The organism is Pseudoalteromonas sp. AWH4_217, from assembly GCF_056161105.1.
Genome location: NZ_JBSWYM010000008.1, coordinates 1 through 115,343, shown reverse-complemented (window position 1 = coordinate 115,343; position 115,343 = coordinate 1). Strand labels below are relative to the sequence as shown.

The window sequence follows — 115,343 nt, the reverse complement described above, 5'->3', positions numbered from 1 at the left end:
TGCGAGGGCACGACGTTTTGCATGGCTGTAAAAATGCTCTCAATTCTGCCCGGGTGAGTGCTATTCCACTCATTGAGCATGGCTTTAACATGCTTACGCTGCAGGTTTTCCTGTGAGCCGCAAAGGTTACACGGAATGATAGGGAATGCCTGACTCTGCGCATAACGAGCAATGTCAGCTTCTTTACAGTACGCCAGCGGTCGGATAACCATATGCTGGCCATCATCACTCATTAGCTTAGGTGGCATGCCTTTTAATTTACCGCCATAGAACATGTTTAAAAACATAGTCTCAATCATGTCATCACGGTGGTGTCCCAGGGCAATTTTAGTGGCGCCCATTTCTTTTGCAGTTCGGTACAGAATACCGCGACGCAGGCGTGAACACAGTGAGCAGGTTGTTTTGCCTTCGGGGATTTTGTCTTTGACGATTGAGTAGGTGTCTTCCTCAACGATTTTATATTCTACGCCAAGGGTATCCAGATATTCAGGTAAGATATGCTCAGGAAAGCCAGGCTGCTTTTGATCCAGGTTGATGGCAAACACATCGAACTTGATAGGGGCGACACGCTGAAGGTGTTGCAACACATCCAGCAGAGTATAACTGTCTTTACCGCCAGACAGGCAAACCATAATGCGGTCACCATCTTCGATCATATTAAAATCGCCTACAGCCTGACCGGCCAGCCTTCTTAAGCGTTTTTGCAACTTGTTAAGGCTATATGCTTGCTTAGCTTCTTGTGAGTGAGACACTCGCCCCCCTATATCAAAATGACGGCAAAAATAAATAAGGGCGCATTATACCGTCAGACCAGTAAACTGCAATATAAGTGGTGAGATTACAATCGGGGACAGGGAAGAGCGGATCGACACGCAACTGCGTGCCGATCATAGTGGTTTATTTACTGTGCGAGCGGGCTTTTATAGCCATCCGGTTTGAGTGCCAGTACATCACAGTCAAGGCTATCGATGACATGTTCAGCGGTGTTACCGACCAATGCCGCACTGAGGCCTGTTCGACCAACGGTACCAATAACAACCAACTCTGCATTCTGCTCACTCGCAATATGGGGGATTACGTCTTCTGGTAAGCCCTCTTTAATAACACATTGTGCTTTGCTAAGACCAAAGCGCTCGGCCAGTGCCCAGGTTTCCTCCTCGTGGTGTTTCTTCACCGCTTCGTTGTATTGCGATGGATTAAACTCAGGGATCTCAATGGCGATGTTTACTGGTGTTGCCGGATAGGTGTTGACCAGACTCAGGGATGCGTTGGCCAGCTCACATAAAAATTGCGCATCTTTGATGATACGGTTATTCAGCGCCTGATGTTGTTCATCATCACTGACAGCATTGACTGCTGCAAGTATTTCGCCTTTTTCTGGCCAGGCATGATCTTTGACCAATAAGACTGGGGCAGGGCACTTTCTGATCAAATGCCAGTCTGTAGGAGTAAAAATCACGGATTTGAGCGTATCATGCTGATGAGTGGCTTTAATCACAAGATCAAACTGTTGTTCAAGCACGGTTTTGATAATGGCCTCGTAGGGGCGGTTGTGCCAGACTACTTTGGTTTCAATATCAATGTTTTGATAGCCGCTGGTAAGCTCCGAAATCCAGGCCTCACGGTCTTTGATTACCGCTTCCCTCATCGCCTCACGTTCTTCTCGCGATAACATTGTGGTCATCTCGTAAGAAAAGTCATAAATGGATAAAAAGGCGGTGATTTTTGCACCCGTTTTTTGTGCCAGACTGATAGAACGATCCAGGCTGTTCTGTTGTTGTTTGGTCGGATCTATGACGGTGAGAATGCGTTTGATTTGTTCCATAATGGGCTCCTTAATCTTGCACGGACGATTTCAACTCTGTTTACAGTGTAATCGAAATCGCCGTGGGATAAAGGAAAAGTGGGCCGTTAATTGCCTTAGATCAAAGAGAAATTGCTGCGGTCTTTGCTAGCGCATCAATATCCAGAATAGTAATGAATTTACCCTCTACTTTGATAATTTCCGCCTTTTGGAAGCGGCTAAGCAATCGGCTGATTGTTTCAACGGTCAAGCCCAGATAGTTGCCAATTTCACCGCGGGTCATAGTAAAACGGAACTCTTTACGTGAGAAGCCTCTCTCGCCAAATCGATTAGACAGATTAAAGATGAAAGTCGCAAGACGCTCTTCGGCTGTCTTCTTGTTTAGCAACAGCAGCATCTCCTGATCGTAGTTGATCTCGCTACTCATGAGGCGCATGATCTGTTGCCTGAGTTTAGGTAGCTTGCCCGCCAGTTCATCTAAAGTATCAAATGGGATTTCACAGACCATGGACGTTTCTAATGCCTGAGCAAAACTCTGATGCTGCATTTTATTGATGGCATCAAATCCAACTAAGTCTCCCGCCAGGTGAAACCCGGTGATCTGCTCGTCGCCCTGTTCTGAGATAGTATAAGATTTGAATGATCCGGAGCGAACGGCAAAGATAGCATTGAGCTCGCTCCCGGATTCGAACAAAAAGTCCCCTTTGTGGAGGGGTTTTTTACGCTCGATGATTTCATCTAGCTTATCCATTTCGCTGCCGTTTAAAGAGAATGGCAGACACAATTGGCTGATGCTACAGTTATTGCAGCTGATAGTACATTGACTTTTTGAACGATTACTTAAATCCATAACAAATCCGTTATCTATGACGCACGTTAATGACATTCTATTAGATGCGGTCATATTTTAATACTTGAACTTTTCAATATCTGTAATTCAGATATTCTTCTACTATTGCAGGCGTTGCGGCTAAAGGGTGTTAAGCGACTACCAACCGTCGATCACTGATTGCCAAAAAATTCCCATTCTCTGACTCAGTTTAATGACGCTCATCTAATAGTATTACCACTGCTAGATTAATGTACTAGTTTGTCGGTTGCAATGATTAGTAGATAAAAGCCATACCAAATAAAAATATTGCCAAGCGCAATACGTGTAGCCTTATGATTCAAAAATGTATTGAGCAGTTGGGCGGTTTGTCCTACCGCGAGCATTGCAGGAAAAGTGCCCAGAGCAAAGGCGGCCATCGTGAGCGCACCGCTGAAGCTGCCATATGCCTGAAGAGTCCAGGTCAGTGCCGAATAGACCAGACCACAAGGCAGCCAGCCCCATAGAGCACCGTATGCCAGCGCCTTTGTCTTACTGTCGACAGGGAGTAAATACTTGTTAAGTTGCACCAGGCGTTGCCAGAGCAACCACTTTCCTGCTTTTTCCAGCCAGTTTAACGTTGCTGCCAGGCGCATCACATAGACACCAACCAGCAACATAAATACGCCACTCAGCACATTCAGGATGTTGGCAAATAGGGTGCTTTGTTTCGCAAATGCGGCTCCGAGCCCGGCAACCAATGCTCCGGCTACCATATAACTGCCTAATCTGCCCAGATTATAGAGCAGTGCGGTTACAAACGGCGACTGCTTGGTTTGAGCTAGTTGCAGGCTTGATGCAATACCACCACACATGACCAGACAATGGCCGCTTCCGACCAAGCCCATCACAAAGGCGCTAAACAGGCTTATCTCGGTCATTACTTTTATTGTGTTGCTCTTTGTCGTCTTCGAACAGAATGCTGTGTCCTTGCTTGTTCAGATCAGAGAACTGTTCGCTTTTGACGGCCCAAAAAAACACCCCGATTGCGATAATGACAAACAAGATCGCAATGGGAATAAGGATATAGATAATACTCATAGCTTCAATAACCTCAAAGAGTTAGTGATCACCAGAATCGAGCTCGCAGACATCCCAATGACGGCCACCCAGGGGGGCACAAGTCCCATCGCAGCGAGCGGTAATATTGAGCCATTGTAACAGAGTGACAAAGTGAGGTTCTGTTTTATCACTGTCTTGGTTTTTTTAGCGACCTGATGCAGTGTTTGCAGAGATTTAAGGTCGCTGTTAAGCAACACGACATCAGCCGTATTTTTGGAAATATCAGCGCCGGTTTCCATTGCAATAGACAAGTGTGCACTGTTGAATACCGGGCTGTCATTGACTCCATCACCTACCATGCCCACAATATGCTGCTGTGCCGACCAGGATTCAACCTGCTGTTGTTTATCTTGCGGGGAGCAGGCATTTTTGTAGGTATCCAATCCCAGCTCTAAGGCCAAATCTTTGACCGCATTTGAGCTGTCTCCACTAAGTAAATGGCAGCTCAGGCCCTGACCTTGTGCATAGCTGATGATCTCAGGCGCGCTATTTCTGACTTTGTCTGCAAGATAAAAATCTGCGACAGGCAGGTTATCCACGAACAGCGTTGCTTGTGCAAAAGAGCTATGATTGCCAAACCAGGCAGACTTACCTATGGCCACCTTTTGCTGACCAAAGCGGGCTTTTACACCACTGCCTGTGATGACTTCCACATCATTCAGCTTCCTGGGTGACACCACTTGTTCGGTGAAAGCTTTGGCTATCGGATGCTCTGAATAGCGTTCAAGCGCGACGGCCAGCGCCATTACGTCGGATTCCTGCCAGCTTGTATCAAGCACGCTGATGGATTCAATCGAGAAGCGTCCTTCAGTGAGGGTACCGGTTTTGTCAAACGCCATTCTGGTGAGTTTAGGCACGGTTTCCAGCACATGACTTTCTTTGATCAATATCCCTTTTCGGGTGAGCGTAGCAACAGCACATGTCAAAGCTGTTGGGATGGCCAGGCTCAGTGCACACGGACAAGTTGCGACTAAAACTGAGATGGTGACCCAGAAGGCATGGGGTGGATCTATCTGATACCAGGTAATTGCAGTGATAGAGGCAAAAATTAATAAACAGGCCACAAACCATTGCGCAACTTTGTCAGTGACTTCGACGATTTTAGGCCGTTTTGTCAGGGCATTATGTTGTAGCTTAATGATTTGATTAAGCAGAGTGTTTTGCCCGACTTTGTTGATTTCAATGGTGATAACGCCATCGTGGTTGATGGTGCCTGCGTAGACTTGGTGGGTTTGATACTTTTTAACAGGCAGATGTTCACCTGTCATCATAGATTCATCAACCGTGGTCGAGCCTGAGATCAACACGCCATCTGCGGGGATGGTTTCACCGGGCTTGATCATAATCTGATCGCTTAGCTGCAGGCTTTTCGCAGCAACAATTTTCTGCTCGCCATCAGGTAGAAGTTTACGTGCGGTCAGAGGGAGTAGTTTTTGCAGGTTGGCTGTAAATTCACTGGCTTTTAGTCGGGCCCGGAACTCCAGATATTTACCGAGCAAGAGCAAGAAGGTGAACATACAAATCGATTCAAAGTAGACTTCGCCCACAGACATCACTGTTGCATAGCAACTTGCGGCGTATGCGCCAAATATGGCGAGTGAGACGGGCAGGTCCATATTGAGCTGCTTAGCTCTGAGGCCTTTGATGGCATTGGTCAAAAACGGCATGGCCGAGTACAGGATCACCGGAGAGGCTAAAAATAAACTGATCCAGCGGAAGTATTGTTCGAAATTGTCTTCCATGCCGGAAAACATGCCAAAATACATGGCAAACGCAAACATCATGACTTGCATGGTCATGAGACCTGCGACACCTAGCCGACGTAAATAGGCTTTAGCGACAGTTTGCTTTTGCGCGGCTTCATCATCGGCCTGAAAAGGGTAGGCCTTATAGCCAATTTGATGCAGTGATTTGATAATATCACTGAGCTTACATTGTTGTGGGTGCCACAGGATCATGGCCCTGTGTGTCGACGTGTTGACATCAACCCTGGCAATGCCTTTGAGTCCAAGTAGTTGTTTTTCGATAAGCCAGGCACAGGCCGCGCAGCTGATCCCTTCAACACTTAGTAACACCTCTTGCAGTTCGCCTTGCTGACTTACAAAGTCTTGCTGGATATCGGCGTTGTCGTAACTGAGCAGCTCTTTTAATTGCTCCGGAACAAGTTCTTCTACCTTGCCTGCACTGTCGGTGCGAAATTTGTAGTAGTCGCTCATGCCCTGAGCAAGAATGGTTTCGGCGACCGCCTGACAGCCAGTGCAGCACACCGGCTGCGGCTGACCTTCAAATTCTATGTGAGCAGAAAACCCCGGCGGTATGGGCTCCAGACAATGAAAACAACTGGTTGTCATAGTGTCTACTTATATTCTGGAGAAATGGCGACTTTCTGTGCGGTGGGCAGCTGAAGTTTCTCTTTTAACTTCCAGCTCTGGTCCATAGGTTCAAGAAACACGGTAAACGCACCACGATGCGGTTCATCCAGAATCGCGGTAAACTCGCCTGCGGCATTGGCCAGCAGGGTGACCTCAAAATCATATTTTTTGACTGTGCGGTGATAAAAAGAGGCTTTCAGGGCATTGACCTTACTGTGATCACCTTTAGTGAAGGTAAAGCTGACTCTGTCTTCACTGACATCAAGATCACCATGTAAATACAAAGCTTTGGCTTTATCGAATTTGCTGAGTTCAAGGTTAATGGCTTTACCTTTTTTATAGTAGTCGTCGACCACCATGTCTGGACCATTACCGACGGCAAAGATCACCAAAAATACGCAGGCAATTATGGTAACCAGCGGAAAAAACATTAAAAACCAAGGCCAAAAATTCTTATACCAGGGAGTAGGGTTCATAACGACTCAACAGCTTAATTTCAGTGGCAATATTCTATCTTATTTGGGGGTAAATACCTAAAAAAAAGCCTCCGATTGGAGGCTTTTTTGATCTTAAATAAACTTATAATCTATTCGATTATTTCTCCTGAGAGAGGCTGTACACGTAAGCTGTTAGCAGGTGTACTTTGTCTTCACCCAGAATGTCTTTCCACGCTGGCATTACACCGGCACGGCCGTGACGTAGTGTTTCTTCAACTGCGCGTTGAGAACCACCATACAACCAGATGTTGTCAGTCAGGTCAGGTGCACCGAAAGGCAGGTTATGGGCAACAGAGCCTTTACCGTCCATACCGTGACAGGCCGCACACATTGCGAACTTGGCTTGACCCGCAGCTGCATCTTTTTGGTTTACCTTACGACCAGATAAGCTCAGTACATAAGCAGTCATTTCTTTGATGCCCTGATCACCCAGTGCATCTTGCCAACCTGGCATCGCAGCAACACGACCTTGCAGTAGTGTTTCTTTGATCTTGTCAGGTGTACCGCCATATAACCAGTCATTGTCTGCCAGGTTAGGGAAGCCCATTGCGCCACGTGCATCGGAACCGTGACATTGTGCACAGTTCTGAGCGAACAGGCGTTGACCAATTTCTAGTGCTTTTTGATCTTTTGCCAGTGTCTCGATATCTTGCTCAGCAAACGCTTTGAAGATAGGGCCGAAACGCTCGTCAGCAGCTTCAAACTCTTTATCGAGTTGAACCCAGTGACCATTTGCTTTGGCTTCTTCCGTTGCTTGTTTAGACTCTTCAAGAGATGTCACGCCCTGGTTAGAGCTCGTCCAGTTCAAAAAGCCTGCAAAGTTACCCAGACCCGGGTAAGCAGCAAGATAGTAAACAGACCAGATAAATGTTGCGAAGAACATGTAAGTCCACCACTTTGGTAGTGGATTGTTCAGTTCTTCGATTCCGTCAAACTCGTGACCACAACTTTCGCCTTCTTCAACACCTGTGTAGTTTTTCAGGTTCCAAAGCAGCAGGCCAAAGATCAGAGCCAGACACGCCAAGGTCAATACAATGACCCAAATACTCCAAAAGCTAGTCATTTTTCAGACTCCTTTTCCTCGTTTGAGATTGTGTTGTTGTGTTTCTTTTCATCTTCAAAGATGGCATTGGCAGCGTCATCAAAACGACGTTTGCTACGCTTGCTGTATGCCCACACAACAATCACTATGAACAGTACTAAAATTACCAGAGTCAAAATGCCTCTGTATGTGCCGTAATCCATAACAAATTACTTCAAATGTGTGCCAAGTTGCTGAAGGTAGGCGATAAGAGCTTCCATTTCGGTTTTGCCCTTTACTGCTGCCTCAGCACCCTGAATGTCCTCATCGGTGTATGGCACACCAAAGTTACGGAACACTTCAAGTTTCTTAGCGGTTAATTGACCGTCCAATACATTCTCATTGAGCCAAGGGTAGCCAGGCATATTTGACTCAGGTACTACAGAGCGAGGATCCATCAGGTGAGCAAAATGCCAGTCATCTGAATAACGCTGACCAACACGTGCCAGGTCTGGACCTGTACGCTTAGAGCCCCACTGGAACGGGTGATCCCAAACAGATTCACCAGCTACAGAGTAATGGCCATAGCGCTCAACTTCGTCGCGGAATGGGCGGATCATCTGTGAGTGACAGTTATAACAACCTTCACGGACATAGATGTCACGACCTTCCATTTCCAGCGCTGTAAGAGGGCGTAAGCCTTCAACTGGCTGGGTGGTGTCTTTTTGGAACATCAGTGGTGTGATCTCAACGAGTGCACCAAAACTGATGGCAAAAACCGTCAGGATAGCCATCAGGCCGACGTTCTTTTCGACGATTTCATGTTTGTTTGTAGAGTTATTATTGCTCATACTCGACACCCCTTAAGCCATTTGCGTGTTAGCTTCAGTGGTCAAAGAACCACTCTTAGCTACCACAGTACGGTAAACGTTGTAAGCCATTACCAGCATACCAACCACGATGAATACACCGCCCAGGAATCGCATGATGTAGAAAGGCTTAGACGCTTCAAGAGATTGTACGAAGCTGTACATCAAAGTACCGTCAGAGTTAACTGCACGCCACATCAGACCTTGCATTACGCCAGAGATCCACATTGCAACGATATACAGAACAACACCAACTGTGTGTAACCAGAAGTGGGTGTTAACCAGTTTTACACTATACATGTTCGCGTGACCAAATAGCGCAGGGATCAGGTGATAGATGGCACCGATAGAGATCATTGCTACCCAACCCAGTGCACCTGAGTGTACATGGCCGACAGTCCAGTCAGTGTAGTGTGATAGCGCGTTTACAGATTTGATTGCCATCATAGGGCCTTCGAAGGTCGACATACCGTAGAAAGACAGAGAAACAACCAAGAAACGCAGTACTGGGTCAGTACGTAGTTTGTGCCACGCGCCAGACAGCGTCATGATACCATTGATCATGCCACCCCAAGACGGAACGAACAGGATCACAGACATCACCATACCTAAAGACTGAGTCCAGTCAGGCAGTGCTGTGTAGTGCAGGTGGTGAGGACCAGCCCAGATGTATAGAGAAACCAGTGCCCAGAAGTGAACAACCGATAAACGGTAAGAGTAAACAGGGCGACCTGCTTGCTTAGGCACAAAGTAGTACATCATACCCAGGAAGCCTGCGGTTAGTAGGAAGCCTACCGCGTTGTGACCGTACCACCACTGAACCATTGCATCAACTGCACCTGCATAAATAGAGTATGACTTGGTGAGGGACACAGGCACAGCCATGCTGTTTACGATGTGAAGTACTGCAACGGTGATAATGAAGCCCGCATAGAACCAGTTCGCAACGTAGATATGAGACACTTTACGTTTGATCAACGTACCGAAGAAAACAACGGCATACGTAACCCAAACAACAGCAATAGCAATATCGATTGGCCACTCAAGCTCAGCATATTCTTTAGAAGATGTGATACCCAGTGGCAGTGTGATAGCTGCTGCAAGAATGATTGCCTGCCAGCCCCAGAAAGTGAAAGCGGCTAGCTTGTCAGAGAATAGACGCGTCTGACACGTGCGTTGTACAACATAGTAAGATGTTGCAAAAAGTGCACTTGTACCAAATGCGAAGATTACTGCGTTCGTGTGTAACGGACGAAGTCGAGAGTAAGTTAACCATGGAATGTCGAAGTTTAACGCAGGCCACGCAAGTTGCGCCGCGATAAATACACCTACACCCATGCCAACGATGCCCCAAATCACTGTCATTATAGCGAATTGGCGTACAACCTTATAATTGTACTCAGTTTGTGATGCTACTGTTTGGCTCATTTTCTGGATTCCGCTGCAATTAATGCGATTAGAAATGATTAACCTGTAATACAGGCCCTGTTTTTTATTTCAACAAACCCGTTGGAGTTACATCCTCTAGAATGGAACTCTAACCAGCTTGAGAAACCCTTATTTTTGCAAGGAAATAATAATTTTTTTGCAAACGAAAAGATACTACAAACACCTAAAATAATGACATCAATCAAATTTTGAACGAGTCACTTGTTCAATGAGTACGCGAATTGCGCAATATCAAAACAAATTGCAAAACTTGACGCCAAAGGCTGGTCGAAAAGACCTATTCCACTTACACTGGATTTCTTTTCTCAATGTCACACACTTCGTATTATGCAGAAAACTTGCACATTGACCGGTGTTTTTTTAGTCACTTTTCTAACGGCCTGTTCAGACCCTGCTACCATTATACATGAAAGTTCAGAAAAAAGTGAAAGTTCGCGAATTTCCTTGAATTGTATTGCCTCTGAACCTTGTAAAAGTGACGGTGCAGCGCTCTGGAGCTCAGCTAAAAAACTGCATCCAGAGACCCCGTTTGAGTTATCCCTGGCCCTTAGCTCGTCTGATATAAAGGTACAGTCAGCTTGGTTGGAAGGCACTCAAATGTACATGGGAACCATCCCTGTTTTTTTTACACAGAATAAAAGTGAGCTTTGGTCTGCCGAGGTTATGGTGGGCGCTTGCAGCGAAGCTGTGATGGAGTGGCGTCTTACAGTCGAACTGACAGATTTGACGGGGGAGGGGGAATATGTCAGAAATGTCACATTTAGTCTTTATACTACGCAAGAATGAAATCTATGTTGGAAAAGTTCACCTTTGCGTTTTATATTTGTTTACAAAGAAGTGTGTTTTGCAATGACTTTGTTAAGAGTATTGAGTATATTGATGGGCTAAAGTACCCAAATTAGCTTAGAGTCTCGTTTGACAAAAACATTCGCATAGGCAAATAAATAAAGAAAAACACGCAAGCTATTTAAGGAGACCTCTAGTGGCAAAGCGCATGAATAAATTTACTCCAGTGGCATCCACCATTGCATTAAGCCTTGGCCTTACCGGCTGTAGCTTATTTGATAGTGATGATAACAAACCTATGGTCAACCCTCCTCCAGCCCCATCCGAAGTAGAAAGTACTGTTGCTGCTAAGTTTAACGTTTCAGTATCTGGTAAGGCCGTTAAGGGCACTTTGAGTGGTGCTATGGTTAGTGTGAAGACTGTAGACGCGCAAGGCAATATGGTTGACCTGGCTTATCGCACAGCTGCCGGCGAAGAGTCTGCGACAGAAACAGCGGAAAGCGAAAGTGAAGCCAAAGCAAAAGCGGAAGCTAAATTAATCAGCGGTAACCCTTCAGAGTTGAAAACATCAGCGCAAGGTTTGTATGAAATCTATGTTGACGAAGGGTTTTCGGGGCCGCTTTACATTACAGTGAAGACAACCAAAGATGGTGATGCACTCGTCAAGTGTGATGCATTTGCTGGGTGTGGTGTGGGTACTGCAGTAAAAGTAAATGATGGTTCAGTCTTTAACGACAATGGCAAGGTCGACTTTGGCGAGTGGTATAAAGACGATATCGAGTTGTCTGTTGTCAAGCTGATTTCTGCGAACACCGCCGCCAGAGCTGCGTCGGCCAAAGGCACCCCGTCGTACGCAGATGGTGACGACGGCTCTTATAAAGCGAATTTGTCGGTATTTACGTCAACAGCAGCGCGTATTTTGCTTGCCGGGGAGTCTGCAATCGACTCAGCTGCAGTAGGACAAGCCAGTATTCAGGTAATTGGTCAGCTGGTGGGAGATCTTTCCTTAGTTGCAACATTGGCCAGTGACTTATCATTGGGTGGTGTGATTGACTTTACTGATGTCGATGGAACTGAAAAACTTGATGCAGGCGCGCTTGTATTAGTTCAGGTTGCGTCCTCACTTCAATCTCTGGCTGGTAAAGAAAGCAGAACGGTTGCAGACGTTTTAGCCGAGTTATCTGGTGATGTTGAACAAGGTAATCTGGGCACTAGCCAGGTATTTTCTAAGCTAAAAGCCGAAACACAGAAAGCCGGTAAAGTTTTAAACGCGATTGTGTCAGGTGATGATGCGGCTATCAAAGCAGCGCTAATCGAAGCGGGTGTCGATGAGGGTGATGTCGACCAGGTAGCGGCTGATGCTAAGGCGGCAAAAGATAAAGCAGTTAAAAATGGTGCCACATCAGATGATCAACTCAAAGATGATTCGGGTAAAGTGGTTGATCAACTTGACGACCTGGGTAACGGTGATACCTCGTTAGATAGTTTAAATGCTTCGCTGCTGGCCAGCATTGATTCAGGTAAGCAAACGCTGACAGGTAGCAATGCTCAGCTGAATGAATTTGCGGCATCTTTGGCTGCTGTTAAAGCCTTGGCAGCCGATACTTCAACCAAAGAAAAAGCCATAGCCTATGGTAGTGCTGCTGTCGTCCTGGACACCCAATTCACGGCTGCGGTTTCAACAGATGTAGAGGGCAATAATCTCGGTAAATTGCTGGTACGTGAACTCTCTGGTGCTGAGCAACTGGTTTCTGCTGCTTCAGGGTTAGTAACTTTGGACGCTAAATATCAACCAACACTTACGCAAGCGGGTGAGTTGTTAACCCAGGTCACTGCTTTAGTTGCCCAAAAAGACCAGCTTGGTGGCCAAATTTCTGCCGAACTGGAAGCTGCCAATGCGAAGATAGCGGAATTTGGTGCCACGCTTGATGTTGCTAAACAAGCGTCGGATGAAAGCCTGCTGGCTGCGAAGGAAAGTAAAGAAGTAGCAATTGCTAAGAAAGGCGAAATGGAAGTCCAATTCCAGGCAGCGATGACTGCTGTCGCTGCAATTACAGATCAAGCCTCTGCCGAAGCTGCGTTGAGTGAATTAGTAAAAGCTCAAACTAGCCTGCAAGACGTTATTGCGGCATTCCAGGCGGCAGAGACCGCTGCAAAAGCCTCATTGGAGCTCGCTAACACGTATAAAACTCTTGCCCAAAACCAAAATGCCTCAACCGATGCTGCTGATCTCGCTATCAATGAGTCGAATGAGTTGATTGATGAAGCGGTGCTTGAGATTTCTGGACTCCAAGGAAACACAGCGCAACAAATTGAAGATTACAGATTGACGGCGCTGGCTATGCAGGGCACGGACAAAATGGTTACGCTCAGTTTCGTAACTAAAGAAGGCGCTGATGCTACATTTAATGCGGGTGAAATTATCTATGATGTAGTGAAAGATATCTGGGATTCGGGATTAGACTCGGGCGACCATAATGGTACAGCCCCCAACTTCCCTGATTGGAAGTACAGCTATAACACAAACACCTATGCTCTGAGTCTGGAAAATACTAAAGGTGACGAGAAGATTGCTGCTAACGGTCAGGTTAACTCTGGTGCACAGAGTAAGATTATCTTTACCTGGTCTGGTTACATGATGGCGGACTCTGGTCAAAAGGTTGAGATTAAGTCTCCTGATTTGGCTGAGTGTGAGCGTTGGGCTATTGATGCCATCGAAATGCCAAATGCATCTTGTTCAGTACTTTATGTTGATGGCAGTATCCAGAATGTAGAAGATGCACGAGACTTTGATATTTCACGTGGTAAGACGTTCAACTTGATTGAGTTTGTGGATGGCCAATATGGATTCAACGGATACTTCCATTCTGAGTTGACTGCCGTTGACCAGCAGGGTAACCCTTCTCCATTGTTTGTTGACGATTCAACTGAGTTGGCTTCAATTGTGCTCAAAGGTGACAGCGAAGGTACAGAGTTTACCGCGCACTTTGATATTCGCAATGAAGATAACAACGACGACCTTGGTGTGGCTGAAGTGTCGATTGATAACTTTAACGGCTATGTATTTAAAGTTGGTCTAATCGATCAAGATGGTCCGTTACTCGGAAGTGTATCATTACTTAATGATATCGCTCAGTCAGTTGAGGTAGGCAGTGTAGAGGAAATTACAAACGGTTTCCGTGTTGATTACTTTACTGGCCTGTCAATCGAGTATACGGATATTGACTTTATCGGTCAGTCTAGCAACTAATGTAAGCCAATTTAAAAAGGGGAAAGGGTGACCTTTCCCCTTTTTTTAGAAGTTAAGTTTATGACACTAAAAAAAATTACACCTCTACTTTCTCTGTGCTGTATGCCTTTGTCTCAGGTGGCATTTTCAGCATCTAATGACATACAGTTAATTCATCAGTTTCACAGTGAGATATACACTGAAGCACAACCCGTTAAGGCGTTTGTTGACGATTTTGACAAGCCTCTGACAGAAGGTGACAGCGCCTTTACTTACAATGTGTTTGAGTTGGGTATGAAATACAAGGGCATAGGTATTGGGGCCCAGAGCCGCTTTGATTATCTGCTGGCTTTTGACCCAGATACAGCACGTTATACTCATACCGAGAAAAATGACTTACCATTCGAAAAGCGTAATTACCGCTATTATTTATGGGGCCGTCAGGCGACGACGAATGGTATTTTCCTGTCATATGACCTTGAGTTACTCGATAAAAAACTGGTAATCACGCCCAAATTTACTTACTTCAAAAGTACCCACTTTCAGGATGCCCGTGTAGATGGCACCATTTTTGGGGATGAAATAGAAGGAAAACTTGAAGCTGAGTACTACTTTTCCAAAGATATCCTGTTTAAATCTTTTACGCCCACTGAAAATCCACGAGGAGATGGCTATAGCCTAGATCTGGAAATCGATTGGCAGATTACCGATGATTTGCGAGTGTGGGCTGCAGGAAAAGACCTGGTGTATGAAACAAAGTACACTGGTGCCGGGTTTGTGAATGGGTTTACGACTGACATTCCGTTTACTGAAAGAGATGATGGCATCGATACAACGCCGTCGGTGAGACTGCGTACCTCTGCGTACGATCAGGAAATAGAGTATACCTTCGAACGTGATGCTCGATACTACATTGGGGCCGAATACCGCATTAATGATAATTTTTCAACTGAAGTGAAAGCACGTAAGTTCATTGACGATACTTTCTTTCAGGCGAACTTGACGTATCACTTTGGTGACAATTGGGCGTTATTCGGTGGCTATGAAACACATAGCGACGCATTTGAGTTGGGAATAAAAACCCAGCACGCTGGCTTATCAGTCAAAATGGACAATCTTAATGTCGATGACGCACATTATGTTAATTTAAACTGGTTCATTAACCTGGACTTTTAGGGAGGTAACAAAATGCGACAAATTAATAGGCTCTTACCTTTCCTTCTGGCAGGTACCTTGGCTGCGTGTGGTGGGAGTAGTGACCCAGCTCCGACAGTAGACACAGCTCTGCCCAATTTAGGACATGATGCCTCTGAGGCCTTATCAGCAGCCGTGACATTTTATGTCCCTCAGTATGGTGATACATCCGGAACTTTAGTTGTGACCAAAGTGAGTTCTAATGAAAAGCAGGAACTCGCCACCGATGACTTAAATACTCTGGCTGTTAATCTGCAGGCCGGGGCTGTATATCAATTTGAGTTTAATCCCAGTACTGAAAATGTTCAGTGCCCCAGAGTGCTAGGGTGCGGACGAGCTTTGCTTAATGATCCAAATGATCTTAATGGCAACGATGAGATTGACTATAAGGAGCCTGTAACTGCATCCGTACAATATACGTTGACTGCAAAGCCAGTAGCGGGACAGAATCAGTTGTTTTTTTCTTCATATGCCACATTACTAAGCGATGCTAAGCTAGACAGTACGGTGTTGTCTTTGACAAATACGCCAATCTATCATCTAAGCCATAGCAGTATTAATCACTCCCTGCGTGCTGAATACGCGGCAAAAGGGTTTACCTACTCAGATATTATGAGGCAGTTGAACCTGGAGGGCAGTGATTCAGATGTTATTAGTCCGTTAGCAGATGCTTTTGATTCTGCCTATAAAAATGCCGATTATAGTGCATGGCAAAGCTATATTAATCTGGTCAATCAGTACTTTATTGAGACACTGCTTGACGAGAAAGAAAGCGCACTGTTTGCCAGTGTTGTTGATCAGCTACTGCTGAGTGCCAACGAAGCTATGCAGCTACAAGACTTGATCGCGCTTCAAGACTCTGCCACGGTTTACAATAATGATTTACTGGATCATTTCCGCGACTCACTGGGTGTCATTCGTCTTCAGGAAGAAAAATACAGTGAAGAGCTCAACACACAGTTACAAGACATTGAAACCTTAGTCGCGGATGACGTTGCCAAAGAGTCGTTTCTTGTATTGGCTGAAGCGGTATATGAGGTTGTAAGTGCAGTCTCGCCGGCGAAAAATTCAGCACCGGGTACATATCAAACGGGTGAATTGGATATTGTTTATACCACCGAACCATCCTTTAACTGGCGCGTTACCGGTATGAGCAAGGGCTTTGAGGTCAATATGGATGTCACTATGCCTGAATGGCGTAAGAGCGCGATACTGGGAGACCGTATTGCCGGGGGCGGCGTGATTACAGTTCGTAAAGGTGGCGTATCTTTGCAGGCTGATCTGGATGATATCTACTTACTTTTCGACGGTGCTTTGGAAGCAGACAGTTTTGAAACTGCCACCGGTATATCTCGCTTTGGGGGGACTATTACACTGCAAACCGACCAGTCCAAAACCGCAGGGTATCTGCGAATGCGATTGAATCGAGTGAAGTCTCCGCTGGAAACCGTTGAAAGCGTGATCCCGAATTTACGTCTGCGAGGTCAGTTTGAAACGGTAAATCAGGTTACCCCGGTGACATTCTATGCAGCCGAAAGAACGCCATTTGTATACGATACGACGTTGGATATGTCTTTTGGTATACATGCCGATTTTGACCTTAAAGGCGCGCCTGACTTTCAGTTGCAGTTAGCTGCTGAGCAGGGAGATTTTTCCAATTTGAATTCAGCTGAGCTTGGCTACTTACTTGGCGGTCGTGTCATACAACTGGAGGTACGTCGTTCCGGTGACAATAATAATATTGTTGCTAAAGGTAAAGACGGCTACTGGCTAGATGTAAAACAGAAAGGACGGAATTTCACAGGGGGTTACTATTACGGGGATAAACTCATAGGGGATGTGAAAACCGTGCGTGGCATACCTGGTGTGTTATTTCCAGATGGCAGTTTTGAATCGCTGTTCTGAGCAGGGCTTTATTTGCTAGAATAACCGAAATCTAAAGGGCCTCATGGCCCTTTTGTTGTTTTTATCAAGTTGTCATTACGTCTACTATGGCCTCACCAGACAAATTGGTATGAATTGGTTTTTCAGAGGTAAAATGTGAATAAAAGTCATGTGATTGAGCACTTGAAGTTCGCTCTGGAGTGCAAGCTGCAAGAAGCACAACAGGCCGCAGACAGCGCAAGAGCGGATGCGATTCATGAACAAAGCGCGGCGGAAACTCAGTATGACTCACTCAGTATTGAGTCTGGTTACCTGGCGGAGGGTCAGAGCGAGAGGGTAGATCAGGCACATCAGGCGATTCATGCGTTTGCGAGTACATATACATTAAGTACTCCATCAGCTATCCAGATTGGCGCTTTGGTTGAACTGACGGATGAACAGGATGAGCATCACTGGTTCTATATTGGTCCCTGTGAGGGCGGATTAAAGCTGACACTGGGCGCAACTCAGGTGAGAGTGATCACATTGGCGTCCCCTATCGGACGGGCACTTCAAGGTCGTACCGCTGGAGAGGAAATAGAGTTTCATTTTAACGGCACGACTCAGTGGCTAGAAGTAGCCAGCCTTTCATGATTAGGAAAACAGTTTTTTCCTGACTACCTGACGGTATTGACTGGGTGTTTGATTCATCGTGCTTTTAAATACCCTTGTAAGTTGTCCCTGAGAACTAAAGCCACACGCCAGGGCAATTTCCTGAATACTTAAATTCGTCGAGGCCAGCAGTTCAGTCACTTGCCGAACCCGCACTGTTTGTAAGTAATTGGCAGCAGTTTGGCCTGTCGCAGCTTTAAAACGGCGATTAAAAGTTCGGTAACTCATACCAAACTGAGTGGCAATATCTGGAAATGTAATTTCATCGGCACAATTGTTACGTAACCAAAACTGGATGGACGCAATTTGCTCGTCACTGTGTCTGTCTACTGCGCCTTCCAGATATCTTTGTTCTTCGTATGGCTTACGTACTTCATGGGAAAAATTTTGTTGCACATGGTGCGCCGCCTCGCGACCATAGAATTGACCAATAAGATGAACGACCACGTCTGCCAAGGCATTCAAACTGGCTACTGTATACAAGCGTTCTGACTGAGTAATAAAGTAGTCTGGTCGTAAAGCAACGAGCGGGTAACTGCGTTTGAACTGATCTGCATAATGCCAGTGAGTTGTGGCTGAGTGACCATCCAGGATCCCGGACTCTGCGAGGAAACATACCCCGGTACCGACACCAATGAGCGTTGCACCTGCACGCCATGCCTGAGCCACATTTGAGATCAATGACTCATTTCTTCGTAGCACGGGGCGGGGATTACGCCAGATACTGGGAATAATAATATAGTCAAATTCACTGAGTGCGGCGTAACTGGTGTGTGCTGAAAATGGGATGCCCATGGATGAGTTAACAGGGTCACCTGTTTCACTCAGCCAGGCAAGCTCCAGAGGAATAAACTCATGACCAAGGTGGCGTCTCGCAAATGCCTCACCAGCGCGGAGCATCTCAACCGGCAGCGTCACACTGGTTATAAGCATTTGTTCATAAATTGTGAAGGCAATGCGGTGGCTGTGGTTATTCATCTCATCCGATCTCTATTGTGTGGCGTATTTTGCATGTTATGTGGCGAAAAATGTAAAGTAACATATTTTTCTTCGTTCTAAAATCGGCTTATGAGTTTTAGTAGATAAGAGATTGATATGACAGCATTACCAATTATCGTAGGCATGGGAGGCGTAAATGCTTCCGGCAGAACCTCGTTCCATCAGGGGTATCGCCGTATTGTATTAGACAGCCTGGATGATGCTGCAAGACAGGAAACCTTTTTGGGCCTGGCAACGTTGATGAACTTGGTATCATTACAGGGCTCGGAACTGGTTACTGCAGATGGTGAAGTTGTAAGACCGGATCAGATTGAACCTTTGTTTGGTCGCCAGATCATAGAAGGCACGCTGATCCGAAAAATCGAAAAAAATCACTTTGATGTTGACGCAACACACTGGCAGCAGAAATTGACTATGCAGGCAAGTGATGATAGCGGCCTGACTTTTACCTGCCGCAAACGTGACTTACCAACGCCGGTGCCATCCAGCTGGCAGGTAGAATTAATTGACGAAAAAACCGCTCAGGTATTTATCCCTGAGCAGTTGGAAGTGAAAGTTGACAGCCACAGGGATAACCCTATTAAAGCCGCTGGTCAGTTGCCAACCGGGTTTGACCCGTCAGTGATGTATAACAGTCGTTATCAACCGCGTGGCCTTCAGGCAACGATTTTTGCTGCGACTGATGCAATACGCTCAACAGGCCTGGACTGGCAAACAGTGATGAACAGTGTTGAGCCTGATCAGATTGGGACTTACTCAGCCTCAGTGGTAGGGCAAGTGAACGATGAAGGGTTTGGTGGACTGTTTCGCAGTCGAATGAAAGGCGAGCGGGTGAGTACTAAGCAACTGGCTCTGGGCCTCAACACTATGTCAACAGACTTCATTAACGCCTATGTAACGGGTAGTGTGGGCACTACCTTCTCAACATCAGGCGCTTGCGCGACTTTCCTGTATAATTTGCGTGCGGCGGTTAATGATATTCAGGCGGGTCGTACCCGCGTTGCAGTCGTTGCCAGTGTAGAGTGTGCCCTGACTCCTGAGGTGATAGAAGGCTTCGGTAATATGGGGGCACTGGCCAACGAGGAAGGTTTGCGTAAACTGGATAATACCGAACAGGTTGACTATCGCCGCACCAGTCGTCCGTTTGGCGAAAACTGTGGCTTTACCATTGGAGAAGGGGCTCAGGTTGCCATTCTGATGGATGACAAGCTGGCGCTGGATCTGGGGGCTGATATTATGGGTTCAGTCGCAGATGTGTATGTCAATGCTGATGGCGTTAAGAAGTCAATTACCGCACCGGGTCCTGGTAATTACATCACAATGGCAAAGTCTGTCGCTCTGGCGGAACAAATCGCAGGCACAGAAGCGCTGCAGCAACGTAGCTTTATTCTTGCGCATGGCTCGAGCACACCACAAAACCGTGTGACAGAATCTTTTATTTATCATCGTATTGCAGAGACCTTTGGTATTGATGGCTGGAAAGTGGCAGCACCCAAAGCATTTGTGGGTCATACAATAGGCCCGGCATCGGGCGATCAGCTTGCAATGGCACTTGGAGTATTTAGTCATCAAATTATGCCAGGCGTTACAACCATAGATGCAGTCGCTGACGATGTTTATGATCAACATCTGGATATTCGTACACATCACTACCATTGTGGAGAAATGGATATTGCCTTTATTAACTCCAAAGGGTTTGGTGGTAATAATGCAACTGCGACAGTTCTGTCACCAGCGATGACGCTGAAGATGCTAACCAAGCGTTATGGCGAAGCCGAATTAGCACAACACAGCGTCAAGCTGGCAGAAACAAAACAACAGCAAGCCAGCTATCAACAGGCGGCTGATCTTGGCCAGTATGAACTAATTTATCGCTTTGGTAATGGCATGATCGATGAATCACAATTGCAGTTAAGTAAAGAAGCGCTGGGTATTCCGGGCTTTGATAAATCAGTCAAACTGACAGTGAATAATCAGTATGGGGATTTGACCGTTTAAAATATTATGTTAAGCAAACAAAAGGCGCGTCAGCGCCTTTTTTTGTGGTTTACTTCAGATACTGCGCGTGGAAATCCAGTTGCGCATCAATGAATGACGAAATAAAGAAGTAGCTGTGATCATAACCCGGGTGCATCGTCAGTGTAAGGGGATAGCCCACAGTCTGAGCCGCTTTTACCAGAGCTTCGGGCTTAAGTTGCTCATCAAGGAACTGGTCGTCCTCACCCTGATCAATGCGAACAGGCACCTTCAGGTCGTCCTTACTTTGTCTGAGCAAGTTGCAGGCGTCATAGGCCAGCCAGGCTTGACTCTCATCACCCAGATAACCCGAAAATGCTTTCTTGCCCCATGGGCAATCTGCCGGGTTAGAAATAGGGCTAAACGCAGAGATACTGCTATAACGCGATGGGTTTTTTAGCCCGATAACCAGTGCGCCATGACCACCCATAGAATGGCCAGCGATGGCACGCTTATCAGAAACTAGGAACTGCTGCTCGATCAGCGCAGGTAACTCTTCGCTTACGTAGCTGTACATCTGATAGTGTTTATCATAGGGCGCTTGAGTAGCGTTGACATAAAAGCCTGCTCCCAGACCAAAGTCATAACATTGCTGTGGGTCATCAGGTACATCTTCGCCACGCGGCGATGTATCTGGAGCCACGATTGCGATACCTAACTCATTGGCCCGCTTAAATGCACCGGCCTTTTGCATAAAGTTCTCGTCAGTGCAGGTCAATCCCGACAGCCAGTATAGTACAGGTACTGGCTGGGTGTTATTTGCCTGTTCTGGCAGGAAGATAGCAAAGGTCATATCACACTGAGTGTGCTGACTTTGATGGCGATAGCGTCGATGCCAGCCACCGACGACCTTGTTTTCACTCACTAATTCCATATACTTCCCTTAGAAATGGATCACCGAACGAATACTCTTGCCCTGATGCATCAGGTCAAAGGCCTCGTTGATATCATCGAGTGACATTGTATGGGTGATAAAATCATCCAGTTTAAACTCGCCTGCGAGGTAGCGTTCGACGATTTCTGGTAGTTCAGAGCGACCTTTAACTCCGCCAAATGCGGTGCCACGCCAGACACGGCCTGTTACCAGCTGGAAAGGACGAGTTGAGATTTCCTGGCCTGCGCCGGCTACGCCAATAATGACAGATTCGCCCCAGCCTTTATGGCAGCATTCCAGTGCACTGCGCATCACATTGACATTGCCAATACACTCAAATGAAAAGTCCACGCCACCATCGGTCATCTCTACGATGACTTCCTGAATAGGTTTGTCATAATCGTTCGGATTAATTACGTCGGTTGCGCCGAGTTTTTGTGCCAGTGCATACTTGTCTGTGTTGATATCCACGCCAATGATCCGGCTGGCACCCGCCATAACCGCACCTATTACCGCAGACAGGCCGATCCCGCCTAGTCCGAAGATAGCGACGGTATCACCAGGCTGTACTTTTGCGGTATTCATGACCGCGCCCATGCCCGTGGTTACGCCACAGCCTAGCAGGCAGATCTCTTCAAGAGGGGCGCTTTTATTCACTTTGGCCAGAGAAATCTCAGGCAGTACCGTGTACTCAGAGAAGGTCGAGGTACCCATGTAGTGATAAATCGGTTCACCATCTTTGTAGAAACGCGTGGTGCCGTCCGGCATGACACCTTTCCCCTGAGTCGTACGGATTTTTTGACACAGATTTGTTTTCCCTGAGGTACAGAACTTACATTCACCGCATTCAGGTGTGTACAGAGGGATCACATGATCACCAATCGCCACGCTGGTCACGCCTTCGCCCACAGCCTCAACAATGCCGCCCCCTTCGTGGCCTAGAATAGCCGGGAACACGCCTTCAGGATCGTCGCCAGACAAAGTGAATGCATCTGTGTGACACACGCCGGTGGCAACGATTTTGACCAATACTTCGCCCGCTTTGGGCATCATTACATCCACTTCCTCAATGCTCAGTGGTTGTCCAGGCCCCCAGGCAATCGCTGCCCGTGATTTAATAAACTCAGCCATCATTACTCCAGTTTTGTAGTGTGAAAACAAAAGTATAACTTGCTCTGAGAGTTTGATAATCTTAAAAATTAAGAAAGACTTTTACGTATTTGTAATAATGGACAGATGGTCAGGTTTAGATGAATTTGTAGCGGTGGCGACCTGCGGGTCATTTACAGGTGCTGCACAGCAGTTGGATACGTCCGTGGCACAGGTAAGCCGGCGGGTTAAAACGCTTGAGTCAGAACTCGGATATCAGCTACTCACACGTACAACACGTAATCTGGCCCTGACTCCGGAAGGCCAGGTCTTCCTGAGTCATGCACGGCTGCTGCAGCACGCCTACGAGGACGCGACAGCCGCTTTGCGGCAAAGAGATACTCAGCCTACGGGGAAAATCAGGATGACGGCACCCGTGATGTATGGTGAGCAATATATTATGCCGCTGGTGCATCAATTTATGTGTCGCTTTCCCTCTGTGACTGTGGATATGGAATTGACCAACGCTCAGTTAGACTTGGTGGAGCAGGGTGTGGATCTGGCGATTAGAATCGGCCAGCTTAAAGATTCTTCATTACATGCGAAGCGATTGTCTCAACGGCGCACTTTGGTATGCGTTTCACCCGATTACCTGAAACAGCATCAGCCAATCACGCGCATCCGAGATTTAGCAGAGCATAATTGTTTGCTGGGCAATGCGCAGTACTGGCGTTTTATGGATCATGGCGTTGAACGGCATGTAAAAATATCCGGAACACTCAGATGTAACAGCGGTTGGGCATTACTTGATGCGGCCAGGCAGGGATTGGGAATTGTACAACTCCCCCATTATTACGTTCAGGAAGCCCTTGAACGTGGGGAGTTAGTGACAATCTTGGATGACTTTACACCTATGGAGGAGGGGATCTGGGCGGTTTACCCGCCCAGAAAATATTTGTCGACGGCTATTCGTGCGCTCATCGACTTTTTAGCGGAGCATCTCTAGGCCTGAGTATTGCTTGCCTCCATGGCTTCCAGTGCTCTGCTCAGAGCTTGTTCCCGGCTGTTACAGAATGCATGCTCTCCCAGTTTGCTGCGAATATCAAACTTCTGAAGCTGCTCGCTGGTGTCTTTATTAGGTGAGTAGATGAAGACCTGGCAATCCGCATCCAGTGCATCGCTGATGGCGTTTTCAATCGCCAGGCTGACGGTCACATCCAGCATCGCGACATCACTTAAATCGAGCACCATCGTCTTATACTCGCCAATATGACGGTGCTGGCGGGTAATCGCTTTTGATACGCTGAAGATCATTGGCCCTGACAGGTAAAAGAACAATAGCTGGCCCTTAGCCTGTTCCAACAATGCGCGTTCGTGGGTGGATAATGGCACGTCTTCATCGGCATCGCCGTCACTGATGGCTTTGACATGTTGTTCCTGCACACGGCTAAGGCGTTCAATGACCATAATGTTGGAAATAAACACACCCAGGCCAACAGCAACCATTAAATCGACGAATACAGTGAGCAGCATAACGCCGTACATGATAGCCATCTGGCTAATACTGAGTTTGTGCGCGCGCTGGATAAAGCTCCAATCGAGAATATTAATCCCGACGTAGACGGCGATACCAGCGAGCACAGCCATCGGGATTGGTTCAGTCAGGCTGCCCGCAACAAACACAACGGCCATCAGGATCAGCGCCCGGAAGATACCGGCTAGTGGAGAGCGAGCACCTACCTGAATATTTACCACGGTACCCATCGTGGCACCAGCACCAGGTAAAGCACCAAAAAAGCCTGCAATCATGTTTGCAATACCCTGACCACGAAGCTCTTTGTCTGAGTCATGCTCGGTACGGGTTAAGCTATCACCAATGACGGCTGTCAGTAATGTATCTATGCATCCAAGCGTCCCCAGTACTAGTGCGTCAATGACCATTTCTGTAAACAGTTCAGGGGTAAAAGTTGGCCAGACAATCTCAGGCAGGCCGCTGGGAATCTCGCCAATTCTGCGAATGCTGTCGGTATCGAAAAGCAGGATGGATATCAGGGTAACAACGACTAACGCAACCAGCTGAGCGGGAACGTACTGACGATATTTCTTTGGCATGTAGAAGAGGACACCCAAAGTCAGAAGACCTAGAAAAAGCTCGGAGATGTGTAGATTTAGAAACAGTTCAGGAAAGGCAGATAAGGTCCCGGGCACGCCGCCAGGAGGAGCTTGATGGCCCAAAAGTGGTGCCAATTGCAGGATGATCAATATTACACCGATACCTGACATAAACCCGGACACTACACTGTAGGGCATTAAAGTGACGTATTTACCGAGTTTGAGCGTACCCAATAATATCTGGAATGCCCCAGCCATCATCACCACAGTAAAGGCCATTGCCGGTCCGGCTTCGGGGTATTTTGACACCATAGTGGTCAGCACTGCTGTCATTATGACCGTCATCGGGCCAGTTGGCTCTGAGATCAGGGAGGTTGAACCGCCAAACAAGGCAGCGAAGAGGCCAACGAGAATTGCGCCCCACATACCGGCTTCAGCTCCGGCTCCGGATGCCACGCCAAAGGCGAGGGCGAGTGGTAGGGAAATGATTGCAGTGGTCACACCACCGAACAAATCTCCCTTGAAATTCATATGTTTAAATCTTGATAACGAAAACATTGAAGGTCCATACCGCGAGATTTGCCGCATTCTACACTAAAATCCAGTGTAATTTAGAGCCACAATAAAAAAATTTTACACTTTTTTTTGGGGTCAAAGGTATGACCCTGCTTTCTCGATTGTGCTAGTATCGTGCACTGAACTTATATATAGAAAAATAAACTATTATGTTTCAGCCTGTTAGCCTTTATATAGGGCTTAGATACAGCCGTGCTACAAAAGGCAACGGGTTTGTGTCTTTTATTTCGTTTTTTTCCATTGCCGGTATTGCACTTGGTTTAATGGCACTGATCACGGTCAGTTCCGTGATGAACGGGTTTGAGCAGAGCCTTAAAAACGCCATGCTAGACTTGATCCCCCATGTGCAGCTGCACAAGTCGTCAGAAGACCAAAAGGCAGAGGCAGCACAGTTATTAGATAAATTAGCTACTTTACCTGAGGTAAAACGGGTTACGCCTTATGTGACCAGTGATGTGATCCTGCAGACCAATAAAGATCTGGTTGGGGTACGACTACAGGGTGCTTTCAGTGGTTATCCTTCCGCACTCGAGCCCCATGTCGAAGCGGGCAGCATAGCGCAATTTCGTGAGCAAAAATATCAACTGGCATTAAGCCGCTATTTGGCGAACCAACTGGACGTTCGTTTAGGCCAAAAAGTTCGCGTGATCATGCCGGATATCAGCAGCTACACCCCGATGGGACGGGTACCCAAGCAGCGCTTGTTCACTGTGGCTCTGATCTACAATACGCGCAGTGAAGCCGACGTTAACTTGGCCTTTGCTGATGGCAAAAGTTTGCAACGTTTGCTTAAGCGCAAACCTGCGGACTTTGATATCAGTATCACCCTCAAAGATGCGTTTGCCGTCAATGAGTTTAAAACCACTTATGCTCCACTGCTGTCAGGTCTGACGTATTCAGACTGGCATGTACAACAGGGGGCGCTGTTTGCTGCTGTGGCGATGGAAAAACGCATTATGTCGCTATTGCTTGGGCTGATTGTGATTGTCGCTGTCTTTAATATTGTTTCTGCTTTATCCATGATGGTCAGTGAAAAGCAGGGCGAAGTTGCTATTTTACAAACTCTGGGGTTGGCACCGAGTGCCATCGCTCGGGTTTTTATGGTTCAGGGGCTGTATAACGGTGTAGTGGGTACCCTGTTAGGCACGGTATTTGGCTACCTGCTGGCCAGCAATATCAATGAAGTGGTAGCGCTTAGCGGCTTATCTTTGCTTGGTGGGGCTGAGTTACCAGTTCGGTTCGACTGGTTGAGTTTGAGCCTGATAGTAGCAACCAGTTTGTTATTGAGTTTTATTGCAACATTGTATCCGGCGTTTAAGGCCGCAAAAGTGCTTCCTGCTGAGGTGTTAAGGTATGAGTGATTTAGTAATTGAGTGTCAGGGTCTGAATAAGGCCTATGATGAAGCGGGGCAGCAGGTAGAGGTGTTAAAAGGGGTCGAACTGGCGCTTACACAAGGCGATATGCTGGCAATTGTCGGTAGTTCAGGCTCGGGTAAAAGTACCTTGCTACATATTCTTGGCACGCTGGATACTGCAAGCAGTGGCACAGTTCACATTAAGGGCACCGATGTCGCCAGCTTGTCGCGTCGCAAGCAAGCCGATTTTCGCAACCAAAACCTGGGCTTTATCTATCAGTTTCATCATTTGTTGATGGATTTCACTGCGCTTGAAAATGTCGCAATGCCGCTGCTGATATCGGGTCAGTCGCCCAAAGCAGCGCACGCTCAGGCTGAGAAAATGCTGGATAAAGTGGGGTTGGCACATCGTGGTGGTCATCGTCCGTCTGAGCTATCCGGTGGTGAACGTCAGCGCGTAGCGATTGCCCGGGCATTGGTCACCCGCCCAGCCTTGGTACTGGCGGATGAGCCGACGGGGAACCTGGATAAACAAAATGCATTGAAAATTTATGCATTACTCAAAGAGCTTAACCGTGATTTGAAAACCAGCTTTGTGGTGGTGACACACGATCTGGAACTCGCTGCCAAACTAGGTCGTGCAGTGGCACTGGATGACGGTGTTCTGGTAGAACATTCGTTACAGAGTGAGGCTTAGTGCAATGCTGAGTATATTTATCAGTAACCGGTTACGTGCATCTAAACATCAGGCTGGGTTGATCGGGTTTTTGAGTAAATCGTCAACGCTTGGTGTGATGCTGGGTGTGGCCGTATTGATTGTCGCATTATCGGTCATTAATGGGTTTGAGCAGCAGCTAAAGACCCGCTTGTTGTCAGTGGTGCCCCATGTGGCTTATCAGGCACCATATGAGCCAATTTCTGACTGGCCTGATAAGGTCCGTTTACTGGAGGCACAACAGGGCATTGTTGCAGCAGCACCAGAGATTTCGGTCACAGCTATGGTGCAGTTTCGTGGTGAGTTGAAAGCGGCAGAAGTGAAAGGTGTAGATTTTGCTTCTCATCACACGGTTTCGGAGGTGGGGCAGTTTATCAAAGGGACGTCGTTGTCTGCGTTGTCTGGGGATGACATAGTTTTAGGTCAGCATATTGCCAAAGAGCTGGGGTTATCGCCCGGAGATAAGGTCACGTTGTTGGTGGCCAATCCTCAGGCTGATTCTCCCCTGGCGGCACCAAAGCGGTTAAACTTTGTATTGGCTGGTGTCATTGACATGGGTGGGCCAATCGACCGGTCATTGGCCTTGGTATCGGTGAAAAGATTACAACAGGCAATGGGGCTGGCTGAGGACCAGGTAACCGGATTGCGCGCAAAAGTCGACGATGTATTTTCTGCACATCAGATTGCGATGTCTGCAGGCAGGGCGTTACCCGATCTGGTTTATGTTAACAGCTGGTTTCGCACCCAGGGCAGTCTTTATCAGGACATTCAGATGGTCAGAACCATAGTCTACCTGGTGGTGTTTCTGATAATCGCAGTGGCCAGCTTTAACATTGTGTCCTCCATGGTGATGGAAGTAAAAGAAAAGCAGGCGGATATCGCCATTTTAAAAACCATGGGGGCGAAAGATAGTACCATTTTTGCAACCTTTGCTATCCAGGGGATAAGTTATGCGCTTATCGGTGCACTGGTTGGCCTGTTTATTGGTATTGTGCTGGCACTGAATATCTCTGACTTATTCCGTGCCTGGATTGAGATGGATGGCGACAACCCGTTACAGGGAGTGTACTTTATTGAGTTTCTGCCTAGCCAGTTGATGTGGTTTGATGTGGTGGCCGTGTTGTCTATCACTCTGGTAATAGCTGTTTTGTCCTGCCTGTATCCAGCCTGGCAGGCTGTTAAAGTCGACCCAGCCAGAGTTCTCGGGGGCTAAGTGCGAGTAACGCCCTCTCTTAGCAGGCGTTACTCTTCAAAATGCAGATAGCTGGACTTATCTGCCACCACATACTCAACAAAATCAGTAATACTCAGTGGCTTGCTGTAGTAATAGCCTTGCACGTATTCAACGCCTTTGGCCTTAGCGTAAATCATCTGATCTAAGTGCTCAATGCCTTCTGCAACCAGAGGCTTATCGAGATTTTTTGCCAGAGAGACGATGGAATTAAACAAAGACTGCATTTTTCCGTCACTGACAACATGGGTAACAAAGGCACGGTCTATTTTTATCTCGTCGAAATGCAATTTGCACAAGTAACTCAAGCTGGAGTAACCGGTACCAAAGTCATCTATGGATATCATCAGCCCCTGACTTTGTAGCTTCTGTAAAATCTCATTGATGTAATTAAAGTTGTCAATCAGGGCCGACTCAGTCAGCTCTAATTTAATCTTAGCGGGATTGAGTGCCAGTCTGTCCAGAGCTTGCAGCAGTCGGGTGGTAAAGTTAACATCGAGAATTTCTACAACACTGATATTGATGGCAAAACGGAACAAACTGGCTTCAATTTGTTCCTCGGCCAGCAGCGCCTTTAATACGTTGATCTGGCTTAGCGTAAAGTGCGTAAGTTTGTTGATTTCTCCTGTACTTTCTATGACAGGAATAAACTCAGTAGGCGGAATAGGTTGGCCGTCAAGCTCCCAGCGCATCAGACATTCCGCACCAATCAGGCGTTCGGTTTTGGTGTCATGTATTGGCTGAAAGACTACTTCAAAACTGTCCTCAAGATTGCCCTGATAAAGGGCACTGCGCAGACCGGTTTCAATTTTGTTTTGTCGTTCAATCTGCTTGGCCAGCGTATCTTTGAATTCTACCAGGCGATTATGATCCGCGAGCGAATCAAAGGTTGCCATTTCCGCTTTGTTGAGACTCAGCTCATGGTCGTCGTCGGGTTGTTCTTTATAGTATCCAAGAGAGACATTACTGTAGAAGCTGTTGCCGTTAAAGTTAAATGGCTCATTGAGCTGTTTGTACAGCGTTTCTATATTGATGGGCACAAAATGCGGGATAAACACACAGTAACAATCGGAAGAGTGTTTTGAAAAAATGCCTTTATCGAACTCGCCCTGAAACCGTGCAAGGATCTCCATAAATACCAAGTTGGCGACGCCAATATTCCACACCTCGGAAATACGTTGAAAATTACAGATGCGGACACAGCAAATGGTACCCTGATGTGGTTGTTCTTTAATTTTACTGATGAAGGCATCCCGATAGAGTAATCCGGTATGGGGATCGCGGATAGCTAATTGTTTGTTCAGACGCCTGACTGAAATCAGCTCTTCTATGGGCTCCAGCCTGATGTAGTGAATATTATCCTGCCTGAAGCTATACAACTTCACCCAGGTAACGCTGCTGTTGTCAATACTGACGCCAAGCTCTATCTGGTCAAAGATTGGATCGAATAAAATCTCTGAAATACTGAGCTCTTTAAAATCTTCGTCAATAAACACCAACTTTTGTGACAGGATATCACCGGGTTTTAAATCCAGCATGCGCTCTGCTGCACCAGAGAGGGCTGTGATCTGGCCTTGCTCATCATAGCTGAGATAGGCAATGTCCAGAAGTTGACTCAGTTGCTTTTTCATACAGATCACCCAAGCGCTTTTTGGATCTGATAAGGGAGGTTACTTAGCGCATAGATTTTGTCGACGGCCCCCCTTGCGATGGCTTCTTTTGGCATGCCAAATACTACACAGCTGGCTTCACTCTCTGCAAAAGTGATCGCACCTTTTTGCTTCATTTCTAGCAAACCGCTCGCTCCGTCGTTTCCCATACCGGTTAAGATCACACCAATGGCGTGGTTTCCAACCGATTGAGCCACAGAGCGGAACAGCACATCGACCGAAGGCTTGTGGCGACTCACGAGTGGCCCATCGCGTATTTCTAAATAGTAGTCTGAGCCCTGGCGTTTTACCAACATATGCTGGCCACCTGGCGCGATATAAACATGGCCTGTACGGAGCCTTAAAGCAGTTTGACCCTCCGCAACGGTATGTGGGGTGATGTCATTGAGACGTTGTGCAAACGCCGCCGTAAACTTGCCTGGCATGTGTTGCACAATGACAATTGGAGGAGATTGAACTGGCAGTAGCTGGAGCAGCCGGGCGATTGCCTCTGTACCACCGGTAGAGGCACCAACGGCAATGACTTTCCCTGCGTTGTCTGGTGGTTGTGCGGTTTTGTGTGCAGGCAGTACTTCTTCTGTTGTATGCAATTCCCGAAACGTGCCTTCATCCAGATATTTAAGCTGACGAACTTTGGCTTTGTTAGCGGCTTTGATGGCATCAATGATCTGCGAGACAGAATCGCTGTGCAGAAACTCCCCCAGCCCTTGAGTGGGTTTGGCAATGACATCGACTGCGCCACAGGCCAATGCCTCGATGGCAGTGGTGGTTTTTTCCTGCGCCAACGCCGAGCAGATTATCACTGGCGTAGGACGTTCCTGCATGATTTTTTTCAGGAAGGTTAAGCCATCCATTTTTGGCATCTCCACGTCCAGCAAGATCACATCTGGCCAGTTGAGTTTCATTTTGCGCTCGGCAATGATAGGGTCCGGTGCCGTGCCACTGACATTTAAGGTGCGCTCATGGGCGATGACCTCACTCATGATCTGGCGCATCAGGGCAGAATCATCGATGATAAAGACACTGGTCATAAGGCCACCTTCTTATAGATGCACGGACTCAGAGTTTGCAGACATGCGGGTTTATCGCGCATGGCTTCCGAATGTCCTAAAAAGAGTAAACCGCCATGGTTTAAACGCTTGATGATATTACTTAGGATGGCTTGTTGTTTGGGTTTGTCAAAATAGATCAGCACATTGCGCAGAAAGATAACATCAAAAGAGAAATCCACCGTGGTCAGGTTCAACAAGTTATCTTCCTGAAAACTACATTGTTTCTTCAGTGAGGAGATAAGCGTAAAATTGTCGGCATTCTTGCCTGTTCCTTTCATGCAATAGCGGATACGGTAACGTTTCGGGATCTTCCCCACGGTGGAAATCGCATAGCGGGCATCTCTGGCCATCAGCACCGACATTTCAGAAATATCCGTTCCGATAACATGCCAGGGTCGATTGTAAAACAGATCGTCGAGGATCATAGCGAGTGAGTAGGCTTCTTCACCGCTGGAGCAGGCTGCACTCCAGGCGCGAATTGGTGAATGTCTGGGGCGATTGTGTTGATAGTAGTGGTAAAGAAATTCAAACTGGGCCTGCTCGCGAAAAAAATAGGTCTCATGTGTGGTCAGCTTATCGATGAAAATCTGTAGTTCCTCTTTGCCCTCCGGTGTCAGTAATAATCGGTAGTATTTGCTAAAAGACGGACTGCGACTGGCGCGCAACCGGCTGGCAAGGCGACTGGCCACAATATCGGCTTTGTTTTTACCCAGACTTATCCCGGTATGTTGTTCAAACAGCCGGTTGAGTTGTTGAAATTCCAGCGCTGAAATCGCCATAGTGATCTAGCGCTGGCAAAACCGGGTAAAAAACTCGGCCTGAGAGGACTTGAGCTGAGTATTGATTTCGCTGATATTGAGCACGCTTTTCATATCCAGCAAAATTGTGAGTTGATTATTAATCTTGGCCATTTTCCAGACGAAGTGACGGGGAATGTTGGCGCCAAACGAAGGTGAATCTTCCAGCTGAGTACAGTTGATAAACTGGATGGACATTACGCCACTGACCAGCATGCCGAGTGTCATGACCTCATCCAGGCTGGGGTCGTAGAAGTCATACAATACAATACAGCTGTATTTATTGTAGGGTTGAGGGTTTTTCAGCATCAGGCGATGCTGCAGGTCCAGTACGGGGATCACGCTGCCCCGAACATTGATCACGCCTCGGATCACCTGATTGCACATAGGCACCATAGTGGTGTCGGTCAGCTCAATGACCTCTTTGACTGACTCTATCGGAATGCCAAAGGTGTCGTTTCCGATAGACACGAGCAAAGAGTGGAGCTCATCATTGCTTGCCGTGTTTTCTGCCACCATAGTTTCTGAATTCATGCTAGGTCTCCTTAAACTGTGCGTTGGAGTCGGCATCAAGAGGCAGTTCAAATGACAGCTGTTTGTGTTGCTGCTGCAAGTCGTCAAACAACTGCATATCATCCAGCGTCAGTATTTTAGTGATGTCCAGTATGGTCATCAGGTTGTCTGTTAATTTGGCCAGACCATATACAAAACGACTATGAAACTGGCCGGCAATACTGGGCACCTGATCAATTTCGTGAGCCGGGATATCTAACACTTTGGTGACCATATCTACTTTCAGACCAACAGTAATATTTTGTGCTTTGTAGTTGCATTCAGCCACAATGATACAAGTGCGATTGGTGATGGCCTGTACAGGCTTGTTAAGCCTGACTGATAAATCAAAAACCGGGATAACCAGCCCTCTAAGGTTGATGGCACCAATAATAAAATCGGGCGCCATGGGGATCTTGTCTACCTCAATGTACTCCATTATCTCTCTGACAATGGAAATACTGATTGAATACGACGCGCCGTTAAGTTCAAACGCCAGGTACTTATTGTGGTCATAAGCCGTGGTGCCAGTGCTGGAAACTGAGTCATTCATAGCACATTACTCATCAAACGGGGTATAACCGTCTTCCCGACTATGACCGTTTTCATGGGCCATATGAGCAGGGCGCCCTTTACTGCCACGGCCGTTATTACTCAATTTAAAGTAACCGACGGTAGAGCGAATATCCCCGGTCTGGTCCTGAACCATCTTAGCTGTAGAGGCGAGCTCTTCTGAGGCGGAGGCATTTTGCTGGGCGATTTCATCAAGCTGGGCAACGGTGCGATTGATTTCAGCAACGCTGGTGCTTTGCTCTGTCGAGGCGGCGGTGATTTCCTGCACCAGATCCGCAGTTTTTCCGATATTAGGTACCATTCTGTCGAGCATTGCACCGGCATGCTGCGCAATCTTAACGCTGTTGTCGGCCAGTGTACTGATATCCTGTGCGGCAACCTGAGAACGCTCGGCCAGTTTACGCACCTCATCTGCTACCACGGCAAAGCCTTTACCATGCTCACCGGCTCTGGCGGCCTCAATGGCTGCGTTCAGTGCCAGCAGATTGGTTTTGTAAGCGATGTCTTCGATAATACCAATTTTTTCGGCAATCTGCGTCATGGCCTGAACCGTGTCTTTTACCGCCTGGCCGCCATCATTTGCTTCACTGCTGGACTGCTTGGCAATGTCATTGGTCATTTTCGAGTTCTCCGTATTCATCGAGATAGAAGAGCTCATTTGCTCCAGTGATGCGGAGGTTTCCTCGACGCTGGCAGCAAGCTGATTCGAGGTGGAGCTGAGCATACGGGAGGTGGTGCTGACTTCGTTGGTGCTGTGGGCGATGGACTCAACGGACTCCTGAATATCTAATAAAATGTTTTGCAGTCGCTCAATGAAGCCGTTAAAACTTTGTGCCGTCTGTCCGATTTCGTCATTGCCAAAATCCGGGATACGGCGGGTCAGGTCGCCTTCTCCTGAACGCAGGTCCTCCGCGGCATCCGCGAGTGCATTAATAGGTAGGACAATCCCGCGGATCAAGAAGGCGGCGGTGGCGATAGCAAGCACAATGGCGACTATCAGCAAGCCCCACACCAGCTGGATACTGTCACGAGCGGCAGACATCAGGTCATTGAGAGAGGTGGTGCTTTCAGCAATGGCTTCGTTGGAGATCTTTTCCAGTATTTCCTCTATTTTACTGAAAATATCATGCTCAAGCCGGTCAACATCTTTAGACGCCTGGATCTTCTGTCTGGGGTCGTACATCGCGAAAATCTCTTTACCGCCGTTATAGAGCCCCAGATACATGCGTTCGATATCACCAATGGCTTTTATTTCCAGTGGTTTTCTCTCGAGCGGTTTGAGTTCAGCCAGAAAGTTGGAAAAGGTCCGTGCGTCTTTTTCGAACGCGGCGGTGGCACCCACTCGTCCCCGCATATAGGCATTCAGCGAGCTCATCATGTCGCCTTGCTCGTCTATCAGCTCCAGGTAATAGCGCACGCCGGGTAAATCATCGTTAACCACTTCAGCAAAGTCACCGCTGCTGCCGGCATCAGCCACTTCTGCCTCTTTCTGTGAATCGAGCAGGCTTTCCAGTGGCTCTGCGAATTCGCGGTTGAGGTACTCATACTTTTCGACTGCTTTTTCCTCCTGAAGGGGATCAAAGCGATCAAAGATCAGTTCCTGGTTTTCGCTTGCATAACGGCGCACCAAATCCTCCAGTTGACGAATGTAGCTGGTATCAACAGAGTTGAGCCGTTTAAGGTCTTCCAGATAGTTTGTAAACTCACTGTAATTAGACAAAAAGTCTGCTTTTTCATCGGCTTCACCGGCAATGTATTCCAGCACATTGCTGTTCATGTCGCCAAGCTCATCGAGCATATTCAGTGCATAGATGGCTTCGGGGATGTCGGTTTGACCCACATCGGTGGCAAATCCTTCGATACGGCCATTTTTCATTTGCACAGACACGGCAATCACCAATAGCAGCAGCCCCATGGTAAACATGGCCAGAATGATTTTGTTTTTGATGGTCAGATTCTTAAACATCTTTATGCTCCGATTTATCTGACTAATGCTTGAGTTCTAAGGACTCGTACATAGTAATTGCGGTGCGGATCAAGGCAGATACATCAAGAATAATGGCCACTTTGCCACTGCCGAGTATGGTAGCGCCGCTGATACATTTGAGGCCTTCGAACAGCCTCCCCAGAGGTTTTACAACGGTCTGAAACTCTCCTTGCAGCGAGTCCACGACCAGGCCAGCTCTAAGCGTGCCAAACTGGACGATGACCAGTGATTCCTTCGCGTGTTCAATTTGCTGCTCGATCCCAAACAGGGTGCGCAGACGAATAAAGGGCAGGACCTCAGTTCTGAGGTTAATGTAGTTTTTATCCTGAATATCAGATTCTGAAACCACCTCGTGCAGTTCCAGGCATTCAACCACGGTATCCAGGGGGATCACATAGTCTTCATCACCGACGGTAAACATAAATCCGTCTATGATGGATAAGGTCAGTGGCAGGCGAATAATTATTTTAGAGCCCAGTCCTTTGGTGCTGTCGACTTCTACACTGCCACGCAGGCTCTCAACATTGCGTTTTACCACGTCCATGCCCACGCCACGACCGGAAATACTGGTCACGGCTGCGGCGGTAGAGAATCCGGGTTCAAAAATCAGCAGATTTATCTCTTTATCCTGTAATGAGTGTTCTTGATTGACTAAGCCATTTTCAATGGCTCGGGCCAGTATCTTGCTTTGATCCAGCCCCTGACCATCGTCCTGAATTTCGATGACGATGGAGCCAGAATCATGGTAGGCCTTAAGCGTCAGCTGACCACATGCCGGTTTACCTGCGGCCAGTCGTTGTTCGGGTGATTCAATACCATGATCAATGGCATTACGAATAATATGCATCAGTGGATCGCTGACTTTTTCAACAAAGGTTTTGTCCAGCTCGGTGTCGGCGCCGACAATATTGAGCTCCACCTCTTTGCCTAGCTCATCGGCCACATCGCGAACAACGCGTTTGAATTTATTAAAGGTTTCACCAATCTGGACCATACGCAGTTTTAACGAGCTGTCTCGAATGTTCTCAACCAGGCGTTCCAGCAGAGCCATGGCTTCAATCAGTGTTTCGTTACCCGTTTCGTGTGCCAGTAAATTGGTTCTGGCCCCCGTGATCACCATTTCCCCAACCTGATCGATCAATCGATCTAGCTTCATGGCTTCAACCCTAAGCGTTTTGCTCGTGTGAAGCTTATTTTTCTTCTTACCTTTTGTCTGAGCTGGCGGCTCGGTATCGTCTGGTATAGATGCTGGCTCCAAAGGCCGGGCGGGGAGGCGTGATTGCGTCAGTTGTGCCAAAGTGGCATGAAACTGAGCGGGGTTTGGAAAGTGTTTTGCGCAACCTTCAATGGCGCTGTAGTGACACTGAGCTGGTGGTAAAATCTCAACTACTGCATCATTTTTTATAAATTCGAAAATGTCCTCTATCACGCTTTTGCTCAGGCTGGTTTGAAATAACATCAAAAAGGCCAGGTAACAGGATTCAGGGTCGTAGGGTGTATCGGCATTGAGCGCAGTACAATTGGTGGCCACTTCAAGTGATTCCACTTCGTTGTTTAGAAAGTGGATAAACGGGTAAGGATCCAGGCCGTTGCGCAGCACATTCTCGTTAGGCACGAAACATATAAACCAGGGTCCATCTTGCAACTGTGTTTCACTATCAGCATCTTTATTTTGCGGTGTGTCGACGTTGTCGGTAAATTCACTGAACTGCTCGGTGAGCTTTGCAAGCTGGCTAAGTTGTTGCGCACTGGGCTCACTTTCCGATGCGGCGAGCTGGACCAATTCATCACACAGATCGCCGGTTTCCAGATACAAAGAGAGCAGGGCCCTGCTCATTTCCCTGTTACCAGCACGAACGTCATCCAGTACCGTTTCGGCAATGTGCGTCAGGCTCACAACATAGTCAAAGCCAAATAATCCGGCACTGCCTTTTATGGTGTGAATAGCGCGGAAGATGGCATTGATGGTCTCTTCCTGATCAGCACTGGCATCACTGCTTTCGAGATCAAGCAGGCTATTCTCCATCTCCGCGAGTAGCTCTTTTGACTCGTTGACAAAGGTGGTGATGGCGGCACTCAAATCAACAGACATAACTAAGGCTCACTCTTAGTGGCGCCTGAGAGAGGCACATTTAATAAAGACAGTCTGGCAGTGAGCAGATCGGATAAGACAAGGGTGCCTATCTGAACACCTGTGTTACGGCAGTAATTTACCAGCCAGATAGCCAGCTGGATCCCGGCGCTGTCGAGCTCATCGATATGGCTAAGATCCAGCGCTATCTGCTGTTTTCCTGCCAAAAAAGCGATGAGTTCCGTATGCACATCCTGTACTTCGTAGATGGTCAGCTCCGCAGGAAACTTAAAACACTCGGACATGGCTGTCACATCATCAGTAATTTAGATACGGCCTGAAGCATTTGTGCAGGTTTGAAGGGTTTAACCATCCAGGCCTTCGCCCCGGCTTTCTTACCTTCTTCCATCATGCTTTGCTGGTTTTCCGTGGTCAGCATAATCACGGGGGTGAACTTATACTGTGGGAGTTGTTTGACATTTTTGACGAATTCAATGCCATTCATATTGGGCATGTTGACGTCACTGATGATAAGGTGCACCTTGTTGCCGTTAAGTTTACTCAGAGCATCTTTGCCATCACAGGCTTCAATCACCTGATAGCCAGCACCTGTCAGCGCAATATTTACAACTTGTCTTAACGAATCGGAATCATCCACCACTAGTATGGTTTTGCTCATAACTTGCCCTCATGCTGTATGTCAGAAAAAAGTGAGATCGTCGACTGTATCGTCGTCCTTATCATTCTTGGCATTGCCACTTTTAGTCGCCAGAATATGCCTTTGCTCTCGTGTTGCAGCTGTGCGCGATAACGCGTCACTGATCCTTTCATGATTGAATCGGGCGTTGGCACTGCTGCGACGCTGCGCAATAAACTCATCGAGCTCTTGAGTCATTATGTCCAGGGCAATCGTAACGCTGTCCTGGATCTGATCGACACGGTCCTGAAATTGTAAGTCGACCAGTATTTCCGAGATTTTCTGTCGATTATCCTCATTTGAGGTTTGCAGCACCTGCGCTTGTTGCTCTACGTTTTGTGACAAGGTGAGCCAGGTATCAATTACTTCATTAATTTGCTGCTGATATTTGTCGGTCAGAGCCTGGCGCTCCGCCAGTTCGTTTTCCATCATGGTCATAGAGCTGTGCATTGCCTGAGCGATAGTTTCGACCATCTTGTTGATCTTCACCCCTGTCTCACCGCTTGAATTAGCCAGCGCGCGTACTTCATCGGCAACCACCGCAAACCCACGGCCATTGTCTCCGGCACGTGCAGCTTCGATTGAGGCATTGAGTGCGAGTAAATTGGTTTGCTCAGCAATTTTAGAGACGTCAATTGACATTGACTGTAACTCCTTGCTTTGCTCTACCATGGTTTTAAAGGTTTCTGTTCGTTGTTGCTGGCTGACGTTGGACTGTTCGAGATACGCGAGGATCTGGGTAAGTTGTTCACGGCTGTGCTGAGCTGTTTGCTGCAGGCTGTTGGCGCTGCTATCGTCCAGGTTACTTAGAGTTGAAGTAATATTGCTGACAAGCTGTGAAAATTCAGCGGACATATTATCGACGGCTTGTTTGGTTTGCTCCCGGGCACTGTTAATCTGCTCTCTTAGCTGAGGGGTAATGGTGTGGCCTAGTTGCTCAAGGCAAGCGAGGTCTGAGTGTTGCCCATCTGAGTTAGCTTGCGCTGGCGGTGCATCCGCGGGTATCACATTGTTGGATACACGATGGGCGACAAATAAACCCATAGCAGATAAGCCTGTCACTATCGAAGCGACTACCCAGCCTGATGCATACCAGGTTATGGCAAAAATCACTAACTGAAGTGCGATGATAAGTGGGAGCATAACGGAGCCACTCAGGCCACTGAAATCGTCTTTTAATCCTAGTCGAGTCTATTTATTGTGCAAATGCAAATAATCACATGTCGCTTATTCTGGGCCCCGAATTGGCTTTGAGTGAGGTTGACGCTTGCATCCGGTTGTCAGAATCCCTAAAGTAGGGGGAAAACGACAATGAAGTACGCAGAATGAATAAACACGTTACACAATTAAGTGAAGAGCAGCAGCAATGGCTTGCTCAATGGCAACAGGCATCTTTGCAGGCAGCACAAAAATACCTGGCAGAAAAAGGGATACTGGGATTGAATATCCAGGCGAAAGAATCACGTATTTTACCGCCGATTTGCGGGATTTGGAAAATCAAGGATAATTTGGGTAAGGGGTACTGGGTCATATCTGGTAAAGTCCCTACTGATTCCATGCCGGTGAGCGGCGCGGCAGACGCTCGCGCAGCACTCAAGCACTTTTCCTATCAGTGGCAAATTAAAGCAGATAAAATCCTTGCTGCGGAGCAACTGGATCCAGCCCGGGTAGAATACGCTAACATTCTGGTTCAGCATGCCCATGGTTTATACGATATGGCAAGCGAAGAGCAACTTTGGGCTAATGCAGCATCGTAAAAGGCTCACAGTTCATTTCTTTCACCGGGCATTTCATACGCTGTCTTGGAATGCCTGCTTCCATAAATACGCTGCCCTGTTTAGAAAATCCTGACTTAAGAAACGTTGGCACTTCATCCAGGATGCACTGCACAAACACATCCTCGTAGCCTTTCTGTTCGGCCAGAATGCTCAAAAAGCCAATTAAAGACTGATAAGCCTCGCGATTTCGGTGCGCCCGAACAATTGCAATCCGACTTATCAAGCCGTCACAGCATAGCCTGCCTGTTCCGATAGGGCACTGATTTTCGTCCCGCACCAGCACATGCTCTGCGGTTTTGTCGTGTTGATCAAATTCAACTTCTTTAGGTAGGTGAAGCTCGTAAACAAAGACGCGTTCACGGATTTGGCGCAGTTGTCCCTGAGTTTTTTGCCAACTCACTCTATCGACGTGGTAATTCATGATTGCCTCGCATCAAACATCATAATCACGCCTGACCAAGGGACCAGCCTGTGCTCTTTATTATTAAGGCACCGAACTTGCCGATGCCCCTTATTGTGTGACTAACCCTTAGATTCAGGTAATTACACCCAGTCCTCAATGTAAAAGGACCCATCGTTTATAAGCGTAGTTAAAGTTTGTTTAAATTCCAAACATTCAATTGCGCTCAATAATGAGGAAATTGGAGTAGTTGTCTGATCTGTCAGCTGTTTCACTGCTGGTAAGACCTCAAGAGGAAGGGTAAAGTTTTGTCCATTTACGCTCAGTATCACAATTTGTGTCGTTACCTGATACAGCGCTCTGACCCCACCTGAACGTACCAGTACATCATCAGATGAAACGTCCTCCAGCAAGGCATCAGCTGGCAGTGGTGGATCCAGCGGTGCCAGGTCCATTTCATGTTTAGGCTCACTGAGTGTACGCCCCAGCCACTCATCGAATATGTCGTTGTCATGGAGTACCGATTCAAGCATGGTACGGATTTTACCTTTATCCTGACTACTGATCTCGCCCAGAGAGTCACGCAGCGTAAGGTCCGGGTCACTGTAACGCGTTGAACCTAACTCTGAGTCAATTAGGTGGTCGGCGAGACTGGAGAGTAGATCTCTTTGATCTGGTGCTCTGAAACCCACTGAGTAGTTCATTGCATTCTCAACAGCATAGCCTTCGTGAGGGCAGCCAGGCGGAATATACAAAATATCTCCAGGCTCTAACTCTGCGTCTATGACAGCGTCGAACTGTTCTACCTGCAACAAACTCTTGTTTTGAGCAAATTGCTTCAGGCTTGCATCGGGCATACCGACACGCCAGCGTCGTTTGCCCTGACCCTGAATAATAAAGACATCGTACTGGTCGAGGTGCGGACCAACACCGCCCCCGGGCGTTGAAAAACTGATCATTAAGTCGTCAATTCGCCAGTTTGGAATAAACCGAAAGGGCTCAAGTAAGGTCGCCGCCTGAGGATGCCAGTGGTCAACCGCTTGCACCAGTAAAGTACTGTGTTGCTCGGTAAGTAAAGAGAAATCTTCAAACGGACCATGATGTGCATCCCAGTGATTGTCATGATTAGTGACAATACGCGACTCTATGTTTTCTTCCATTGCCAGACCGGCCAACTCTTCTGGCGATAGAGGGTCGCTGAAATCCTTAAAGCCTTGTTTGATAAGCAGCGGTTTTTTTTGCCAATACTGAGTAAGGAAAGCTGCCTCGGTGAGGGCATTGAGAGATAGCTGATACATAAAGGGCTCCAATAAAAAAGCGAAAGTCCGGCACTGCGCCGTAACTTTCGCTTCTCAGATTTAGGTGAGATTAACTCAGTTTAGTTTAACTCATCAATGAAAGCTTCGGCACGGCCAATGTAGTTGGCAGGCGTCATTAGTTTCATGTCGGCTTTTACTTGTTCCGGCAGGTCTAAGCCATCAATAAACTCAGCCATGATCTCTTGGTTAACGCGTTTGCCACGTGTCAGCTCTTTTAGTTTCTCATACGGCTTTTCAATGCCGTATTTACGCATGACAGTCTGGATTGGCTCAGCAAGAAGTTCCCAGTTTTCATCCAGCTCAGCCAGAAGACGATCTGCATTCACTTCCAGCTTGCTGATCCCTTTTAGCGTCGCCTGGTATGCGATCAGGGTATAACCCATTCCAACACCGAGGTTGCGTAGCACTGTTGAATCAGTCAGGTCACGCTGCCAGCGAGAAACAGGCAGTTTCTGCGCAAGGTGAGTGAAGATGGCATTCGCAATGCCGAGGTTGCCTTCGGAGTTTTCGAAGTCAATTGGGTTTACCTTATGCGGCATGGTCGAAGAGCCAATTTCACCGGCAATGGTTTTTTGCTTAAAGTGGTTAAGCGCAATGTAACCCCACATGTCACGGTCAAAGTCGAGCAAAATGGTGTTGAAACGTGCCACGGCGTCGAATAGTTCAGCAATATAATCATGCGGCTCAATTTGCGTCGTAAATGCATTCCAGGTCAGCCCCAGGCTGGTGACAAATTGCTCTGCATGGTTGTGCCAGTCGTAATCCGGGTAAGCGCTCAGGTGTGCGTTGTAGTTACCTACGGCGCCGTTGATTTTACCCAGGATCTGGACGTTTGCGATTTGCTCACGTTGACGCTGCAAGCGTACATAAACATTCGCAAACTCTTTACCCATGGTAGAAGGAGAAGCCGGTTGACCGTGGGTGCGGGTCATCATAGCAACAGATTTGTATTCAATCGCTTTTTCTTTGATTGCTGCAAGCAGTTTATCACAGTAGGGCAACAGCACCTGATCGCGAGCTTCACTCAGCATCAGACCATGCGACAGGTTGTTGATGTCTTCTGATGTACAGGCAAAGTGAATAAATTCGTTAACCGCCTGAAGCTCAGCATTGTCTGCCACTTTCTCTTTTAACAGATACTCAACGGCTTTAACGTCGTGGTTGGTTGTGCGCTCAATCTCTTTGACACGTGCGGCATCGGCTTCACTGAAGTTATCAACAATGCTGTCTAACAGGGCATTCGCCTGCTCACTGAAGGCTGGAACTTCGTTGATTGCAGCTGCGTTGGCCAGGGCTTGTAGCCAACGTACTTCAACCGTCACGCGATACTTGATCAGGCCGAATTCACTGAAAATACTTCTCAGCTCACTGGTTTTGCTACCATAGCGACCATCTACTGGAGAGATAGCGGTTAACGCTGAAAGCTCCATAACTTCTCCTAACTAATTGGTTTTTGAACGATATTTAAATATAACTGTGTGCAGCGGCAATGATTTTCTTCTTTGCAAAGAAGAAGTGACGGCGTTTACCACCGAGTTGACGCCATAATACTGCGCTGCGGATCCCGGCCAGCAACAGCGCCCGGATCTGATGTTGTACATGTGATTGCTTGAGCAACTCAGGTTTACCAAAAATTTGAATCTTGGGACCAACCGGACTCACTACCTGGCTGTAAATATCCGCCAATGCGGCAACAATTTGCTCATCGCCGATGTCGAAATGCTGCAATTGTCTGTCGAGCTGCTCAATACGTTTGCCAAGTTCAGCCATTGCTTTACTGTTAGCAGACAAAGCACGTTCCAGTTGCATCAGACTGCCCACATATTTGACCATTTCTACATCTTTCTCACCCTGAGCACTCAGCTGGTCCACCAAAGCACGGCAACCTTGTTTTACCGCATCTGGGTCTTCGTAGACATCCTGTGGATTTTTTGGCGAAGTGATAGTGATACTTCTTAACAAGCTGGCTGTTTCATGGCCGTTAAAGGTGCCGTAGCGGGCACATTTTTGCACCAATTTTGCAACCTGGCACATGGCTGCCAATGGGATCACGACATCACGTTGCATTACTTGATCACCGATTCAATAATACCACCGCCAAGACACACATCGTCCTGATAAAATACCGCAGATTGGCCTGGGGTCACGGCCTTTTGTGGTTCATCGAATAGCACCCGGGCCATACCATCCTGACCAACGAGTAACGTACAAGGAATGTCTTCCTGGCGATAACGGGTTTTAACTGTGCATCGGGTAGTGCCTTGTGGACCGACACGATCGACCCAGTGAAGTTGATTCGCATTGAGGCCATTGCTGAACAGGCGAGGGTGGTTTTTGCCCTGACCAACAACCAACACGTTGCGTTCCACGTCTTTATCGACAACATACCAGGGCTCGCCTGAGCCTTCTTTCATGCCACCGATCAACAGGCCTTTACGCTGGCCAAGTGTGTGGTACATCAGGCCTTCGTGCTCACCAACATGGTTGCCTTCGCTGTCCTCAATTTTACCAGGTTGAGCCGGCAAGAATTTTTGTAAGAAGTCTTTGAACTTGCGCTCACCGATAAAGCAAATGCCCGTACTGTCTTTCTTGTCATGCGTGATCAAATCTTGCTCTTCTGCAATTCGACGCACTTCTGGCTTCTCAATGTTGCCTACCGGAAACAGGGTTTGGGCTACGTGCTCATGGCTGAGTGTATACAGGAAGTAGCTCTGATCTTTGTTGTTGTCCAGGCCGCGTAACATGGCAAACTTGCCATCACGCTCCTCACGGCGTACATAGTGGCCCGTCGCGATATAATCGGCACCCAGTGCTTCTGCTGCAAACTCGAGAAAAGCTTTAAATTTGATCTCTTTGTTGCACATGATATCCGGGTTGGGTGTGCGGCCAGCTTTGTATTCGGCAAGAAAGTACTCGAATACGTTGTCCCAGTATTCAGCAGCAAAATTGACAGTGTGTAGCTCGATACCCAGTTTGTCACAGACAGCCTGAGCATCTTTCAAATCTTCAGCAGCGGCACAGTATTCGTCATTGTCGTCTTCTTCCCAGTTCTTCATGAACAGGCCTTCAACCTGATACCCCTGCTGTTTTAGCAGATAGGCTGAAACGGAGGAATCTACGCCGCCGGACATACCGACAATGACTTTAATTTGACTGTTATCGCTCATAAACTCGCTGTGTATTTTGATTACAAAAAAGTGAGCTGCATTATAGCATGTAAATCAAGGTGCCCGGAAGTCGCGGGTTGATTAATCCCAAGTTTTTCGTGACGGGGTTATTTTGCCTTCACCACCTGATATTGACCGTTATCAATCCCATCCAGGGTATAGGGTCCGATCCGGTAACGTATTAGTCTCAGTGTAGGGTGGCCGACATGCGCTGTCATGCGCCGAACCTGGCGGTTACGGCCCTCAGATATGGTAATTTCAAGCCAGCTGGTGGGAATGTTTTTGCGTTCGCGAATAGGCGGATTACGTGGCCAAACGGTTGGTGCTGTGATCAGGTTAACCTTGGCGGGTCGGGTAGGACCATCTTTGAGGACGACGCCATCACGCAGTGCCTGCAAGGCAGCTTGGTCTGGCTCGCCCTCTATCTGGACCCAGTAGGTCTTGTCGGTTTTTTTACCCGGTTCAGTCAGCTTATGCTGTAAGCGGCCGCAATTGGTGAGCAATAGCAGACCCTCGCTATCACGGTCAAGCCTGCCAGCAGCGTATACGCCTTTTATATCAACAAAGTCAGCGAGTGTCTGACGGTTTTGATCGTCTGTAAACTGGCATAGTACGTCAAAAGGCTTATTGAACAGCACCACCTTCACCTGATCAGGCGAAACCCTGGGCTTGGCTGCACGTTTAGGGCCTGGGCGTTGGTTGACTGAACGCTTAGCAGAGGTGCGGTTAGGTGCATGTGGTCGGTTTTTTTGGCGCGGTGCGGGCATAGTTAGATGTTTAGCTAGTGGAGCGATGGCGCGAGTGTAGCAAAGATTGGAGCCAAATAAAAAAGGTGGCTGTTGAGCCACCTTTTTCTGTTGAATGGCGAGTTACGCCATGCTTGCTAATACGTCGTTAAACGTTTTGCTGGGACGCATTGCGTCAGCAGCCAGCGCATCGTTAGGCTGGAAGTATCCGCCGATATTCATCGCCTGACCCTGAACGTCGTTCAGTTCACTGACGATTGCCGCTTCGTTGTCGGTCAGACCTTTTGCAACGTCTGCGAATTTAGCCTTAAGCTCAGCATCTTGTGATTGTTCTGCAAGTGCTTGTGCCCAGTACATAGCCAGGTAGAAGTGACTACCACGGTTGTCCAGCTCTTTCACTTTACGTGATGGAGACTTATTCTCGTCCAGGAATTTACCTGTCGCGGCGTCCAGAGTATCAGCCAGAACTTGTGCCTTGCTGTTACCAGTTGCCTGGCTCAGGTGCTCTAAAGACGCAGCCAGTGCCAGGAACTCACCCAGAGAATCCCAACGCAGATGGTTCTCTTTTTCGAACTGCTGAACGTGTTTAGGTGCAGAGCCGCCCGCACCCGTTTCGAACAGACCACCGCCGTTCATCAGAGGAACGATAGACAGCATTTTTGCGCTGGTGCCAAGTTCAAGAATTGGGAACAGGTCAGTCAGGTAGTCACGTAGTACGTTACCAGTCACAGAAATAGTATCCTGACCGTCTTTCATTCTTGCCAGTGAGAACTTAGTGGCTTCGACTGGTGCAAGGATGTGAATTTCCAGACCATCAGTATCATGTTCTGGCAGGTAGGCATTTACTTTCTTGATCAGCTCAGCATCGTGTGCACGGTTTTCGTTCAACCAGAATACCGCTGGGGTATTTGATGCGCGTGAACGGTTTACAGCAAGCTTAACCCAGTCTCTGATTGGTGCATCTTTTACCTGACACATACGCCAGATATCACCTTGCTCTACGTCATGCTGAAGCAGTACGTTGCCGGCTTGATCAACAACGCGGATTTGACCCGCTGATGGTGCTTCGAAAGTTTTGTCGTGTGAACCGTATTCTTCGGCTTTTTGTGCCATCAGACCAACGTTAGGGATAGTACCCATAGTACGAGGATCAAACGCGCCGTGCTCTTTACAGAACTCAATGGTTGCCTGATAAACACCAGAATAACAACGGTCTGGAATTACAAAGCTGGTGTCTTGCTGCTTACCTTCGGCGTTCCACATTTGACCACTAGTACGGATTGCAGCTGGCATTGATGCATCGATGATCACATCACTTGGTACGTGCAGGTTAGTAATCCCGCGGTCAGAGTCAACCATTGCAATGCTTGGGCGTACATCATAAACCGCAGCCAGGTCAGCTTCGATTTCAGCACGTGTTGCGTCATCCAGGCTGGCAAGCTTATTGTAAACATCGCCAATACCATTGTTGACATCTACACCTAGCTTTTCGAAGGTTTCGCCGTGTTTTTCAAATACTTCTTTGTAGAAAACTTTTACGGCGTGGCCAAAGATGATCGGGTCAGAGACCTTCATCATAGTGGCTTTCATGTGCAGAGAGAACAGTACACCTTTTTCTTTGGCTGCTTCAACTTCCGCTTCCAGGAAGCTGCGTAATGCCGCTACGCTCATACGAGACGCATCAATGATTTCGCCAGCTAACAACGGCGTGCTTTGTTTAAGCACAGATACTGTGCCATCTGCTGCAACGTGTTCAATAGAGACGTCAGTTGCTTCGGTAACAGTTGTTGACTGCTCAGAACCAAAGAAGTCACCTTCGCTCATGCTGGCAACATAAGACTGTGATTCTTTTGACCAGGCACCCATTGAGTGTGGGTTTTTACGCGCATACGCTTTTACGGAAGCTGGCGCGCGGCGGTCTGAGTTACCTTCACGCAGAACAGGGTTTACTGCACTACCTTTGATTTTGTCGTAAGTCGCTTTGATTGCAGCTTCTTTGTCGTCTTTTGGCTCTTCTGGATAGTCTGGAAGGGCGTAACCTTTTTCCTGCAGCTCTTTAATGGTGGCTTTCAACTGAGGGATAGACGCACTGATATTAGGGAGTTTGATGATATTGGCTTCAGGCGTTTTTGCCAGCTCGCCCAGCTCTGCCAGAGCATCACCAATTCTTTGCTCTTCGCTCAGAAACTCGGGGAAGTTAGCAATGACACGGCCTGCCAGTGAGATATCACGGGTTTCAACTTCAACACCAGCCGCTTTGGTATAAGCCTGAATAACTGGCAATAGAGAATAAGTTGCCAGAGCCGGCGCTTCATCTGTTTTAGTGTAAATAATTTTTGATGTCATCATCATTCCTAGATAGTTTAGGGCTAAACAGCCGTTCAACAAAGCAAAAGCTTGCTATTCAAGGACGTATCCGCATACACGATCTTTATTCAGCCATCCGCTTGGTAACCTGTATTGGGGTCACCAAGCGGATGGTTGAGTTCGGCATATAGCAAGTTTGTTAGGTATTGTTACTAGTTTGGGACAATAAAAATATCTAACACACCTGACGCGTTTTTGGGCCAGCTACAACGAAGCCCGACCTGACACCGGCGGGGATTGTATCAACCAAATCACTAAGTCGCTAATGCAATTTAATAAAGATATAAAATTTTATGAACTAAGATGGAAGAAATGAGACTAATTGATGAAGGGATTAAGCGAGCAACAAACGTAACCCGCTTTGAGTGTGCCAAAATATTGCAATAGCTACACGACTTCGTCCGCAAGCGGCGCGATGTTGGTAGCGTGCAGGCCTTTGGGACCTTCTTGCAGATCGAATGTTACATCCTGACCAGCTTTAAGCGTTTTGTATCCATCCATTACAATCGTGGAGTAATGGGCAAAGATATCTTCCTCGCTGCCGTCTTCTACGATGAAACCAAACCCTTTGGCATTGTTGAACCATTTGACTTTTCCGCAAGCCATACTTCTACATCCTTCTATAAGTTGACTAAATTAAGTTAATCTAACCTTTGAAATTTGCTAAGCTGCCCATATGATGATTATGTCCAGCTAGGTAAAGACTGTAGTTTATTTGGCCAGACAGTCAAGTTTTTAAAGCGATTTTTTAACAATTTATTTATTTTTCAATTCAAGTTGCTTGAGTTGATAAGACAAGACTATATTTTATTATGACTGGGACAAACGAATCTGGTGTGGTTGACGCGGTACGCGACGAACAGAAGCAAAAGTTGCAACCGCCGCGCAAGTACAAAGTGATTTTAAACAATGATGATTACACACCTATGGACTTTGTCATTGAAGTTTTGATGACATTTTTCAGTATGGATAGCGAAAGAGCAACTGATGTGATGCTTAAAGTACATCACGAGGGAAAAGCGGTATGTGGACTGTACCCTGCCGACATTGCCCATACAAAGGCTGAGCAGGTAAATCGATATGCTCGGGATCACGAGCACCCGCTGCTCTGTAGTTGTGAGCAGGAATGACCTTATATATTCTCGTTGGGGGTTGCCAATGCTAAATAAAGACTTAGAAATTACTCTGAATACCGCGTTTCGTGAGGCGAGAAATCGTCGCCACGAATTTATGACGGTAGAACACTTACTGCTCGCATTGATTGATAACCCCTCTGCCAGTGAAGCACTAAATGCGTGTGGTGTTGAAACAGAGGGGCTAAAACGGGAGTTATCAGAATTTATTGATGAGACCACTCCTGTCATTCCAGATTTAGAAGAAGACCGTGAAACGCAGCCGACACTTGGCTTTCAGCGTGTATTGCAACGGGCTGTTTTTCATGTGCAGTCCTCTGGTCGCAATGAAGTGACCGGAGTGAATGTATTGGTTGCCATTTTCTCTGAGCAGGAAAGCCAGGCTGTTTATCTTCTTAAAAAGGCGGATGTAAGTCGTCTGGACATTGTTAACTACATTAGCCACGGCATTTCAAAATCGGATGATGAAGTTGAGCCTGAAGATAGCGAAGAGATGCATGAAGAAAGCCATGAAACAGCCTCTGAAGAAAAGACTAAACTGGAAAACTTCACTGCTAATCTGAATGTGATGGCAAAAGCGGGTCAAATAGATCCTTTGGTTGGTCGCGATCAGGAAGTAGAACGAACCATCCAGGTTTTATGCCGCAGAAAGAAAAACAATCCACTGTTAGTGGGAGAAGCGGGTGTCGGTAAAACAGCCATTGCTGAAGGTCTGGCATATCGTATTGTGAATGAGCTGGTACCTGATGTGATTGCGGATGCCGTAGTGTACTCGTTGGACATGGGCGCTTTGCTTGCCGGCACTAAGTACCGGGGCGACTTTGAGAAACGCTTTAAAGCATTGTTGAAAGAGCTACAGGCAAAGCCAAACGCCATTTTATTCATTGATGAAATCCATACCATCATAGGTGCCGGTGCCGCGTCAGGGGGGGTTATGGATGCCTCTAATCTGATCAAACCTCTGCTGTCTAGCGGTCAGCTGCGTTGTCTTGGTTCGACAACTTATTCTGAGTTCAAAAACATTTTTGAAAAAGATCGAGCCCTGGTGCGTCGATTCCAGAAAATCGACATTGTGGAACCAAGCGTTGCCGACACCGCCAAAATTCTCAGCGGCCTGAAAGAGCGTTACGAGGAACATCATGGTATACGCTACACGCAAAAAGCGTTGAAGGCTGCGGCTGAGCTAAGCGCAAAATACATTAATGAGCGTCATTTGCCTGACAAAGCTATTGACGTGATTGATGAAGCGGGTGCTAATCAGCGTCTGTTGCCTGCTTCACGTCGCAAAAAGACCATTGGTGTATCGGATATCGAGCAGATAGTGTCTAAAATTGCGCGTATTCCTCAGCAAAACGTGTCTTCAAGCGACAAAGAAGTCCTCAAGAACCTTGATCGTAACCTTAAAATGCTGGTTTTTGGTCAGGACGAATCTATCGATGCATTAACTTCTGCAATTCGACTGTCACGTTCAGGCCTGGGTAGTGAGGATAAGCCAATTGGGTCGTTCTTATTTGCTGGTCCTACAGGTGTGGGTAAAACGGAAGTCACCAAGCAATTGGCCAAATGTATGGGCATTGAGTTTGTGCGTTTTGATATGTCGGAATACTCAGAGCGTCATGCTGTAAGCCGTCTGATAGGTGCGCCTCCCGGTTATGTAGGATTTGAACAGGGTGGCTTACTGACTGATGCGGTGATTAAGCATCCACACTCTGTGGTGTTGCTGGACGAAATTGAAAAGGCACACCCGGACATTTACAACATTCTGTTGCAGGTAATGGACCATGGTACCCTGACGGATAACAATGGTCGTAAAGCTGATTTCCGTAACGTGATAGTCGTGATGACAACTAACGCGGGTGTGCAGGAAACTGTCCGTCAGTCTATAGGCTTCCAGGAGCAGGACCATTCACATGATGCGCTGGTTGAGATCAATAAGGTATTCACCCCTGAGTTTAGAAACCGTTTAGACAATATCATTTGGTTTAATCACCTTGAAAAAGACGTTATTTTACAGGTGGTAGACAAGTTTATTGTCGAGTTACAAGCTCAGCTTGATAAGAAGTCCGTGTGCCTGGATTTAACTAATGAAGCCAGAGATTGGTTGGCAGATATAGGGTATGACAAGTCTATGGGGGCACGCCCAATGGCCAGGGTAATTCAGGACAATCTTAAAAAGCCACTGGCGAACGAGATCTTGTTCGGTGAATTGATTGACGGAGGGACGGTCACTATTTCGGTTAAAGATAAAAAGCTGGCATTTAAGTTTGAATCCAGCGTAGCAGAGCCCGCCTAAATTGGAGCGAAGATAACAAAAAGCCCGGCATTTGCCGGGCTTTTTGTTTTAATCGTCTCTTTGTACGACTCAGCCGGTTGTGGCAAGTGTACCTGAGCTGGGCGAATTAACGCGCGCGGAAGACGATGCGTCCTTTGCTCAGGTCATAAGGTGTCATTTCAACAGTCACCTTGTCGCCGGTCAAAATGCGGATGTAGTTTTTACGCATTTTACCAGAGATATGTGCCACAACTACGTGACCATTTTCCAATTCAACACGGAACATAGTATTTGGTAAAGTGTCAAGGACCGTGCCTTGCATTTCAATAACGTCTTCTTTCGCCATGGGGAGCGTATCACCTCTTTGATAGTTTAACGGTGCAGATTTTGCCGAAAAGCGCGCGATAAGTAAAGGCGGGAGCGCGAATTTTGTAATCTAAATGTTGACCCAAGCATCGCTTTTGAATTGTTGTGCGGGTAAATATTGCTGCTTGTAGCGCATTTTAGGGCAGGCGTCTATCTGATAACCCAGGTAAAGGTAGGTTTTATCATGCAGGCGCGCATAGTTGAGTTGTGCCATGATCATAATGGTACCTAAGCTAAGCTCTGCATAGTCAGGATCAAAAAAGGTATAGATGGCAGAGAGGGCCGTGGGCATAGTATCTGTTACAGCAACGGCTATCAGCTGGTCTTTGTGCCACAGTTCGATAAAAGTGACAGGCAGCCAGCGGCAAAACAAGAAGCTTTCATACTGAAGCCGGTTAGGCGGGTACATCGAACCATCGGAATGCCTCATGGTAATATACTTTTCGTAAAGCGGGTAGTAGCCTGGTTGCTCCTGAGTGTTATATTCAAAGTGAAACTCTGAGTTAATTTTATTCCATTTACGCTTTTGAGAGCGAGATGGTTGATAGTCATTAGCCAGCACACGAACAGACTGACAGGCCTGACAAGCAGGGCAGTGGGGGCGGTATATCTGGTCGCCGCTGCGGCGAAATCCAAATGATAGCAAAGTTTCAAAGCGCACTGGCGTATAACAGTTACTATCCAGGATCACCAGTAACTGTTCTTTTTGGTCAGCCAGATAGCTGCAATCAAATTGTTGGCTCAGGCCAATTTTTGAAGGGAAATGTTCAGTCATATATCGCCCTCAATGGTTGCGGATGCCACATCGTTTCAGGCACTTGATAATGGCTTGCTGATCTAAGTTTAGCTAAAAATTCTTTTCTTGATATGACTTTTGCACCCAGAGAGAGTAAATAGGGGTTTTCCAGCTGGCAATCTACAAAATGAGCCCCATGTTGCCTGAGCCAATTGACAAGTGCCCACATTGCTAGCTTTGACGCATCAGGCACACGGTAAAACATTGACTCACCACAAAAAACACCGTTTAACATAACACCATATAAGCCGCCTATTAACGTACCCTGTTGCCATACTTCAACACTATGAACAAAGCCCTCTTTATGACCCTGAATATAGGCGTTCAGCATGGCTTTGTTTATCCAGGTACCTTCCTTATCGACCCTTTGTTGCCGACACGCCATGATAACCTGCTCAAAAGCGGTGTTTATCGTGACGTCAGGTGCCAGTTTACGGACAGACTTTCTGAGCGAGCGGCTGATATGAAACTGATCCAATTCCATGATGCCGCGCTCACTGGGTGCCCACCACATAATCGGTTCCCTTTCATTGAACCAGGGGAAAATACCTTGCTGGTAGGCTCGGCGCAGTCTTGCTGTGCTCAGGCATCCCCCTACGGCCAGCAAGCCATCAGGGTCTTTGAGTGCAAAATGACAAGGAGGAAAAATAAAGTCAGTGGCAGACAGATGAAACAATTGCTGTGTCATATTGGCGGTTCTGAATAACAAACTAAAAACCTGAAGTATGACACCAGTCTAACCTATTTTAGGCCAGGAGTGGGGATTTTATATTGAAGACGTGTTTTTAGAAACACGTCTTCATTCACGCTGGGATTACTTCAGGTTATCCAAGTAACGTTCAGCGTCTAATGCAGCCATACAGCCAGTGCCGGCGGAGGTAATGGCCTGGCGATAGATGTGATCAGACACATCACCTGCAGCAAATACGCCTTCAACACTGGTTTGAGTCGCATTACCATTCAGACCCGACTGTACAACCAGGTAGCCATCTTTCATTTCCAGCTGGCCTGCAAACATGTCTGTATTGGGTTTGTGACCAATCGCAATAAAGACACCGGCGAGATCAAGCTGCTCAGTAGCATCTGAGTCAGTATCTTTAATACGAATACCGGTAACGCCCATGTCGTCGCCCAGCACTTCATCCAGCGTTTTGTTCAGATGCAGAACAACATTACCGTTGTTAGCTTTTTCCATCAGACGATCTGAGAGAATTTTTTCGCTTCGGAAAGTATCACGTCTGTGGATCACATGTACTTCTTCAGCGATGTTTGACAGATAAAGTGCTTCTTCAACGGCGGTATTACCACCACCAACAACAGCGACTTTTTGGCCACGATAGAAGAACCCGTCACAGGTTGCACAAGCCGATACACCACGACCCTGGAAGTTTGTTTCAGATTCCAGGCCCAGGTATTTCGCTGAAGCGCCTGTTGCAATGATGAGGGCATCACATGTGTAAGTACCTTGATCGCCAGTCAGGGTGAAAGGGCGCTTAGTAACATCTACTTTGTTTATGTGATCAAAAATGATTTCAGTTTCAAAACGCTCGGCATGCTCTTTCATACGATCCATCAGTGCAGGACCAGTTAGACCATGTGCATCGCCAGGCCAGTTTTCAACTTCTGTTGTTGTGGTCAACTGACCACCTTGCTGCATACCCGTGATAAGTACAGGATTTAGATTTGCTCGTGCAGCATAGACTGCGGCTGTGTAGCCAGCAGGACCTGAGCCCAAGATCAACAGTTTGCAATGTTTTGCATCAGTCATGTAAACAATTCCTAAAATAAAATTTCTATCTTCTCTAGTTAGTGCTGCCGATTCTATGAAATTCAAGCCAGAAGTAAAATAAATTGCAAAAATCGATTTTTTATAAAATCAGAAGCTGTCAAATATACTGTACTTGATGAGAATTTGTGCCATAGCGCCGTAAATGATCGGTATTTCATGACCTGAGAGTTTTTTTTTGCTATGTTCTAGGGAATTTTTCTCTGTCTATTTGACGTTAGTCTGTTTTTAAAGGTAGTTATGGCATTTTGGCAGGATAAACCTGGGTTTGCACTGGACGCACAAAGCTGCGAAATACTGACTGATGCGAAACAGTATCATGCGCAGCTTTTGTCACTTATCCGTGGTGCACAACAGCGCATCTACTTGACCGCACTGTATTTACAGGACGATGAAGCGGGTCGCGAAGTATTAACCGCGCTACATGAGGTGGCTTCGGCGCGCCCACATCTTGAGATCCACGTACTGGTTGATTTTCATCGGGCACAGCGCGGGCTGATAGGTGAAGCCAAATCTGAGGGTAACGCAAAGCTGTATTGCGACATGCAAGCCGAGTTTGGCTCAAGTGTAAAAGTGTATGGTGTGCCGGTTAAGGCCAAAGAGCTGTTTGGCGTTTTACACCTTAAAGGTTTTGTTATCGACGACACCGTTTTGTACAGCGGCGCCAGCATTAATAATGTGTACTTGCAACATGGCGATAAGTACCGCCTGGATCGCTATTTTGTGATTGAAAATAGTGCGTTGGCAGCTAGCTTCTGTCATTTTCTGGATACTTATTTATTATCCAGCGATGCTGTGCCGAGGTTGGATGTCCGTCCACTAAAGCCATTTTCTGAGTTGAAGGTGGCGCAAAAGCAACTGATGAAGCAGCTTAAAAAAGCACAGTACGATATGGGCTCAGCAACTGCTACAGATGGCTTAAATGTCCGTGCCTTTTTAGGCTTTGGTCGTCGAACGAATAAGCTAAACCGCCTGATTAAAGCGTTGTTTGATACCACTGAACGTGAGCTGCTTTTATACACGCCATACTTTAACTTTCCGGCGCCGTTGCTACGGTCATTGCGCCGTTTGCTCAAAGAAGGTAAAACAGTCACCATAGTGATTGGTGATAAAACCGCAAATGACTTTTACATTGCGCCCGATCAGCCGTTTAGTCGCATTGGTGCCTTACCTTATTTGTACGAGACCATTTTGTACAAGTTTCTTAAGTCGCAACGGCGCTATATCAACTCCGGGCATTTAAATGTGTACCTATGGCGCGATGGAAACAACTCATTCCACTTAAAAGGGATTAACCGTGACAATCAGGTCCATCTGATGACAGGACACAACCTTAATCCTCGCGCCTGGGGGTTGGACATTGAAAACGGTATTTTGATAGAAGATCCGGCGCAAAAGCTCGAGCAAGCGATAACTCAGGAGCGAGAGGCGATCCTGGCTAATTGTACTAAGCTCAGCGGACCCCAGGATTTGGAAACAATTGATGATTATCCGTCTGCGGTGAAGAAAATTCTCGGACAGGCAAAACGAGTGAAAGTCGACTTTATCATTAAAAAGTTTATTTAAAAAAGGGCCGTCAGGCCCTTTTTATTGTCTACTTTATTCTGCGCTTTGGTAAGCATGGCTATGCACATTAGCTGCCCGGCCTGAGGGATCGGCATTTTGCTCAAAAGACGCATCCCAGGCCAGCGCCTCGGGTGTTGAGCAGGCAACGGATTTACCATGCGGAACGCATTTGGCTGCCGCATCGCCCGGGAAGTGAGATTCAAAAATGCAGCGATAGTAATAGGCTTCTTTACTGTCAGGTGTATTTATGGGGAAGCGGTACTCGGCACTGGCCAGCTCCTGATCGCTGACCTTGTCATTCACATACTCTTTTAATGAGTCAATCCAGGAATACCCAACGCCGTCAGAGAATTGCTCTTTTTGACGCCACAGCACCTCATCAGGGAGATAGCCATCAAATGCCTCCCGAATAATATGTTTTTCAATGCGGCCCTCTTTGCACATCTTGTACTCAGGGTTGGTGCGCATGGCGATATCTACGAACTCTTTGTCCAGGAACGGAACCCTTGCTTCCACACCCCAGGCTGCCATGGATTTGTTGGCGCGCAGGCAATCAAACATATGCAGCTTGGCTACCTTGCGGTTAAGCTCTTCATGGAACTCCTGACTATTGGGCGCTTTGTGGAAATACAAGTAACCACCAAATAGCTCATCGGCACCTTCACCGGAGAGTACCATTTTAATGCCCATTGCCTTGATATAGCGGGCCATCAGGTACATTGGTGTCGAGGCACGTACGGTCGTCACGTCGTAGGTTTCCAGATGATAAATAACCTCTTTCAGCGCGTCGATGCCTTGCTGTACTGTGAAATGAATAGGGTGGTGAACTGTGCCTATCTGATCCGCAACCTTTTGAGCAGCAGCCAGATCAGGTGAGCCTTCAAGTCCGATAGAAAAGGAGTGCAGTTTTGGCCACCAGGCCTCACTCGCACCATCGTCTTCTATGCGACGTGCGGCAAACTTTTGAGTGATGGCGGAGATAACCGATGAATCGAGACCGCCCGAGAGTAACACGCCATAGGGCACATCACACATTAGCTGACGCTTTACAGCTGCCTCAAGTGCGTCTTTAACTGTGTCAGCTGCGGCCTCGTTATCTTTAACGGCCTCAAACTGTTGCCAGTCTCGCTGATAATAGGATCTGAGTGTACCTTCTTTAGAATACAGGTAATGCCCCGGCGGAAACTCTTCAATCTGGTTGCAAATTGGTGTAAGCGCTTTCATTTCACTGGCGACATAAAAGTTACCATGTTGGTCTCGCCCTGTGTATAGCGGGATAATACCAATGTGATCGCGTCCTATCAGATAGGCATCTTCCTGCTCATCATACAGACAAAAGGCAAAAATACCGTTCAGATCATCGAGGAACTCAGGACCTTTTTGCTTATATAGTGCCAGCAACACCTCACAGTCTGATTGAGTCTGGAACGTGAAGGGCACAGTGAGCTTCTGAGCCAGCTCTTTGTGATTATAGATTTCGCCATTGACTGCAAGAATGTGGGTTCGCTCCGGGTTATACAGTGGCTGGGCACCGCTGGATACGCCTACAATGGCGAGGCGCTCATGCACCAGAATGGCTTTATCACTGGCATAGACACCTGACCAGTCTGGACCGCGGTGTCTTAATCGCTTAGACATTTCTATTGCCTGCTCACGCAGAATGGCTGGGTCGGATTTGATCTCCAGCACACCAAAAATTGAACACATAATGACCTCATTCCTGTTAACTATTATTATCGAGTGCACACACTGGTGACATCTCGTGCCCTTAGTACTATCAGAAATGAGATCGCAAGTCACATAAAAAAACAGCGATTTTATTGGAGAGGTTTTGCCCTGTTTTGGTGCAAAATTGAACTAAAACAGAGCATGTATCTTAGTGAGTGGTGCCCGCGGCTATCTGAAGATCGCTGTCATGGCGCAGAGCGGATGAAATCATCACTTTGAGTGCATCAATCACCATAGCAGCGCTCATACTCGGTGCACCGGTGTGGTGCAGAGCCTGTTCGGGTAAATAAGGAATATGAATAAATCCTCCCCGACATTCGAGCTGATGCTCATGAATATAATGTAGAAGTCCGTACATTACATGATTACATACATAGGTGCCTGCAGTGTTTGAAATACTGGCCGGGATCTGTGCTTGCCTTAAATCATTGAGCATGTGCTTTACTGGCAACGCGGCAAAATAAGCCGCCGGGCCACCTGCCAACACGGGGGTATCTATGGGTTGTGCCCCCGCATTATCAGCGATGCGGGCATCATTTACATTGATAGCCACACGTTCGATAGAAATATCGGCACGACCCCCTGCCTGGCCAACACATAGCACCAGCGACGGAGCATATTTATCGATGGCACGGTTGAGCTGTGTCAGAGCATGGTCAAACTCGCAGGGGAGTTCTTTGGTACGAATAGTGAACTCACCAATATGGCAGCCATCGAGCTGGTGTACCGCCTGCCATGAGGGGTTAACCGATTCTCCGCCGAAGGGTTCAAACCCGGTCAATAAAACGGTTTTGTGTGTTCCTTTAGTCATTGAAGATTACTCCATACATGAGCAAGATGTTGATAGCCAACAGGGACAGAGCCGTTGGGATCTGTACCTTAATGACCTGGTACTTGTCTTTTAGATCTAACAGCGCAGCAGGGACAATGTTGAAATTGGCTGCCATAGGTGTCATCAGCGTGCCGCAATAGCCAGAATACATACCGATTGCAACCAGCGGAGCCGCACTTGCGCCATGACCCTGAATTAAGAAAGGCACGGCAATACCGGCTGTCATTACTGGAAAGGCGGCAAATGCATTGCCCATGACCATAGTAAACAAGGCCATACCAACACAATAAATAACCACAAGCATGAAGCGGTTATCGGGTGAGACAAACAGTGTGACCAGATCCTGAATGGCTGTGCCTGTATTGGATACGATGAAAACACCACCCAGCATCGCAAGCATTTGCGGCAGGATTGCAGCCCAGCCAATGGAGTCAACCAGACGGCGTGATTCACCGAGTGCCTGAACCGGACTACCTCCTGTGAATTTCCAGCTGACTAGTAAAGCGATTGTACAAGCCAGAGTCAGTGCCGCGAGAGTGACATGGCTCTGATCGAAGACAAACAGATCCCCAATCTGGATATCCTTGAGCACAATGGTACAAATGACCGTGACAATGGGAATAAGAACCGCCGGAATAAACAATTTATTGCCGATCCTCGTGGCACTGGCTGTTTGCTCTTCCTCACTGGGTATATCGTAGTGGCCCATCGAAACTTTGCCCATGCCCGCCAGCACGGCGATGAGTATGACAAATACACCAACCCAGCGATAGGTGAGACTTTCTCCAAGGTAAGTGAGAGATAAGTCACCAAATAAGAAAACGCTGCCAAACAAGCCCCAGAATAGTGCCGTGGTCAGTCGTTTGGGGTGGTGTTTATCTTGCAGTGTTTTGATGACCAGAAACAGCACGACAAAGCCGATAAGTAAATAGATATTTTCAATTGACAGTAAAGCAGGCTGCGTGTCAGCAGTGGATCTCATCGCACTCATGCAAGCTCCTCCCGGGTTACCGGGCTCTGTGCATCTGATTGACTTTGCTCAGCATGCAAGGCAACTTGTGCGCGTATTTTGGCTTCAAGTCGTGCCAGACGAAACAGATGAACAATTAATGCGGCGATGGCGGTCGGAATTGCCCACAGACCAATATGCAGCGGTTCAATACCCGTTATGCCATTTTCTCTCAAAAAAGCATCCATCAATAATACGGCACCAAAGGCAATGAATATATCTTCCCCAAAAAAGACGGCAATATTGTCACATGCTGCCGCATGCGCACTGATCAGGTCCCGAACGGGCTTGGGCAAATCACCATGCAGGTTGCTCGCTGCACCGAGCGCCATAGGGGCAAGCAAAGGGCGGACGGTCTGGGGCTGGCCTGCAAGATTGATTAAGCCGAGTGCGGCGCTACACTCACGTACGACAAAATAGACGCTCATGATCCTCGCTGTGGTTGCGCCTTTGATACTCGCTATCCAACTCTTGGCGTGTTGTTGTAAGCCATATCGTTCCAGAATCGCAATCACGGGGAGCAAGAGTAAAAAGCTTGCAAGCTGGCGTGAGTTTAGAAACTTCTCGCCGAAGGTTTCCAGCATGGTAAGAAAGTCTAAATCAACCGCCCAGCCCGTAACGATGCCGGCACAGGTTACAACCAGCAGGGGGTTGAATCGCAGGGCAAACCCGAGGATCACCACTAAAATCCCACTAAGGGGTAAAAAATTAAGTTCACTCACGAAAAACTCCTGTCGCGATGGGTCAGTGCTATGCGCAATTGATTGAGATGATTTTGTTGTTTTTGTGTCTCCCGGCGTGCCTGGGTTTGGGTAGTCAGACTAAAACTGACCTGAGCGCCTGCAGCAAGCTGGGCAAGGTGTCGCAGATCGGCGCTGATCACCTGAGCTATCATCGGGTAACCACCGGTGGTCTGACAGTCGTTCAGCAGAACAATGGGCGCTCCGTTTGGTGGCAGCTGAACAGTACCAGGCAGCACAGCCTGACTGTTTATCGTAACCTGGTGACTGACTGGGACAGAGGTATTGAGTCGCATGCCCATCCGATTACTGTCGGCTGAAACCTGCCATTGCTGGCTACACAACAGTTGCTCTGTTGAGTGGTTCAGGTGTTTGCAATGGGGACCGGGCAGCACGCGGATGTGGCTTTGGTAGGGCGGTTGTAATGCACCTATACTTTGCTTTTCTGAACTGGCTTTATAGCTTAGCTGGTCCGCTGCTGATAACGCTTTACCTTCTATTCCGCCAAACCCTGCCTGTAGATCTGTGGAATCAGAGCCCATGACAGGGTGGAGATTGAAGCCACCTTCTACACTGATATAGGCGCGCAGTGCGCTGGGGCTGGAAGCAAAACTGAGCACTTGCCCTGACTTAGCAAAGTAACGCCAGCCTGGTGTCAGTGCACAGTCGTCCAGGCGCGCATTGAGATCGCCGCCGGTCACGGCGAAGTTAGTTGGCTGATGAAAGCGCAACTGACTGAGACCGACCGTGATTTCAAGGACCGCAGTATCAGAAGGGTTGCCAAGTAAGGTATTGGCAATTTTCATCGCCATAGGGTCGAGTACGCCGCTTTGTGTTACTCCCAGGTGACGATAGCCAAATCGGCCAAGATCCTGAATGCACATCTGAACGCCAGGTTTGATGATTTCTAGCACAGTCCCTCCTTTTGAGGTACAAATTTGACGTTATCACCTGGCTGGAGCAAACAAGGCGATTGGGCTTGGGCATCGAATAATCGTGTTGAGCTGTGCCCCAGCAGTCGCCAGCCACCCGGAGAGCCACTGGGGTAGATTGCGCTGAGATCTTCTGCAATGGCAACCGAGCCTGCGGGTACCTGTGTTCTTGGTGAGTCCAGTCGGGCGACCTGAAGCTGCTGTGGTACCGTACCCAGATAGGCGAAGCCAGGCAAAAAGCCCAGAAACTTGACCTGATAAATCGGTGAACTGTGTAACTCAACAATGTCCCGTGGCGACAGGTCTAGTTGAGCGGCCAGTGGCAAGAGATCTGGACCGGCTTCTTTACCGTAAATAACCGGGAGAGTATGTGTGGTCGGCTGAAAGTCTGCTGCACTCAGCTCTTCCCAGAGCGTTAAGAGTCGTTCTTGCCATGTGCTGCAGTGAGCGGGGTTTTTTAAAACCAGCGTGATAGAGGTTTTACCAACCACGATGTCTCTGCCAACCCTCAGTTCTTGTAAGTGGCGATGCAATGCAAACAATCGGTTCTGTTGAGCATCATCGAGTTGGGTGCAATTAAGGTCGAGCACCACAGCTTGCTCACCAAGCAGATAAGTTTGTTCCTGATTCATGGTTTCTTATTTTCATTTTATTATTGTCACACCAGATTAACCCTGAGGTTTTGCCGGCGCGGCGGGGGCCCCGAGGCAAAGAATAGCAAGCTTATCATTGGCTGTCTTGTCCAATGTGTCCAACGCTGTCAGCGTGTGTCCACAGAGATGCAAAAAAAAGCCATGCAGTGGTCGCATGGCTCTCTTGGGTTGGGGTTCTGTTAATTGCTCAAGAGCCACTCGCTCAACAGGCGTACACCAAATCCGGTGCCTCCCGCAGAGACTTCGCCTTTACCAGTGGATGCCAGTGCGTTGCCAGCAATATCAATGTGGACCCAGCGTGTCTCACCAGCAAAATGTTGCAAGAAAGAGGCAGCTGTTGTAGCGCCTGGACCACCTGAGCCAATGTTAGCGATATCCGCAATGTCCGATTTCAACATATCTTTATAGCCTAGTGGAAGGCGCCAAAGTGGCTCATTGACGGCCTTGCCCGCCACTGTGAATTCAGAGATCAGATGCTCATCGTCAGAGAAAACAGCGGCATAGCGGTTGCCAACGGCACGGATCTTTGAGCCTGTTAATGTAGCCAGGTCTACCATGACTTCTGGTTTATAGTAGGTACGGGCATACCACATGGCATCACTCAGAACCAAGCGGCCTTCAGCATCGGTATTAAGGATCTCTACGCTCAGACCTTCGGCTGTGCGCAGTACATCACCCGGGGCTATTGAGTTTTCAGATACCATGTTGGCGGCCATACCCATCACAGCGACAACGTTCACATCGGCTTTTGCCAGGGCCATAGCCTTGACAGTGCCCAGTACTGCAGCAGCGCCGGCCATGTCCGACTTCATGCGTGCAATTGATTTACCGGTTTTGATACTGTAACCACCAGAATCAAACGTGATCCCTTTGCCTACCAACGCGATGGGTGTGTCGTTATTGCCTTTATAATGTGCAACAACCAGACGCGCACCTTCTTTACTGCCGCGACCAACGCCTTCCAGTGCATTCATGCCCAGAGACTTAAGCTGTTCAGGCTCAAGAATTTTCACTTCAACGCCATACTGTTCAAGTTGTTTTGCTGCATGAGCAAAGTCAACAGGAGTCATTTCGGTCGGCACTTCAGAAGTTAAGTCTCTTGCCAGGAACACGCCCTGTTCAATGTGGCTTAAAGTGGTGTATTCGGCTTGGGTTTTACGCTGATCATCCACATTCAGGCTATACGTCATGCTGTGTGTGTTCGGCTCTTTTTTATACAACTCAAACGTGTGGTCTCGTAAATTGGCACCGTGCGCATATTGCGCCGCAAGCTCGTGGTTACTTAGCTGACCATTGAGACCTTGAATTGCGACACTGACGGTGTCTACTTCTTTTTTCTCAAGTTTCGCGTGCAGATTACCACCGAGTTTTGCCATTTTGGCGCTGTCTAACTCTTCAAGCTCGCCCAGACCAACGACAAGGATACGCTGATGCTTAGAATCAACTGGCGCTAGTAGTTCGACGACTTTGCCATAGTCACCAGAAAATTTGTCTGCTTCAAGCGCCTTGGTAAGCTGTTTGCGGGTATCTCTGTCGAGGAATTTAAATGCATTGCTTTGCTCGTTATCCTGGAATACGACCAGAGCATTCGTCTTTTCATTCAGTTTACTGGTGAATTGGATATCAGCGGCAAGCGCTGACGCAGATCCGAAAAGAGCAACACTGAGTGCGCACAGACGAGTAGATAATGACATTGATTAAACCCTCAATAACTAATTTGGGATTCGTTTTACCTTAAACCAAGCGATTAATTAATTAAATGTCGTTGAACGACACAGAATCCTAGTTAAAGCGTCGACAAACAGGTTTTTTGTGCGAAAGTGAAAGTGTCACTGGGCTTGTGCGGTCTCACTAGGCATCTGAAATCATTTTTAAGGAAACCGGCGTGAATAAACGACTCATTCTGGGTTTGGCGTTGTTGGGGGGAATGGGTGTAACCCAAGCCAATGATATCCCTGTTAGCAGTATGCCAGACAAAGCCAGTTCACATATTAAAACCCTGGTGTTGGGCTCCGGGTGTTTTTGGGGGGCAGAGAAACGCTATGAGGCCTTACCAGGTGTGATTGATGCCGAATCCGGCTATGCTGATGGTCGCGGCTTTGATGCGAGCTACAAAGCGATAACTGCACCAAGTCGACGGTTTGATCCCAATAATTACGCAGAGGTAGTGCGCGTTACCTACAACGCCAGTCGGCTGTCCACAGACTCATTGCTAAAAGTGTATTTTGAAAGTCATGACCCGACACAGAAAAACCGCCAGGGCAACGACGTGGGTACTCAGTATCGTTCAACTATCTTGTATACACAAGAGGAGCAGAAAACCAAAGCAGAGGCGTTACGGGAGCAATATCAATTATTACTGAGTAAAGCTGGCTATGGCCCGATCCAAACGGCAATTAAGCCTTTAGTGGCGTTCGTCAGGGCGGAAGAGTACCACCAAAACTATCTGGTGAAAAACCCCAATGGTTATTGCCCTGATCACAGTACAGGTGTGACCTTTAAACAAACGGTTGAAGAAAACGTCGACAATAAGCCATTAATGGTTGGCAAACATATTGTTGTTATTGATGCGCCATATTGCCCTTACTGTGAAAAGTTCAAACAACAAGTCGTGAATGATTATCAGGGCACGATTGCACTGCATTATCGTCGTGCAAACCAGTTGCAGGGGTTGAGTATCATGTCCGCAACCTGGGCGACACCGACGATCTTGTTTTTAGAAGCAGGTAAAGAAGTCGCAGGCTTTCAGGGCTATATGGATCGTGACGAATTTTACCGTGCACTGGGCGTTTTCAAGCTGGGTGACAGTGAGGCGTTCAAGACGGCGTTTGAACAGGGCACAGATCGCCCGTTTTGTAAGCAGTATGATTTGTTTAAGCAAACTGGTGATGGTGTATTCATTGATAAGTTAAGCGGGCAAGCTTTATTCGATACCAAAGACAGGTTTAACTCAGGAACCGGCTGGCTCTCCTTTAAGCACCCGGTGGCAGGCAGCGTCACGTATCATGAAGATAACAGTCACGGTATGCAGCGTGTAGAGATCCGGTCCAGCTCTTCTGGGATCCATTTAGGCCACGTCTTTGCCAATGAAGGCCCGGGGGGAAGCGATCGCTACTGCATTAATGCGACCGTACTGGAGTTCAAATCCAGGCAGGACTACCAGGTAAGTCAGTAGAAATCCCGCATTTACATTAAATGGTTGCTAAAGGATTAGCATCCAAATGCCATGGTATAAGGGCAGTTGCCAATAGAATCTTCCCAGCACTCTCGGTTTTCTGTTGGTGCACAATTATTGAAATAGCTCTTGGGTGCACCACCGGCAACTTGCGGTGTCGCTTGTAGTGCCAGGGTAGCTTTGTCTGCACTGAGTGTTTTGATGTTCTTTTTGTTTAGATTAAGTTTCATGTCGTTATTCCTTTGTTGAGTTTGCTTTGTTCGAATTGTGAACAAATACACCTTAAAACATTTAAAGTTTTGTTGCAAAAATATTTCTCAGTTGTTTTTTAAGATGAATCTTCATAAGTCACAGAGTGAATTTGTAGACTGACGAGAATGAAAGATTGCACCTATACTGATAGATATTCACCCTTTGACAGGTGTTCATTATGGTGTGTCGTGTCCTTTGTATTTGGACTTTGTTGTTGTCAATGCCATTGCGTGCCATGCAGCCCATTCAAATTCTCTACAATGATTGGACGAGCCAGCAAGTTTTGTCTCATATTGTGGCCAATATTTTTACTGAGCTTGGTTATCAAACTGAATTTATCGAGGCCAAAACAGATGGTCAGTGGTTTTTACTGAAAGCCGGGATGGCAGACGTGCAAGTGGAAGTCTGGGAAGGCACCATGGCAGACAAATATGCACAGCTTATGCGTAGTCAGGTGATTGTTGACCTTGGAGATTACGCTTTGAAAACCCGCGAAGATTGGTGGTACCCGTTGTATGTTAAGCAACACTGTCCGGGTTTGCCACACTGGGAGGCGCTGATCCAGTGTGCAGACGTCTTTTCCAGGCCAGGCTCTCAGGGGAAGGGGGTATATATTGCGGGCCCCTGGGAAAAGCCTGATCGCGCCAGGATCCGCGCGTTACAGCTGCCCTTTGTTGTAGAGCAGGTTGAAAGTGGAGAGGCACTGTGGAAAAAGCTGGCCATCGCTCACAAAATCAAGCAACCGATACTGATGTTTAACTGGACACCCAACTGGGTGGGAGCCGTTTATCCCGGTGAATTTGTTGAGTTTCCAGATTTTGACCCTCGGTGTGAAACTGAACCTAGCTGGGGAGTCAATCCCAGGTTCTTGTTTGATTGCGGAAACCCTAAATCCGGGTGGCTAAAAAAGATAGTCAGTACCGTGTTTTCTGAGCAGCACCCATGTCTGGCACAGGGCTTGCGGCAGTTCGACATGGATAGCGCCATGCTTGAGCAACTGGCAGCCATGGTTAATCTGGAGAATTTTACGCCTGCACTGGTTGCAAAACACTGGCTTGAAACCAATCAGGTTCAGTGGCGTAAGTGGTTTGCCAAGTGTTTTAAATAGCTCAGTTTAACTTATAAAAAACAACATAATTTCAGATCTTGAGCTAAGCTACTAGTACTTGTCTATTTTACAAGTCAGGATGACGCTGGAGGTGCCGTGAGCATCAAATTAAAGCTTATTGTTAGCGTCTCAACTCTCATATCGGTTGCGCTTATTATTTTGTCCTTTAGTGTGGGCATAGTGACTCAAAAAGATGTAGCCAGCACCCTGACTATGCAGGTCCAGCACCGCCTGGTGGGTCTCAGGGACGCAAAGAAAGAGCAGTTAACGGCGTATTTTGACTTCATCAATGGCCAGTTACTGACGCTGGCAACAAGTGAAGCTACCCGTAACGCGGCACTTCAATTTACCGATACTTTCAAACAAGTGGGCGCACAGCCCGACGAAGCCGCATTGAGCCGCTATTATCGTGATGAGTTTGGACAGGTATTTACGCAAAGAAATGGTAAACCGACAGATACACGGCGCCTGTTGGATACCCTTGATGCACCAGCCAGATTCTGGCAAAACAAGTACATAGTGCAAAATACGCACCCATTAGGGAGTAAAAATGCCCTGAATAGTTTGCAAGATGGTAGCCAGTATGATTCTGTTCACCGTCTGCATCACCCCTTTTTTAATGGCTTCTTGGAGCAGTTTGGTTATTACGATATTTTTATTGTCGATGCACACAGCGGTCATGTGGTGTATTCCGTATTCAAGGAATTGGACTATGCGACATCACTGCTGCGTGGTCCCTATGCGCAAAGTGGGCTTGGTGACGTTTTCAGAGCAGCCAGAACACTCTCCCCGGGAGAGATAGCCTTTGTTGATTTTGCCCCGTATCTACCTTCCTACAATGCAGCTGCGTCATTTGTTGCGACGCCGATTGTCAAAGAAGGAAATATTCTTGCTGTATTGGTGTTTCAAATGCCGATCGACAGACTCAATGACATCCTGACTTACCAGCAGAACTGGCAAGCACGAGGGCTGGGAGAATCGGGCGAAACCTACCTGGTGGGCAGTGACTTTAAAATGCGTAGCATGAGCCGCTTTTTACTGGAAGATAAAGCAGGCTATCTGCAGGTACTGGCAAAGGCTGATGTAGAGCCACAAGTGATTGCCGCAATAGACAGGTTTGATACATCGGTCGGGTTGCAAAGTGTCCGCACTCAGGCTGTCGAAGCAGCACTGTCGGGTCGATCCGGATTCGCCATCATTGAAGATTATCGCAATGTTGCCGTGGCATCTGCGTATACTTCCGTCGAGATAAACGGCAAGACCTGGGCGCTACTGAGCGAGCTCGACCAGTCTGAGGCCTTTGCTGATGTAGAAGAAATAACCAATCAGATAACAACGATGGCGATTATCATAACCGTCATACTGATAGTCATTGCGCTGTTTTGTGCATGGGTGCTGGGCAATATTATCGCTACGCCCATTCAAAAGATGAGCCGGTTTATCAATCAGGTTGCGACTTCACTGGACTTAACTTTGCGGTTTAATGAGTCTAATAGTCAGGATGAAATGGGGCAGGTAGAGCGCGCTTTGAACTCTATGTTTGAAACTTTTGCCGATACTTTAAATCAGGTTAATTCCAGTGCCGAAAAGCTTTCCGGTCAAATGGCACAGTTACAAGCTAACTTTACAGAGCTCACGAATAAGAGCGACACACAGACGGATTTAACCGTGCACATTGCTGCGGCAATGGAGCAAATGGCTGCAACCTCGGAGGACGTAGCCAAGAATGCGCAATACACCAGCGAAGCCAGTCATGATGCGGTGAGCGCGTCAGAGCAGGGTAAGAGTAATGTGGCCAAGAATATGCAGTCATCCCGAAGTCTGGAGCAGGCGATGGACCTGACTATGCAGCAAATGACGGCTTTGCAGGAGCAGTCCAATAACATCAGCCAGGTATTGGAGGTGATCCAGACAATTGCAGAGCAAACGAATCTACTGGCATTGAATGCTGCGATTGAGGCAGCCCGAGCGGGTGAGCAGGGCAGAGGGTTTTCTGTTGTGGCCGATGAAGTGAGATCTTTGGCGCAGCGGACTCAGCAATCGACAGAAGAAATCAATCGAATGATACAAGGTCTTCAAAGTGGTTCGGCAAATGCGATGTCTGCGATACGCGAAGCACATGCGTTAACAGAAAACAACTTATCATCGACGGACTGCACGCGGGACTCGTTGCAGCAAATTAACGACCAAATTTGCAAAATTGAAGCGTTCAATGAGCAAATGGCGACAGCAGCCACTGAACAAAGTGCCGTGGCCAAAGACGTTACTCAGCAAATATCAGATATCACAACCCTGGCGCAGGCAAACTGTGCCATTATCACAGAAGTCAATGCAATGGCCTCTGCTGCGGATGAGGATGCACTATTGCTCAAGCAGCAGATCAGTAAATTTCATCTGTAACACAGGCGTTCAGGCGGATTTTCTAACAATCAGCTTAGGTGGCAACAGGGTGTCTGTCACCGCTTCCCCTTTGATCAAGTTAAGCAGGTTGTTGACCAGCATTTGGCCCGCCAGTGTGGTATTTTGCTGTACTGTGGTCAAGGCCGGCGAAATAAAACTGGCAGCTGCGATATTGTCGAAGCCAATAACGGCGACATCACCCGGCACGTTTTTACCGGCTTCTTTGAGCGCTTTGAGCGCACCAATGGCGATGAGATCGCTGGCTGCAAATAACGCATCAAACTGAATATTATTGGCCAACAAAGAACGGGTGGCATGATAGCCAGACTCTTCCGTTGAAATGGCATTGGCGATTTGGCGCTCGGGTAATGCTAAGCCTTGTGCTGTCAGGGTATCACGAAAGCCCTTAAAGCGCGCGAAAAACTCCGGGCTGTGATCGGATGCGTCGCCGATAAAGACATACTGGGAGCGATTTTGCTGTAGCAGATGCTCTGCCGCCAGCTTACCACCACCATAGTTATCACAACTTACCGTTAAATCTTCTCGTCCGTCAACCGTTGCGCCCCAGCAAACAAACTTAGTGTCCTGTGAAAGGAGCTGCTGAAGACGAGACTGATAGTCCATATAATCACCATAACCAAGTAGAATAATGCCATCGGCTCTGTGGCTGTCTTCATAATCTGCTCGCCAGTCCTGGCTGGTGGACTGAAAGGAAACCAGCAGATCATAGCCTTGTTTTGCACAGGCGCGGGTGATGCTTCCGAGCATGTTAAGAAAGAAAGGATTGATCTGCGATTCGTCCCCGGTTGGGTCTTCAAATAACAACAGTGCCAGAGTACTACTTTGCTGGGTACGCAGGTTACTGGCATTTTTATCGACTTTATAATTCAGCTGCTTTGCCACTTCCCAGACGCGACGTCGGGTCTCTTCATTAACCAGCGGACTGTTTCTCAGTGCGCGTGACACAGTAGACTGGGAGACACCCGCAAAGTGGGCTATATCAAAAGAGGTGGCCTTGCCTTTTGGTTTCATAGTTTATTTGTTCTAAGTGATAACCTGATTATTGTCAGCGAATGAATAAAATTTGCAAGCGTAATATCCATGTTGCTGCCCTGGTAACATACTTGACCGACCTAATTACCAAAATATTGCGGGTCTCATAAATAGGTGCTGTGAAAATGCGCAGTTAGTAAATGCCGTGTCGATAGAGCGAAAATTTTTATTGCCTCCATCTGACACCGGTGTCATAATGTCACTGTTTTATCATTTTGTTGTCAAAACGTATTGGCTGTCCCTCCGGGGACAGCATTTTTTCAGCTGAACGTGCAAAGTTATACAGCTGAAGCTTGGCACCATCACCCGAGCCAGTTACCTTGGAAGTTGTGCATTCAGTGCACCCGGATAAAAGAGAAAAACAACATGAGCCAGACAACACCTCATAGCTCGAATAACAAAGGCCACGTGTTTGAGCCTATTGTCGTCGCGGATATCGGCGGAACCAACGCCCGTTTTGCCGTAATAACCCAATATGATTCGAGTACTAATCAGTTTGTAATAAGTCACCAGTCAACGTATCCCAGCGCCGAATTTCCCTCTTTTGAAACTGCCATCAGCCGCTACCTGAATGAACTTCCCATAGCCAAGCCGTTGCGTGCATGTCTGGCTGTGGCAGGGCCGGTGAAGGCACAGCAGGTTTATCTGACTAATTTAGGATGGCAATTTAACAGCCAGGATATTAAACAGCAATTTGGTTTTAGCGAATTAGCGGTCATCAATGACTTTGCTGCTTTTGCGTACGCTGCGCCTTACCTGGACCCAGAACAAAATATCGAAATAAAATCGGGTCAGGCTCAAGCTGGTGCTAATATCGCGGTGATGGGACCTGGCACCGGGTTTGGTGCTGCGTGTCTGGCCAGAGACATTAACGGCAGTGCCGTAATGAGTTGCGAGGCTGGTCATATCAGCTTAGCTGCGGTCACTGAACTGGATCAGCAGTTATTGGTTGCCCTGAAACAGGAAATTGCACATGTTTCAGTTGAAGAAGTTTTTTCCGGTCGTGGTTTAGCACATTTGTACCAGGCTATGGCAAAAGTAAAAGGACACACGGCTGAGAGACTGAGCGCGGCGCAGATCAGTGAGCGTGCAGCGGAATGTGAAATCTGTGATGCTACGCTGAATCACTTCTGTGATTGGATTGGCAGTGTTGCCGGTGATCTGTCTTTAACATTTGGTGCACTGGGTGGTGTGTTCATTGGTGGCGGAATTCTGCCTCGGATGGCGCAGCGCTTAAAATCAAGCCAGTTTGCTGAACGGTTTGTCACCAAAGGCCCGATGAGCCAATATGCGGGTCAGATCCCAGTCACTTTAGTAGTACAGGAAAATATCCCTTTGATTGGCGCTGCTGCGTGCTTACATGAGCGTGCCAGTACCAGATAGTCAGGACAAGTGTAATGAAAAAAGTGACCATTAACAGTGTCGCGCAGTATGCGGGTGTGTCGAAAAAGACAGTGTCCCGGGTATTGAATAATGAACCTAATGTCAGCCCTGCAACACGCGAGAAAGTACTCAAAGTTTTTAAGGAGCTGGATTACCGCCCAAATCCTATTGCGCGCGGATTAGCGCGCAACAAGAGTTTCATTATTGGCTGCCTGTATGACAATCCGAGTAAAAGCTATATAACCCGTGTACAAAGTGGTGCGTTAGAAGCCTGTCATAAACATAATTACAACTTACTGATCCACCCTTGTGAGCTTCGCGGCGAGGCATTGATTGATAATATTGATCAGTTGCTGACAACGTCTCGATTGGATGGTCTCGTATTGACACCCCCGTTTTCTGATTCACGTGAGCTAATCGATTTTCTTAAGCAAAAAAATATCAACTACGCATTGGTGGCCTCAGCTATTCAGGATGATGAGTCTATTTCTATCTGTAGTAATGATGAGCAGGGGGCCTTTGAGCTGACTGAACACCTTATTGCACTGGGTCATACAGATATTGCCTTTATCAAAGGTCACCCGGACCACAGTGCCACAGAAAATCGCTATAACGGATATAAACGAGCGCTTGAGCAACACCAGATCCCGCTTCAGGAACGTCTGGTTGCTGAGGGTAACTTTAGTTACCACTCAGGTGCAGACAGCGCTAAAGCCATTTTGGATATGACACCACGTCCGTCGGCCGTATTCGCGTCTAACGACTACATGGCTGCCGCGGTACTCAAGCTGGCAACTCAACGGCAATTGCGCGTCCCGGAAGATTTGTCTATCGCTGGGTTTGATAATGCGCCGATTGCGCGGCACATTTGGCCCGGTTTGACGACCATTGCACAGCCTGTTGAAGAGATGACGAGATTGGCTGTAGAGCAACTGATCATGCAAATCTCGGAACCCCAGGAGCAGGTATATCAGCGCGTTCTGGAAGCTAGGCTGATCACACGCGAGTCAACTGCCAAAAACCACTAAATCCCATTTTTATACTTGCCCAAAGCCCGGCCAATCTTGGTCGGGCTTTTTTGTTTCTGGCTTGTTCATTATTTGGTCATTGATGAATTTTAGACTAAATTTAAAGTAAGGGTTGACACCGGTGTCACAAACGTGAGTAAATATAGTGACACCGGTGTCAGGTTGGGGTGAGAGACAACCTGACAGCGTACCTTTGAACGGGTAAATCAAAGCTGCTCAGTACGGGGAGAGCTGTACTGAGCCTTTTCCTCTAACAATAGAGAGTTGAATTATGTTGCATCCTCGAATTCATGAAGTCACTCAACGCGTTATCACCCGCAGTCAGCAATCTCGTCAGGCCTACCTTGAGCGCATAGAACAAGCAAAAAAACAAACTCGCGTCAGAGCCGGACTGGGCTGTGGTAACCTGGCACACGTGATGGCGGCCTGTTCGAGCAGTGACAAAGCAAGATTAAAAGCGGATGAGCAGCCAAACCTGGCTATTATCAATGCTTACAACGACATGTTGTCTGCGCATGTGCCTTACAAAGAGTATCCTGACCAGATCAAGGCGATCGCTGAAAAATACGATGCCACTGCACAGGTTGCCGGTGGCGTACCCGCGATGTGTGATGGCGTAACGCAAGGGCGTGATGGTATGGAGCTGTCCTTGTTTTCTCGCGATGTTATTGCAATGTCGACGGCGGTTGCCCTATCACATGATGTGTTTGACGGTGTGTTTTGTTTGGGCGTGTGTGACAAGATCGTCCCCGGATTACTGATTGGCGCGCTGTCATTTGGTCATCTGCCAATTTATTTCCTGCCAGCGGGCCCTATGCAATCGGGCATTCCGAATAAAGAGAAGGCTCGTGTCAGACAAAAATTTGCACAAGGTCTGGTCAGCCGCGAAGAACTGTTGGAAGCCGAAAGTGCTTCTTATCATAGCGCGGGCACTTGTACTTTCTATGGTACGGCAAACTCAAACCAAATGCTCATGGAAATCATGGGTCTTCACTTACCTGGCAGCTCATTCATCAACCCTTATACCGAGCTGCGTGATGGCCTGACTGCCAGCGCAGTAGAAACCATGTTAAAGCAGCTGCTTGGCGACGACAATGCGAATAGCCTGGCAGAGGTAGTGAGCGAAAAAACCGTGATTAACGGGTTGGTGGGCCTGCTGGCAACAGGGGGGTCTACAAACCACGCCATTCACTTGGTAGCCATGGCTAAAGCCGCTGGCGTTCAAATCACCTGGAAAGATATGGCTGACTTATCGGAAGTGGTGCCATTACTAACGCGTATTTATCCTAATGGTTCAGCCGATGTGAACCACTTCCAGGCTGCGGGTGGCATGGGCTTTTTGATGCGTGAATTACGTGATGCCGGTTACCTGCACAACGATGTTAAAACCATTGTGGGCGAAGGCCTTGATGCATATACAAAAGAGCCGGTTTTAGATGTTGACCCAAGTCTTATCATGACAGACAGCACAGGGCCTGCAAAAGTGAAATGGGTAGATTGCCCAGTTGATTCTCTGGACGAAGATGTGCTCAGACCTGTGTCTAATCCTTTCAACAAGCAAGGGGGCCTGCAGCTTTTAAGTGGCAACCTGGGCAAGTCTGTTATTAAAGTATCTGCAGTTGCTGAGCAGCATCAGGTGGTCTCGGCTCCTGCCAAAGTGTTCAGTTCACAAGCAGCACTACAAGAAGCGTACACCCGTGGCGAACTAAACCAGGACTTTATTGCCGTACTTAAAGAGCAAGGTCCCAAGGCCAAAGGGATGCCTGAGCTACATAAGCTGACGCCGGTAATGGCGAGCTTGCAGGATGAAGGCTTCAAAGTCGCCATTGTCACTGACGGCCGGATGTCAGGTGCATCGGGTAAAGTGCCTGCGGCTATCCACCTGGCGCCAGAAGCCGTTGAAGGTGGGCCGATTGCGAAAGTACGAGAGGGTGATTTGATCACGCTTGATGCACCTAAAGGTGAACTGGTTCTGCACGTTAGCGATGAAGAGCTTGCTCAGCGTGAGATTGAATTGACCGAGGTTGGTCCAACTTTTGGTACGGGTCGAGAGTTATTTAGCGGTTTCAGAAATATTGTCAGCAGTGCCGACTTAGGCGCAAGTGCATTCGGCATAGAAGAATAACAGCAACTGGGAATGAGGACATTATGAGCATTAAAGAGATTTTATCAGCGGCACCGGTAGTACCCGTTATCGTCATTGAAGACTTAGAAGATGCCGTGCCACTGGCACAGGCGTTATATCGCGGTGGTCTGCGTGCACTGGAAGTGACATTGCGTACACCGGTTGCTGCACAGGCGGTCAAAGCCATGAAAGAAGCGGTGCCAGAGGCCTATGTCGGGACCGGAACCGTCGTTGACAAAGCATCATTCGACGCGTCCGTTGAAGCAGGTGCTGATTTTATGGTCAGCCCGGGCGTAAGCTCTGAATTGCTGGCGCTGGCAAAAGGCTCAGATATTCCATTTTTACCTGGCGCAGCAACGCCAAGCGAAGCTATGGAGCTGGCCGCTCAGGGCTTTAAGTTTTTGAAGTTTTTCCCGGCAGAGGCTGCAGGTGGTACGGCCATGCTGAAATCAATCGGTGGTCCTTTACCTCAGGTGACGTTTTGCCCAACGGGTGGGATCAGCTTAGCGACAGCACCTGACTACCTGGCACTCAAAAATGTGATTTGTGTCGGTGGTACCTGGATGCTTGATAAAGCACTTATCGCAAACAAAGACTGGCAAGCCATTGAAGCGCTTGCTCGACAAGCAAGTGAAGTAAACTAATTTAGGGGAATAGGGTTATGATTAATATTGCAATTAATGGCTATGGCCGTATCGGTCGAAATGTACTGAGAGCGCTTTACGAAGCAGGTCAGAATGATCAGATCAAGATTGTCGCGATTAACGACTTGGCACCAGCACAGACTAACGCACACCTGACCCAGTTTGACTCGGTTCATGGGCGCTTTAATTTTCCGGTTGAGCTAAAAGACAACACCCTGGTTATAGGTGATGACGAAATCACCCTGACTCAGGAGCGCGATCCTGCACAATTACCTTGGCGCGACCTTAAGGTAGATATCGTACTTGAATGTACAGGTTTGTTTACTTCACGTGAAACCGCCGGTAAGCATATTGCAGCGGGTGCGAAGAAAGTGATCGTGTCGGCACCTGGCACTGATATGGATGCCACTGTTGTACATGGCGTAAACAGTGAAGTCTTGAATGCAGATAGCAACATCATTTCCAACGCATCATGCACGACCAACTGCCTGGCACCAGTAGCAAAAGCCCTTAATGACACCATAGGGATTGAACAGGGCAGTATGACTACTATCCATGCTTACACAAATGATCAAAACCTGTGTGATGTTTACCACAAAGACTTATACCGTGCGCGTAGTGCAACACAATCAATGATCCCGACAAAAACCGGTGCAGCGAAGGCTGTGGGTCTGGTATTACCAGAGCTGGCTGGCAAACTTGATGGTATGGCGGTGCGTGTACCGACGGTGAATGTTTCTTTGGTTGATCTTACTTTTATCGCAAAACGTGAGACATCTGCCGAGGAAGTAAACGAGATCTTAAAAGGCGCTGCCGACGGTGCGATGGCTGGTATTCTTGAGTACAACACATTGCCACTGGTATCCGTTGATTTTAACCATAACCCAGCGTCATCAGTATTTGATGCAACCCAGACTAAGGTCGATGGCAAACTGGTTAAAGTTATGGCCTGGTACGATAACGAATGGGGTTTCTCAAACCGTATGCTTGACCAGGTAAAAGCGTTAGGCCAATTCCTGTAAGCCGGATCAAACAGCATTTTTTCTTGCGTCATGTGAGCCCTGCTTAGTGCAGGGCTTTTTTATTTCTGTTGGATTTTCCCCCAAGGGAGTTCTTGTTACCTTTTTTAACGACAAAGTTGGCTCATTAGGCGCGTGGTGTTTGCACCAGAGGGCCAATTTTTATTACACTGCGCACAATTTAAATTAACGACAAAGAATTAACATGAAAGAAGGGTTCAAAGTTCCCCATACGCTCATCCTATTATTGTCTATGATGCTGGTAGCGTATCTCGCAACCTGGCTTGTTCCGCAAGGCTTCTTCGAGACAGTAACACTCGACAATGGTCGTCAGGCCGTAGTTCCTGGTACTTACGCGCTTGCTCAAGCGCAAACGCATCTAACTCCGATGGATTTTCTGGTCGCGATTCCGCGTGCGTTTGCAGCGGCACAAGATGTTATTTTCTTCGTCTTTATTGTCGGTGGTGTGTTATCAATCGCACGTGCAACGGGCACCATAGATGCGCTAATAGGCCGCTTACTGGAGCGATTTGGTCATAAGCCGAATATTCTAATTTTCATGGTGGTATTCTGCTTTGCGTTGGCATCAGGTGCCATAGGCACAGCCGGTGAGTATATTCCTTTTGTACTTATCCTGGTTGGACTATGTAAAGCGATGCGCCTTGATGCAATGACTGCAGTGGGCATGGTGGTTGCGGGTTACGGTATCGGTTACGGCGTGTCTGCCTTTAATCCTTTTACCGTAATGGTGGCTCAGAAGGTAGCAGACATTCCTGTGTACTCGGGCATTGAACTGCGGCTGGCAATATTCCTGCCGTTTGTATTGATTGGTTTTCATCATGTCTGGAGTTATGCCAAAAAAATACAGGCAAACCCTGAGTTATCCTTGACCAAAGGTTTACCATGTCCGTTAGCCGGTAGTGCTGAGGCAAATTACCCGACACTGAACAAACGTCACCAGATGATTTTGTTTGGTCTGGTTGCCGCGATTGTGACAGCAGTATGGGGTATTTCTCAAAAAGGCTGGTATCTGTATGAGCTGGGTGCCGTATTTATTTCTTGGGGGATTTTCACGACTTTAATTGGCCAGATAGGAGCCGATCGGGCGGCCAATGAGTTTATTGAAGGGGTGAAAGACTTAGCAAGCACCGCTATTTTAATTGGTGTGGCACGTGGTATTGCATTGATAATGGAAGATGGTCAGATCCTTCATACTTTGGTTTATGCCATGTCGTCACCATTATCACATCTGGGTGCTGAACTGGCAGCTGTAGGTATGTTTATAATGCAAACGCTGTTGAATCTGTTTATCCCTTCAGGCAGTGGTCAGGCTTATGTCACTATGCCACTGATGGCACCGGTCGGTGATATTATTGGTGTATACCGTCAGGTTGCAGTACTGGCATACCAGTTTGGTGATGGCTTCTCTAACATGATCATTCCGACCAATGCGGTTCTGATGGGGATCATTGGTATGGCAGGAGTACCTTATCATTTATGGTTCCGATTCTGTCTGCCACTGTTTGGTAAACTGATGCTGGCTGCATCCGTTGTACTGGTTTTGGCTGTTACCTTTGGTTACGGCGAAGACGTCCAGCCTAAAGTGGAAGAGACTGCACAAACACAAGCAAAGTAAGCCGGATAAGATACCTTGTATCTCACAGAGTGAGCCACGTGCTCACTCTGTGCGGCGCATCAATCAAACTGCAATACCCATGAAGCATATTGTCATTGTGAAATCAATCCGCATTAATATATAACCAATCGATGGGTGGATGACGATCAGCCTATGTAGTGTGCTGGTTTGCAGGTTAAAATAAAGGGCCACGATTTAATCGTAGCCCTTTTTTATAGTCTGATGATCAGTGAATTGATATCAGTCGAGTTTTAACTCGAAATTACCTGTGACCTCTTCATCTTCGAACGTGCTAAGCGGCAGGTCGAAGCTAAATTCAGCCTTGATATGTGTGTCTGTGTTGTCCCAATCTAGGCTGAGCATCCCTGAGTCGCTCTTGAGCTGGTATATTTCAGGGTATGCAGTCGCAGTAAGCTGTGCGAAGTTGCCTGTTGCAACACTGTCTAAACTAGCAAACGAATCGTTTGGCTTGCCGCCAAATGTGAAGGATAACTCAAACGGGCTACCTTCGTACTGACTAGTCAAACGCACGACTGTGACGTCGGCACTGGTTAATGTCTCACCATTACCGTCCTTTGTTTCCACATGAGATGTGGCGATAATACCGCAAAGCTGATTTGTTTCAGCAAGCTGTGGATAGTTCGCAAAATTAACTGCTAACTTGCCAAAGCTCTCTTGTGCGGTCTCACTGACGTGTTTGAATGTGCTGGTAGCAGCAACGTCGTCACCACACATTTTGGTGATGGTAAAGCTGTTTTCAGCTTGAGTCAGCACCATTGACTCAGTACCCTCTGAACAGTCAATATGAGCAAAAAAGTCACGCACTTTCACATCGTTACCATGTTGCTTACCGCACGCTTGAGCAGTAAACATATGTTCACTTTGATCGAAGCCAACAATATCGAGAGGGCGCGAGAATTTCACGGTAGTATGATTATAGCCGCCTTCCGTACGCGGTGCTTTAATATGCCGGTGAATGGTCTCCATCCAGGTACTGCCAGAGACAAGCACACTTAAATCAAGCTCCTCGACTACGCTACCCGTATCAGGTTGTGGTGTAATGGTGCTTGAGTCTGTATCAGCGACAGATACAGAGCTGTGCTGGTCCACAAAACCTATCACATTAGAGGTGTTTAGTTTTACAGAGATGCTGAGAGAGCTCTGTTGAGTCACTTCTGGCGCGGTAAATGTGATTGTATCAGTGCCTTGTCCTGTAAATGGCACGTCACCATCAACGCCACGAACTGTCCAGGTAAAATTGAGGTTGCTTGCATTTGTCCCAGAGGTATTCAGAGATAGCGTGACCTCCTGACCTTCTTTTACATTAATAAAATTGGGTAATTCGGTGTAGCTAATTTTATTGTCTTCGACAGAGGAACTACTTGGGTCTTGGCTGTCTGAACCACCGCCACATGCAGTGAGTAACAAGGCCATTGTTGCGCATAAGAACAGCTTCTTATTAGGTAAGAATCTCATGTCTGATATATTCCGTATCCATATGAAAGGCGCGGATCCTAATCTTTTCTTATTTGCACTTCAACTATCAAGGTGAACTATTGTAAACGACGAGGAGGGGTTACAGGAAAGGTGTAAAAGCGAGGGTAAGCAGACTGTCAGCGTGAAGCTAACAGTCTGTTAGGCAATAGCTAATTAGAATGTTGCGCGGTAGCGAACGCCGAATTCGCTGGCATCATTGCTCTTGATAACCAGGATGTAGTCACCAGTATTGAGACGTGCATCGTCATAGCGCTCATCAAAGATGTTGCGACCATATAGCGAGATGTCCCAGTTCGCATTGGCTGGCGCGTATGAAATATCAAAGTTTACCGTAGTACGGTCATCAATTTGTGTCATACGGCGCGGATCTGAGCTCGGCTCACCATACATGCTGTCACGGTATGAAATGTCAAAGCGCGTATTTACCGTTGCATTGTTGTCCAGTTCAAACTCATAAGACGGGCTGATTGAGGCAGTCCACTCTGGAGTAAGAGGTGCAACCGGCTTGATGCCATTTTGCTCTTCAACATCTACATCCATAAAGCCAAAGCTTGAATGCAGGGTGAAGTTGTCTGTTACATAGTAGGTGCTCTCAAACTCGATACCGCGAGAGGTCTGTTCAACAATCAGGTTGTTGGTGTCAAATCCTGCATCAGTTACTACGTTGACCTGATAAGGCAGGTCTTCATATTCAGTATTGAAAAACGCAACGCTCATGCTGAAGTCGTTAGTCAGCTGGCCTTTGAAACCAGTTTCATAGTTGATTGCGCTGATGTTTTCGCTCGCCATAAATGCGTTGTTTGCACGCACCGCGGCGGCTGCATTCGGGTTGTCAAAGCCGCCTTCACCGAAGAACTGACCGATCAGGAAATATGGACGGGCAGGGTATTGACCAGATTGGTAACCAGTTTGAATGGTACCGTACCAGTTAAGGCCATTCTCAAAGGTATAATTCGCTGCAACTTCCCATGAGATCTCATCCCAGTCTTTGCTAGAGGAGATGGTACCAACAGGGTCGAATACATTTGTTGATGCTTCTTTTTCGTCTTCAGTGTAGCGTACACCACCACTCAAGCGCAGATCATCGGTCAGGTCATAGCCCAGGTTGAAGAAAACCGCACGACTGGTGGTTTCTTGATCCAACTCTAGTTTAGTCGGGCCACCATCAAAGCTTGCTTCATCAGAGCTCTGGCGGTTGCTGCCTTCTTCGTTAAACCAGTATATGCCGGTTACAAAGTCTGCGCGACCCAGATAGCCCGTTAGCTGAAGTTCTACAGAAGTTTGATCGGCCTCACCACGCTCAGGGTAGTGGTCAAGGGCGACTGCGGTGCCGTCGTCATCCAGGCCGGCTTTATATTCAGAAGAGCGCTTACTGAAGATAAACTTAGTGCCAAAATCTGCGTTGATATCGTATTCTGCTGTGAGTGATACACCATTTGCTTTGTTTGATACCGTGGCCGTTTCAATGCTGCTCGTGGCATTGTCATATGGGTCAGCAGCTACCATGTGGTTACGCAAACCTGCTTTATAAAGACGTCCTTCTGGCATCTCATCGATCAGAACGGTAAACGGACGAGTACCACCTTCACCGTCGTTCGCATCTGCAGTCAGTACCAAACGTAAATCATCAGTTGGGGTGTATTTAACTGAGACTCGACCATGGAATTCCTGGTTCTCACCCACATCGTATTCAGCATTTGGCAGGTTAGTAAATTCACCCAGGCCACCGCGGCGGTTAAAGCCCATGTTGAAGTTAAACGCCAGTTCATCGGTTACGGCCTGGTTGGTAAACATGCTCGCTTTGAGACGACCACGTGTGCCAGTCTCAGCACTAACCTTAGTCACTGCTTCCTGATCTGGTTGCTTAGTGATGATGTTAATTGCGCCACCGATTGAGTTACGGCCATACAGAGTGCCCTGAGGACCACGCAGTACTTCAATACGCTCGATGTTGGCCAGGTTCCAGTTTTGGCCAACCTGGCGACCCAGGTAAACACCGTCAACATAAACGCTTACGCCAGGATCTGTAGTGATCAGGTGGTCTTGCAAGCCGATACCACGAATAAACGGGTTGGCAGAGGAGTTGTGACCTGCTGAGAAGCCGGTAATATTCAGGTTTGGAACAAATTTGCCCACATCAGTGATGTCTGAGATACCTTGTGCATCCAGATCATCCCCTGAGAATGCACTCATAGCGATCGGTACTTCATAGATAACCTGTGAACGCTTGGTCGCGGTTACCGTGATGGCTTCGATTTTTGATTTCTCAGCTTGGGCTTCTTCTGCCAATACTGGGGCAGATGACAGGCCGGCCATTGCCAGTGCCATGGCGGTTGCGATCGGAGTAAGATTGCGTGCTGTGGTGCTCATGTATGTTCCTCAAGTTAGAAACGGTTAATTTTAAATCTCGTGTGTGGTGGTTTCTGCGAGGGTAGTCGCCAACCGGGTTGAATGGCTATCGCTGAGCTGACTTTTGACATTTATAAAATTGACGCGCACAAAAAAGCAATCACCATATGGGGACTGCACGACTTTTATTAACAAGAATTTTAAGAATGAAAGGCCAGCAAAAGCTGCTATTCGGTTGGGCGTGCATTCTACAATGGAATGAAATAATTTTGCAATGAAAAATGGTTTAATTTTTTTATTTTGGCGAATTATTGCATTGCTTTGTCTGCTAATTAGGTAATTTTACATGAATGTACCTTTTTAGTAAAAAATGGCAGTAATTAAAATGATTGTTTCAATATTCGAAATAAAAGGCGCGTACCGTTTTGCGCTTGTCGTGAAATTTATGCTAGCGTGATGCTATGCATTGGACCCGAATTAGGGTGAAAAAGTCGTTAGGTCAGGAAGGGAATATGGATTTAAAAAGCACTTTGTGTGCATTGCTTGTCGTTGCAGTGTGGGGAATTAACTTTTCAGTCATCAAATTGGGCCTCGCAGAGCTGCCGCCTATCTTGTTTTCTGGCTTACGCTTTTTGATTGTGGCACTGCCCGCCATTTTTTTTATTCCCTTTCCGAAGACACCGGTGTGGCATGTGCTGGGAGTGGGCTTATTTCTTGGTGTGATTAAGTTTGGCCTGCTGTTTGTAGCAATGGAAAAAGATGCCTCAGCGGGCATTGCATCGTTATTACTGCAAGCCCAGGTGGTGTTTACGATTGTTCTTAGTGCACTGGTGTTAAAAGAGCAGGCAAGTCGTTTTCAGATAACTGGTGCGGTCATTGCGTGTAGTGGGTTTGGTTTGTTCTTTTTGAGCGAAACAGGCAGTGTCACTTTGTATGGCATGGCGTTGATCCTGTGTGCGGCTTTGAGCTGGGCGGTGTCGAATCTCATCATGAAACAGTTAAAGCAAGTTAACTTGCTGCATTTTATGGTCTGGGTCAGTGCTGTGGCGCCACTGCCTTTGTTCGTATTGTCTTATATTCTTGAAAGTAATACACCAGTCACCCTGATCCAAAATACCAGTGCACAATCCTGGTTAGCGTTACTCTACGTTGGGCCCGTCTCCACCTTGCTGGCATTTGCTTTGTGGGGCTGGTTACTGGGCAGACATCGCGCTGCGGCAGTGACCCCGTTTGCCTTGTTGATCCCTTTGGTGGGGATGATAGGGGCCAGTTTGATCCTGGGTGAACAGATAAGCCTGTTCGAGATGATTGGCGGTGCCGTGATCCTCAGTGGTCTGACATTTTCGGTTCTGGGTGAGCGGCTATATCGAGCTGTCTTAGGCAGGGCTGGGTTAAAGCAAGAAGTCAGCTGATAATTATACCTGGCAAAGACGAGGTTTAATTGACCAAATTCTCATGGCAATCCGAATATTATGACAAGGTGAGTGAATTTTGTTCGCCTTGTTACAATCTGCGCTAGACAATTGGTCTAAGTCCCTTGAGTATCCCTGCCCAATGTGAAAAAATTCGACACAATTAAAATCCAGTTAATACCAATTTGCTTAATTAAGTGTTCTATTTTGAGGCGAGAAAATAGGGTCGATAACAAGGCAAAGATTTTGCTATTTAGTTGTTCTAAATGAGAAATTTTTAACACAGTTAGCGTCCTATTTGCTCCTTCAAATTGAACAGGTATTAAGTGAAATGGGTATAACTCACATACGAGGAACACACTATGCGCATTATTTTGCTAGGCGCGCCGGGTGCAGGTAAAGGCACTCAAGCTCAATTTCTAATGGAAAAGTACGGTATTCCACAAATTTCAACGGGCGACATGCTGCGTGCTGCAATCAGCGAAGGCACGCCACTGGGTCTGGAAGCCAAAAAAGTGATGGATGCAGGCCAGCTTGTGTCTGATGACATCATCATTGGTCTGGTAAAAGAGCGCGTTGCAAAAGAAGACTGTGCGAATGGTTTCCTGTTAGATGGATTCCCGCGTACTATCCCTCAGGCAGATGCAATGAAAGAAAACGGCATTGCCGTTGATCACGTTATCGAGTTCGACGTTGCTGACGAAATCATCGTTGAGCGTATGAGCGGTCGTCGCGTACACCCGGCTTCTGGCCGTGTTTATCACGTTGTGTACAACCCGCCTAAAGTAGAAGGCAAAGACGACCAGACTGGCGAAGACTTGATCATTCGTGCCGATGATACAGAAGAAACAGTACGCAAGCGTCTTGGTATCTACCACGACCAGACAAAACCGCTGGTAAGCTACTACCAGTCAGAAGCGGATGCCGGCAATACTCAATACCACAAACTGGATGGTACTCAGGCTGTTGAAGCGGTAAGTCAGCAATTGGCTGAGCTACTAGGCTAAGTTAGCCTTTAGAGTAAATTAAAAAAGCCAGCTTAGATGCTGGCTTTTTTGTGTTTGATTATCAAGCTTTTGCAACCAGGATTGCTCTGAGCGGAGCGGGGTAGCCCTCAATTGTCTTACTGGGATCGTTGGGATCCAAAAAGTCGGCCAGAGATTCGGTCTGCATCCACTCGGTACGTCTTTGTTCATCCAAAGAAGTGATGTCTTTATCCACCACCTTGATGTCTTTAAAGCCCACGCGTTGTAGCCACAACGCAAGCGCATCGCAACTGGGAATAAACCAGACGTTACGCATTTTGGCATAGCGATCTGTCGGCACAAGAACCGTGTTTACATCACCTTCAATGACCAGGGTTTCGAGCACTAATTCACCGCCCGGGCGCAACTGAGCTTTTAGCTGAGCCAGGAAGTCGATGGGGGAGCGACGGTGATACAGAACCCCCATAGAGAAAACGGTATCAAAGGCTTTCAAATCCGGGAGTTGCTCCACACCCAGAGGTAACAGATGGACATTCGGATCTGGATTAAAGTGCTTGATGGCCTGAAACTGACTCAAGAATAAGTCTGAGGGATCAATTCCCACGACAAACTCAGCCCCCGCACCGCGCATGCGCCACAGATGATAGCCAGAGCCACAGCCGATGTCGAGCACGCTGCGGCCATGTAAATCGCTGATATGTGGTAACAAGCGATCCCATTTCCAGTCGCTGCGCCATTCGGTGTCAATGTCGATACCATGAATATGAAACGGGCCTTTGCGCCAGGGCATCATGCGTTTGAACAGGTGTGTCAGTTGCTTCTGATGTCCCTCAGAGAGTGGCTCCTGACGGGTAAAGGACACCTTGTTCTCAATGTCAATCTGATCGGCGGGCAAATCAGGGAGGTTTTTAAGTACCTTTTCCCATTGTGACCAGTCGCCGTGCTGGGCTTCTTTTTGCCAGTGAGTCAGTTGTGCCGGCAGTGTTTCCAGCCAATGGCTGAGAGGGCTTTTCGCAATAGCGGCATAAAAATCGGTAAACCAGGAATTCATAGTCTTTCTCTTATTTAATCGCTACCAGGGAGCAGAAGTTAAAGCACTGATACCACACCTGGGTATGGGCAAAGCCGATCTGTTCCAGGCGCTTTTTGTGGGTGCTGAGGCTGTCGGTGCGCATCACGTTCTCAATGGCGGTACGCTTTTGGCTGATCTCAAGTTCCGAATAGCCATTGTGTCGTTTGAAGTCGTGGTGCAGGTCAATCAACAAATTATCTTTGATGTCGTTCTCACCTTTTATCTTCTCCGAAAGCAGCAGTACGCCGCCGGGTTTCAGCCCCTGGTAAATTTTTTCAAGCACAGCGGCTCTTTGTGCCTGGGGGATAAACTGCAAAGTAAAGTTCATGGCAACAACGCTGGCGTTGCTTATCTCTAACTCGTTAATGTCGCCCAGTTGCACGTCTACCGGTACGTCTGATTTGAAGCCTTTCAGATGCATCTGGCAGCGCTCGACCATAGGCTGGGAGTTGTCTACGGCAATAATGCGGCAATTTTCTTTGTCGATATTGCGACGCATACTCAGGGTGACTGCGCCCAGCGAACAGCCCAAATCATACAGGTTAGAGTTACTCTGGGCGTACTGGCCTGCCAATTTACCCATGGTACTGACTATGGTGGCATAACCCGGCACCGAGCGCTGGATCATGTCCGGAAATACTTCTACAACGTTTGCGTCGAAGGTGAAGTCTCTGACTTCTTGCTCTGTGGCATATATACTGTCTTTGCCCGTCACACTGCTAGTCCAATTTGTCTTACAAAAAAATAATCATGCTATTTTAGCATTTTATACTAGATAGTCAGTGATAAATTGAGTAGCTTGGCTAGTATTAACAATAAGAAGTAAGTTAGAGAACCAACATGGCGAAAAATAAAGTGATCAGCACAGAAGATATCCTATCCACATTATGTCACTCGGTGACAGAGGTTTTATCCTCGGCCAGTGGCAATCAGATTGCCTATTCGGCAATGGTACAGAAGATCACCCGTACCTGTATGCGTCCAGACATTGGTTGTTTTGTTCTGTTTGACGGCGGTTTTACCGGACTGGTTGTCACCAACTTTACCGCGCAGGCTGCGATGGAGGTTTATCAGGACTATATGCGTTCAATGGGGATGCCGGAAAGTGAAATTGCGCAAAGCCACCTATCGGATGATGTATCCAATGTGATGGGTGAGCTAATGAACCAAATCGTTGGTGACTTTACCAGTAAAGTGCGTGAGCAGCTTCATACCTCTATCACACAGAACCAGCCTAAAATGATGGCAATTAACAAACAGGTTCAGATCTCGGTGGATACCACAATGGACAGGCCACAGGCGCGCCGCGTGACCTTTACTACTCAGGGGCAGAACATTTTCTATCTTGAACTGGCAATGGATAAGACCGAGTTTATCAAGCTCCATGACTACGATATTACCGAAGCCGTGGACCCGGATGACATCATTGCAAGCCAGAGAACAAAAAAAGCGGAGTCTGCAAAAAAAGCAGAGACATCAGCTGAAGACGTTGCAGATGACGACTTTATGGCTGACCTTGGGTTATAACGACTAATCTTACCTTTTGCGCAGCGCAGCCAAGCTTATTAAAGGCTGGCTATGCTGCCTCGATCTCCATTTGGGCTCAGGCTCAAGCAAGTTGCGGTACATAAGGCAATAGCAGCGCGTGTGCTTTTTCAAACTCATACCGAGTGATCAAATCGTTAAGTTCATCCAACACCGCTTCAGGCAAATGTGTGTCAGTATGCATTGATGCGACAAGCTCAGTAGCACTTGCATCATAGTCCTGCAGTGCTTTCGCAAGTGCTATCAGCATTTCGTCGGACTGCTCAGACAGAGCGTCAGAGGTCTTATCTGAAAGGCATTTTTCAGCCTCTGCGGTGTGTAAGTTTACATAATTCGAGACTTGCTCATGGCAGTGCCTGATGTACTCCAGCAAATTATCAATCTGTGTTCCGTCTAAGCTGTTATTCTGAAGTTGGGATTCCAGTGCAGCACATTGGCTCGTCAGATGTGTCATAGATAAGTTCGCACTTGCGCCTTTCAGGGCATGGAGAATGTGCTCTGCAAGCTCTGTGTTACCTATGGTGATGGCTTGTTTAAGGTTGATGAGTTCTTCAATCTGTTGTTTCACAAATTTCTCAAGCAGCGAAAAGTACACGTCCCGGTTGCCAGCAGCCCGGTTGATACCGGCCTCGATATCAATCCCCTCAAGTGTGAAGGTCTTGGCCTCTACGCTTGGTGCTTCCAGCTCGTCAGACTCAAGTGGCACTGCTTTTTGAACACCTTCTTCGGCCTCGCTTTGTTTAGCATGCGCCAGTATGGTTACAACCATGTTTTCAACATCGATAGGTTTGGCTATGTGTCCATTCATACCAGCACTCAGGCAAGTCTGTATATCTGCTTGCATGGCATTGGCCGTCATTGCCAGTATTGGCGGCTGGCAGAGTTCGGGCTGTTTGCGAATTGCTCGGGTTGCCTTTAGCCCATCCATTACAGGCATCTGCATGTCCATCAATACTACATCAAATGCGGTCTTTTGTACGGCCTCGAGTGCTTCCTGACCATTATTGGCAACGGCTACATTGGCACCGTGGAATGTCAAAATCTCAACCGCAATCTCCTGATTAACGGGTTGATCTTCGGCCACCAGGATCGTCAGTCCGGATAGCCTGGAGTCTTCGGTGGCACTGGTGGCTGTAACTTGCTGGGGCAGAGGTGCGAGGCAGGCTTGCAGGCAATCGAACACGCTGGATGGATTGATAGGCTTGAGTAAAATACTGGAGATCATGTGCTTTTGGTCGTCTTTCAGTCCGAGCTCTCGGCCGTAGGCGGTGACCAGTACATATTGTCTTGAAGAAGAAAGACGATGTAATTCCATAATGGTATCAATGCCGTCTTTTTGCGGCATATGCCAGTCAACAAAGGCAATATCAAAATGAGGTTGCTGATTTTGTACGTATTCAATACAGGCATCACCGGATGAGAACAGCTTAGAGGCGATGCCAAACTTTTTCAGCATGGCGGCCATGACTTCTCTTGCCAGTGCATTGTCGTCCACAATTAAAGCTATTTTGTCTCTAAAATGTTCAGAAGGCTGGCTAACGAGACGGGTCGTGGTGGCAAAAGGCAGAGGCAGTGTAAAATAGAAAGTTGAGCCTTTACCAGGTTCGCTTTCAACAAAAATTTCGCCACCCATCAGTTTCACCAGATGTTGCGAGATAGTCAGACCCAGACCGGTGCCACCGTATTTACGCGTAATAGATGTGTCAGCTTGTGAGAACGACTGAAAGAGTTTGGTTTGTTGTTCGCTGCTCAGCCCAATCCCAGTATCAATGACACGAAAGAGTAATTTGGCACTTTGCTCATCTTCACTTTGATAGCTGATATTGATCGTCACGTGACCTTGCTCTGTAAACTTAACGGCATTCCCTGCAAGGTTGATCAATACTTGGCCGATCCTCAGTGGATCGCCAATATAATCATTCGCTACATCCGGGTGGACATCAAATATCAGCTCCAGCTGCTTTTCTTCGGCTTTGAGTCCGACGATTGTCGCTACGTTATCCAGCACTTTATCCAGATGGAAGTGGGTGGACTCAATTTCAACTTTACCTGCTTCGATCTTAGAGAAATCGAGAATATCGTTCAGCAGCTTTAGAAGCTGCTTGGCGGCGTTATCTATCTTTTCAACATAATTACGTTGTTTTGTCGTGAGCTGCGTATTCAGTGCAAGATGAGCCATGCCAATGATGGCATTCATGGGGGAGCGAATCTCGTGACTCATGTTAGCAAGGAATTCGCTTTTAACTTTGGCGTTTTTGTCGGCCAGCTCTTTGGCCGCAAGCATATTACGCTCGAGCTCGTTTCGCTCTGTCATGTCTAAAAAGGTCCCAACCACACCACCAACTTCTTTATAGCCATCAAAGAAAGGAGCCTCATGTACTATCAGCTCTCTGGATTCCTGTTGGCCGTTCTTCAGAGTTAACTCGAACTGATGCTGTGTTTGCTGCTCTATGGTGTAATTAGATTTTTGCTCCAGGTAGCCCGTCGTATAGACATCAAACACATCCTGGATCCGCATGCCGGTCACCTCGGCCTCAAACAGGTCAAGAAAATCAAGAAAAGCTCGGTTTACCCCCAAAAAGGTGCCCCGGGTATCTCGGTAATAAGTCGGATTGGGAATGGCATTCAGGATATGCAATGTCATCTCCAGGTGCTGCGACAAGGCCGTTTCTGCAGCGAGCTGTTGCTGCGCGTTTTCACATAACTGAATCTGAATCGCAAGATCTTCACATAGCTGCTGGATACTGTTCTGCTGTTCACTGTCGAATTTATCAATGCTGGCAATATACAGAGCACCCTTCAGCTGATTGTTGACGAGCAAAGGATATAAAGCAGCACTTTTAATAGATATGGCGACGGCACCTGCTTTTAAGTCAAAAGCGGCATCGCCTGAGACTAAGCTTTGCCGCGTCAAAGTTCGACATAATTGAGTGAACTGAATACTCAGGTTATCCAGGCAGGGTGGGCAGCCTATGGTCTGTAATGGGGTCAGTACTTTGTCACTGGTGTCACAAATTGCTACGCTGGGAGCTGCGTAGTAAGTCGCGAAAAATTCCAATGCGAAGCGTCTTAGTTCATCCGGGTCACGACTGTGGCGGATCCCCTGATTAAACATTTCGCGCAGTTTGGCGATTTCCACTCGGTTATGAAGCTTGTCGTAGATCTGACCAACCACATTGGCCAGGCTACTTAGCTCTTCTCCTAGTTGCTCGGGCAAGTGCAGCTGGGCATTACCACTCTGATTGGCGTTGTGCAGTGATTGGTATAAGCGTTTAAGGGGGTCAAAAAGTCTAAAATTGCACCACCACATCCCCAGCAACGTAGCCAGTCCAAGCAATATAATCCCCCATATTGCAAGTTGATTCAGGCGCATGTACTGGCGATCTTTTTCTTTATATAGTTGTGATGTTTGCTGTGAGAATATTACATCCAACTGGTCAAGTTCTGTCGTGATATGTTGCAAGGTGCTGTGATAGTTTGCCAAATTGAAAGGGGCCGCAGTGGCGCTTGGTTGAGGCTGTGCCAGCTCAGCATAGGTTTGTATATAGAGTTGTCTGAGCTCACCGTACAGTGCCGCAAGTTGTGTTGCTGAGGACTCAATAGGCAGACGGGCCAGGGCATGGACCAGGCCAACCGGTTTTTGCATTTCACCTTGCGTTGATAGCTCACCAGATTGACTGCCCTGTGTGAATGTAAATTGCGACTCGTTATAATCACGTAGCAGCTCAAGCCTTTGGGGTTGTGGGTTGTTTAAGTACAGAGCAAGCTGTACTGCGTGATTCTGCGCTTGCTCCTTAAGCTCAGAAGAGACGTTGGCCAATGTGTTAAGGTTGTCTAATTTTTGGCTGGCCGGCTCGAGTTTGGTATAACTTAAAAAGAGTAATAACGCTGAAATAGCTAATATCGACAGTATCACCGCAAAGACAATATTCACTCTTAATTTTACACCCATATACGCCACACTGTTGAGTTTACTAACATAGTAACCATAGTCGCGTGCGGTCATTTCTCAAGCTATGCTTACTGAAAGTGTAAAAAGCAACTAATGAGGGTAAAAGGAATGGCAGACATTTTGGTGGTTGATGATGTTGCAGAAAACCTGCATATGCTTCAACTGATCCTTCGTCAGCAAGGGCATACGGTACTTGCCGCTATCAATGCAGAGGTGGCGCTGAATATAATTCAACGTAAGCCACCAGAGTTGGTGATCACTGATATCAAAATGCCAGGAACATCCGGGATCGAATTGTGTAAGTTGCTTAAGGCAGAAAAGCATACCAGCCATATACCGGTGATTTTTGTCAGCGCACACAGCGACACAGACTGGATAGTAGAAGCGCTTCATGCCGGCGGTAACGATTATATTACTAAGCCTTTTATTCCTGCTGAGATATTAGCCAGAGTGGATACACAGATTAAACTGCTTGATGCACAAAAGAGTGCGGTAAAACAGCAGCTTTCTCAAGTGATGAACGAAATGGTGATTGGCGTAGCGCACGAAATCAATACGCCATTAGGTACGGCCATAACAGCGGTTAGCCATTGTTCAGACACCATTTATAAGCTGGTAAGTACTTTGAAAGAGGGCGAGGTAAGCCTTGATGAGATTACGGATAAGCTGGCAGAGTGTGATACAAGTTTGTCTTTGAGTGAACGAAACTTAACCCGGGTGGCTAAATTCGTGTCTATGGTTAAGCAAATTGCGCGGGTAGAGTGTCCGGTGTCGCCAACCCGGGTGAGCTTGTTTGAGTTTGCGGAGAAAGTACAGTGTGCCTGGTTGAATAAACCGGTCAGCATTGAAATCGTCGTTCATCACGAGGGGGCCGCTCTGTTTGACGGAGGTCTGCTGGCCTCTGTAATAGATACCCTGATTGCGAACTCTCTGTCTCATGGCCGACAGGAAGGTCAGTTGGAAGTACGTATCGGCCTCGGAATTGAGGATACACAATTAATTGTCAGCTACCTTGACAATGGTCTGGGGCTCGACGGTATCTCAGAAGAAGACATGTTGAAGCCATTCGTGACAACTAAAAGAGGTAACACGGGGCATGTCGGATTGAGCGCTTCCGTAGCGGCTAACTTGATTGTGAATGCTTTAAATGGCAGTTACCAGGTGCACGACCGTCAACACGGGCTGGAGTGGCAGATATCTTTACCTGTAGAACCGGTTTGATCTGAGTCAATCTCAGTGATTATTGACAGGGGGGCGGACATAAGTCCTTATCTGAGGCGGTGGATTTCTCTAAGCTCGCGAGCAAGATTTTATCTTAATTCAAAAAGTTAATTTTCAATGTTCGAGTTGCAGTTAATTTCTTGAATTTAAGTCACGTTAAAATATCGGTGGAACCATTATGCAACAGCTACCTACAGTTGACTATCAAGCGCCTGACGCGGCGAAACAATTTGTTGAATCTCTGCGCTCAACGGGCTTTGGTGTACTAAAAAACCACCCAATTCCTCAGGAACTGGTTGAGTCTATCTATAAAAACTGGCAAGAATTCTTTAACTCAGAAGAAAAGCACGCGTTTTTATTCAATAAGGAAACGCAAGACGGTTACTTTCCGCCCGATGTTTCTGAAGTTGCGAAAGGCTTCACAATTAAAGACATTAAAGAGTACTTCCACGTTTATCCGAAAGGTCGTGTGCCTGCGCAACTTGAAGCAGAAATTCGTGAGTACTATCGTCTGGCCAATGAATTTGCGGCAGAGCTATTAAGCTGGGTTCAGGCTGAAGCACCAGAAGACGTGCGTGCTAAATTCTCTATTGATCTGAAAGACATGATCAAAGACTCTGAACAAACACTACTGCGCGTTTTGCACTACCCACCGATGACAGGTGATGAAGAGCCCGGTGCTATCCGTGCAGCAGCACATGGCGATATCAACCTGTTGACTGTTCTGCCTGCAGCAAACGAGCCTGGCCTGCAAGTGCAAAGACAAGACGGCAGCTGGTTAGACGTGCCATGTGACTTTGGTAATTTGATCATTAACATTGGTGACATGTTACAAGAAGCGTCGGGTGGGTACTTCCCATCGACCATTCACCGTGTAATTAACCCAACCGGTAAGGGTAGTGATAAGTCACGTATTTCACTACCGCTGTTCCTGCACCCTCGTCCTGATGTGGTCTTGTCTGAGCGTTACACTGCTGACAGCTACCTGCAAGAGCGTCTGAGAGAGCTGGGTGTAAAATAATATCCACTTATCTTGTTTCTACATTGAATTAATGTAGAGAATAGGTTTTGAAAACGGCGCGAAAGCGCCGTTTTTTGTCATTAAATGTGACAATCTTCGTGTTTACATAAGGTGTCTGCCAAATCCTCCGTCAAAATGCAGAAAAAGGACAATATTCAGTTCCTTGCAAAAATTTTTCTGACAATTAAGCAAAAGTATGCAATATTAAAATTTTTCACACTGCGAAAAAATAATAAAAAACTTAATGACAACGCTGTCATTTGTTGTGTAACATCAAATCAACATGACTGAATACCGGTAGCCTTTGAATGAGGAGGCACCAATCACAACTTTTAGGGGTCGTTACATGATGGCTAAACAGGTTGAACATGACCAGTTATATATAGGTATCGATGGTGGAGGAACTAAATGTCGTGCCACCATATACTCTGCAATACATGGCGTACTAGGCACTGGTCTTGGTGGTCCTGCGAATCCTTTGCATGGATTCGAAAGAACCTTAGAGTCTATCATGGTTTCGACTCAGTTAGCTTTGCAGGATGCTGGACTCAGGGTAGAGCAGGTTCACGAACTCAATGCGGGTTTGGGCCTTGCAGGCGTAAACTTACCGAGCTTATATGACAAAATTATGCGCTGGGATCATCCGTTCAAGCAAATGTTCCTGACAACGGATCTCCATACCGCCTGTATTGGCGCGCACGAAGGAGAAGATGGCGCGGTGATCATCACAGGTACTGGCTCATGTGGGTTTGTGCTGGTGGATGGAAAAAGCGCTAATTATGGTGGGCACGGGTTTGCTCAGGGTGATATTGGCAGTGGCTCCTGGATGGGACTTGAAGCAGTCAAAGCCGTGTTACTGGATCTAGACGGTCTTGGACCAAAGACAGCCTTGTCTCAAGTATTTTTGCAGCATTTTAATACTAACACCGCAATGGGTATTGCCGAGCAAATGGCAGGACAGCCTTCCAGCAGCTACGCCAGGTTGGCCCGCTATGTACTGGATGCCGCGAAAGCCGGGGATCAGCTGGCGCTGGAAATTGTGAAAACCGGGGCCGGTTATGTCAGCCGACTTGCTCACAAACTACTGGAAAACAACCCGCCCAGATTATCAATGATTGGGGGATTATCCGAGCCGTTAAGCCAGTGGCTGGACCCGGAAATTGCAGAGCGGGTTGAGCTGCCTAAGCAGCCACCTGAGATGGGGGCGATTTACTTCGCAATGCAGAGTATTCAACGTCAATCGGAGCACTTGGTGTAATTCATGAACAGATTTTTAGCCAGCCGTTTGTTTGACGGCACCCAATTTAAAAACGAAGTTGAGTTTGTTGTCGATAATGGCAAGCTTCACTTTGAATCTCACCCCGCGGGCAGTGAAGTTACGCGACTTGAGGGCATAACTGCACCAGGCTTTATTGATGTCCAGGTTAATGGCGGCGGTGGTGGCTTTTTGAATGCCGATCCCTCATTGTCTTGCCTGACGACCATAGTCACAGCCCATGCAAAGTTTGGATCAACGGCTCTGATGCCAACGCTTATTACAGATCAGGTCGCGGTTATGGAGCAAGCTGCGGATGCCATTGCTCAGGCAATTGCACGCAAAGAGCCAGGTGTTGCCGGGGTTCATTTTGAAGGTCCGCATTTGTCACACCCAAAGAAAGGCACCCACAGCGAACAATTTATTCGCCCAATTTCTGAGCGAGAGTTCGCTATTTATGCCCGTAAAGACATAGGGATAAAAATGGTGACCCTGGCCCCTGAAACTGTGCCACTGAGTGACATCAAGCGGCTTGTGGAACTGGGTGTGAAAGTGTCTATCGGCCATTCTAACGCAGATTTTGAAACCACTATGGCTGCGCTGGAAGTTGGTGCTGACGGGTTTACGCACTTATTTAATGCCATGTCGGCCTATACCTCTCGTGAGCCAGGAGTTGTGGGAGCGGCGTTGTGGGATGACAACGCATGGTGCGGTCTGATTGTAGATGGGCACCATGTGCACCCGGCTTCGGCTAAGCTGGCGATTCGCGCTAAGCAACGTGGCAAAATCATGCTGGTAACTGATGCTATGCCGCCAGTTGGCACGGATGATCAGGAATTTGACTTTTTTGATGGTCGTAAAGTGATCCGCACTGGCGATCGTCTAAACTCGACCACAGGCGAGTTAGCAGGCAGTGTCCTTGATATGGCAAGCGCAGTACGTAACAGTGTTAACACTCTCGATGTGACATTGTCAGAAGCATTGCGAATGGCTTCGTTATATCCGGCACAGTACCTTGGGCTGCCTGACAAGGGTCGTTTGATTGACGGTGCAGATGCTGACTTTGTGCTGCTCAATAGTGACCTACATGTATTACAGACTTTCATTAACGGAAAACACATTTAATTTTCCCTGGGTAAAAAACCCCGCTGTTGTTTAGCGGGGATTTTTTGTTTCTATAGGTAGTAACTATGTCAAATAATAAGAAAAGACTGGCGTCGCTCGATGCCTTACGTGGCATGGACATGTTTTGGATCCTGGGTGGTCAGTCCATATTTGCCGCGTTGTTTGTTCTGACCGGCTGGCAGGGGTGGAAAATTTTTGAAGCTCAGACGCTTCACAGTGCCTGGCACGGCTTTACCTTTTACGACTTGATCTTCCCCTTGTTTATCTTTTTGTCGGGAGTGGCGATGGGCTTACGGCCCAAGCGCATTGATCACTTGTCATTGGAAGAGCGCAAGCCTATTTACATCAAGGCGATTAAACGCCTGGGTTTGCTGTGTCTGTTTGGTGTGCTGTATAACCATGGCTGGGGCACAGGTATTCCGGCTGATTTGGGCGAGATCCGCTATGCCAGTGTACTTGGGCGCATTGCCATTGCCTGGTTTTTTTGCGCCATGCTGGTGTGGCACTGTAGCCTGAAGGCAACGGCGCTAACAGGGGTCGGTATCTTGCTCGCGTATTGGGTGTTGTTGTGTTTTATTCCCGTGCCTGGAGGCAGTGCAGGGGAGCTCACACCGGCTGGCAGCTGGAACGCCTGGATAGATCAGGCATTACTGCCAGGGATTACCTATCAGAATCGCCCGGTTGACCCGGAAGGTATTTTGTCTAGCTTTACGGCTATTGTGAACGCCATTGCCGGCGTCTTTGCCGGACAGATGATAGCACAGTCGGATAAACTGGGGCAGTGGCAGGTCGCAGGGCGTCTGTTTATTGCCGGTATCATTAGTCTGGCTCTGGGCTGGTTGTGGGACCTTCAGTTCCCGGTGAATAAAGAGCTGTGGACCAGCTCCTTTGTACTGGTGACTGTCGGCTGGAGCGCCATTTTCCTGGCTATTTTCTTTACTCTGGTCGATATACTTAACGGTCAGAAGTTGGCTTATCCCTTTGTGATCATCGGTGCCAACTCTATTATTATTTATCTGGCATCGAGCCTGGTAGATTGGGCCTTTATCAGCCGCAGTGTGTTCGGTGGCATCATCAGTGCGGTCCCAGAGCACTGGCAGGCGTTGCTCAGTGTATGCGCCTTGCTGGCGGTTCAGCTGCTGGTCTTACACTGGATGTACAAACGTAAGATCATTGTGAGCGTATAGCAAAGTAGACCTTATTGTTGGGCCTGACGCCTGTTATGACTTTGAAAATGACCTGCTGAGCAGGTCATTTTTATTTTGGCTATAAAAAAAGTACATTTTTTTATCACTTTTACTTTACAAGCGCGTTTTTTTCTCTAATAATGACAGCGTTGTCATAATGGTAATAACCTAAACAGTGTATCCCAGTTAGGTTTTGATCTGACCTTGTTTTGATTGCACGCAGAGCAAGGTTCAGATCCCATTTTTCCTGTTTGTTCACAACCTTGAGCCTTACATTATGCAAATAGTTATTCTTAAAAACGCAGCTGAAGTTGCAGCATATGGTGCCGATATTTTTACTCAGCAGCTAACACGTAACGCAGGCTCTGTTTTAGGACTGGCGACAGGATCAACGCCAGTTGCTTTGTATCAGGAACTGATCCGTCGCAACCAGGCGGGTACAGTGAGCTTTAGCAAGGCCAAAACGTTCAACCTGGATGAATACCTGGGGCTGAATGGCGAGCATGCACAAAGTTATCGTTATTTCATGAACGAGCAGCTATTCAACCACATAGACATTAACAAAGATAATACGCATGTTCCGCCAGGAGATGCCAAAAACCCAATTGAAGCCTGTAAAGAATATGAAGCGCAGATTAGCGCAGCCGGTGGCATCGATGTTCAGCTTCTGGGTATAGGTCGCAATGGCCATATTGGCTTTAACGAACCATCGTCAGGGTTAACTTCACGCACTCGGGTTAAAACCCTGACAAAAGCGACCATCGACGATAATGCACGTTTTTTTGCAGCGGATGAATATCAGCCACATCTGTCGATCACCATGGGGATTGGTACGATTTTAGATGCTCGTAAAGTGGTCTTACTGGCAACCGGTGAAAACAAAGCCGATGCGGTACATGCCATGATTGAAGGTCCTCTGACCGCTGCTTGTCCTGCATCAGCCTTACAAATGCACCGTCACGCTGTGATTGTGCTGGATGAAGGGGCTGCCAGCAAACTGAAAGACATTGAATTCTACAAACACATTGAAGCTGAGAATCAAAAGCTTCAGGAATATCTTGCCTCTCTGTAGTGTGTTATCACACTGTAGTTCAAGCCCGTAAGGGCTTTTTTTTTTGCCGCAAAGCTATTGGCATTCGGGCCAGCTATGTTAGCGTGTCGTCAAAGAACAACAAAAGGATGAACGTCGTGCTGCATTACACGCAAATGAACCTGGACAGGGCCTCGGCTGAACGAAAAGACCCTAATTGGTTACTTGGCCAATACGGTGAAAAAAGCCGCTGGTTGCTGGTATGGAATAACAAAAATCTGATTGTCAGCAACGAGCGCGAGCTGGCTTTGTTGTCTCAGTCACAGGTTGACACACTTGACCGCGCCGAAGCCGTGTTTTTAGGCATTGACGACACTTATAGCTACTTTGCGCTGGACGTTAGCGAAGTCGAACAAGAGTTACTTCAGGGCTGTATTGATGTCAGCTTTGATGAGCACACGTTTGAACAAACCTTCCATTTCGAAGATATGCGCACCATAGGCCCAAAGCTGGACGCCGAATTAGCGTCGGTGGGTGTGTTGGCCCGCGGGCTGTGTTACTGGCATAAAACGCATCGTTTCTGTGGGCGTTGTGGTAGTCCAAATCGCCCTGTGGAAGCCGGACACGCGCGTTTGTGCAATGACAAAGAATGTCGTCATATGACGTTCCCGCGCACGGATCCCGCTGTGATTATGCTGGTAACACATACCTTTGCAGATGGTGTTGAGCGCTGCCTGCTTGGTCGACAAGCGCAATGGCCAGAAGGTGTGTACTCAACTCTGGCGGGGTTTGTTGACCCCGGTGAAACACTGGAGCGGGCCGTGATCCGCGAAGTTAAAGAAGAGGCCGGGGTTGAGGTTGACCAGGTACGCTACCTTGCCTCACAACCCTGGCCATTTCCGTCGTCTATTATGCTAGGCTTTATAGCAACTGCAAAAAGCACCGACATTTTTGTTGAGCAGGATGAGCTGGAGCATGCACAATGGTTTTCCCGAGCGGATCTCAACGGATTTGCCGAGTGGGGAGACGATGTGCCCGGATATAAACTCACCCGCAAAGATTCTATCTCCAGATATCTGGTTGAATACTGGCGTCAGCAATGATGCACTTAGTCCAAAATTGAGCACACTATGAAGAAGAATACTAAACTGGTGGCCGCTGGCCGCAAAACCCAGTACACCAAGGGCGTGGTTAACCCAGTGGTACAACGGGCATCGACCGTTGTTTTTGAGTCTGTCGCCGATATGCAGGAAGCCATTTCCGAGCGCGGCAAACGCACTTTGTTTTATGGCCGTCGTGGCACCAATACGCATTTTGCATTGCAAGACGCCATCATGGAGCTTGAAAATGGCGCCGGTTGTGCGTTATATCCGTCTGGTGCTGCCGCCATTTCACAGGCCCTGTTGTCATTTCTGAAAACCGGCGATCATCTGTTGATGGTAGATACTGCCTACGAGCCAACCCGTGATTTTTGTGACAAGATCCTGGCAGGGCTTGGGATCACAACTACCTATTATGATCCGCTGATTGGCGCTGATATCGAATCACTCATTCAGGACAACACCAAAGTGCTGTTCCTGGAATCCCCTGGCTCTATCACCATGGAAGTGCAGGACGTGCCCAGCCTGGTCAAAGTGGCTAAGGCAAAGGGCCTGATCACTATGCTGGATAACACCTATGGCAACGGGTGGCATTATCGGCCGCTGGAGCATGGCGTGGATATCAGCATTCAGGCCGCCACTAAATACATAGTAGGTCACTCTGATGTCATGATGGGCGTGGCCGTGGCTAACGAGACGCTGTGGCCAACCCTGCGCGAAAACTCTTACCTGCTTGGACAGTGTACCTCAGCAGACGACGCTTATCTTGCCTTACGTGGATTGCGGACCATGCCGGTACGCTTGCAGCAACACGAAAAGTCGGCACTTCAGGTTGCCAACTGGCTGGCCGGTCACCCTCTGGTTGATCACGTACGACATCCTGCACTGAAAAGCTGCCCGGGGCATGAGTTTTTTAAACGCGACTTTAGCGGCAGCAATGGTTTGTTCTCTGTGGTGATGAAACAGGGGCACCGCAAAGCCATTAACCGTTTCCTCGACAGCTTACACCACTTTAAGATGGGCTTTTCATGGGGCGGCTTTGAAAGCCTGGTAACGGCGAATGCCAGCATGGCCCCTCTGCGCACAACAACGGGGTGGCAGCATGGTCCGGTGATCCGCTTGCACATAGGTCTGGAAGATGTGGAAGATTTGATTGCTGATTTGGAGCAGGCGCTCAAGGTCTATCAGGAAAGCTTGTAACAGAAGCGGGCGGTGAGGCTGTCACCGCCTGTTTATGATGCCAAATTAGAGGCTCTGCGCGTAATGGTACAGTGCCTTTAACACAGCCAGATTCTTTTCATTGCCTTCATGTTCATACACCAGATTTTCCAGCGTGATCATAAAGTCCTGCGCACTGATAGACGGGTTGTCTTCTCCATGCATGAGTTTGTTCTGACAGTATTTACGCCACTGCTCCAGTTCACTGGCAGAGAGGCTTTCCGGCCAGTTTCGGGCACGATAGCGAAACAGCAGAGTATGGAATTTAGGATCTTCAAACTCCAGGTTGAGCGAGCCTAATTCGTGCGGCGGCGCTTCGCGTACAATGGCCAGCTTGGCTTTGTCGGCTTTACTGATAAAACCATTATAAAGCTGATAATCCGGGTTAGTTGTGTCGCTGAAATCGCCCTGGTCGTTAAACACCTCAGCCACCTTGTCGCGCAGCTCCGGGTGCGATTTAAGAACTTTAAGATGTGCCAGACACTGTTCACGATCGATCCCCAGGCGGGCAGCGTTCTCTGGTAGCAGCGTTTTTGCAGGCGCTAATATCGGACATTTGTTCAGGTGAACTAGTTTCAGGCCAACCGGTAGCTCATCTTCGCCCAAATCACTGTGTTTAGTGTACAAGCGCGCACGGAGTTCCTCTACCGACAGGTCCAGCAGCACCTGCGGGTCATTGGTCAGGTTGAAACACACCACGGCATTTTTGTTCACCGGGTGAAAGCTCATTGGCGCAATCCAGCTGGTGCAACCCTGAGTGGCCGGAATACGCGAAGAGGTATGCACCAGTGGCTGCATGTTAAACACATCAATCAGGTCCGCGAGTGCTTTTTTACCGCGCAGCGAGAAGAAAAACTGATACAGTTTAGGCTGTTTGTCTTTAATCAGCTTGGCCAGCGCAATGGTTGCCGTCACATCGCTCAGCGCATCGTGGGCATCGGCGTGCTCAATGCCGTTCGCTTTGGTGAGGTCTTCCAGGCGAAAACTTGGGGTGCCATCTTCTTTTTCTGGCCACACAATGCCTTCAGGGCGAAGCGCATAACAGGCACGCACTAAATCAATGATGTCCCAGCGGCTATTGCCATTTTGCCATTCGCGCTCATAAGGGTCATAAAAGTTGCGATACAGGCTGTAACGGGTCACTTCATCATCAAAACGAATGCTGTTATAACCGGCCACACAGGTATTGGGCTTACTGAACTCGCGATGGATCTTGGCCATAAACTCACTTTCCGGCAGTCCATGTTTCAGCGCATGCTGCGGCGTGATCCCAGTCACCAGACAGGCCTCTGGCTGAGGCAAATAATCCGCCGCCGGGCGACAATACTCAATCAGCGGCTCACCTATAATATTCAGGTCCAGATCGGTACGGATCCCGGCAAACTGACTCGGCCGGTCCTTCTGCGGGCTGGCCCCCCAGGTTTCATAATCGTGCCAATAGATAGTAGGGGTATTCTCTGTGTTTTCTAATGTAGCCATAAGGCTCTAAATCCTATTTAAATCAGCCTGTTAGTTCTATCTAGAGTGACGGGCTATTTCTTGGTGTTTCTTGCAATGTCAGACAAGTGTGTATATAAGTGTGTATATAAAACAAACCAAGTGTGTATATAAATTTATGCCATTGTCAGATGCTAAATTGCGCAACCTGCTCAACAAGAAAGATCAACTGTGCGTATTATCTCACAGAGATGGCCTGCGCGTAAAACGCAACAAGAACGGGGCAGTACTGTGGCAGTATCGTTGTCGTTATAAAGGAACACAGGTGATCATGAGCCTGGGTCATTACCCCCAGTTAGGCTTAAAAGACGCTCAGGACTTAGTGCCTCATTTGCAGGGATGGATTGCGCAAGGGTTAGACCCCAGAGTTGAGTACAAAAAGTTTATATCACCACCAGAAGAAGACCTGACTGTATCGCGACTGGCAGAGCAATGGCTTGAGATAAAAGTACCCACACTTAAACCAAAAACCTAAGAGCTCTACCAAAACCACGTTAAAAAGTGGATTGTGCCTTATTTGGAGGTAGCGCCGGACACCATGACAGTACACGACTGGGTGGCCTACTTTAAAACTGTGTCGGACACAGGATCTGCCAAAATGGCGAGCGTGATGCTGGTCAGGCTCAAAACAATTTTACGCTGGGCAATTATGCGTGGTGACATAGCCCCGCAAAATCCAATCTTTAATTTGCAGGCAAACGACGTAGGGGAGCCGGCCGCGCAAGGTCAGCGCTATCTGCGTTTCAATGAGCTGGCATTATTATGGCGAGAGATAGAGTCGGCCAAGGCCACGCCAGCGAGTAAAGCCTGCCTGCAAATGATATTCCTGACCGGAGCCAGGCAGTCAGAAGTACGCCTTATGCGCTGGGAAGACCTGGACTTTGACAACATGATTTGGACAGTGCCGCCGGAGAACTCCAAAACCAACAAAGCAATCCGCCGTCCGATCACCAAAAAAATGCAAAGCATGCTGGAGCAGTTAGCGTTAGTCTATGGTAAATCGGGTGTAGTCATCCCGGGCAGCACACCAGCCAAATCACTGACGACTCATTCAGTTAACCGGTTTTGCGCGCGCATGTGGGCAAATCTCAACCGTAAGCACAATATGGCTAAGTTCCTACCGCACGATGCCAGGCGGTCAGTCAGTACTTTGCTTAGCGAGCTGGAAGTTCCCCCGCATGTCACCGAAAAAATGTTAGGACACTCCATGCGTGGGGTTATGGCTGTTTATAACAAACATGACTACCTGGCTGATCAAAAGAAAGGGTATGAGCTGTACTGGCAAAAAATTGAAGAGGCAATCGGAGATATTAGGCTCTGATTGCCTATCGGTAGCGAAATCTTATTTCTTTTTAAGCTGACGTCTATCTAGCTTCAATTATCGATACCGCCTTATTAAGTCCCTCGATTAACTCGTTCAGAACCCCTTTTCTTAACCTGCCATTTGTTTTCTGATTATTTCTAGTCAATTGTTGAGAGAGGTTTTTTAGGAGGGCTAATTCTTGAATAGCAATGTCGTGACGGATGGCATTTTTATATCTGTCATTTAACCAGCCGATAAATTCGGCTATTTCAATAGTATTCCAATTTTCAATAGCTGTTGTAAATACTCCGGTATTAAAGTGATTAAAAAACGGCTCAGAATTTATCTTGTCTTTGTTCATTCTGAAGGTGGTTCGCCAGTCATTGAGAAAACAATCGATAATAGCATTGTTGTTTTTGAATTGAGCTCTTGTGTATATCTCATTAATAGCATCTGTAAAATATTGCTCATTAATACTTCGAGACATTAGCCTCATGTCGAGAGGTACGCCTTGATTAACCGTATCTAGGTCTATAACTCCATCGTTTAAAATTCTTCTTGTAATTTTCTCCGAAACTTCATTCATGCAAGGCACTTCTAAATAGCCTTTTTCAAGGAGCATTAGGTATCTATCGCAGTACACTAGCCACTCATGCCACTTGATGTTTGAGGCGTTGAACAATAAATCTTCAAGTGAGGAAACAGCCTCTTCAAAGTCATCTTCAGATTTAATAAAGTAAAAGCTGGTGTTTGTTAATATGTCAATGGGGTTTGATAATTTAAAGAGGCTGAAATGATTAATTAAATCCTCATCGCTGGAATCAGGGATTATATTAGTAAAGCAGTATCTGCCTAAATTATAACTTGGGAGTGTGAAGTTAAATAGTTTGTTAAAGTTTTCATCTAGCTTATATTGTTTCTGCTTTTCTTTTGAGAGTTTTTTAATCTTTTCGTCGACGAGATGTGCACTCTTTGAGTGATTGTCTATATTAAATTCATGCCACCCTTTTGAATTTTCTTGTATAGATAGGAAGCTATCAAGGCCTAGCTTTTGAACGTAACAAAATAATGAAATAAGAACGATTTGCTTAGCAATATGGTCCGTTGAAGACCCGATGTCAATCCCGTCAATACTTTTAACCCTATTATATAACTTTATTGTACGGCTTATAGCTCGTTGAATTACCCTAAGGTTGCTGAAGTCTAGTGCGTTTGATTCTGCTGTGTTGAAGGCTTCAAAAATGCAATTTTTTAGTACATCATCTAGTTGGCCTTTATATATATCTTCGACAATAGTTAGTAATTCATCAGCTTCTCTTGAGAGCCTTATTACATCACTAAATACTTTTTCAACTTTATCTTTATCTTCAAGTGCTTTTGAGTTTGCTACAACTATCACTTTGATGTTGTTATGTTCAGCAAACCGCAAGCAGTTACCCAGGATGGCTCCTATCAGCTTGTTATCGCTTATTCGCTCCAGGTCATCAATAACAAGAGTGAACCCTTTCATTTTTTGAATTAGCCTTTGGCGAACGAGCCCTGCGGCACCGGACAGAATACCTTTAGCTAATCCTGCTTCGCTTTTATTTGCACCTACCATAGCCGAGATCTTGTCAGCATGCTTTCCTATACCTCTAAGATATCCAGCGGTGTCACTTTGCTTTGAGGTATATAGAGAAATTACTTGATCCTGGAACTCCGCAACACTACTTACTCCGAAAGCTGAAATGTAATAATAATCCCCGAACACCTCGGATTCCGCTTTAATAAGAGGCCGCAGCTCGTTCTCTATTAAGTAAGTTTTACCAATGCCCCAGTCACCATCCAGAAGGACGATAGGGGGGTGGCTCGTTTCTTTTAATTGTTCAATAATCTGTCGTGTTGCTTTGTTGGTCATTGTTACCTGCCATAAGTCCTTTTTAATTAGAGTATTAAAGCGGTACTCGTACGTACTGTATATTTAAGTAAGGGCCGAGGCCCTAGGGTTTCTTGAGGTCACTATTTGATTCCTCTGTCTTTCTAGTCTCTGAGTTATTCTGGACAGCTGGATGCTGCTTGGCCGCGGTATTTTGAATTTGCTTCTGTTGTAATTCTAATCTGGTGTGATTGATGTTTGTATTCTTTAAAGCTACATCAAGCTGCTTCTCGGCTAAGTTGATATTTTGGAAGGCCACAAATACCGATACAGAGACAGCGGCAATAGATATGAGAGCAGAAATAATCGAAATGTACCTAGTCATTACGTTGTGCTTTACAGAATCTGAGTGGCGACGTTCCGCATCATTGTGTGCCTGCACTTTTAGGTATAGGTCCATTCCTTTTTCGGTTAAGAAATAGCCGTGATGTAGATACATTTTAGTGTAATTTGGCTTTAGCTCTTTTTTTTCTCTTTTGTGCCACTTGTTAACGTATCCACTTTCCTCCAAATGCTCCAGCAGTATTCGACAAGTTTCAAACTTTTTTATTTGTTCAGTAGGTAAATCTAAGTGGTCTGGATAAGCTTTTGATAAAAAAGCGTTTAGGTGAGAGTTTAGCTCTGGAAACTGATCATAATCATCGATTTCCTTTGGAAATACAAGGTTATGATCTGCTATCGCTACAACAAGTCTATCCAAATGAATTGGTATTTTGTTTTTTTGAACTATGTTGGCTATCTCGTTCATCATTTTCCTTTATTGATCTTGAGTCTCATAATGCGCAAATATCCTACTTTATTTTATAGTTTGTTTTAACTTGGAATATTCTACCCGCTCAAAGAGGATACTTCAGCAGTAGTAACTTTTATATGAACCATAGCCTAAAGAAATAACCCAACCACTGTATCAATAACCATATTGTTACATTTTTAGCATTAAGTTAGCATCTTGTTGGTTGTTAACAAGGAATGCTTATGTCTGATCAACAGGAACTGAAAACTAAGTCTGGAAGTGCCGAATACAAATACGAGCTGGCTTACATGGCCGATATGGTAAAACGTTGGAAACCCCGCGCTCGTGCCTCAAAACAATTGATCTGTGAAACTAAACGGGTCGATGGTGATTACATCTTAAAAACCAGCCACTGGAAATACAAAGTGCTTTACGGCCATCGCGAAGCGCTTGGCATCTTCTTCGCTCAACGAATGGAAGATAAAAAGCCAGTGATGCGTTGGATCCAGAAGCTTTGTCTAAACTTTAAAGCAGGCGACCTCTACGAACGTAGAGATGGGCTAGGGTGTCTTCAAGTGTTCTACGCCATTGAAATGGGTTGGGATATGGATCAAGGTGCGATGCATGAAGGCACCGTAACTTATGATATTTACGATATTCACGATGGCAAATATACCCGGCGAGAACGAAAGAACTGCACACAAATGGAATTTCTCGAACTCCTGATTACGGGAGGTACTGCCTATAAAGGCAGAGGTATCGTAATGCAAACTGAACCACGTTCAACCAAAAAACATGATCGTGTGCTTGATACGCTCATTGGCATTGCTAAAGGCTTAATCGCAGATGGAAATGTGAATCAGGCAGAGGCCGAGTTTTTGCAAGTGTGGCTGGTCCAAAACATGGGTTGTGAAAGCCCTATACTCACCAACTTACTAGATAAAGTGTCGGATATGCTATCCGATGGAAAGCTGGACGAAAACGAATCTTCGGAGCTTCTTCAGATACTGGGTACATTGTGCGGTGATGCCGTAGAGCTTGGAGAAGTCGCAAAACCAGCTTCATTGCCGTTGTGTCAACCAGCGCCGCCAATTGAATTTAAAGGGCATAACTCTGTACTCACAGGGTCTTTTGCTCACGGCTCCAGGGAAGAGTGTGAGAATATCATTACGCAACTGGGTGGCAAGAATGAGAAGTTGGTAACAAAAAGGCTCGACTACTTGGTGGTTGGCACATATGTAACTGGCGCCTGGGCACATGAAGGGTTTGGCCGAAAAATAGAAAAAGCCATGGAGTATAGAGACTCTGGAGTCGCGCCGATTAAGATTGTTAGCGAAGCGCACTGGCTTAAGCATGCTCGGTTGCAAGCACCATAATAGATGGGACCATGTTACAGTGACCTCTACATGTACAGGGCTACTTATAGCTCTGACTTTAAATACATGGCTTCCAAAGCTTTGTTTTAATCATTGAATATAAATACACAAACAATCCCAACTGTACTTAGTACAAAAATACAACGCTGTCATTTCTGTTTCCTTGATAAAATTTCAATATAGTAAACAACTTAAAAAACAAGTACCTAAAAATTTACACTGAGAAAGTGGCTAAAACACCTTGTTTTTTGTTGCTAATTTCAACACATTGTTTAACGGCTGAGCACAGCCAGAGCAGGGTGTCCTCATCATTTGTCGAATAATCATTGTAAGAAATACAACAGGAAACAACATGAAACTTAAAAAGGTTAAATTAAAAACGCTAAGTACAGGTAAAAACCTAAACGCACAGCAAACGAATGAAATTGCGGGTGGGGCAAGTGCCTATAGTAAAGACTATGGCGCATGTTACACAGCGCCTGTATTTTGCCCAACCGCCTATGTTTGCTAATAAGGCAGGGTAGCCCGGTATTTACCGGGCTTTATGCTTTCAGATACTTAATAACGATATCAACGAGTCCAACATATACGGTAATTCACTACTCAAGGTGATCATTGTTAACCAACAAGTGCCTCAAACGCTTCTTTTGCTTGCTCACTTTGCAAGATACGGCCATGCCCAAGCCCCTGCGTTTCTATGAGCTTTACCTTAGACATTTCGGTCGCGGCTTGTTTAGAGACGGTAAACTGTGCAAACCGGTCGTTCTGGTCGTGCACAATAATACACTGAGCGGATCGGCTTTTTAGCTTTGCAAACGGGTCAACAGACGCCATTGGGTAGTTGTATTCATTTTCGACCTTGCTGACGACGGAGCGAAACAATCGCATTGAATAACCAGAACGCTCAATGCTGCCAAACAAATTGCTGACATAATCCAGCACGGGTGCAATTAGTAGCAGCGGTTTGTCGGCAAGTTTTGGGTGCTTACATTCAATAGCAGCAGCACAGCCCATACTGTGGGCGATAACACCTTCAACATGGTCTGTGCTGTTGAGCACAGCTTCAAGTCCGTATACAAAGGCGGGCAGGTGACCGACCGAGCCTTCACTGTTGCCATGGGCTGGGTGGTCAAAGGCCAGTGCTGTGTAGCCCTGCTGAGCTATATGCTGCATCAGAGGAAAGAACTGGTTGGCACTGCCAGACCAGCCGTGGGTTAACACCCAAACCGGCCCGCTGCCAATCTGGTAGGTTTTTAGTAAGCCTTCTTTTGAAGAAATACTGCCCTCTACCATTTCATTTGGTGCGATATGCTTAGGCTTAGCCCTGACCGGCGTAAGCAGCAGCTTAGTTGCAGTCTTTTCGGCATGTCCTGGCGCTATTCTGTGATGCGCACGGGTCATGACATTAAGCATATGCTTTTTGAAGTTAAATTTGCTGTCTGATTTAAAGTAAATCTTGTCACTCATTTCTCTTTCTCCACGAAAAACACCATAGCCAGTTAACTTTAAAACGAACGGTCGTGCTATTAATGTATTCAAAAAAAGGCTGAACGTGTTCAGCCTGGGGTTTATGCTGTTTAGTCTAAACTACTGGAAAGCTTAAATAATTACCTCCAGCTCTGTATCTGGCGCTCTACGCCATGCCAGAACCGCTGTGTGCTTTCTTTCTGTCCATGCATTGAATGATACAGGTGGGCACTCAAATACAGGCCATATAACTCAAAAGTGGCTTGCTCCGGTGCCAGATCAGCCCGAAACTCGTTGTTTTCAACGCCTTTGCCTATCTGGATTTGCAAATAGGTTAGCCAATTTTCAATGCCTTGCTTGAGCACTCGCTGCGCGGCAGACTCGTCGGCACACTTTTCTCGCCAGGCGTCCAGGAACATACAGCTGCCCTGGAATGATTGATTCCAGTTTAACCAGTGATGTAACAGCGCCTTTATCTTCTCTTCATAGTTGCGGCAGTTATCTGCACGAGCAGGCACAATAACGCGTTGTACAAAAATATCATTGGCAAAATCAACAACAGCCGCCTGCAAGTTCTCTTTTGAGTTAAAGTGTGCGAACAAACCGCTTTTAGACATACTGCACTGTTTGGCCAGCTCACCAATCGTCAGGCTTTCCAGACCATTCTCACTGGCCAGCGTAAATGCCACATTTAAAATGTTATCGCGGGTTTGTTTGCCTTTGCTCATACACTACTCACTGCTATGTTACATATATTTATAGCACGACCGTTCTTTTAATGATAGGTCAAAGTTTAAAGAGTGTGTAAGAGCATGGATAGTAGTGGCCATAAGTTTGATACATATTGAGTATCAAACTAGCCAAAAGTTAGCCATAACAACCAACATGCATAACCCCCTGTGACTACCATTTTAAAATCTTATTAAAATACAATGATATAACTTTTGGTCTGTATTATGCTCCTGTATGTGTTTTAACTTGGAGAAGATCTTTGAAAAAGCTGTTTATCGCTGTTTTACTATTGCCTGTGTTCTGGATTTTATTACCAAAACAAGAAGCCATCAGCCAGGACAAGAAGGCGTTTAGCGCATACATCAAGGCCGTTATGGAAGAAGCGGCTATCCCGGGGCTGGCGATTGCCAAAATTGACAATGGTGAAGCCACACTTCATACCTTTGGCTTTGCGGATGTGACGCAAAACAGGCCGGTGGCACAAGACACCTTGTTTAATATCGCTTCAATCAGCAAACCCATTATGGGCGTGGTGCTGCTTAAGTTGGTAGAGCAGGGTAAGCTTGAGCTCGACCGGGATATTAACGATTATTTACCGTTTAAGGTTGATAACCCCAAACTAGAGAATGAGACGATTACACTCAGGCATTTGGTGACCCATACCTCCGGGATTGCAGATTACTACGATGTAAACAGCTTCACGGCAAATCGGGATCCTGAAACGACCTTGGAAGCGCACTTGAAGTCATTACTGACACCCGGAGGGCATTTGTATGAGCAGGGGGCCTATTATCTGGACCATCAACCAGGCACTCATCGCAAGTATAGTAACCTGGCTTCTGCTCTGGCGGGTTATCTGGTCGAGGCAACCACGGGTGAAAGCCTGGCGCAGTACAGTGTGGAACATTTGTTTAAACCGTTGGGAATGGATAACACCCGCTGGCGATTAGAAGGTCTCTCATTTGCAGAAATAGCTGTGCCTTATGAAGTGGAATCCTGCATTCCCTATACACCTGTGTGTGGTGATTTCGAATCACCTAAATTGAATTATGTGATTAACGAGTACTTTAATCCACCCATTGCGTTCAAGCGGTTTGTGCCACAGCCTCACTATGGTAACCCTCAGTATCCTGATGGTGGGGTCCGCACCAGTATCAAAGAGCTCAGCCTGTTTCTGACCCAGCTGTTAAAAAACCAAACCATGGCCGGCGAACCACTCCTGTCAGCTGCGATATTTCAGCAAATGATATCGATCCAGGCACCCGAAGCTGTATCAAAAGGTCAGCGTTTCTTCTGGCGTGACAACAGCATGGGGTTGATAGGACATATGGGATCGGATCCTGGTGTATTCGCAGCCATGTACTTTGATCCAAACAAAAAAGATGGGTTTACTATTCTGATGAATCGGGGACTGGACACTAAATCGGGCAGCGCCATGAAAAGTATTGCAGCCAGATTAATGAATCAAGAATCTGATGTTAGAGAGTTGCGTTAAGAGAAACGACATGGACGTTGCTGAAAATACTGAAGGACTAAGTGGAAATAAGAGTAAAAAAAGGGGGAGAAGAATGGTCGGCATAGCAGGATTTGAACCTGCGACCCCTGACACCCCATGACAGTGCGCTACCAAGCTGCGCTATATGCCGACTTGGTTGCCACTATAATGATTTTTATTGGAAAGGCAACACCAGAGCTGTTTGTTTGCACATTAATTAAACATAAGGGTTTCGAAGGGACGCCCTTTGTACAAAAAAGCAAAGGTCAGGGGGTGTGAATACGCTGGAAACTGTCCCGGGTGAAGTAAACTAAATTGGAAATGGGCTTGGCGTGTGGTAAACATGGCTTGTCTGAGAGCTTTAATATATAGGTAACTGACTTCAAGGTCTAATTTTGATTGATATCGGTTAAGTCTAACCGTGTCGTGGAGCAAATAGCCAATTTACCAGGAAAGTTAAATATGCGTTTCGAAAACAAGAAAGTTGTGATTACAGGAGCCAGTCCAGACTTTGGACTGACGCTGTCTATTTTGTTTGCCAGGCTGGGGGCTGAATTATTTCTGTCGGCCAGAACGCTTACCAAAGCGAAAGCGACAGCCCGGCAGGTAATCGAAGCGGTTCCTTGTGCCAAAGTCACGCCGTTTCAGGTCGATGTGACCAAGCCTGATGAAATTGCGCTGTTTGCACAGGAAGTTGAAGCACGCACTGCTGAAGTCGACATTTTGATCAACAATGCTTCATTCTGGTTGTCTGGCTCAATATTAGAAGTATCAGATGAGCAGATTGTCGAAACTATCAATTCTACAGCGACAGGCAGTATTTTGATGACGCAAAAATTCCTACCACTTTTGCAGCGTTCAGCTTCACCAGACATTCTGTTTATCAATAGTACCGCCAGTCTCGAAAACAACCCACGCTCAGTTGCCAGTGAAGCTTTTAGCGCTGCAAAAGCTGCACAGTCCACATTTGCAGACCGACTTCGGCATCGGTTAATGGGGCAGGGTATCAGAGTGATTAGTATTTATCCGCCCAACTTCGACAATCCTTCTGCGCTCAATGAGGCGCAGTGGGATCAGCCCCGTTTGCACACAGACCATATGCACCTGACAGCGCGACATGTTTTTGAATGCATCCAGTTTGCTTTATCTCAGGATCGTGTCTGCTCCGTTGATAAAATTGTACTAAGCAATAACAGTATGCTTGCGAATGACAATAATGCCTAAAGAAAACAAATATATGAGAGAACAGGTTTTGACTTTTAGTTGTGGCGTTGTTGTGGCACAGAGCTTTTGAAGATTGTAATTCCACCCAACCTAGTACAGCTCATTAGTAGAATTTTGCAGCTCAAGGTAGCCAACTGGGGTTATGTCTTCCAGTGCATCGTGAGGCCTTTCATAATTGTGAATTCCTAGCCATTCATCAGTGATTTCGCGTACGTGTTGTAGTGAATCGAACAGATGTAAATCTATTACTTCTTCTCGATAACTGCGATTAAAACGCCCCACAAAACCGTTTTGATAAGGGCTACCAGGCTGAATAAACTCTAGCTTTTGTCTATGTCCTGCGCCCGGCTTTCTAACAAGCTGGATGTAAATTCAGGTCCATTATTCACCTATATTTACGACGGCTTTCCACGCTAGGAAATCACTCGTTCGACACGCTTCTTGTTCCACGTTTTCCTCTGATGCCGCAGCCGTTTAAACAGCTTAGGCAAACCCACGCTCTACGCCTGCTTGTGCTCACCGCTTTTTTGCAACGATCTCCTCAGGCATAGTGTGTTTCAGACTCAGTGTTGCAAACATATCTTTGAGCTTGCGATTCTCTTCTTCAAGTTCCTTCAGTCGCTTTACATCCTACGTTTCCATGCCACCATATTTGAAGCGCCATTTGTAAATTGGACTTTGTCCAATTCGGTGTTTTCGGCAAAGATCTGGACGATACACCCGATTCAGCTTCTTTGATCATGGCAACAATTTGTGATTCGGTGAACTTGCTTTTTCTCATCGTAAACTTCCTTGTTCTGTTCATGGAAATTCAACTCAAGAACTGTTGCGGTTTATGGGGGAGTTACAGGCGCTGCTCATAAAAGTGAGTGATCCACGGATACCATCATAAGAACCGACGACATTACTTGCTTCATTCGATGTGTCACTCAATTTATTGAGCGAAAGATTGGTTATTAGAGGCTTAAAAGTTTAGGCAGGGATCAGTGTAACCTGTTTGATATGGGGAGTCATACCAACGCCCCGATAAGGGGTTGATAATGCTTGGCTAAACGTGTGAAGCGAAACCAAACTAAGCTTTACTAGTCCCACTTTATTGGCTTGCTATAAAGCAAGCACAACTTAGAATGTGCTTACATCTATAATACCGTTGTTATTTGTTAACGTAATCCCGTAAACATTACATAAAAAGGCTGTGTTGAAAGCAACATTTGGCAATACTAAAAACCAGGTCAATAAATAAGTTTTGGTTTTAACCAAAGTTACCGATTGTTGAGACACTTTAGTTATTTTATAGCCATCTTTAATCTGTGCCTGCACTTCTTTGAGTAAAGGCACAGGTACATCTTTTATTTTTGCCCGAGAGAAAGCGCTTAGTTTCCAACGGTGAAATATAGAAACTACCGCATTAACAATAAGTAAACCAAGAAAGAAATCTGAAACTTCCATTTTTGATGCGTAATCCTAATTGCTTTATAACAGTTTATCAGTAAGACCTTGCAAGGTACGCTACCTTGTGTGGTAGGAGGTGACCGATGTATAGGCAAAGCACTAAAAATTTTGGTAAATCATACATTAATCAAAATAATATTACACCTCAATAGCCAGGTGGCTTAGTAGCAACTCAGATTGTATCTGATTTAAGAAAAATAGTCTAAAATACTGATTTTAATCAGAAACTTGAACTGGATAAAGCTGAACAAATTGATCGCTACATAGTTTCTGTCGATAGCAACCTATGAAAAGAACGCATTGGGTGGAGCATTATTTTGGCGGGACTAAGAAAGCACTTCCCAGATAAGCAGTAGGGCGACCGTATGTTGAACGCTCGTTACTACCTGAAAGTTCGTTTTGTCTATTAAACTTTTCTTAAAAATCTCAGTGAAGCATATGAAATTTCTTACGAAAATCTGAAATGGGTAAAACGGCTTCATAATGGTACGTTGATGGTATACGAGTGGTACGGATGTTTTTTGAGTTCTGATAAAAAGCTACTTAAGCTATTGACTGGAGTGAGAAAAGAATGGTCGGCATAGCAGGATTTGAACCTGCGACCCCTGACACCCCATGACAGTGCGCTACCAAGCTGCGCTATATGCCGACTTGGGTTTCACTATAATGATTTTTTGATGAAAGGCAATAAGTAATTGTTTCAACTGAATGTTATTTGTGCTGAGCGGGCTCGAGTGCGGATTTGTTGCGCAATCGGGCTAATGTGGGGGAAGTGAGATTGAGGCAGCGTGCGGTACGCTACCCCGGTCTCAGATTACTTGTGCCAAATGCCTTTAGGTAAGGTTTTTAACACTTCAGGTTTTTGTGAGGGATCAAATACGGGCGTCTTACCTTGCTTAAGTTGTGCGCGATAGTCTTTGGCAAGCCAGATAACAATGCCAGACAACATGAACAGCGCAACCACGTTTACAATCGCCATCAGGCCCATTGAGATATCGGCAAGCGTCCAGATCAGGCCAAGCTCACCTACAGCACCAAACATGACCATAGCCAGTACACAGGCTCTGAATATAAACAGGCCTTTTGGATGGTTATGCTCGAGGAATAACAGGTTGGTTTCTGCATAACTATAGTTTGCAACAATAGAAGTAAAGGCAAAGAACAGAATGGCGATAGCTACAAAAATTGCACCCCAGTCGCCCACGTGTTCAACCAGTGCGGCCTGCGTTAATTGAATACCCGTGACACCAGATTCTGGCACGAGTTGGTTAGAGAGCAGAATAAGTGCGGCGGTGGCACTACATATCACTATGGTATCAACAAATACACCCAGCATCTGAACATAACCTTGTGATGCAGGGTGGTTTGGGTTCGGGGTTGCGCTTGCTGCGGCATTTGCGGCACTACCCATGCCTGCTTCATTGGAGAATAGACCACGTTTAATTCCCTGGATCATTGCCTGCATGACGGCATAACCTACGGCTCCGCCTGCAGCTTGCTCAAAACCAAATGCGCTGTTGATGATCAGCATGAAAACGTCAGGTAACTGGCTGGCGTTCATAGCACAGACAATGATTGCCAATAATAAGTAGGCGATCGCCATGAAAGGTACTGCCAGCTCAGCAAAGCGGGCAATGGTTTTAAGACCGCCGAAGATAATAAAGGCTGAGCCACATACCAGTAGCAAGCCCATCACATATTTGGGAACATCAAAAGCTACTTCAAACGCTGCGGCAATCGAGTTTGCCTGCACGGCATTAAACACCAAGCCGAAAGCGAGGATCAGACATAAAGAAAAAAGTACACCCATCCAACGTTTATTCAGGCCATACTCCATATAATAAGCAGGGCCACCTCGGAAGTTGCCTTCATCGTCTTTGGTTTTGTATAGCTGAGCAAGCGCACTTTCAGCAAAACTGGTCGCCATACCAATGAGGGCGATGAGCCACATCCAAAAAATAGCACCGGGTCCACCCAGGTAAAGCGCAACGGCAACACCTGCCATATTACCGGTACCAACTCGAGCGGCAAGTGAGGTACAAAAAGCCTGAAAAGAAGAAATTCCGTCTTTGGCGCCACTTCGGCTGTTTGCCATGACTTTGATCATGTACGGGAATTGAGTGAACTGTATGAAACCCAGTCGGAGGGTAAAGAAAACACCTGCTGCAATTAATAGGTATATAAGTATATGACCCCACAGCAAGCCGCTTATAGTATTAAAAAAGTCAGCCATTGGATTACGACCCTTATTATAGATATAGCAGAACGGGTAAATAAGGTGGCGTAATTTAGCACATGACGGCTTTCAACTCTAAGTATTATTGCTTTATCCACAGGTTTTTGTGGGTAACTTGTGTGACAGTTGTGATGTCATATTGAGTAAAAAATTAATTCAAAAAAATCATAAAAAGCGCTTGCGCTGCATTCGAATCTCCCTATAATGCGCATCCATCGACACGGCGGGCAGCAAATATAACGCTGAACAAAATGACGAGTGTCACATAAAACTTAGTTTAATTTCTTTTAAATCTGAGTGTTGACAAAAAGAGGAAAGTGATTAGAATGCACAACCCTCAGCGCTAACAGTGCAGCGACATTAAGTCGCACCGGGTAACCGGATTATGTTCTTTAAAAATATGAAGCAATCATCTGTGTGGGCACTCGTACAGATTGAGTTCTAACAGCGAATTTCAGTTTTACTGAATGACGCACAA

General features: G+C 47.0%; 99 protein-coding genes and 2 tRNA genes (1 of these 101 running past the window's edge). 40 read left to right on the top strand and 61 right to left on the bottom strand.

Going from position 1 to position 115,343, the window contains the following annotated elements:
• The 11 genes from ttcA to ccoN all read right to left on the bottom strand — a co-directional run.
• Positions 1-752 carry the 5' portion of a tRNA 2-thiocytidine(32) synthetase TtcA gene (gene ttcA, locus ACXAH1_RS11745; protein ID WP_475196866.1) on the bottom strand. It extends 166 nt beyond the left edge of the window, so 752 of the gene's 918 nt are visible here — the first part of the coding sequence; it begins with the start codon at positions 750-752; the stop codon falls past the left edge of the window.
• 149 nt (positions 753-901) lie between these two features.
• Entirely contained in the window at positions 902-1,825 is a 924-nt protein-coding gene (uspE, locus tag ACXAH1_RS11740) for a universal stress protein UspE (RefSeq protein WP_475196864.1), read from the bottom strand.
• Between the two features lie 100 nt (positions 1,826-1,925).
• Positions 1,926-2,654: an FNR family transcription factor gene (locus tag ACXAH1_RS11735; protein WP_475196862.1), complete on the bottom strand. Its 729-nt coding sequence runs from the start codon at positions 2,652-2,654 to the stop codon at positions 1,926-1,928.
• Between the two features lie 227 nt (positions 2,655-2,881).
• Positions 2,882-3,553: a sulfite exporter TauE/SafE family protein gene (locus ACXAH1_RS11730; RefSeq protein ID WP_475196860.1), complete on the bottom strand. Its 672-nt coding sequence runs from the start codon at positions 3,551-3,553 to the stop codon at positions 2,882-2,884.
• On the bottom strand, positions 3,531-3,713 hold the full coding sequence (ccoS, locus tag ACXAH1_RS11725; RefSeq protein WP_054013844.1) for a cbb3-type cytochrome oxidase assembly protein CcoS: 183 nt from the start codon (positions 3,711-3,713) through the stop codon (positions 3,531-3,533). Before ccoS ends, ACXAH1_RS11730 begins: the two co-directional genes overlap by 23 nt.
• Complete coding sequence (locus tag ACXAH1_RS11720; protein WP_475196858.1) at positions 3,710-6,085, bottom strand: heavy metal translocating P-type ATPase; 2,376 nt, start codon at positions 6,083-6,085, stop codon at positions 3,710-3,712. The genes ccoS and ACXAH1_RS11720 overlap by 4 nt, the downstream gene beginning before the upstream one ends.
• A gap of 5 nt (positions 6,086-6,090) precedes the next feature.
• On the bottom strand, positions 6,091-6,582 hold the full coding sequence (locus ACXAH1_RS11715; protein WP_054013842.1) for a FixH family protein: 492 nt from the start codon (positions 6,580-6,582) through the stop codon (positions 6,091-6,093).
• A gap of 118 nt (positions 6,583-6,700) precedes the next feature.
• On the bottom strand, positions 6,701-7,666 hold the full coding sequence (gene ccoP / locus ACXAH1_RS11710) for a cytochrome-c oxidase, cbb3-type subunit III (RefSeq protein WP_253044422.1): 966 nt from the start codon (positions 7,664-7,666) through the stop codon (positions 6,701-6,703).
• Positions 7,663-7,848 carry a cbb3-type cytochrome oxidase subunit 3 gene (locus ACXAH1_RS11705; protein ID WP_010373992.1) on the bottom strand — a complete coding sequence of 62 codons (186 nt, stop codon included), beginning with the start codon at positions 7,846-7,848 and terminating at the stop codon, positions 7,663-7,665. The genes ccoP and ACXAH1_RS11705 overlap by 4 nt, the downstream gene beginning before the upstream one ends.
• 6 nt (positions 7,849-7,854) lie before the next feature.
• On the bottom strand, positions 7,855-8,475 hold the full coding sequence (gene ccoO, locus ACXAH1_RS11700; protein ID WP_054013840.1) for a cytochrome-c oxidase, cbb3-type subunit II: 621 nt from the start codon (positions 8,473-8,475) through the stop codon (positions 7,855-7,857).
• A 12-nt stretch (positions 8,476-8,487) separates the two neighbouring features.
• Positions 8,488-9,921 (bottom strand): cytochrome-c oxidase, cbb3-type subunit I, encoded by a 1,434-nt coding sequence (gene ccoN, locus ACXAH1_RS11695; protein ID WP_138552104.1) that lies wholly within the window; start codon positions 9,919-9,921, stop codon positions 8,488-8,490.
• Between the two features lie 222 nt (positions 9,922-10,143).
• Between ccoN and ACXAH1_RS11690 the strand changes: the two genes are divergently transcribed.
• The 5 genes from ACXAH1_RS11690 to ACXAH1_RS11670 all read left to right on the top strand — a co-directional run bounded on the left by ACXAH1_RS11690 (position 10,144) and on the right by ACXAH1_RS11670 (position 17,668).
• Positions 10,144-10,728, top strand: a complete 585-nt coding sequence (locus tag ACXAH1_RS11690) for a hypothetical protein (protein WP_475196853.1) — start codon at positions 10,144-10,146, stop codon at positions 10,726-10,728.
• 196 nt (positions 10,729-10,924) lie between these two features.
• Positions 10,925-13,978, top strand: coding sequence for a hypothetical protein (locus ACXAH1_RS11685; RefSeq protein WP_475196851.1), 3,054 nt, complete (start codon positions 10,925-10,927; stop codon positions 13,976-13,978).
• Positions 13,979-14,038: 60 nt separating this feature from the next.
• A complete protein-coding gene (locus ACXAH1_RS11680; protein WP_475196849.1) occupies positions 14,039-15,133 on the top strand; it encodes a hypothetical protein in 1,095 nt (364 codons plus the stop codon).
• 12 nt (positions 15,134-15,145) lie between these two features.
• The gene (locus ACXAH1_RS11675; protein ID WP_475196848.1) at positions 15,146-17,056 is read left to right on the top strand and encodes a hypothetical protein; all 1,911 of its coding nucleotides are present in this window, start codon (positions 15,146-15,148) and stop codon (positions 17,054-17,056) included.
• 135 nt (positions 17,057-17,191) lie between these two features.
• Positions 17,192-17,668: a GreA/GreB family elongation factor gene (locus tag ACXAH1_RS11670; RefSeq protein ID WP_475196847.1), complete on the top strand. Its 477-nt coding sequence runs from the start codon at positions 17,192-17,194 to the stop codon at positions 17,666-17,668.
• Here the strand turns inward: ACXAH1_RS11670 and ACXAH1_RS11665 are convergent, their stop codons facing one another.
• Entirely contained in the window at positions 17,669-18,664 is a 996-nt protein-coding gene (locus tag ACXAH1_RS11665) for a GlxA family transcriptional regulator (protein ID WP_475196845.1), read from the bottom strand.
• A 117-nt stretch (positions 18,665-18,781) separates the two neighbouring features.
• On the opposite strand from ACXAH1_RS11665, the gene ACXAH1_RS11660 reads away from it, so the two are divergent.
• Complete coding sequence (locus tag ACXAH1_RS11660) at positions 18,782-20,683, top strand: beta-ketoacyl synthase (protein WP_475196844.1); 1,902 nt, start codon at positions 18,782-18,784, stop codon at positions 20,681-20,683.
• Between the two features lie 49 nt (positions 20,684-20,732).
• Here ACXAH1_RS11660 and fghA read toward each other — a convergent pair whose 3' ends face one another.
• Positions 20,733-21,575 carry an S-formylglutathione hydrolase gene (gene fghA, locus ACXAH1_RS11655; RefSeq protein ID WP_475196841.1) on the bottom strand — a complete coding sequence of 281 codons (843 nt, stop codon included), beginning with the start codon at positions 21,573-21,575 and terminating at the stop codon, positions 20,733-20,735.
• Between the two features lie 9 nt (positions 21,576-21,584).
• Complete coding sequence (locus ACXAH1_RS11650) at positions 21,585-22,709, bottom strand: S-(hydroxymethyl)glutathione dehydrogenase/class III alcohol dehydrogenase (RefSeq protein ID WP_138543718.1); 1,125 nt, start codon at positions 22,707-22,709, stop codon at positions 21,585-21,587.
• Positions 22,710-22,803: 94 nt separating this feature from the next.
• Here ACXAH1_RS11650 and ACXAH1_RS11645 point away from each other — a divergent pair, with 94 nt between their 5' ends.
• Positions 22,804-23,670 (top strand): LysR family transcriptional regulator, encoded by an 867-nt coding sequence (locus ACXAH1_RS11645; RefSeq protein ID WP_475196837.1) that lies wholly within the window; start codon positions 22,804-22,806, stop codon positions 23,668-23,670.
• Here the strand turns inward: ACXAH1_RS11645 and ACXAH1_RS11640 are convergent.
• Positions 23,667-25,334, bottom strand: coding sequence for a SulP family inorganic anion transporter (locus tag ACXAH1_RS11640; RefSeq protein WP_475196836.1), 1,668 nt, complete (start codon positions 25,332-25,334; stop codon positions 23,667-23,669). The two genes, ACXAH1_RS11645 and ACXAH1_RS11640, sit on opposite strands and share 4 nt — an antisense overlap.
• A 167-nt stretch (positions 25,335-25,501) precedes the next feature.
• Here ACXAH1_RS11640 and ACXAH1_RS11635 point away from each other — a divergent pair, with 167 nt between their 5' ends.
• Genes ACXAH1_RS11635 through ACXAH1_RS11625 form a run of 3 tightly spaced genes read left to right on the top strand, consistent with a single transcriptional unit; the run spans position 25,502 to position 28,635 of the window.
• Positions 25,502-26,713 carry a lipoprotein-releasing ABC transporter permease subunit gene (locus ACXAH1_RS11635; RefSeq protein WP_475196835.1) on the top strand — a complete coding sequence of 404 codons (1,212 nt, stop codon included), beginning with the start codon at positions 25,502-25,504 and terminating at the stop codon, positions 26,711-26,713.
• Entirely contained in the window at positions 26,706-27,404 is a 699-nt protein-coding gene (gene lolD, locus ACXAH1_RS11630; RefSeq protein WP_475196834.1) for a lipoprotein-releasing ABC transporter ATP-binding protein LolD, read from the top strand. Before ACXAH1_RS11635 ends, lolD begins: the two co-directional genes overlap by 8 nt.
• Before the next feature lie 4 nt (positions 27,405-27,408).
• Positions 27,409-28,635, top strand: coding sequence for a lipoprotein-releasing ABC transporter permease subunit (locus ACXAH1_RS11625; protein WP_475196833.1), 1,227 nt, complete (start codon positions 27,409-27,411; stop codon positions 28,633-28,635).
• A 29-nt stretch (positions 28,636-28,664) separates the two neighbouring features.
• On the opposite strand, the gene ACXAH1_RS11620 is transcribed toward ACXAH1_RS11625, so the two are convergent.
• The 10 genes from ACXAH1_RS11620 to ACXAH1_RS11575 are packed head-to-tail and all read right to left on the bottom strand — an operon-like array spanning position 28,665 to position 38,907.
• Positions 28,665-30,284 (bottom strand): EAL domain-containing protein, encoded by a 1,620-nt coding sequence (locus tag ACXAH1_RS11620; protein WP_475196831.1) that lies wholly within the window; start codon positions 30,282-30,284, stop codon positions 28,665-28,667.
• Between the two features lie 5 nt (positions 30,285-30,289).
• Positions 30,290-31,354 (bottom strand): protein-glutamate methylesterase/protein-glutamine glutaminase, encoded by a 1,065-nt coding sequence (locus ACXAH1_RS11615; protein WP_475196830.1) that lies wholly within the window; start codon positions 31,352-31,354, stop codon positions 30,290-30,292.
• A complete protein-coding gene (locus ACXAH1_RS11610) occupies positions 31,351-32,154 on the bottom strand; it encodes a CheR family methyltransferase (RefSeq protein ID WP_475196829.1) in 804 nt (267 codons plus the stop codon). The genes ACXAH1_RS11615 and ACXAH1_RS11610 overlap by 4 nt, the downstream gene beginning before the upstream one ends.
• A gap of 6 nt (positions 32,155-32,160) precedes the next feature.
• Positions 32,161-32,706 (bottom strand): chemotaxis protein CheW, encoded by a 546-nt coding sequence (locus tag ACXAH1_RS11605; RefSeq protein WP_253044439.1) that lies wholly within the window; start codon positions 32,704-32,706, stop codon positions 32,161-32,163.
• 1 nt (position 32,707) lies between these two features.
• Positions 32,708-33,277, bottom strand: coding sequence for a chemotaxis protein CheW (locus ACXAH1_RS11600; RefSeq protein WP_138552088.1), 570 nt, complete (start codon positions 33,275-33,277; stop codon positions 32,708-32,710).
• Between the two features lie 6 nt (positions 33,278-33,283).
• Entirely contained in the window at positions 33,284-35,263 is a 1,980-nt protein-coding gene (locus tag ACXAH1_RS11595; protein ID WP_171045335.1) for a methyl-accepting chemotaxis protein, read from the bottom strand.
• Between the two features lie 22 nt (positions 35,264-35,285).
• The gene (locus tag ACXAH1_RS11590; RefSeq protein WP_475196827.1) at positions 35,286-37,376 is read right to left on the bottom strand and encodes a chemotaxis protein CheA; all 2,091 of its coding nucleotides are present in this window, start codon (positions 37,374-37,376) and stop codon (positions 35,286-35,288) included.
• A 2-nt stretch (positions 37,377-37,378) separates the two neighbouring features.
• Positions 37,379-37,660, bottom strand: coding sequence for an STAS domain-containing protein (locus ACXAH1_RS11585; protein WP_475196825.1), 282 nt, complete (start codon positions 37,658-37,660; stop codon positions 37,379-37,381).
• Positions 37,661-37,665: 5 nt separating this feature from the next.
• Positions 37,666-38,034: a response regulator gene (locus tag ACXAH1_RS11580; RefSeq protein ID WP_046003219.1), complete on the bottom strand. Its 369-nt coding sequence runs from the start codon at positions 38,032-38,034 to the stop codon at positions 37,666-37,668.
• 21 nt (positions 38,035-38,055) lie between these two features.
• On the bottom strand, positions 38,056-38,907 hold the full coding sequence (locus ACXAH1_RS11575) for a methyl-accepting chemotaxis protein (protein WP_475197090.1): 852 nt from the start codon (positions 38,905-38,907) through the stop codon (positions 38,056-38,058).
• Positions 38,908-39,377: 470 nt separating this feature from the next.
• Between ACXAH1_RS11575 and ACXAH1_RS11570 the strand changes: the two genes are divergently transcribed.
• Positions 39,378-39,809, top strand: coding sequence for a DUF4826 family protein (locus tag ACXAH1_RS11570; RefSeq protein ID WP_475196823.1), 432 nt, complete (start codon positions 39,378-39,380; stop codon positions 39,807-39,809).
• Here ACXAH1_RS11570 and ACXAH1_RS11565 read toward each other — a convergent pair.
• The 8 genes from ACXAH1_RS11565 to cspD all read right to left on the bottom strand — a co-directional run bounded on the left by ACXAH1_RS11565 (position 39,793) and on the right by cspD (position 48,435).
• Complete coding sequence (locus ACXAH1_RS11565; protein ID WP_475196822.1) at positions 39,793-40,251, bottom strand: GNAT family N-acetyltransferase; 459 nt, start codon at positions 40,249-40,251, stop codon at positions 39,793-39,795. The genes ACXAH1_RS11570 and ACXAH1_RS11565 overlap by 17 nt on opposite strands.
• 122 nt (positions 40,252-40,373) lie before the next feature.
• Positions 40,374-41,528 (bottom strand): ribosomal protein uL16 3-hydroxylase, encoded by a 1,155-nt coding sequence (locus ACXAH1_RS11560; RefSeq protein ID WP_475196821.1) that lies wholly within the window; start codon positions 41,526-41,528, stop codon positions 40,374-40,376.
• An 80-nt stretch (positions 41,529-41,608) separates the two neighbouring features.
• Positions 41,609-42,979: an adenylosuccinate lyase gene (purB, locus tag ACXAH1_RS11555; RefSeq protein WP_475196820.1), complete on the bottom strand. Its 1,371-nt coding sequence runs from the start codon at positions 42,977-42,979 to the stop codon at positions 41,609-41,611.
• Positions 42,980-43,013: 34 nt separating this feature from the next.
• Entirely contained in the window at positions 43,014-43,616 is a 603-nt protein-coding gene (gene hflD, locus ACXAH1_RS11550) for a high frequency lysogenization protein HflD (RefSeq protein ID WP_475196819.1), read from the bottom strand.
• The gene (mnmA, locus tag ACXAH1_RS11545) at positions 43,616-44,716 is read right to left on the bottom strand and encodes a tRNA 2-thiouridine(34) synthase MnmA (protein ID WP_054013814.1); all 1,101 of its coding nucleotides are present in this window, start codon (positions 44,714-44,716) and stop codon (positions 43,616-43,618) included. The genes hflD and mnmA overlap by 1 nt, the downstream gene beginning before the upstream one ends.
• A 107-nt stretch (positions 44,717-44,823) precedes the next feature.
• Complete coding sequence (locus ACXAH1_RS11540) at positions 44,824-45,483, bottom strand: pseudouridine synthase (RefSeq protein ID WP_475196818.1); 660 nt, start codon at positions 45,481-45,483, stop codon at positions 44,824-44,826.
• Positions 45,484-45,585: 102 nt separating this feature from the next.
• Positions 45,586-47,808: an NADP-dependent isocitrate dehydrogenase gene (locus ACXAH1_RS11535; protein WP_475196817.1), complete on the bottom strand. Its 2,223-nt coding sequence runs from the start codon at positions 47,806-47,808 to the stop codon at positions 45,586-45,588.
• A 408-nt stretch (positions 47,809-48,216) separates the two neighbouring features.
• Entirely contained in the window at positions 48,217-48,435 is a 219-nt protein-coding gene (cspD, locus tag ACXAH1_RS11530) for a cold shock domain-containing protein CspD (RefSeq protein WP_046003210.1), read from the bottom strand.
• 206 nt (positions 48,436-48,641) lie between these two features.
• Here cspD and clpS point away from each other — a divergent pair, with 206 nt between their 5' ends.
• A complete protein-coding gene (clpS, locus tag ACXAH1_RS11525; RefSeq protein ID WP_054013812.1) occupies positions 48,642-48,959 on the top strand; it encodes an ATP-dependent Clp protease adapter ClpS in 318 nt (105 codons plus the stop codon).
• Positions 48,960-48,987: 28 nt separating this feature from the next.
• On the top strand, positions 48,988-51,255 hold the full coding sequence (clpA, locus tag ACXAH1_RS11520; RefSeq protein WP_253044450.1) for an ATP-dependent Clp protease ATP-binding subunit ClpA: 2,268 nt from the start codon (positions 48,988-48,990) through the stop codon (positions 51,253-51,255).
• A gap of 106 nt (positions 51,256-51,361) precedes the next feature.
• Here the strand turns inward: clpA and infA are convergent, their stop codons facing one another.
• From infA to trxB, 4 genes are all read right to left on the bottom strand, one after another.
• Positions 51,362-51,580: a translation initiation factor IF-1 gene (gene infA, locus ACXAH1_RS11515; protein WP_002962494.1), complete on the bottom strand. Its 219-nt coding sequence runs from the start codon at positions 51,578-51,580 to the stop codon at positions 51,362-51,364.
• A 90-nt stretch (positions 51,581-51,670) separates the two neighbouring features.
• The gene (locus ACXAH1_RS11510; RefSeq protein ID WP_253044451.1) at positions 51,671-52,375 is read right to left on the bottom strand and encodes an arginyltransferase; all 705 of its coding nucleotides are present in this window, start codon (positions 52,373-52,375) and stop codon (positions 51,671-51,673) included.
• Positions 52,368-53,084 (bottom strand): leucyl/phenylalanyl-tRNA--protein transferase, encoded by a 717-nt coding sequence (gene aat / locus ACXAH1_RS11505; RefSeq protein WP_253044452.1) that lies wholly within the window; start codon positions 53,082-53,084, stop codon positions 52,368-52,370. The genes ACXAH1_RS11510 and aat overlap by 8 nt, the downstream gene beginning before the upstream one ends.
• Before the next feature lie 126 nt (positions 53,085-53,210).
• Positions 53,211-54,164 carry a thioredoxin-disulfide reductase gene (gene trxB / locus ACXAH1_RS11500; RefSeq protein WP_054013808.1) on the bottom strand — a complete coding sequence of 318 codons (954 nt, stop codon included), beginning with the start codon at positions 54,162-54,164 and terminating at the stop codon, positions 53,211-53,213.
• A 258-nt stretch (positions 54,165-54,422) separates the two neighbouring features.
• Between trxB and pssA the strand changes: the two genes are divergently transcribed.
• On the top strand, positions 54,423-55,748 hold the full coding sequence (gene pssA / locus ACXAH1_RS11495) for a CDP-diacylglycerol--serine O-phosphatidyltransferase (protein ID WP_475196816.1): 1,326 nt from the start codon (positions 54,423-54,425) through the stop codon (positions 55,746-55,748).
• A gap of 33 nt (positions 55,749-55,781) precedes the next feature.
• On the opposite strand, the gene asnB is transcribed toward pssA, so the two are convergent.
• From asnB to ACXAH1_RS11460, 7 genes are all read right to left on the bottom strand, one after another.
• A complete protein-coding gene (gene asnB / locus ACXAH1_RS11490; protein WP_475196815.1) occupies positions 55,782-57,455 on the bottom strand; it encodes an asparagine synthase B in 1,674 nt (557 codons plus the stop codon).
• A gap of 169 nt (positions 57,456-57,624) precedes the next feature.
• On the bottom strand, positions 57,625-58,287 hold the full coding sequence (pcp, locus tag ACXAH1_RS11485) for a pyroglutamyl-peptidase I (RefSeq protein ID WP_475196813.1): 663 nt from the start codon (positions 58,285-58,287) through the stop codon (positions 57,625-57,627).
• Entirely contained in the window at positions 58,280-59,299 is a 1,020-nt protein-coding gene (locus tag ACXAH1_RS11480) for a DUF979 domain-containing protein (protein ID WP_475196812.1), read from the bottom strand. Before ACXAH1_RS11480 ends, pcp begins: the two co-directional genes overlap by 8 nt.
• Positions 59,296-60,039, bottom strand: a complete 744-nt coding sequence (locus ACXAH1_RS11475) for a DUF969 domain-containing protein (protein WP_475196811.1) — start codon at positions 60,037-60,039, stop codon at positions 59,296-59,298. The genes ACXAH1_RS11480 and ACXAH1_RS11475 overlap by 4 nt, the downstream gene beginning before the upstream one ends.
• On the bottom strand, positions 60,036-60,971 hold the full coding sequence (locus tag ACXAH1_RS11470) for a 5-oxoprolinase subunit C family protein (protein WP_475196808.1): 936 nt from the start codon (positions 60,969-60,971) through the stop codon (positions 60,036-60,038). Before ACXAH1_RS11470 ends, ACXAH1_RS11475 begins: the two co-directional genes overlap by 4 nt.
• Positions 60,965-61,621 carry a 5-oxoprolinase subunit PxpB gene (gene pxpB / locus ACXAH1_RS11465; RefSeq protein WP_475196806.1) on the bottom strand — a complete coding sequence of 219 codons (657 nt, stop codon included), beginning with the start codon at positions 61,619-61,621 and terminating at the stop codon, positions 60,965-60,967. Before pxpB ends, ACXAH1_RS11470 begins: the two co-directional genes overlap by 7 nt.
• 200 nt (positions 61,622-61,821) lie before the next feature.
• Complete coding sequence (locus ACXAH1_RS11460; RefSeq protein ID WP_475196805.1) at positions 61,822-63,336, bottom strand: leucyl aminopeptidase; 1,515 nt, start codon at positions 63,334-63,336, stop codon at positions 61,822-61,824.
• A gap of 191 nt (positions 63,337-63,527) precedes the next feature.
• Between ACXAH1_RS11460 and msrA the strand changes: the two genes are divergently transcribed.
• A complete protein-coding gene (gene msrA / locus ACXAH1_RS11455) occupies positions 63,528-64,817 on the top strand; it encodes a peptide-methionine (S)-S-oxide reductase MsrA (protein ID WP_475196804.1) in 1,290 nt (429 codons plus the stop codon).
• A gap of 35 nt (positions 64,818-64,852) precedes the next feature.
• Here the strand turns inward: msrA and ACXAH1_RS11450 are convergent, their stop codons facing one another.
• Positions 64,853-65,047 carry a hypothetical protein gene (locus tag ACXAH1_RS11450; RefSeq protein WP_138552065.1) on the bottom strand — a complete coding sequence of 65 codons (195 nt, stop codon included), beginning with the start codon at positions 65,045-65,047 and terminating at the stop codon, positions 64,853-64,855.
• A gap of 200 nt (positions 65,048-65,247) precedes the next feature.
• Here ACXAH1_RS11450 and ACXAH1_RS11445 point away from each other — a divergent pair, with 200 nt between their 5' ends.
• On the top strand, positions 65,248-66,177 hold the full coding sequence (locus ACXAH1_RS11445; RefSeq protein WP_475196802.1) for an ABC transporter substrate-binding protein: 930 nt from the start codon (positions 65,248-65,250) through the stop codon (positions 66,175-66,177).
• A gap of 96 nt (positions 66,178-66,273) precedes the next feature.
• Entirely contained in the window at positions 66,274-68,577 is a 2,304-nt protein-coding gene (locus ACXAH1_RS11440; RefSeq protein ID WP_475196801.1) for a methyl-accepting chemotaxis protein, read from the top strand.
• Positions 68,578-68,586: 9 nt separating this feature from the next.
• Here ACXAH1_RS11440 and ACXAH1_RS11435 read toward each other — a convergent pair whose 3' ends face one another.
• Positions 68,587-69,609: a LacI family DNA-binding transcriptional regulator gene (locus tag ACXAH1_RS11435; protein WP_475196799.1), complete on the bottom strand. Its 1,023-nt coding sequence runs from the start codon at positions 69,607-69,609 to the stop codon at positions 68,587-68,589.
• A 387-nt stretch (positions 69,610-69,996) separates the two neighbouring features.
• On the opposite strand from ACXAH1_RS11435, the gene glk reads away from it, so the two are divergent.
• The 6 genes from glk (at position 69,997) to ACXAH1_RS11405 (ending at position 77,465) form a co-directional block, all read left to right on the top strand.
• A complete protein-coding gene (gene glk / locus ACXAH1_RS11430; RefSeq protein WP_253044464.1) occupies positions 69,997-71,013 on the top strand; it encodes a glucokinase in 1,017 nt (338 codons plus the stop codon).
• Positions 71,014-71,027: 14 nt separating this feature from the next.
• Positions 71,028-72,041 (top strand): LacI family DNA-binding transcriptional regulator, encoded by a 1,014-nt coding sequence (locus ACXAH1_RS11425; protein ID WP_475196797.1) that lies wholly within the window; start codon positions 71,028-71,030, stop codon positions 72,039-72,041.
• 271 nt (positions 72,042-72,312) lie between these two features.
• Positions 72,313-74,166 (top strand): phosphogluconate dehydratase, encoded by a 1,854-nt coding sequence (edd, locus tag ACXAH1_RS11420; RefSeq protein WP_475196795.1) that lies wholly within the window; start codon positions 72,313-72,315, stop codon positions 74,164-74,166.
• A 23-nt stretch (positions 74,167-74,189) separates the two neighbouring features.
• Positions 74,190-74,810, top strand: coding sequence for a bifunctional 4-hydroxy-2-oxoglutarate aldolase/2-dehydro-3-deoxy-phosphogluconate aldolase (locus ACXAH1_RS11415; RefSeq protein WP_475196793.1), 621 nt, complete (start codon positions 74,190-74,192; stop codon positions 74,808-74,810).
• A gap of 17 nt (positions 74,811-74,827) precedes the next feature.
• Complete coding sequence (gap, locus tag ACXAH1_RS11410) at positions 74,828-75,832, top strand: type I glyceraldehyde-3-phosphate dehydrogenase (RefSeq protein ID WP_475196792.1); 1,005 nt, start codon at positions 74,828-74,830, stop codon at positions 75,830-75,832.
• Between the two features lie 202 nt (positions 75,833-76,034).
• Positions 76,035-77,465 (top strand): YfcC family protein, encoded by a 1,431-nt coding sequence (locus ACXAH1_RS11405; protein ID WP_253044469.1) that lies wholly within the window; start codon positions 76,035-76,037, stop codon positions 77,463-77,465.
• 240 nt (positions 77,466-77,705) lie between these two features.
• On the opposite strand, the gene ACXAH1_RS11400 is transcribed toward ACXAH1_RS11405, so the two are convergent.
• Together ACXAH1_RS11400 and ACXAH1_RS11395 are read right to left on the bottom strand one after the other, a co-directional pair.
• Complete coding sequence (locus ACXAH1_RS11400) at positions 77,706-78,941, bottom strand: hypothetical protein (RefSeq protein WP_475196791.1); 1,236 nt, start codon at positions 78,939-78,941, stop codon at positions 77,706-77,708.
• Between the two features lie 174 nt (positions 78,942-79,115).
• Positions 79,116-81,332 (bottom strand): TonB-dependent receptor, encoded by a 2,217-nt coding sequence (locus ACXAH1_RS11395; RefSeq protein ID WP_475196789.1) that lies wholly within the window; start codon positions 81,330-81,332, stop codon positions 79,116-79,118.
• A 491-nt stretch (positions 81,333-81,823) separates the two neighbouring features.
• On the opposite strand from ACXAH1_RS11395, the gene ACXAH1_RS11390 reads away from it, so the two are divergent.
• Positions 81,824-82,723 carry an EamA family transporter gene (locus tag ACXAH1_RS11390; protein WP_475196788.1) on the top strand — a complete coding sequence of 300 codons (900 nt, stop codon included), beginning with the start codon at positions 81,824-81,826 and terminating at the stop codon, positions 82,721-82,723.
• Between the two features lie 362 nt (positions 82,724-83,085).
• Positions 83,086-83,730, top strand: a complete 645-nt coding sequence (adk, locus tag ACXAH1_RS11385; protein WP_010385354.1) for an adenylate kinase — start codon at positions 83,086-83,088, stop codon at positions 83,728-83,730.
• A gap of 61 nt (positions 83,731-83,791) precedes the next feature.
• Here the strand turns inward: adk and cmoB are convergent, their stop codons facing one another.
• Together cmoB and cmoA are read right to left on the bottom strand one after the other, a co-directional pair.
• Positions 83,792-84,760, bottom strand: coding sequence for a tRNA 5-methoxyuridine(34)/uridine 5-oxyacetic acid(34) synthase CmoB (cmoB, locus tag ACXAH1_RS11380; protein WP_475196787.1), 969 nt, complete (start codon positions 84,758-84,760; stop codon positions 83,792-83,794).
• A gap of 10 nt (positions 84,761-84,770) precedes the next feature.
• Positions 84,771-85,496 (bottom strand): carboxy-S-adenosyl-L-methionine synthase CmoA, encoded by a 726-nt coding sequence (gene cmoA / locus ACXAH1_RS11375; RefSeq protein WP_253044475.1) that lies wholly within the window; start codon positions 85,494-85,496, stop codon positions 84,771-84,773.
• A gap of 125 nt (positions 85,497-85,621) precedes the next feature.
• On the opposite strand from cmoA, the gene ACXAH1_RS11370 reads away from it, so the two are divergent.
• Positions 85,622-86,308 carry a DUF3334 family protein gene (locus ACXAH1_RS11370; RefSeq protein WP_253044476.1) on the top strand — a complete coding sequence of 229 codons (687 nt, stop codon included), beginning with the start codon at positions 85,622-85,624 and terminating at the stop codon, positions 86,306-86,308.
• 82 nt (positions 86,309-86,390) lie between these two features.
• On the opposite strand, the gene ACXAH1_RS11365 is transcribed toward ACXAH1_RS11370, so the two are convergent.
• Positions 86,391-90,332: a response regulator gene (locus ACXAH1_RS11365; protein ID WP_475196786.1), complete on the bottom strand. Its 3,942-nt coding sequence runs from the start codon at positions 90,330-90,332 to the stop codon at positions 86,391-86,393.
• 54 nt (positions 90,333-90,386) lie between these two features.
• On the opposite strand from ACXAH1_RS11365, the gene ACXAH1_RS11360 reads away from it, so the two are divergent.
• The 8 genes from ACXAH1_RS11360 (at position 90,387) to ACXAH1_RS11325 (ending at position 99,417) form a co-directional block, all read left to right on the top strand.
• Positions 90,387-91,499, top strand: coding sequence for a response regulator (locus ACXAH1_RS11360; protein WP_475196784.1), 1,113 nt, complete (start codon positions 90,387-90,389; stop codon positions 91,497-91,499).
• 178 nt (positions 91,500-91,677) lie between these two features.
• Complete coding sequence (locus tag ACXAH1_RS11355) at positions 91,678-92,520, top strand: isopenicillin N synthase family dioxygenase (RefSeq protein ID WP_475196781.1); 843 nt, start codon at positions 91,678-91,680, stop codon at positions 92,518-92,520.
• 346 nt (positions 92,521-92,866) lie between these two features.
• The gene (gene nagK / locus ACXAH1_RS11350) at positions 92,867-93,778 is read left to right on the top strand and encodes an N-acetylglucosamine kinase (protein ID WP_253044480.1); all 912 of its coding nucleotides are present in this window, start codon (positions 92,867-92,869) and stop codon (positions 93,776-93,778) included.
• 3 nt (positions 93,779-93,781) lie between these two features.
• The gene (nagA, locus tag ACXAH1_RS11345) at positions 93,782-94,900 is read left to right on the top strand and encodes an N-acetylglucosamine-6-phosphate deacetylase (protein WP_475196778.1); all 1,119 of its coding nucleotides are present in this window, start codon (positions 93,782-93,784) and stop codon (positions 94,898-94,900) included.
• A gap of 65 nt (positions 94,901-94,965) precedes the next feature.
• Entirely contained in the window at positions 94,966-96,087 is a 1,122-nt protein-coding gene (nagX, locus tag ACXAH1_RS11340) for a transmembrane glucosamine N-acetyltransferase NagX (RefSeq protein WP_475196776.1), read from the top strand.
• A gap of 277 nt (positions 96,088-96,364) precedes the next feature.
• Positions 96,365-97,159: a glucosamine-6-phosphate deaminase gene (gene nagB, locus ACXAH1_RS11335; RefSeq protein ID WP_054013774.1), complete on the top strand. Its 795-nt coding sequence runs from the start codon at positions 96,365-96,367 to the stop codon at positions 97,157-97,159.
• Between the two features lie 116 nt (positions 97,160-97,275).
• Positions 97,276-98,220, top strand: a complete 945-nt coding sequence (nudC, locus tag ACXAH1_RS11330; protein WP_475196774.1) for an NAD(+) diphosphatase — start codon at positions 97,276-97,278, stop codon at positions 98,218-98,220.
• A 27-nt stretch (positions 98,221-98,247) separates the two neighbouring features.
• Positions 98,248-99,417, top strand: coding sequence for a cystathionine beta-lyase (locus ACXAH1_RS11325; RefSeq protein WP_253044485.1), 1,170 nt, complete (start codon positions 98,248-98,250; stop codon positions 99,415-99,417).
• A gap of 45 nt (positions 99,418-99,462) precedes the next feature.
• Here the strand turns inward: ACXAH1_RS11325 and sbcB are convergent, their stop codons facing one another.
• Complete coding sequence (gene sbcB / locus ACXAH1_RS11320; protein ID WP_475196773.1) at positions 99,463-100,914, bottom strand: exodeoxyribonuclease I; 1,452 nt, start codon at positions 100,912-100,914, stop codon at positions 99,463-99,465.
• A 136-nt stretch (positions 100,915-101,050) separates the two neighbouring features.
• Here sbcB and ACXAH1_RS11315 point away from each other — a divergent pair, with 136 nt between their 5' ends.
• Positions 101,051-101,407 carry an Arm DNA-binding domain-containing protein gene (locus ACXAH1_RS11315; protein ID WP_475196771.1) on the top strand — a complete coding sequence of 119 codons (357 nt, stop codon included), beginning with the start codon at positions 101,051-101,053 and terminating at the stop codon, positions 101,405-101,407.
• A gap of 63 nt (positions 101,408-101,470) precedes the next feature.
• Positions 101,471-102,253 carry a tyrosine-type recombinase/integrase gene (locus ACXAH1_RS11310; RefSeq protein WP_475196770.1) on the top strand — a complete coding sequence of 261 codons (783 nt, stop codon included), beginning with the start codon at positions 101,471-101,473 and terminating at the stop codon, positions 102,251-102,253.
• Positions 102,254-102,296: 43 nt separating this feature from the next.
• Here ACXAH1_RS11310 and ACXAH1_RS11305 read toward each other — a convergent pair whose 3' ends face one another.
• Both ACXAH1_RS11305 and ACXAH1_RS11300 read right to left on the bottom strand, forming a co-directional pair.
• Positions 102,297-104,132: an ATP-binding protein gene (locus ACXAH1_RS11305; protein ID WP_475196769.1), complete on the bottom strand. Its 1,836-nt coding sequence runs from the start codon at positions 104,130-104,132 to the stop codon at positions 102,297-102,299.
• An 82-nt stretch (positions 104,133-104,214) separates the two neighbouring features.
• Entirely contained in the window at positions 104,215-104,898 is a 684-nt protein-coding gene (locus ACXAH1_RS11300; RefSeq protein ID WP_475196767.1) for a hypothetical protein, read from the bottom strand.
• A 227-nt stretch (positions 104,899-105,125) separates the two neighbouring features.
• Here ACXAH1_RS11300 and ACXAH1_RS11295 point away from each other — a divergent pair, with 227 nt between their 5' ends.
• Both ACXAH1_RS11295 and ACXAH1_RS11290 read left to right on the top strand, forming a co-directional pair.
• Positions 105,126-106,259: a BRCT domain-containing protein gene (locus ACXAH1_RS11295; RefSeq protein ID WP_475196764.1), complete on the top strand. Its 1,134-nt coding sequence runs from the start codon at positions 105,126-105,128 to the stop codon at positions 106,257-106,259.
• A gap of 352 nt (positions 106,260-106,611) precedes the next feature.
• The gene (locus tag ACXAH1_RS11290; RefSeq protein ID WP_171045722.1) at positions 106,612-106,770 is read left to right on the top strand and encodes a hypothetical protein; all 159 of its coding nucleotides are present in this window, start codon (positions 106,612-106,614) and stop codon (positions 106,768-106,770) included.
• A gap of 107 nt (positions 106,771-106,877) precedes the next feature.
• On the opposite strand, the gene ACXAH1_RS11285 is transcribed toward ACXAH1_RS11290, so the two are convergent.
• A complete protein-coding gene (locus ACXAH1_RS11285) occupies positions 106,878-107,726 on the bottom strand; it encodes an alpha/beta hydrolase (RefSeq protein ID WP_475196761.1) in 849 nt (282 codons plus the stop codon).
• A 140-nt stretch (positions 107,727-107,866) separates the two neighbouring features.
• A complete protein-coding gene (locus ACXAH1_RS11280) occupies positions 107,867-108,454 on the bottom strand; it encodes a TetR/AcrR family transcriptional regulator (RefSeq protein ID WP_475196760.1) in 588 nt (195 codons plus the stop codon).
• Positions 108,455-108,717: 263 nt separating this feature from the next.
• Between ACXAH1_RS11280 and ACXAH1_RS11275 the strand changes: the two genes are divergently transcribed.
• The gene (locus tag ACXAH1_RS11275; protein WP_475196758.1) at positions 108,718-109,953 is read left to right on the top strand and encodes a serine hydrolase domain-containing protein; all 1,236 of its coding nucleotides are present in this window, start codon (positions 108,718-108,720) and stop codon (positions 109,951-109,953) included.
• A gap of 74 nt (positions 109,954-110,027) precedes the next feature.
• Here ACXAH1_RS11275 and ACXAH1_RS11270 read toward each other — a convergent pair.
• Positions 110,028-110,104, bottom strand: a tRNA-Pro gene (locus ACXAH1_RS11270).
• A gap of 311 nt (positions 110,105-110,415) precedes the next feature.
• Between ACXAH1_RS11270 and ACXAH1_RS11265 the strand changes: the two genes are divergently transcribed.
• The gene (locus tag ACXAH1_RS11265; protein WP_475196757.1) at positions 110,416-111,177 is read left to right on the top strand and encodes an SDR family NAD(P)-dependent oxidoreductase; all 762 of its coding nucleotides are present in this window, start codon (positions 110,416-110,418) and stop codon (positions 111,175-111,177) included.
• A gap of 90 nt (positions 111,178-111,267) precedes the next feature.
• Here the strand turns inward: ACXAH1_RS11265 and ACXAH1_RS11260 are convergent, their stop codons facing one another.
• The 4 genes from ACXAH1_RS11260 to ACXAH1_RS11245 all read right to left on the bottom strand — a co-directional run bounded on the left by ACXAH1_RS11260 (position 111,268) and on the right by ACXAH1_RS11245 (position 114,862).
• Entirely contained in the window at positions 111,268-111,492 is a 225-nt protein-coding gene (locus ACXAH1_RS11260) for an integrase core domain-containing protein (protein WP_475197086.1), read from the bottom strand.
• A gap of 807 nt (positions 111,493-112,299) precedes the next feature.
• Positions 112,300-112,626, bottom strand: a complete 327-nt coding sequence (locus tag ACXAH1_RS11255; protein WP_475196756.1) for a hypothetical protein — start codon at positions 112,624-112,626, stop codon at positions 112,300-112,302.
• Positions 112,627-113,201: 575 nt separating this feature from the next.
• Positions 113,202-113,278 (bottom strand) — tRNA-Pro (locus ACXAH1_RS11250).
• Positions 113,279-113,443: 165 nt separating this feature from the next.
• The gene (locus ACXAH1_RS11245) at positions 113,444-114,862 is read right to left on the bottom strand and encodes an alanine/glycine:cation symporter family protein (RefSeq protein WP_138552037.1); all 1,419 of its coding nucleotides are present in this window, start codon (positions 114,860-114,862) and stop codon (positions 113,444-113,446) included.
• Positions 114,863-115,343: the final 481 nt, after the last annotated feature.

Excerpts from the sequence above, each read along its gene's own strand:
- uspE (WP_475196864.1), bottom strand. The coding sequence starts at position 1,825 with ATGGAACAAATCAAACGCATTCTCACCGTCATAGATCCGACCAAACAA.
- ACXAH1_RS11735 (WP_475196862.1), bottom strand. The coding sequence starts at position 2,654 with ATGGATTTAAGTAATCGTTCAAAAAGTCAATGTACTATCAGCTGCAAT.
- ACXAH1_RS11730 (WP_475196860.1), bottom strand. The coding sequence starts at position 3,553 with ATGACCGAGATAAGCCTGTTTAGCGCCTTTGTGATGGGCTTGGTCGGA.
- ccoS (WP_054013844.1), bottom strand. The coding sequence starts at position 3,713 with ATGAGTATTATCTATATCCTTATTCCCATTGCGATCTTGTTTGTCATT.
- ACXAH1_RS11720 (WP_475196858.1), bottom strand. The coding sequence starts at position 6,085 with ATGACAACCAGTTGTTTTCATTGTCTGGAGCCCATACCGCCGGGGTTT.
- ACXAH1_RS11715 (WP_054013842.1), bottom strand. The coding sequence starts at position 6,582 with ATGAACCCTACTCCCTGGTATAAGAATTTTTGGCCTTGGTTTTTAATG.
- ccoP (WP_253044422.1), bottom strand. The coding sequence starts at position 7,666 with ATGACTAGCTTTTGGAGTATTTGGGTCATTGTATTGACCTTGGCGTGT.
- ACXAH1_RS11705 (WP_010373992.1), bottom strand. The coding sequence starts at position 7,848 with ATGGATTACGGCACATACAGAGGCATTTTGACTCTGGTAATTTTAGTA.
- ccoO (WP_054013840.1), bottom strand. The coding sequence starts at position 8,475 with ATGAGCAATAATAACTCTACAAACAAACATGAAATCGTCGAAAAGAAC.
- ccoN (WP_138552104.1), bottom strand. The coding sequence starts at position 9,921 with ATGAGCCAAACAGTAGCATCACAAACTGAGTACAATTATAAGGTTGTA.
- ACXAH1_RS11680 (WP_475196849.1), top strand. The coding sequence starts at position 14,039 with ATGACACTAAAAAAAATTACACCTCTACTTTCTCTGTGCTGTATGCCT.
- ACXAH1_RS11675 (WP_475196848.1), top strand. The coding sequence starts at position 15,146 with ATGCGACAAATTAATAGGCTCTTACCTTTCCTTCTGGCAGGTACCTTG.
- ACXAH1_RS11665 (WP_475196845.1), bottom strand. The coding sequence starts at position 18,664 with ATGAATAACCACAGCCACCGCATTGCCTTCACAATTTATGAACAAATG.
- ACXAH1_RS11660 (WP_475196844.1), top strand. The coding sequence starts at position 18,782 with ATGACAGCATTACCAATTATCGTAGGCATGGGAGGCGTAAATGCTTCC.
- fghA (WP_475196841.1), bottom strand. The coding sequence starts at position 21,575 with ATGGAATTAGTGAGTGAAAACAAGGTCGTCGGTGGCTGGCATCGACGC.
- ACXAH1_RS11650 (WP_138543718.1), bottom strand. The coding sequence starts at position 22,709 with ATGATGGCTGAGTTTATTAAATCACGGGCAGCGATTGCCTGGGGGCCT.
- ACXAH1_RS11645 (WP_475196837.1), top strand. The coding sequence starts at position 22,804 with ATGGACAGATGGTCAGGTTTAGATGAATTTGTAGCGGTGGCGACCTGC.
- ACXAH1_RS11640 (WP_475196836.1), bottom strand. The coding sequence starts at position 25,334 with ATGTTTTCGTTATCAAGATTTAAACATATGAATTTCAAGGGAGATTTG.
- ACXAH1_RS11635 (WP_475196835.1), top strand. The coding sequence starts at position 25,502 with ATGTTTCAGCCTGTTAGCCTTTATATAGGGCTTAGATACAGCCGTGCT.
- lolD (WP_475196834.1), top strand. The coding sequence starts at position 26,706 with ATGAGTGATTTAGTAATTGAGTGTCAGGGTCTGAATAAGGCCTATGAT.
- ACXAH1_RS11625 (WP_475196833.1), top strand. The coding sequence starts at position 27,409 with ATGCTGAGTATATTTATCAGTAACCGGTTACGTGCATCTAAACATCAG.
- ACXAH1_RS11620 (WP_475196831.1), bottom strand. The coding sequence starts at position 30,284 with ATGAAAAAGCAACTGAGTCAACTTCTGGACATTGCCTATCTCAGCTAT.
- ACXAH1_RS11615 (WP_475196830.1), bottom strand. The coding sequence starts at position 31,354 with ATGACCAGTGTCTTTATCATCGATGATTCTGCCCTGATGCGCCAGATC.
- ACXAH1_RS11610 (WP_475196829.1), bottom strand. The coding sequence starts at position 32,154 with ATGGCGATTTCAGCGCTGGAATTTCAACAACTCAACCGGCTGTTTGAA.
- ACXAH1_RS11605 (WP_253044439.1), bottom strand. The coding sequence starts at position 32,706 with ATGAATTCAGAAACTATGGTGGCAGAAAACACGGCAAGCAATGATGAG.
- ACXAH1_RS11600 (WP_138552088.1), bottom strand. The coding sequence starts at position 33,277 with ATGAATGACTCAGTTTCCAGCACTGGCACCACGGCTTATGACCACAAT.
- ACXAH1_RS11595 (WP_171045335.1), bottom strand. The coding sequence starts at position 35,263 with ATGTTTAAGAATCTGACCATCAAAAACAAAATCATTCTGGCCATGTTT.
- ACXAH1_RS11590 (WP_475196827.1), bottom strand. The coding sequence starts at position 37,376 with ATGTCTGTTGATTTGAGTGCCGCCATCACCACCTTTGTCAACGAGTCA.
- ACXAH1_RS11585 (WP_475196825.1), bottom strand. The coding sequence starts at position 37,660 with ATGTCCGAGTGTTTTAAGTTTCCTGCGGAGCTGACCATCTACGAAGTA.
- ACXAH1_RS11580 (WP_046003219.1), bottom strand. The coding sequence starts at position 38,034 with ATGAGCAAAACCATACTAGTGGTGGATGATTCCGATTCGTTAAGACAA.
- ACXAH1_RS11575 (WP_475197090.1), bottom strand. The coding sequence starts at position 38,907 with ATGTCCGCTGAATTTTCACAGCTTGTCAGCAATATTACTTCAACTCTA.
- ACXAH1_RS11570 (WP_475196823.1), top strand. The coding sequence starts at position 39,378 with ATGAATAAACACGTTACACAATTAAGTGAAGAGCAGCAGCAATGGCTT.
- ACXAH1_RS11565 (WP_475196822.1), bottom strand. The coding sequence starts at position 40,251 with ATGAATTACCACGTCGATAGAGTGAGTTGGCAAAAAACTCAGGGACAA.
- ACXAH1_RS11560 (WP_475196821.1), bottom strand. The coding sequence starts at position 41,528 with ATGTATCAGCTATCTCTCAATGCCCTCACCGAGGCAGCTTTCCTTACT.
- purB (WP_475196820.1), bottom strand. The coding sequence starts at position 42,979 with ATGGAGCTTTCAGCGTTAACCGCTATCTCTCCAGTAGATGGTCGCTAT.
- hflD (WP_475196819.1), bottom strand. The coding sequence starts at position 43,616 with ATGCAACGTGATGTCGTGATCCCATTGGCAGCCATGTGCCAGGTTGCA.
- mnmA (WP_054013814.1), bottom strand. The coding sequence starts at position 44,716 with ATGAGCGATAACAGTCAAATTAAAGTCATTGTCGGTATGTCCGGCGGC.
- ACXAH1_RS11540 (WP_475196818.1), bottom strand. The coding sequence starts at position 45,483 with ATGCCCGCACCGCGCCAAAAAAACCGACCACATGCACCTAACCGCACC.
- ACXAH1_RS11535 (WP_475196817.1), bottom strand. The coding sequence starts at position 47,808 with ATGACATCAAAAATTATTTACACTAAAACAGATGAAGCGCCGGCTCTG.
- cspD (WP_046003210.1), bottom strand. The coding sequence starts at position 48,435 with ATGGCTTGCGGAAAAGTCAAATGGTTCAACAATGCCAAAGGGTTTGGT.
- clpS (WP_054013812.1), top strand. The coding sequence starts at position 48,642 with ATGACTGGGACAAACGAATCTGGTGTGGTTGACGCGGTACGCGACGAA.
- clpA (WP_253044450.1), top strand. The coding sequence starts at position 48,988 with ATGCTAAATAAAGACTTAGAAATTACTCTGAATACCGCGTTTCGTGAG.
- infA (WP_002962494.1), bottom strand. The coding sequence starts at position 51,580 with ATGGCGAAAGAAGACGTTATTGAAATGCAAGGCACGGTCCTTGACACT.
- ACXAH1_RS11510 (WP_253044451.1), bottom strand. The coding sequence starts at position 52,375 with ATGACTGAACATTTCCCTTCAAAAATTGGCCTGAGCCAACAATTTGAT.
- aat (WP_253044452.1), bottom strand. The coding sequence starts at position 53,084 with ATGACACAGCAATTGTTTCATCTGTCTGCCACTGACTTTATTTTTCCT.
- trxB (WP_054013808.1), bottom strand. The coding sequence starts at position 54,164 with ATGACTGATGCAAAACATTGCAAACTGTTGATCTTGGGCTCAGGTCCT.
- pssA (WP_475196816.1), top strand. The coding sequence starts at position 54,423 with ATGGCATTTTGGCAGGATAAACCTGGGTTTGCACTGGACGCACAAAGC.
- asnB (WP_475196815.1), bottom strand. The coding sequence starts at position 57,455 with ATGTGTTCAATTTTTGGTGTGCTGGAGATCAAATCCGACCCAGCCATT.
- pcp (WP_475196813.1), bottom strand. The coding sequence starts at position 58,287 with ATGACTAAAGGAACACACAAAACCGTTTTATTGACCGGGTTTGAACCC.
- ACXAH1_RS11480 (WP_475196812.1), bottom strand. The coding sequence starts at position 59,299 with ATGAGTGCGATGAGATCCACTGCTGACACGCAGCCTGCTTTACTGTCA.
- pxpB (WP_475196806.1), bottom strand. The coding sequence starts at position 61,621 with ATGAATCAGGAACAAACTTATCTGCTTGGTGAGCAAGCTGTGGTGCTC.
- ACXAH1_RS11460 (WP_475196805.1), bottom strand. The coding sequence starts at position 63,336 with ATGTCATTATCTACTCGTCTGTGCGCACTCAGTGTTGCTCTTTTCGGA.
- ACXAH1_RS11450 (WP_138552065.1), bottom strand. The coding sequence starts at position 65,047 with ATGAAACTTAATCTAAACAAAAAGAACATCAAAACACTCAGTGCAGAC.
- ACXAH1_RS11445 (WP_475196802.1), top strand. The coding sequence starts at position 65,248 with ATGGTGTGTCGTGTCCTTTGTATTTGGACTTTGTTGTTGTCAATGCCA.
- ACXAH1_RS11435 (WP_475196799.1), bottom strand. The coding sequence starts at position 69,609 with ATGAAACCAAAAGGCAAGGCCACCTCTTTTGATATAGCCCACTTTGCG.
- glk (WP_253044464.1), top strand. The coding sequence starts at position 69,997 with ATGAGCCAGACAACACCTCATAGCTCGAATAACAAAGGCCACGTGTTT.
- ACXAH1_RS11425 (WP_475196797.1), top strand. The coding sequence starts at position 71,028 with ATGAAAAAAGTGACCATTAACAGTGTCGCGCAGTATGCGGGTGTGTCG.
- edd (WP_475196795.1), top strand. The coding sequence starts at position 72,313 with ATGTTGCATCCTCGAATTCATGAAGTCACTCAACGCGTTATCACCCGC.
- ACXAH1_RS11415 (WP_475196793.1), top strand. The coding sequence starts at position 74,190 with ATGAGCATTAAAGAGATTTTATCAGCGGCACCGGTAGTACCCGTTATC.
- gap (WP_475196792.1), top strand. The coding sequence starts at position 74,828 with ATGATTAATATTGCAATTAATGGCTATGGCCGTATCGGTCGAAATGTA.
- ACXAH1_RS11405 (WP_253044469.1), top strand. The coding sequence starts at position 76,035 with ATGAAAGAAGGGTTCAAAGTTCCCCATACGCTCATCCTATTATTGTCT.
- ACXAH1_RS11400 (WP_475196791.1), bottom strand. The coding sequence starts at position 78,941 with ATGAGATTCTTACCTAATAAGAAGCTGTTCTTATGCGCAACAATGGCC.
- ACXAH1_RS11395 (WP_475196789.1), bottom strand. The coding sequence starts at position 81,332 with ATGAGCACCACAGCACGCAATCTTACTCCGATCGCAACCGCCATGGCA.
- ACXAH1_RS11390 (WP_475196788.1), top strand. The coding sequence starts at position 81,824 with ATGGATTTAAAAAGCACTTTGTGTGCATTGCTTGTCGTTGCAGTGTGG.
- adk (WP_010385354.1), top strand. The coding sequence starts at position 83,086 with ATGCGCATTATTTTGCTAGGCGCGCCGGGTGCAGGTAAAGGCACTCAA.
- cmoB (WP_475196787.1), bottom strand. The coding sequence starts at position 84,760 with ATGAATTCCTGGTTTACCGATTTTTATGCCGCTATTGCGAAAAGCCCT.
- ACXAH1_RS11370 (WP_253044476.1), top strand. The coding sequence starts at position 85,622 with ATGGCGAAAAATAAAGTGATCAGCACAGAAGATATCCTATCCACATTA.
- ACXAH1_RS11365 (WP_475196786.1), bottom strand. The coding sequence starts at position 90,332 with ATGACCGCACGCGACTATGGTTACTATGTTAGTAAACTCAACAGTGTG.
- ACXAH1_RS11360 (WP_475196784.1), top strand. The coding sequence starts at position 90,387 with ATGGCAGACATTTTGGTGGTTGATGATGTTGCAGAAAACCTGCATATG.
- ACXAH1_RS11355 (WP_475196781.1), top strand. The coding sequence starts at position 91,678 with ATGCAACAGCTACCTACAGTTGACTATCAAGCGCCTGACGCGGCGAAA.
- nagK (WP_253044480.1), top strand. The coding sequence starts at position 92,867 with ATGATGGCTAAACAGGTTGAACATGACCAGTTATATATAGGTATCGAT.
- nagA (WP_475196778.1), top strand. The coding sequence starts at position 93,782 with ATGAACAGATTTTTAGCCAGCCGTTTGTTTGACGGCACCCAATTTAAA.
- nagX (WP_475196776.1), top strand. The coding sequence starts at position 94,966 with ATGTCAAATAATAAGAAAAGACTGGCGTCGCTCGATGCCTTACGTGGC.
- nagB (WP_054013774.1), top strand. The coding sequence starts at position 96,365 with ATGCAAATAGTTATTCTTAAAAACGCAGCTGAAGTTGCAGCATATGGT.
- ACXAH1_RS11325 (WP_253044485.1), top strand. The coding sequence starts at position 98,248 with ATGAAGAAGAATACTAAACTGGTGGCCGCTGGCCGCAAAACCCAGTAC.
- sbcB (WP_475196773.1), bottom strand. The coding sequence starts at position 100,914 with ATGGCTACATTAGAAAACACAGAGAATACCCCTACTATCTATTGGCAC.
- ACXAH1_RS11315 (WP_475196771.1), top strand. The coding sequence starts at position 101,051 with ATGCCATTGTCAGATGCTAAATTGCGCAACCTGCTCAACAAGAAAGAT.
- ACXAH1_RS11310 (WP_475196770.1), top strand. The coding sequence starts at position 101,471 with ATGACAGTACACGACTGGGTGGCCTACTTTAAAACTGTGTCGGACACA.
- ACXAH1_RS11305 (WP_475196769.1), bottom strand. The coding sequence starts at position 104,132 with ATGACCAACAAAGCAACACGACAGATTATTGAACAATTAAAAGAAACG.
- ACXAH1_RS11300 (WP_475196767.1), bottom strand. The coding sequence starts at position 104,898 with ATGAACGAGATAGCCAACATAGTTCAAAAAAACAAAATACCAATTCAT.
- ACXAH1_RS11295 (WP_475196764.1), top strand. The coding sequence starts at position 105,126 with ATGTCTGATCAACAGGAACTGAAAACTAAGTCTGGAAGTGCCGAATAC.
- ACXAH1_RS11290 (WP_171045722.1), top strand. The coding sequence starts at position 106,612 with ATGAAACTTAAAAAGGTTAAATTAAAAACGCTAAGTACAGGTAAAAAC.
- ACXAH1_RS11285 (WP_475196761.1), bottom strand. The coding sequence starts at position 107,726 with ATGAGTGACAAGATTTACTTTAAATCAGACAGCAAATTTAACTTCAAA.
- ACXAH1_RS11280 (WP_475196760.1), bottom strand. The coding sequence starts at position 108,454 with ATGAGCAAAGGCAAACAAACCCGCGATAACATTTTAAATGTGGCATTT.
- ACXAH1_RS11265 (WP_475196757.1), top strand. The coding sequence starts at position 110,416 with ATGCGTTTCGAAAACAAGAAAGTTGTGATTACAGGAGCCAGTCCAGAC.
- ACXAH1_RS11255 (WP_475196756.1), bottom strand. The coding sequence starts at position 112,626 with ATGGAAGTTTCAGATTTCTTTCTTGGTTTACTTATTGTTAATGCGGTA.
- ACXAH1_RS11245 (WP_138552037.1), bottom strand. The coding sequence starts at position 114,862 with ATGGCTGACTTTTTTAATACTATAAGCGGCTTGCTGTGGGGTCATATA.